Annotated in this window: 111 protein-coding genes and 1 pseudogene (1 of these 112 only partly in view); 30 read left to right on the plus strand and 82 right to left on the minus strand. The window is 64.2% G+C overall.

Going from position 1 to position 114840, the window contains the following annotated elements; all coding sequences use genetic code 11:
- Window positions 1-82 (plus strand): annotated as a pseudogene (locus tag JZZ72_RS08870) (TetR/AcrR family transcriptional regulator); the annotation flags it as partial.
- A gap of 84 nt (window positions 83-166) precedes the next feature.
- Here the strand turns inward: JZZ72_RS08870 and JZZ72_RS08875 are convergent.
- Window positions 167-607: a GlcG/HbpS family heme-binding protein gene (locus JZZ72_RS08875; protein WP_054915601.1), complete on the minus strand. Its 441-nt coding sequence runs from the start codon at window positions 605-607 to the stop codon at window positions 167-169.
- Window positions 608-864: 257 nt separating this feature from the next.
- Between JZZ72_RS08875 and gcl the strand changes: the two genes are divergently transcribed.
- From gcl to JZZ72_RS08935, 12 genes are all read left to right on the plus strand, one after another.
- Window positions 865-2640: a glyoxylate carboligase gene (gene gcl / locus JZZ72_RS08880; protein ID WP_210014299.1), complete on the plus strand. Its 1776-nt coding sequence runs from the start codon at window positions 865-867 to the stop codon at window positions 2638-2640.
- A 57-nt stretch (window positions 2641-2697) separates the two neighbouring features.
- Window positions 2698-3480, plus strand: a complete 783-nt coding sequence (hyi, locus tag JZZ72_RS08885; RefSeq protein ID WP_054915603.1) for a hydroxypyruvate isomerase — start codon at window positions 2698-2700, stop codon at window positions 3478-3480.
- A 119-nt stretch (window positions 3481-3599) separates the two neighbouring features.
- On the plus strand, window positions 3600-4493 hold the full coding sequence (locus tag JZZ72_RS08890; RefSeq protein ID WP_043859894.1) for a 2-hydroxy-3-oxopropionate reductase: 894 nt from the start codon (window positions 3600-3602) through the stop codon (window positions 4491-4493).
- A gap of 183 nt (window positions 4494-4676) precedes the next feature.
- A complete protein-coding gene (locus tag JZZ72_RS08895) occupies window positions 4677-5957 on the plus strand; it encodes a glycerate kinase type-2 family protein (RefSeq protein WP_210014300.1) in 1281 nt (426 codons plus the stop codon).
- Window positions 5947-7362: a pyruvate kinase gene (gene pyk / locus JZZ72_RS08900; protein WP_043859892.1), complete on the plus strand. Its 1416-nt coding sequence runs from the start codon at window positions 5947-5949 to the stop codon at window positions 7360-7362. The genes JZZ72_RS08895 and pyk overlap by 11 nt, the downstream gene beginning before the upstream one ends.
- A 150-nt stretch (window positions 7363-7512) precedes the next feature.
- On the plus strand, window positions 7513-8391 hold the full coding sequence (locus tag JZZ72_RS08905; RefSeq protein WP_210014301.1) for an urea transporter: 879 nt from the start codon (window positions 7513-7515) through the stop codon (window positions 8389-8391).
- A 31-nt stretch (window positions 8392-8422) separates the two neighbouring features.
- Complete coding sequence (locus tag JZZ72_RS08910) at window positions 8423-9247, plus strand: ion transporter (RefSeq protein WP_043859890.1); 825 nt, start codon at window positions 8423-8425, stop codon at window positions 9245-9247.
- A gap of 92 nt (window positions 9248-9339) precedes the next feature.
- Window positions 9340-10341, plus strand: a complete 1002-nt coding sequence (locus JZZ72_RS08915) for a sulfate ABC transporter substrate-binding protein (protein WP_043859889.1) — start codon at window positions 9340-9342, stop codon at window positions 10339-10341.
- A 238-nt stretch (window positions 10342-10579) separates the two neighbouring features.
- Window positions 10580-12619, plus strand: a complete 2040-nt coding sequence (locus JZZ72_RS08920) for a mechanosensitive ion channel family protein (RefSeq protein ID WP_210014302.1) — start codon at window positions 10580-10582, stop codon at window positions 12617-12619.
- Window positions 12620-12673: 54 nt separating this feature from the next.
- Window positions 12674-13060: a DUF2946 domain-containing protein gene (locus tag JZZ72_RS08925; protein WP_043859887.1), complete on the plus strand. Its 387-nt coding sequence runs from the start codon at window positions 12674-12676 to the stop codon at window positions 13058-13060.
- A 90-nt stretch (window positions 13061-13150) separates the two neighbouring features.
- Window positions 13151-15304, plus strand: coding sequence for a TonB-dependent receptor (locus tag JZZ72_RS08930; RefSeq protein WP_043859886.1), 2154 nt, complete (start codon window positions 13151-13153; stop codon window positions 15302-15304).
- Window positions 15305-15352: 48 nt separating this feature from the next.
- Window positions 15353-16804, plus strand: coding sequence for a PepSY domain-containing protein (locus JZZ72_RS08935; protein ID WP_210014303.1), 1452 nt, complete (start codon window positions 15353-15355; stop codon window positions 16802-16804).
- A gap of 82 nt (window positions 16805-16886) precedes the next feature.
- Here JZZ72_RS08935 and JZZ72_RS08940 read toward each other — a convergent pair whose 3' ends face one another.
- Both JZZ72_RS08940 and JZZ72_RS08945 read right to left on the minus strand, forming a co-directional pair.
- Window positions 16887-17807: a class I SAM-dependent methyltransferase gene (locus JZZ72_RS08940; RefSeq protein WP_196932927.1), complete on the minus strand. Its 921-nt coding sequence runs from the start codon at window positions 17805-17807 to the stop codon at window positions 16887-16889.
- Between the two features lie 81 nt (window positions 17808-17888).
- Window positions 17889-18794 (minus strand): DMT family transporter, encoded by a 906-nt coding sequence (locus tag JZZ72_RS08945; RefSeq protein ID WP_054915609.1) that lies wholly within the window; start codon window positions 18792-18794, stop codon window positions 17889-17891.
- Window positions 18795-18925: 131 nt separating this feature from the next.
- Between JZZ72_RS08945 and JZZ72_RS08950 the strand changes: the two genes are divergently transcribed.
- The 3 genes from JZZ72_RS08950 to JZZ72_RS08960 all read left to right on the plus strand — a co-directional run bounded on the left by JZZ72_RS08950 (window position 18926) and on the right by JZZ72_RS08960 (window position 21035).
- Window positions 18926-19363, plus strand: coding sequence for an Lrp/AsnC family transcriptional regulator (locus tag JZZ72_RS08950; protein ID WP_043861856.1), 438 nt, complete (start codon window positions 18926-18928; stop codon window positions 19361-19363).
- 98 nt (window positions 19364-19461) lie between these two features.
- On the plus strand, window positions 19462-20358 hold the full coding sequence (locus JZZ72_RS08955) for a hypothetical protein (RefSeq protein ID WP_210014304.1): 897 nt from the start codon (window positions 19462-19464) through the stop codon (window positions 20356-20358).
- Complete coding sequence (locus tag JZZ72_RS08960) at window positions 20358-21035, plus strand: hypothetical protein (protein ID WP_043861855.1); 678 nt, start codon at window positions 20358-20360, stop codon at window positions 21033-21035. Before JZZ72_RS08955 ends, JZZ72_RS08960 begins: the two co-directional genes overlap by 1 nt.
- A gap of 3 nt (window positions 21036-21038) precedes the next feature.
- Here JZZ72_RS08960 and JZZ72_RS08965 read toward each other — a convergent pair whose 3' ends face one another.
- From JZZ72_RS08965 to JZZ72_RS08985, 5 genes are all read right to left on the minus strand, one after another.
- Window positions 21039-21701, minus strand: coding sequence for a histidine phosphatase family protein (locus tag JZZ72_RS08965; protein ID WP_210014305.1), 663 nt, complete (start codon window positions 21699-21701; stop codon window positions 21039-21041).
- A gap of 205 nt (window positions 21702-21906) precedes the next feature.
- A complete protein-coding gene (locus tag JZZ72_RS08970) occupies window positions 21907-22494 on the minus strand; it encodes a hypothetical protein (protein ID WP_043861853.1) in 588 nt (195 codons plus the stop codon).
- Between the two features lie 13 nt (window positions 22495-22507).
- Window positions 22508-23119 (minus strand): hypothetical protein, encoded by a 612-nt coding sequence (locus JZZ72_RS08975; RefSeq protein WP_043861852.1) that lies wholly within the window; start codon window positions 23117-23119, stop codon window positions 22508-22510.
- Between the two features lie 80 nt (window positions 23120-23199).
- The gene (locus tag JZZ72_RS08980; RefSeq protein WP_043861851.1) at window positions 23200-23538 is read right to left on the minus strand and encodes an FKBP-type peptidyl-prolyl cis-trans isomerase; all 339 of its coding nucleotides are present in this window, start codon (window positions 23536-23538) and stop codon (window positions 23200-23202) included.
- 91 nt (window positions 23539-23629) lie between these two features.
- Window positions 23630-24562, minus strand: a complete 933-nt coding sequence (locus JZZ72_RS08985; protein WP_043861850.1) for a DMT family transporter — start codon at window positions 24560-24562, stop codon at window positions 23630-23632.
- Between the two features lie 156 nt (window positions 24563-24718).
- Between JZZ72_RS08985 and JZZ72_RS08990 the strand changes: the two genes are divergently transcribed.
- Window positions 24719-25612 (plus strand): LysR substrate-binding domain-containing protein, encoded by an 894-nt coding sequence (locus JZZ72_RS08990; RefSeq protein ID WP_054915613.1) that lies wholly within the window; start codon window positions 24719-24721, stop codon window positions 25610-25612.
- On the opposite strand, the gene JZZ72_RS08995 is transcribed toward JZZ72_RS08990, so the two are convergent.
- From JZZ72_RS08995 to ccmA, 12 genes are all read right to left on the minus strand, one after another.
- Window positions 25605-26018, minus strand: a complete 414-nt coding sequence (locus JZZ72_RS08995; RefSeq protein ID WP_043861848.1) for a GFA family protein — start codon at window positions 26016-26018, stop codon at window positions 25605-25607. The two genes, JZZ72_RS08990 and JZZ72_RS08995, sit on opposite strands and share 8 nt — an antisense overlap.
- 91 nt (window positions 26019-26109) lie before the next feature.
- Window positions 26110-27048 (minus strand): 2-hydroxyacid dehydrogenase, encoded by a 939-nt coding sequence (locus JZZ72_RS09000; protein ID WP_210014306.1) that lies wholly within the window; start codon window positions 27046-27048, stop codon window positions 26110-26112.
- 50 nt (window positions 27049-27098) lie between these two features.
- On the minus strand, window positions 27099-27509 hold the full coding sequence (locus tag JZZ72_RS09005) for a hypothetical protein (protein ID WP_043861846.1): 411 nt from the start codon (window positions 27507-27509) through the stop codon (window positions 27099-27101).
- A gap of 10 nt (window positions 27510-27519) precedes the next feature.
- Window positions 27520-28704 (minus strand): c-type cytochrome biogenesis protein CcmI, encoded by a 1185-nt coding sequence (gene ccmI, locus JZZ72_RS09010; protein WP_210014307.1) that lies wholly within the window; start codon window positions 28702-28704, stop codon window positions 27520-27522.
- Window positions 28697-29173, minus strand: a complete 477-nt coding sequence (locus JZZ72_RS09015) for a cytochrome c-type biogenesis protein (protein WP_043861844.1) — start codon at window positions 29171-29173, stop codon at window positions 28697-28699. The genes ccmI and JZZ72_RS09015 overlap by 8 nt, the downstream gene beginning before the upstream one ends.
- The gene (locus JZZ72_RS09020; RefSeq protein ID WP_043861843.1) at window positions 29170-29706 is read right to left on the minus strand and encodes a DsbE family thiol:disulfide interchange protein; all 537 of its coding nucleotides are present in this window, start codon (window positions 29704-29706) and stop codon (window positions 29170-29172) included. Before JZZ72_RS09020 ends, JZZ72_RS09015 begins: the two co-directional genes overlap by 4 nt.
- On the minus strand, window positions 29703-31676 hold the full coding sequence (locus tag JZZ72_RS09025; RefSeq protein WP_167400228.1) for a heme lyase CcmF/NrfE family subunit: 1974 nt from the start codon (window positions 31674-31676) through the stop codon (window positions 29703-29705). The genes JZZ72_RS09020 and JZZ72_RS09025 overlap by 4 nt, the downstream gene beginning before the upstream one ends.
- Window positions 31677-31687: 11 nt before the next feature.
- A complete protein-coding gene (gene ccmE / locus JZZ72_RS09030) occupies window positions 31688-32143 on the minus strand; it encodes a cytochrome c maturation protein CcmE (protein ID WP_058542048.1) in 456 nt (151 codons plus the stop codon).
- Window positions 32140-32316 (minus strand): heme exporter protein CcmD, encoded by a 177-nt coding sequence (ccmD, locus tag JZZ72_RS09035; protein WP_043861840.1) that lies wholly within the window; start codon window positions 32314-32316, stop codon window positions 32140-32142. Before ccmD ends, ccmE begins: the two co-directional genes overlap by 4 nt.
- Window positions 32313-33089, minus strand: coding sequence for a heme ABC transporter permease (locus JZZ72_RS09040; RefSeq protein WP_043861839.1), 777 nt, complete (start codon window positions 33087-33089; stop codon window positions 32313-32315). Before JZZ72_RS09040 ends, ccmD begins: the two co-directional genes overlap by 4 nt.
- Before the next feature lie 43 nt (window positions 33090-33132).
- Window positions 33133-33801: a heme exporter protein CcmB gene (gene ccmB, locus JZZ72_RS09045; protein WP_043861838.1), complete on the minus strand. Its 669-nt coding sequence runs from the start codon at window positions 33799-33801 to the stop codon at window positions 33133-33135.
- A complete protein-coding gene (gene ccmA / locus JZZ72_RS09050) occupies window positions 33798-34430 on the minus strand; it encodes a cytochrome c biogenesis heme-transporting ATPase CcmA (protein WP_043861837.1) in 633 nt (210 codons plus the stop codon). The genes ccmB and ccmA overlap by 4 nt, the downstream gene beginning before the upstream one ends.
- Before the next feature lie 182 nt (window positions 34431-34612).
- On the opposite strand from ccmA, the gene fliK reads away from it, so the two are divergent.
- On the plus strand, window positions 34613-36184 hold the full coding sequence (gene fliK / locus JZZ72_RS09055; RefSeq protein WP_100634345.1) for a flagellar hook-length control protein FliK: 1572 nt from the start codon (window positions 34613-34615) through the stop codon (window positions 36182-36184).
- The gene (locus JZZ72_RS09060; RefSeq protein ID WP_043861835.1) at window positions 36181-36516 is read left to right on the plus strand and encodes an EscU/YscU/HrcU family type III secretion system export apparatus switch protein; all 336 of its coding nucleotides are present in this window, start codon (window positions 36181-36183) and stop codon (window positions 36514-36516) included. Before fliK ends, JZZ72_RS09060 begins: the two co-directional genes overlap by 4 nt.
- Before the next feature lie 25 nt (window positions 36517-36541).
- Here JZZ72_RS09060 and JZZ72_RS09065 read toward each other — a convergent pair whose 3' ends face one another.
- The 35 genes from JZZ72_RS09065 to fleQ all read right to left on the minus strand — a co-directional run bounded on the left by JZZ72_RS09065 (window position 36542) and on the right by fleQ (window position 70525).
- On the minus strand, window positions 36542-36934 hold the full coding sequence (locus JZZ72_RS09065) for a DUF2802 domain-containing protein (RefSeq protein WP_043861834.1): 393 nt from the start codon (window positions 36932-36934) through the stop codon (window positions 36542-36544).
- A gap of 1 nt (window position 36935) precedes the next feature.
- Complete coding sequence (locus JZZ72_RS09070) at window positions 36936-37415, minus strand: chemotaxis protein CheW (RefSeq protein WP_043861833.1); 480 nt, start codon at window positions 37413-37415, stop codon at window positions 36936-36938.
- Between the two features lie 64 nt (window positions 37416-37479).
- Entirely contained in the window at window positions 37480-38373 is an 894-nt protein-coding gene (locus JZZ72_RS09075; RefSeq protein ID WP_100634343.1) for a CheW domain-containing protein, read from the minus strand.
- Window positions 38373-39161: a ParA family protein gene (locus tag JZZ72_RS09080; RefSeq protein WP_100634341.1), complete on the minus strand. Its 789-nt coding sequence runs from the start codon at window positions 39159-39161 to the stop codon at window positions 38373-38375. Before JZZ72_RS09080 ends, JZZ72_RS09075 begins: the two co-directional genes overlap by 1 nt.
- A gap of 43 nt (window positions 39162-39204) precedes the next feature.
- A complete protein-coding gene (gene motD / locus JZZ72_RS09085; protein WP_043861830.1) occupies window positions 39205-40092 on the minus strand; it encodes a flagellar motor protein MotD in 888 nt (295 codons plus the stop codon).
- A gap of 3 nt (window positions 40093-40095) precedes the next feature.
- Entirely contained in the window at window positions 40096-40836 is a 741-nt protein-coding gene (locus tag JZZ72_RS09090; protein WP_043861829.1) for a flagellar motor protein, read from the minus strand.
- Window positions 40836-41957: a protein-glutamate methylesterase/protein-glutamine glutaminase gene (locus JZZ72_RS09095; RefSeq protein ID WP_058542051.1), complete on the minus strand. Its 1122-nt coding sequence runs from the start codon at window positions 41955-41957 to the stop codon at window positions 40836-40838. The genes JZZ72_RS09090 and JZZ72_RS09095 overlap by 1 nt, the downstream gene beginning before the upstream one ends.
- Before the next feature lie 45 nt (window positions 41958-42002).
- On the minus strand, window positions 42003-44231 hold the full coding sequence (locus JZZ72_RS09100) for a chemotaxis protein CheA (protein ID WP_210014308.1): 2229 nt from the start codon (window positions 44229-44231) through the stop codon (window positions 42003-42005).
- A 12-nt stretch (window positions 44232-44243) separates the two neighbouring features.
- Window positions 44244-45032, minus strand: a complete 789-nt coding sequence (locus tag JZZ72_RS09105) for a protein phosphatase CheZ (RefSeq protein WP_043861826.1) — start codon at window positions 45030-45032, stop codon at window positions 44244-44246.
- Between the two features lie 20 nt (window positions 45033-45052).
- Window positions 45053-45427, minus strand: coding sequence for a chemotaxis response regulator CheY (locus tag JZZ72_RS09110; protein ID WP_043861825.1), 375 nt, complete (start codon window positions 45425-45427; stop codon window positions 45053-45055).
- Between the two features lie 104 nt (window positions 45428-45531).
- A complete protein-coding gene (gene fliA, locus JZZ72_RS09115) occupies window positions 45532-46272 on the minus strand; it encodes an RNA polymerase sigma factor FliA (RefSeq protein WP_043861824.1) in 741 nt (246 codons plus the stop codon).
- Window positions 46269-47102: a flagellar synthesis regulator FleN gene (gene fleN, locus JZZ72_RS09120; protein WP_054915624.1), complete on the minus strand. Its 834-nt coding sequence runs from the start codon at window positions 47100-47102 to the stop codon at window positions 46269-46271. The genes fliA and fleN overlap by 4 nt, the downstream gene beginning before the upstream one ends.
- Window positions 47103-47221: 119 nt before the next feature.
- Window positions 47222-48532 (minus strand): flagellar biosynthesis protein FlhF, encoded by a 1311-nt coding sequence (flhF, locus tag JZZ72_RS09125; protein WP_043861822.1) that lies wholly within the window; start codon window positions 48530-48532, stop codon window positions 47222-47224.
- Between the two features lie 11 nt (window positions 48533-48543).
- Window positions 48544-50673, minus strand: a complete 2130-nt coding sequence (gene flhA, locus JZZ72_RS09130) for a flagellar biosynthesis protein FlhA (RefSeq protein WP_043861821.1) — start codon at window positions 50671-50673, stop codon at window positions 48544-48546.
- A 164-nt stretch (window positions 50674-50837) separates the two neighbouring features.
- Window positions 50838-51974 carry a flagellar biosynthesis protein FlhB gene (gene flhB / locus JZZ72_RS09135; protein WP_054915626.1) on the minus strand — a complete coding sequence of 379 codons (1137 nt, stop codon included), beginning with the start codon at window positions 51972-51974 and terminating at the stop codon, window positions 50838-50840.
- A 2-nt stretch (window positions 51975-51976) separates the two neighbouring features.
- Window positions 51977-52753, minus strand: a complete 777-nt coding sequence (gene fliR / locus JZZ72_RS09140) for a flagellar biosynthetic protein FliR (RefSeq protein WP_054915627.1) — start codon at window positions 52751-52753, stop codon at window positions 51977-51979.
- Window positions 52754-52760: 7 nt separating this feature from the next.
- A complete protein-coding gene (gene fliQ / locus JZZ72_RS09145; protein ID WP_043861818.1) occupies window positions 52761-53030 on the minus strand; it encodes a flagellar biosynthesis protein FliQ in 270 nt (89 codons plus the stop codon).
- Between the two features lie 18 nt (window positions 53031-53048).
- Complete coding sequence (gene fliP / locus JZZ72_RS09150; protein ID WP_054915628.1) at window positions 53049-53801, minus strand: flagellar type III secretion system pore protein FliP; 753 nt, start codon at window positions 53799-53801, stop codon at window positions 53049-53051.
- Complete coding sequence (gene fliO / locus JZZ72_RS09155; RefSeq protein WP_370409109.1) at window positions 53801-54232, minus strand: flagellar biosynthetic protein FliO; 432 nt, start codon at window positions 54230-54232, stop codon at window positions 53801-53803. The genes fliP and fliO overlap by 1 nt, the downstream gene beginning before the upstream one ends.
- A 24-nt stretch (window positions 54233-54256) precedes the next feature.
- Window positions 54257-54727 carry a flagellar motor switch protein FliN gene (fliN, locus tag JZZ72_RS09160; RefSeq protein ID WP_043861815.1) on the minus strand — a complete coding sequence of 157 codons (471 nt, stop codon included), beginning with the start codon at window positions 54725-54727 and terminating at the stop codon, window positions 54257-54259.
- A 48-nt stretch (window positions 54728-54775) separates the two neighbouring features.
- On the minus strand, window positions 54776-55744 hold the full coding sequence (gene fliM, locus JZZ72_RS09165; protein ID WP_043861814.1) for a flagellar motor switch protein FliM: 969 nt from the start codon (window positions 55742-55744) through the stop codon (window positions 54776-54778).
- Window positions 55745-55753: 9 nt separating this feature from the next.
- Window positions 55754-56251 carry a flagellar basal body-associated protein FliL gene (fliL, locus tag JZZ72_RS09170; RefSeq protein WP_054915630.1) on the minus strand — a complete coding sequence of 166 codons (498 nt, stop codon included), beginning with the start codon at window positions 56249-56251 and terminating at the stop codon, window positions 55754-55756.
- A 174-nt stretch (window positions 56252-56425) separates the two neighbouring features.
- Window positions 56426-57742 carry a flagellar hook-length control protein FliK gene (locus tag JZZ72_RS09175; protein WP_058542053.1) on the minus strand — a complete coding sequence of 439 codons (1317 nt, stop codon included), beginning with the start codon at window positions 57740-57742 and terminating at the stop codon, window positions 56426-56428.
- 71 nt (window positions 57743-57813) lie between these two features.
- On the minus strand, window positions 57814-58179 hold the full coding sequence (locus JZZ72_RS09180; protein ID WP_043861811.1) for an Hpt domain-containing protein: 366 nt from the start codon (window positions 58177-58179) through the stop codon (window positions 57814-57816).
- A 25-nt stretch (window positions 58180-58204) separates the two neighbouring features.
- Complete coding sequence (locus JZZ72_RS09185; protein WP_043861810.1) at window positions 58205-59920, minus strand: fused response regulator/phosphatase; 1716 nt, start codon at window positions 59918-59920, stop codon at window positions 58205-58207.
- Window positions 59917-60222 carry an STAS domain-containing protein gene (locus tag JZZ72_RS09190; protein ID WP_043861809.1) on the minus strand — a complete coding sequence of 102 codons (306 nt, stop codon included), beginning with the start codon at window positions 60220-60222 and terminating at the stop codon, window positions 59917-59919. The genes JZZ72_RS09185 and JZZ72_RS09190 overlap by 4 nt, the downstream gene beginning before the upstream one ends.
- A gap of 90 nt (window positions 60223-60312) precedes the next feature.
- Entirely contained in the window at window positions 60313-60765 is a 453-nt protein-coding gene (gene fliJ, locus JZZ72_RS09195; RefSeq protein WP_043861808.1) for a flagellar export protein FliJ, read from the minus strand.
- A gap of 6 nt (window positions 60766-60771) precedes the next feature.
- Window positions 60772-62130, minus strand: a complete 1359-nt coding sequence (gene fliI, locus JZZ72_RS09200) for a flagellar protein export ATPase FliI (protein ID WP_043861807.1) — start codon at window positions 62128-62130, stop codon at window positions 60772-60774.
- Entirely contained in the window at window positions 62120-62902 is a 783-nt protein-coding gene (fliH, locus tag JZZ72_RS09205) for a flagellar assembly protein FliH (RefSeq protein WP_058542054.1), read from the minus strand. Before fliH ends, fliI begins: the two co-directional genes overlap by 11 nt.
- 131 nt (window positions 62903-63033) lie before the next feature.
- On the minus strand, window positions 63034-64053 hold the full coding sequence (gene fliG, locus JZZ72_RS09210) for a flagellar motor switch protein FliG (protein ID WP_043861805.1): 1020 nt from the start codon (window positions 64051-64053) through the stop codon (window positions 63034-63036).
- Entirely contained in the window at window positions 64046-65824 is a 1779-nt protein-coding gene (gene fliF / locus JZZ72_RS09215) for a flagellar basal-body MS-ring/collar protein FliF (protein ID WP_043861804.1), read from the minus strand. Before fliF ends, fliG begins: the two co-directional genes overlap by 8 nt.
- Window positions 65825-65839: 15 nt before the next feature.
- Window positions 65840-66166, minus strand: coding sequence for a flagellar hook-basal body complex protein FliE (gene fliE / locus JZZ72_RS09220; protein ID WP_043861803.1), 327 nt, complete (start codon window positions 66164-66166; stop codon window positions 65840-65842).
- A 116-nt stretch (window positions 66167-66282) separates the two neighbouring features.
- Window positions 66283-67662: a sigma-54-dependent transcriptional regulator gene (locus JZZ72_RS09225; protein WP_210014309.1), complete on the minus strand. Its 1380-nt coding sequence runs from the start codon at window positions 67660-67662 to the stop codon at window positions 66283-66285.
- Window positions 67659-68867 carry a sensor histidine kinase gene (locus JZZ72_RS09230; protein ID WP_054915635.1) on the minus strand — a complete coding sequence of 403 codons (1209 nt, stop codon included), beginning with the start codon at window positions 68865-68867 and terminating at the stop codon, window positions 67659-67661. Before JZZ72_RS09230 ends, JZZ72_RS09225 begins: the two co-directional genes overlap by 4 nt.
- Window positions 68868-69073: 206 nt before the next feature.
- On the minus strand, window positions 69074-70525 hold the full coding sequence (fleQ, locus tag JZZ72_RS09235; RefSeq protein ID WP_229590457.1) for a transcriptional regulator FleQ: 1452 nt from the start codon (window positions 70523-70525) through the stop codon (window positions 69074-69076).
- On the opposite strand from fleQ, the gene JZZ72_RS28085 reads away from it, so the two are divergent.
- On the plus strand, window positions 70439-70627 hold the full coding sequence (locus JZZ72_RS28085) for a hypothetical protein (RefSeq protein WP_229590459.1): 189 nt from the start codon (window positions 70439-70441) through the stop codon (window positions 70625-70627). The two genes, fleQ and JZZ72_RS28085, sit on opposite strands and share 87 nt — an antisense overlap.
- Window positions 70628-70721: 94 nt before the next feature.
- On the opposite strand, the gene JZZ72_RS09240 is transcribed toward JZZ72_RS28085, so the two are convergent.
- The 22 genes from JZZ72_RS09240 to flgB form a co-directional block, all read right to left on the minus strand.
- Complete coding sequence (locus JZZ72_RS09240; RefSeq protein ID WP_043861799.1) at window positions 70722-71018, minus strand: flagellar assembly protein FliT; 297 nt, start codon at window positions 71016-71018, stop codon at window positions 70722-70724.
- A 9-nt stretch (window positions 71019-71027) separates the two neighbouring features.
- Window positions 71028-71423, minus strand: a complete 396-nt coding sequence (gene fliS, locus JZZ72_RS09245; RefSeq protein WP_043861798.1) for a flagellar export chaperone FliS — start codon at window positions 71421-71423, stop codon at window positions 71028-71030.
- 133 nt (window positions 71424-71556) lie between these two features.
- A complete protein-coding gene (gene fliD / locus JZZ72_RS09250) occupies window positions 71557-72966 on the minus strand; it encodes a flagellar filament capping protein FliD (protein WP_078480281.1) in 1410 nt (469 codons plus the stop codon).
- A gap of 72 nt (window positions 72967-73038) precedes the next feature.
- Window positions 73039-73404 (minus strand): flagellar protein FlaG, encoded by a 366-nt coding sequence (locus JZZ72_RS09255; RefSeq protein WP_043861796.1) that lies wholly within the window; start codon window positions 73402-73404, stop codon window positions 73039-73041.
- A gap of 72 nt (window positions 73405-73476) precedes the next feature.
- On the minus strand, window positions 73477-74325 hold the full coding sequence (locus JZZ72_RS09260; RefSeq protein WP_054915638.1) for a flagellin domain-containing protein: 849 nt from the start codon (window positions 74323-74325) through the stop codon (window positions 73477-73479).
- A 268-nt stretch (window positions 74326-74593) separates the two neighbouring features.
- Window positions 74594-75535, minus strand: coding sequence for a ketoacyl-ACP synthase III (locus JZZ72_RS09265; RefSeq protein ID WP_054915639.1), 942 nt, complete (start codon window positions 75533-75535; stop codon window positions 74594-74596).
- Window positions 75536-75773: 238 nt separating this feature from the next.
- A complete protein-coding gene (locus tag JZZ72_RS09270) occupies window positions 75774-79349 on the minus strand; it encodes a glycosyltransferase (protein WP_210014310.1) in 3576 nt (1191 codons plus the stop codon).
- A gap of 37 nt (window positions 79350-79386) precedes the next feature.
- Window positions 79387-80550: a dTDP-4-amino-4,6-dideoxygalactose transaminase gene (gene rffA / locus JZZ72_RS09275; protein WP_058542058.1), complete on the minus strand. Its 1164-nt coding sequence runs from the start codon at window positions 80548-80550 to the stop codon at window positions 79387-79389.
- Between the two features lie 219 nt (window positions 80551-80769).
- On the minus strand, window positions 80770-83556 hold the full coding sequence (locus JZZ72_RS09280) for a glycosyltransferase (protein WP_210014311.1): 2787 nt from the start codon (window positions 83554-83556) through the stop codon (window positions 80770-80772).
- Between the two features lie 57 nt (window positions 83557-83613).
- Window positions 83614-87171, minus strand: a complete 3558-nt coding sequence (locus tag JZZ72_RS09285) for a glycosyltransferase (protein ID WP_210014312.1) — start codon at window positions 87169-87171, stop codon at window positions 83614-83616.
- A gap of 70 nt (window positions 87172-87241) precedes the next feature.
- On the minus strand, window positions 87242-88825 hold the full coding sequence (locus tag JZZ72_RS09290; protein WP_210014313.1) for a flagellar hook-associated protein 3: 1584 nt from the start codon (window positions 88823-88825) through the stop codon (window positions 87242-87244).
- Window positions 88826-88838: 13 nt separating this feature from the next.
- Window positions 88839-90878 (minus strand): flagellar hook-associated protein FlgK, encoded by a 2040-nt coding sequence (flgK, locus tag JZZ72_RS09295; RefSeq protein WP_210014314.1) that lies wholly within the window; start codon window positions 90876-90878, stop codon window positions 88839-88841.
- Between the two features lie 10 nt (window positions 90879-90888).
- Complete coding sequence (gene flgJ / locus JZZ72_RS09300) at window positions 90889-92094, minus strand: flagellar assembly peptidoglycan hydrolase FlgJ (RefSeq protein ID WP_210014315.1); 1206 nt, start codon at window positions 92092-92094, stop codon at window positions 90889-90891.
- Between the two features lie 10 nt (window positions 92095-92104).
- Window positions 92105-93214: a flagellar basal body P-ring protein FlgI gene (locus JZZ72_RS09305; protein ID WP_054915656.1), complete on the minus strand. Its 1110-nt coding sequence runs from the start codon at window positions 93212-93214 to the stop codon at window positions 92105-92107.
- Window positions 93215-93226: 12 nt separating this feature from the next.
- A complete protein-coding gene (gene flgH, locus JZZ72_RS09310; RefSeq protein WP_043861788.1) occupies window positions 93227-93922 on the minus strand; it encodes a flagellar basal body L-ring protein FlgH in 696 nt (231 codons plus the stop codon).
- 53 nt (window positions 93923-93975) lie between these two features.
- Complete coding sequence (gene flgG, locus JZZ72_RS09315) at window positions 93976-94761, minus strand: flagellar basal-body rod protein FlgG (RefSeq protein WP_043861787.1); 786 nt, start codon at window positions 94759-94761, stop codon at window positions 93976-93978.
- 45 nt (window positions 94762-94806) lie between these two features.
- Window positions 94807-95547 (minus strand): flagellar basal body rod protein FlgF, encoded by a 741-nt coding sequence (locus JZZ72_RS09320; RefSeq protein WP_043861786.1) that lies wholly within the window; start codon window positions 95545-95547, stop codon window positions 94807-94809.
- A 192-nt stretch (window positions 95548-95739) separates the two neighbouring features.
- A complete protein-coding gene (locus JZZ72_RS09325) occupies window positions 95740-95931 on the minus strand; it encodes a hypothetical protein (RefSeq protein WP_043861785.1) in 192 nt (63 codons plus the stop codon).
- A 72-nt stretch (window positions 95932-96003) separates the two neighbouring features.
- Complete coding sequence (gene flgE / locus JZZ72_RS09330; RefSeq protein ID WP_043861784.1) at window positions 96004-97365, minus strand: flagellar hook protein FlgE; 1362 nt, start codon at window positions 97363-97365, stop codon at window positions 96004-96006.
- Between the two features lie 31 nt (window positions 97366-97396).
- Window positions 97397-98101, minus strand: a complete 705-nt coding sequence (gene flgD / locus JZZ72_RS09335) for a flagellar hook assembly protein FlgD (protein WP_104572203.1) — start codon at window positions 98099-98101, stop codon at window positions 97397-97399.
- Between the two features lie 15 nt (window positions 98102-98116).
- Window positions 98117-98560 (minus strand): flagellar basal body rod protein FlgC, encoded by a 444-nt coding sequence (gene flgC, locus JZZ72_RS09340; protein ID WP_043861782.1) that lies wholly within the window; start codon window positions 98558-98560, stop codon window positions 98117-98119.
- A 3-nt stretch (window positions 98561-98563) separates the two neighbouring features.
- Window positions 98564-98971, minus strand: a complete 408-nt coding sequence (gene flgB / locus JZZ72_RS09345) for a flagellar basal body rod protein FlgB (protein ID WP_054915646.1) — start codon at window positions 98969-98971, stop codon at window positions 98564-98566.
- Window positions 98972-99030: 59 nt separating this feature from the next.
- Between flgB and JZZ72_RS09350 the strand changes: the two genes are divergently transcribed.
- Entirely contained in the window at window positions 99031-99189 is a 159-nt protein-coding gene (locus tag JZZ72_RS09350) for a hypothetical protein (RefSeq protein WP_210014316.1), read from the plus strand.
- Window positions 99190-99328: 139 nt separating this feature from the next.
- Window positions 99329-101923, plus strand: coding sequence for an autotransporter family protein (locus tag JZZ72_RS09355; protein ID WP_210014318.1), 2595 nt, complete (start codon window positions 99329-99331; stop codon window positions 101921-101923).
- A 58-nt stretch (window positions 101924-101981) separates the two neighbouring features.
- Here JZZ72_RS09355 and cheR read toward each other — a convergent pair whose 3' ends face one another.
- Window positions 101982-102809 (minus strand): protein-glutamate O-methyltransferase CheR, encoded by an 828-nt coding sequence (gene cheR / locus JZZ72_RS09360; RefSeq protein WP_043861780.1) that lies wholly within the window; start codon window positions 102807-102809, stop codon window positions 101982-101984.
- Window positions 102810-102858: 49 nt separating this feature from the next.
- The gene (locus tag JZZ72_RS09365; protein WP_043861779.1) at window positions 102859-103788 is read right to left on the minus strand and encodes a chemotaxis protein CheV; all 930 of its coding nucleotides are present in this window, start codon (window positions 103786-103788) and stop codon (window positions 102859-102861) included.
- A 68-nt stretch (window positions 103789-103856) separates the two neighbouring features.
- Between JZZ72_RS09365 and flgA the strand changes: the two genes are divergently transcribed.
- The 4 genes from flgA to JZZ72_RS09385 all read left to right on the plus strand — a co-directional run bounded on the left by flgA (window position 103857) and on the right by JZZ72_RS09385 (window position 106434).
- Entirely contained in the window at window positions 103857-104609 is a 753-nt protein-coding gene (gene flgA, locus JZZ72_RS09370) for a flagellar basal body P-ring formation chaperone FlgA (protein WP_043861778.1), read from the plus strand.
- Window positions 104610-104784: 175 nt separating this feature from the next.
- Window positions 104785-105096, plus strand: coding sequence for a flagellar biosynthesis anti-sigma factor FlgM (gene flgM / locus JZZ72_RS09375; RefSeq protein WP_043861777.1), 312 nt, complete (start codon window positions 104785-104787; stop codon window positions 105094-105096).
- A gap of 46 nt (window positions 105097-105142) precedes the next feature.
- A complete protein-coding gene (locus tag JZZ72_RS09380; protein WP_043861776.1) occupies window positions 105143-105610 on the plus strand; it encodes a flagella synthesis protein FlgN in 468 nt (155 codons plus the stop codon).
- 80 nt (window positions 105611-105690) lie between these two features.
- Window positions 105691-106434: a flagellar brake protein gene (locus JZZ72_RS09385; RefSeq protein ID WP_043861775.1), complete on the plus strand. Its 744-nt coding sequence runs from the start codon at window positions 105691-105693 to the stop codon at window positions 106432-106434.
- 137 nt (window positions 106435-106571) lie between these two features.
- Here the strand turns inward: JZZ72_RS09385 and JZZ72_RS09390 are convergent, their stop codons facing one another.
- From JZZ72_RS09390 to bkdR, 3 genes are all read right to left on the minus strand, one after another.
- Entirely contained in the window at window positions 106572-107912 is a 1341-nt protein-coding gene (locus tag JZZ72_RS09390; protein WP_054915648.1) for an MFS transporter, read from the minus strand.
- Window positions 107913-108085: 173 nt separating this feature from the next.
- Window positions 108086-109327: a glutamine synthetase family protein gene (locus tag JZZ72_RS09395; RefSeq protein WP_173925107.1), complete on the minus strand. Its 1242-nt coding sequence runs from the start codon at window positions 109325-109327 to the stop codon at window positions 108086-108088.
- Window positions 109328-109562: 235 nt separating this feature from the next.
- Window positions 109563-110054, minus strand: a complete 492-nt coding sequence (bkdR, locus tag JZZ72_RS09400) for a Bkd operon transcriptional regulator BkdR (RefSeq protein WP_043861772.1) — start codon at window positions 110052-110054, stop codon at window positions 109563-109565.
- Window positions 110055-110253: 199 nt separating this feature from the next.
- Here bkdR and JZZ72_RS09405 point away from each other — a divergent pair, with 199 nt between their 5' ends.
- The 4 genes in view from JZZ72_RS09405 to lpdA are tightly spaced (at most 2 nt apart) and all read left to right on the plus strand, a layout consistent with a single transcriptional unit that may run on beyond the window.
- Window positions 110254-111486 carry a 3-methyl-2-oxobutanoate dehydrogenase (2-methylpropanoyl-transferring) subunit alpha gene (locus JZZ72_RS09405; RefSeq protein WP_043861771.1) on the plus strand — a complete coding sequence of 411 codons (1233 nt, stop codon included), beginning with the start codon at window positions 110254-110256 and terminating at the stop codon, window positions 111484-111486.
- A 1-nt stretch (window position 111487) separates the two neighbouring features.
- On the plus strand, window positions 111488-112546 hold the full coding sequence (locus JZZ72_RS09410) for an alpha-ketoacid dehydrogenase subunit beta (RefSeq protein ID WP_043861770.1): 1059 nt from the start codon (window positions 111488-111490) through the stop codon (window positions 112544-112546).
- Window positions 112547-113842 (plus strand): dihydrolipoamide acetyltransferase family protein, encoded by a 1296-nt coding sequence (locus tag JZZ72_RS09415; protein WP_210014317.1) that lies wholly within the window; start codon window positions 112547-112549, stop codon window positions 113840-113842.
- A 2-nt stretch (window positions 113843-113844) separates the two neighbouring features.
- Window positions 113845-114840, plus strand: partial view of a dihydrolipoyl dehydrogenase gene (gene lpdA / locus JZZ72_RS09420; RefSeq protein WP_054915651.1) — the 5' portion only. The gene runs 387 nt beyond the window's last position; only the first 996 of its 1383 coding nucleotides appear in the window; the start codon lies at window positions 113845-113847; the stop codon falls past the right edge of the window.

The raw sequence follows: 114840 nt of genomic DNA on the forward strand, positions 1-114840 counted from the left end.
CAAGCTCGAGGACAGCGACTACGAGGCGGCGGCGCAGACCATCATCCGGCTGGTGCTCAAGGGCTGTGCGCCGGACGCCTGATCGCGTTGACTGCTTCGCCGGCAAGGCCGGCTCCTACAAGGCTCGCGCAGACATGTAGGAGCCGGCCTTGCCGGCGAAAGGGCCTTAAGCCGCTACCCCCGCATCCGCCGTCAACCCCGCCTCTTCGATCGCACTGATCGCGCACTGCTCGTCGATATCCGACGTATCACCGCTGATACCGATCGCGCCCAGCACTGCCCCGCTCTGATCCCGAATCAGCACCCCACCCGGCGCCGGCACCACCGGGCTCTGGCCCAACCCGTTGAGCGCGGCGAAGAACGCCGGACGCTGCTGCGCGTCCAGCGCCAGCAGGCGCGAGCCCTTGCCCAGCGCAATCGCGCCCCATGCCTTGCCCATCGCCACCTGCGGACGCAGCAGGCTGGCGCCGTCCTCGCGCTGCAGGGTCAGCAGGTGCCCACCGGCATCGAGCACCACCACGGTCAGCGGCGCTGCCGAAATCCTGCGGCCGGCCGCCAGCGCGCCATTCACCAGGCTCACCGCTACTTTCAAGCTCAGAACGTTCATCCAAAGGTCCTCTTGTTGTTAGAAGCCCACGTGGGCAAGTGAAAAACCAATACAACAAATAGAACACAATGAAGAATATTTTTGTATACAATAATTCACTCCATCCGACCAAAACCCGTCACAACCCCTTTTTTACGGGGTAACGACGAAAGCACCCGGTGGCGGATGAAAATGGATTGACCAGAGTCGCCTGCCGTGAATACACTCTGTCGAAAAGCAATTTGTATACAATTACAAAATCTAAGAGGCACAAAACCATGAGCAAAATGAGAGCAATCGATGCAGCCGTGCTGGTCATGCGCCGTGAAGGCGTCGACACCGCATTCGGCATCCCGGGCGCCGCGATCAACCCGCTGTATTCGGCCCTGAAGAAAGTCGGCGGCATCGATCACGTCCTTGCTCGTCACGTGGAAGGTGCCTCGCACATGGCCGAGGGCTACACCCGTACCAAGGCCGGCAACATCGGCGTGTGCATCGGCACCTCCGGCCCTGCCGGCACCGACATGGTCACCGGCCTGTACAGCGCCTCGGCCGACTCCATCCCGATCCTGTGCATCACCGGCCAGGCGCCCCGCTCGCGCCTGCACAAGGAAGACTTCCAGGCCGTCGACATCACCAGCATCGTCAAGCCGGTCACCAAGTGGGCCACCACCGTGCTCGAACCTGGCCAGGTGCCGTATGCGTTCCAGAAAGCCTTCTATGAAATGCGCACCGGCCGTCCTGGCCCGGTACTGATCGACCTGCCGTTCGACGTGCAGATGGCCGAGATCGAATTCGACATCGACGCCTACCAGCCGCTGCCGGTGAGCAAGCCGTCGGCCAACCGCGTGCAGGTCGAGAAGGCCTTGGCCATGCTCGACTCCGCCGAGCGTCCGCTGCTGGTGGCCGGTGGCGGCATCATCAACGCCGATGCCAGCGACAAGCTGGTGGAATTCGCCGAACTCACCGGTATCCCGGTCATCCCGACCCTGATGGGCTGGGGCACCATCCCTGACGACCACCCGCTGATGGTGGGCATGGTCGGCCTGCAGACCTCGCACCGCTACGGCAACGCGACCATGCTCAAGTCGGACGTGGTGCTGGGCATCGGCAACCGCTGGGCCAACCGCCATACCGGCTCGGTGGATGTGTACACCGAAGGCCGTCGCTTCATTCACGTCGACATCGAACCGACCCAGATTGGCCGCGTGTTCACCCCGGACCTGGGTATCGTGTCCGACGCCGGCGCGGCACTGGACGTGTTCCTGGAAGTGGCCCACGAGTGGAAAGTCGCCGGCAAGCTCAAGGACCGTGGCGAGTGGCTCAAGGACTGCCAGCAGCGCAAGGCCAGCCTGCACCGCAAGACCCACTTCGACAACGTGCCGGTCAAGCCGCAGCGCGTGTACCAGGAAATGAACCAGGTGTTCGGCAAGGACACCTGCTACGTCAGCACCATCGGCCTGTCGCAGATCGCCGGTGCGCAGTTCCTGCACGTGTACAAGCCGCGTCACTGGATCAACTGCGGCCAGGCCGGCCCGCTGGGCTGGACCATTCCTGCGGCACTGGGCGTGGTCAAGGCCGACCCGTCGCGCAAGGTCGTGGCACTGTCGGGCGACTATGACTTCCAGTTCATGATCGAAGAGCTGGCGGTGGGCGCGCAGTTCAACCTGCCGTACATCCATGTAGTGGTGAACAACTCCTACCTGGGGCTGATCCGCCAGGCCCAACGCGGCTTCGAGATGGATTACTGTGTACAGCTGGCGTTCGAGAACCTCAACGCCCCGGAACTGAACGGCTACGGCGTGGACCACGTCGCGGTTGTAGAAGGTCTGGGTTGCAAGGCACTGCGCGTGTTCAAGCCGGAAGAAATCCAGCCGGCCCTGCGCAAGGCCCAGCAGATGGCCGAAGAGTTCAAGGTGCCGGTCGTGGTCGAGGTGATCCTCGAGCGCGTGACCAATATTTCCATGGGTACCGAAATCAACGCGGTCAACGAATTCGAAGACCTGGCGCTGGTCGGCAACGACGCGCCAACCGCGATCTCGCTGCTCGACTGACTGTTGTAGCGGCCCTGCTGCCCCGCGCACAGGGCCCACTTTTGCAAGGAGACAACCATGCCTCGTTTCGCCGCCAACCTGTCCATGCTGTTCACCGAGCAGGACTTTCTCGCCCGTTTCAAGGCTGCTGCCGACGCTGGCTTCAGCGGGGTCGAGTACCTCTTCCCGTACGATTTCAGCTCGGCTGAAATCAAGCAGCACCTGGACAGCAACGGCCTGACCCAGGTGCTGTTCAACCTGCCGGCCGGCGACTGGGCCAAGGGTGATCGCGGCATCGCCTGCGACCCGTCCCGTGTCGAGGAATTCCGTGCCGGCGTGGACCTGGCCATTGCCTACGCCCAGGTACTGGGCAACACCCAGGTCAACTGCCTGGCCGGTATTCGCCCACAAGGCCCGGACTGCGCCACGGTGCGCAAGACCTTCGTCGACAACCTGAAGTTCGCCGCCGACAAGCTGCAGGCAGCAGGCATCAAGCTGGTGATGGAGATGATCAACACCCGCGACATCCCGGGCTTCTACCTGAACACCACCAAGCAGGCGCTGGAGATCCAGGCCGAAGTGGGCAGCACCAACCTGTTCCTGCAGTACGACATCTACCACATGCAGATCATGGAAGGTGACCTGGCCCGCACGATGGAAGGCAACCTGGCCAAGATCAACCACATCCAGCTGGCCGACAACCCGGGCCGCAACGAGCCGGGCACCGGCGAGATCAACTACCGCTTCCTGTTCGAGCACTTGGACCGTATCGGCTACCAGGGCTGGGTAGGCTGCGAATACAAGCCGCTGACCACCACCGAAGCGGGCCTTGGCTGGCTCAAGACCCACAACGCGATCTGAACCCCACATAACCCCTGTAGGAGCCAGCCTTGCTGGCGAAGGGGCCTGACCGAACACCTCATGGCCCCATTCGCCGGCAAGGCCGGCTCCTACATGTACAAAAACAAGAGGTAATTGTAATGGCTAAAATCGGATTCATCGGCACCGGCATCATGGGCCTTCCAATGGCTCAGAACCTGCAGAAGGCAGGTCACAGCCTGTTCCTTTCCTCGCACCACGGCGCCGCGCCGAGCGACCTGATCGCCGCCGGCGGCGTGGCCCTGGCCAACCCCAAGGAAGTGGCCCAGGAAGCCGAATTCATCATCGTCATGGTGCCGGACACCCCGCAGGTCGAAGCCGTGCTGTTCGGTGAAAACGGCGTGGCCCAGGGCGTTGGCCCGAACAAGGTGGTGATCGACATGAGCTCGATCTCCCCTACCGCCACCAAAGCCTTCGCCGAGAAGATCAAGGCCACCGGCGCCACCTACCTCGACGCCCCGGTGTCCGGTGGTGAAGTCGGCGCCAAGGCCGCGACCCTGAGCATCATGGTCGGCGGTTGTCCCAAAGCCTTCGAACGTGCCCAGCCGCTGTTCCAGGCCATGGGCAAGAACATCACCCACGTGGGTGGCAGTGGTGACGGCCAGACCGCCAAGGTCGCCAACCAGATCATCGTGGCCCTGAACATCCAGGCCGTTGCCGAAGCCCTGCTGTTCGCCGCCAAGAACGGCGCCGACCCGGCCAAGGTGCGCGAAGCACTGATGGGCGGCTTTGCCTCCTCGAAAATCCTCGAAGTGCACGGCGAGCGCATGATCAAGGGCACCTTCGACCCGGGCTTTCGCATCAGCCTGCACCAGAAGGACCTGAACCTGGCCCTGCAGGGTGCCAAGGAGCTGAACATCAACCTGCCCAACACCGCCAATGCCCAACAGGTGTTCAGCACCTGCGCGGCCATCGGTGGCGCCAACTGGGACCACTCGGCGCTGGTCAAGGGCCTTGAGCACATGGCCAACTTCTCGATCCGCGGCGACAAGTAAGCGTCAAGCGGCAGGTTTCACGCGGCAAGACCGGCAGACCGCGCATCGGTCCGCTGTCTCTTGCAGCTTGTAGCCTGAAGCTTGCCGCGCTAAAGAGCACCACCCGCCCTTGGGCCCGTCTGCACGGAGGCAGGCCCAGGGGCGTTTTCGATTCTGCAAAACAATAAGATTTGGGAGCCTGCCATGTCGGTCGATCCGCAACACTTTCTGCGCGAGCTGTTCGCCACGGCCATCGATGCCGCGCATCCACGCCAGGTGCTCGAAGCCCACCTGCCCAGCGACCGCAGCGGCCGCGTCATCGTCATCGGCGCCGGCAAGGCCGCCGCCGCCATGGCCGAAGTGGTCGAGCGCAGCTGGCAGGGCGAGGTCTCGGGCCTGGTCGTGACCCGCTACGGTCACGGCGCCAGCTGCAGCAAGATCGAAGTGGTCGAAGCCGCTCACCCGGTACCGGACGCCGCCGGCCTGGCCGTGGCCAAGCGTGTGCTGGCGATGGTCAGCGACCTCAGCGCCGACGACAGGGTGATCTTCCTGCTCTCCGGCGGAGGTTCCGCCCTGCTGGCCCTGCCCGCCGAAGGCCTGACCCTGGCCGACAAGCAGCAGGTCAACAAGGCCCTGCTCAAATCCGGCGCCACCATCGCCGAGATGAACTGCGTGCGCAAGCACCTCTCGGCGATCAAGGGCGGCCGCCTGGCCAAGGCCTGCTGGCCGGCCACGGTGTACACCTACGCGATTTCCGACGTACCCGGCGACCTCGCCACCGTGATCGCCTCCGGCCCCACCGTGGCCGACCCGAGCACCTCGGCCGAAGCGCTGGCGATCCTCAAGCGCTACAACATCCAGGCCCCGGCCGCCGTCACCGCGTGGCTGAACAACCCGGCCTCCGAAACCGTCAAGGCCGATGACCCGGCCCTGGCCCGCAGTCACTTCCAGCTGATCGCCCGCCCCCAGCAGTCGCTGGAGGCCGCTGCGGTAAAGGCGCGCCAGGCCGGCTTCAGCCCGCTGATCCTGGGTGACCTGGAAGGTGAGTCGCGTGAAGTGGCCAAGGTGCATGCCGGCATCGCACGCCAGATCGTGCAGCACGGCCAGCCACTGGCGGCGCCCTGCGTGATCCTGTCGGGCGGCGAAACCACCGTCACCGTGCGCGGCAATGGCCGCGGCGGGCGCAACGCCGAGTTCCTGCTCAGCCTCACCGAAAGCCTGAAGGGGTTGCCCGGCGTGTACGCACTGGCCGGTGACACCGACGGCATCGACGGCTCCGAAGACAACGCCGGGGCCTTCATGACCCCCGACAGCTATGCACGTGCCCAGGCCCTGGGCCTGTCGGCGGCAGACGAGCTGGACAACAACAATGGCTACGGTTATTTCGCCGCGCTCGACGCCTTGATCGTTACCGAGCCCACGCGCACCAACGTCAACGATTTTCGCGCCATCCTGATCCTCGAGACCGCACAACATGACGCCTGACAAGAAAGTCAAAATCCTCGCCACCCTCGGCCCCGCGACCAAAGGCATCGACGACATCCGTCAGCTGGTCGAAGCCGGGGTGAACATCTTTCGCCTGAACTTCAGCCACGGCGAGCACGCCGACCACGCCATGCGTTTCGAATGGATCCGCGAAGTGGAGCGCCAGCTCAACTACCCGCTGGGCATCCTCATGGACCTGCAGGGCCCCAAGCTGCGCGTCGGGCGTTTTGCCGAAGGCAAGGTGCAGCTGCAACGCGGCCAGGCCCTGCGCCTGGACCTGGATGCCACACCGGGCGATGCACAGCGGGTCAACCTGCCCCACCCGGAGATCATCGCCGCGCTGGAGCCGGGCATGGACCTGCTGCTCGATGACGGCAAACTGCGCCTGCGCGTGACCGCCAAGCACGCCGACGCCATCGACACCGAGGTGCTCAACGGCGGCGAACTGTCCGACCGCAAGGGCGTGAACGTGCCCCAGGCGCTGCTCGAGCTCAGCCCGCTGACCGAAAAGGACCGTCGCGACCTGACCTTCGGCCTGGAGCTGGGCGTGGACTGGGTGGCCCTGTCGTTCGTGCAGCGCCCTGAAGACATCATCGAGGCGCGCCAGCTGATCGGCGACCGGGCCTACCTGATGGCCAAGATCGAGAAGCCCTCGGCGGTCACGCAACTGCGCGAGATTGCCCAGTTGAGCGACGCGATCATGGTCGCCCGTGGCGACCTGGGCGTGGAAGTGCCGGCCGAAAGCGTGCCGCAGATCCAGCAGCGCATCATCACCACCTGCCGCCAGCTGGGCCGCCCGGTGGTGGTGGCCACGCAGATGCTCGAGTCGATGCGCTTCAGCCCGGCCCCGACCCGCGCCGAGGTCACCGACGTGGCCAACGCCGTGGCCGAGGGCGCCGATGCGGTGATGCTGTCGGCCGAGACCGCCTCGGGCGACTACCCGCTCGAAGCGGTGCAGATGATGAGCAAGATCATCCGCCAGGTCGAAAGCGGCCCGGACTACCAGGCCCAGCTGGACGTGGGCCGGCCACAGGCCGAGGCCACCGTGTCGGATGCGATCAGCTGCGCGATCCGTCGCATCAGCGGCATCCTGCCGGTGGCGGTGCTGGTGAACTACAGCGAGTCGGGCAACTCGACCCTGCGCGCAGCGCGTGAACGGCCGCGTGCACCGATCCTCAACCTGACCCCCAACCTCAACACCGCACGGCGCCTGAGTGTGGCCTGGGGCGTGCATTCGGTGGTCAACGATCGGTTGCGCCAGGTGGACGAAGTGGTGTCCACGGCACTGGAGATTGCCCAGGCCCAGGGCATGGCCAGCCGTGGCGACATCCTGTTGATCACTGCCGGTGTGCCTTTTGGCAAGCCGGGGTCGACCAATACGCTGCGGATCGAAACCCTGCTCTGACCGCTTCGCCGGCAACGCCGGCTCCTACACACGGCACAGACCCTGTAGGAGCCGGCCTTGCCGGCGAAGAGGCCCGCACTGACACACACCACACCGTGGGACAACAAAGCCCGAAGAGGCGCCCCACTCCACCCACCCTGACCCACTGCCATGTACACCAAGAACTTCGTCAACCCGTGCCCCGACTGGGCCACCGCCTTGCTCAACGGTTTCAGTCAGGTGCTGCTGCAGCGCAACCCGCTGTGCGGCCTGCTGTGCCTGCTGGCCATTCTGATTACCGCCCCCGAACTCATCGGCGGTGCGCTGCTGGGCGCCCTTGCCGGGCTGCTCACCGCGCAGCGCCGCGGCTACAACCGCGCCGACCGCCAGGCCGGCTTGTACAGCTACAACGGCGTGCTGCTGGGCCTGCTGCTCAGCCACGCACTGCCCTGGTCGGCCCTGCTGCCCCCGCTGATCATCGCCGCCGCGGGCCTGAGCAGCATGCTGGTGCACCAGTGGCTCAAGCGCAAAAGCCCTCGCCTGCTGCCCGCCTACACCGCGCCCTTCGTGCTGATCGGCTGGGCGGTACTGGCGCTGGCCGAGCCTTCCAGCGCCGGCTACGGCCCGGTCGCGGCCAACCCGCTGTTCGCCCTGGGCCGCGGCCTGGGCCAGATCTTCCTGCTCGACCAGCCGCTGGCTGGCCTGCTGATTGCCCTGGGCCTGCTGATCGCCAACCGCTACGCCGCCGCCTGGGCGCTACTGGGCGCCGCCCTGGGCGGCAGCGTGGCGCTGCTCGGTGGCGAGGCCGGTGCCGGCTACTACGGCCTGTACGGCTTCAATGCGGCGCTGGCCGCGCTGGCCTTCAGCCAGACCCGCGCACAACCCTGGCGGCCGTTGCTGGCCATCGTTCTGGCCATCGTGCTGCAACCGCTGCTGGGCCTGTTGCCGGTGCCGGGCCTGACCGCGCCGTTCATCCTCGCCTGCTGGCTGCTGCAACTGGGTACCGCTGCCCGACGTCGCCCGCTTGCACAGCTGCGGGCCAGCCCCTAGGCTCTGCTCCATCTTGTAATGGAAAGCGCCCATGAGCACCCCTTCGAGCTGGCGCGAGCGGCTCTACGTCATCGTCTTTCAAGCCGACACCGTGGCCGGCCGGCGCTTCGACAGCATTCTGCTGCTGATCATCCTGGCCAGCCTGATCACCGTCATCCTCGACAGCATCGACGAGGTCCACCAGGGCTACGCCGGGCTGCTGGCCTGGATCGAGTGGGGCTTTACCGCCATCTTCCTGGCCGAATACCTCACCCGCCTGTACTGCTCGCCCAAGCCGCTGCGCTATGCCTTCAGCTTCTACGGGCTGGTGGACCTGCTGGCAATCGTGCCGGGCATCATCGCCATCTACTACAGTGACGCGCAGTACCTGCTGATCATCCGCGTGATCCGCATGCTGCGCATCTTCCGCGTGCTCAAGCTCGGCCCGTACCTCAAGCAGGCCAACTACCTGATGTCGGCGCTGCGCGGCAGCAAGCAGAAGATCATCGTGTTCCTGGTCAGCGTGTCGACCCTGGTCACGGTGTTCGGCACCCTGATGTACGTGGTCGAAGGCCCGGAGCACGGCTTCACCAGCATCCCCAAGGGCATCTACTGGGCCATCGTGACCCTGACCACCGTGGGCTTTGGCGACATCGTGCCCAAGACCCCGCTGGGCCAGGTGATTTCCTCGCTGGTGATGATCACCGGCTATTCGATCATCGCCGTGCCCACCGGCATCTTCACTGCCGAGCTGGCCAACGCCATGCGCGGCGAGCAGCTGCAGCACGCCTGCCCCACCTGCCACAAGGGCAGCCACGAGCAGAGCGCCGCGTTCTGTTCACGCTGCGGCAATGCGCTGTTCAAGAAAATGGAATAACCACAGCACTTTTTAATCTTTAAGCGACTAAGGCCGAGCCGCTATAGTCGCTGGCATAATGCCTTTCTCCCAACTCGAACAAGGAATGCGCAGTGAAAAAACTCTTTGGTGCCTCGCTTCTGGCCGCAGGCCTGGCCCTGGGCAACCTCGCCCAGGCCGCCCCGACCACCCTGCTCAACGTCTCCTACGACGTGATGCGCGACTTCTACAAGGACTACAACGCCGCGTTCCAGAAGCACTGGGAAGCCGAGCACAAAGAGAAAATCAACGTGCAGATGTCCTTCGGCGGTTCGAGCAAGCAGGCGCGCTCGGTGATCGACGGCCTGCCGGCCGACGTCATCACCATGAACATGGCCACCGACATCAATGCCCTGGCCGACAACGGCAAGCTGGTGCCGGACAACTGGGTCACCCGCCTGCCCAACAACAGCGCGCCCTTCACCTCCGCCACCGTGTTCATCGTGCGCAAGGGCAACCCCAAGGCCCTGAAGGACTGGCCCGACCTGCTCAAGGACGGCGTACAGGTGATCGTGCCCAACCCCAAGACCTCGGGCAACGGCCGCTACACCTACCTGTCGGCATGGGGCTATGTGCTCAAGAACGGCGGTGACGAGAACAAGGCCAAGGACTTCGTCGGCAAGCTGTTCAAGCAGGCGCCGGTGCTCGATACCGGTGGCCGTGCCGCGACCACCACCTTCATGACCAACCAGATCGGCGACGTGCTGGTGACCTTCGAGAACGAAGCCGAGATGATCGCGCGCGAATTCGGTCGCGACCAGTTCGAGGTGATCTACCCGAGCGTGTCGGCCGAAGCCGAGCCGCCGGTGAGCGTGGTCGACAAGGTGGTGGACAAGAAGAAAAGCCGTGCCACCGCCGAGGAGTACCTCAAGTACCTGTGGTCGCCTGAAGCCCAGGAAATTGCCGCCAACAACTACCTGCGCCCACGCGACGCGACCGTGCTGGCCAAGTACACCGACCGCTTCCCCAAAGTCGACTTCCTGTCGGTGGAGAAGACCTTCGGTGACTGGCGCACCGTGCAGAAGACCCACTTCAACGACGGCGGGATCTTCGACCAGATCTACACCGGGCAGTAAGGCCGGGTGACGAATCCGGGGCCAGTGACGGGCCCCGGATTTTTTGTGGCCGGCGTTCGGGCCTGTCGCGGGTCAAGCCCGCTGCCACAAGGTGATGTGCCGATTTCAAGGGCGATGTCGCACCTGTGGGAGCGGGCTTGACCCGCGATGAATTCACCTCGGTTTCGAACTTGCCCGGCAAATACCGATCAGTTCCTTGGACTACCCTTTCCGTCATTCACGGCTCAAGGAGTGCCCAGTGACCCGATTGCTCACCCTGCTGCTCGGTTGCCTGCTCAGCACGCAACTGCTCGCCGCCAGCCTCATCCCCGGCACCGACAGCGCCGAAACCGCCGAAAAAGCCCCGGAACCCGTGGTTCAGGGCGGCCTGCTCGGCGCCCTGGCCAACAGCCTCGACAGCGTCACCCAGGAAATCGACGTCGACGGTCACCTGGTCGACGCCTGGCGCCTGCGCGCCAATCGCGCCAGCAAGGAGGCCAACCAGCTGGTCGACCGCCACGCCGAAGACTCCTTCGACCTGCTGGTGGACTTTGCCCTGCTCAGCCTCACCTGGCTGGTGGTGTTCGGCGTGCTCACCAGCTTGGGCCGCGTGCTGTCCCACCACATCAATCGCAGGCGCCCGCTGCGCGAACGTCCGCGGTTGCAGAAACTGCTCGGCTACCTGCTGCCCTACACCCTGCCGGCCCTGGCCAGCCTGCCCGCCACCCTCTACGCCAGCACGCGCCTGCTCGACCCCTCGATCGGCCGCGCGCTGGGCCTGAGCCTGGCCTACGCCACCAGCAGCGGCCTGTTCTCGACGTCGATCATCCTGTGCCTGATCACCGTGTTCGACACCGGCCACAAGCGCACCGCCGTGCGCATCATCCGCAAGATCGCGCCACACCCGTTGTTCATGATCGGCTTTCTCGCCGCCTGGGCCGACGCCCTGACCAGCCCGCAGATCACCCGCCAGATCGGTGGCAACCTCACCAGCAGCATCGCGGTGATCACCGGCCTGCTGGCCACCTTCGCCTTCGCCGCGCTGGTAATCCGCCTGCGCCGCCCGGTGGCCCACCTGATCCGCAACCGCGACCTGCACGACCGCCTGCAGCACCGCGCCCTGCAGGAAACCCTGCGGATCTTCTCGTGGCTGTGGTACCTGCCGATCCTGATGATGATCCTGGTATCGGCGATCAACCTGATCGGCGCCGGCGAAGAAAGCCAGAAGGCCCTGCAAAAGGCCCTGCTGACCACGGTGCTGCTGGTGGGCACGGTGTTCCTGAGCACGGTGCTGCAGCACCTGTTCAAGTCCCGCGAGGTCGACCCCGGCCAGCGCCTTCGCCCCTACAAGGAACTGGTGCGCAACCTCGCCCACGCGCTGCTGCGCATCGGCATGGCCATCGCCTTCATCGAGCTGCTGGGGCGCATCTGGGGTTTTTCGGTGCTCGAATTCGCCGTGCGCAACAGCCTGGGTCGGGCAATCAGCGATTCGCTGAGCAGCATCGGGTTGATCTTGCTGGTCACCTGGCTGCTGTGGGTGGTGATCGACACCGCCATCCAGGAAGCCCTCAAGCCCAGCGCCGGCCGGCGCGCTTCGCGCCAGCCCAGCACACGGGTGCGCACTATCCTGCCGATGCTGCGCAACGCGGTGAAGATCGTGCTGGTGGTGATCTGCACCATCACCACCATGGCCAACCTGGGCATCAACGTGGCGCCGCTGCTGGCCGGTGCCGGGGTGGTCGGCCTGGCCATCGGTTTCGGTTCGCAGCAGCTGGTACAGGACGTGATCACCGGCCTGTTCATCCTGATCGAGGACACCATCGCCATCGGCGACTGGGTGGTGCTCGACTCCGGCCACGCCGGCACCGTCGAGAGCCTGACCATCCGCACCCTGCGCCTGCGTGACGGCAAGGGCTTCGTGCACTCGGTACCGTTCGGCCAGATCAAGGCCGTCACCAACCAGTCGCGCCAGTTCGCCTATGCGTTCTTCTCGGTGCAGTTCAGCTACCAGACCGATGTCGACAGCGCCCTGCACCTGATCCGCGAGGTGGGCCAGTCGATCAGCGAGGACCCGGTGCTGCGCCACAGCCTGCAAGGGCCGCTGCAGGTGTTCGGGGTGGACGCCATGAACCTCAACGGCATCACCCTCACCGCCCAGTTCCGCACCACCTCGGGCGGGCAGTACGCAGTGAACCGGGCGTTCAACGAACGCCTGAAAAAGCGCGTGGACCAGACCGACGACGTGAGCTTCGCGCAGTATTACCCGCAACCGGCCCACGTACGCGACGAAACGGTGTAGACACTGCGGCGTTCAACCTTCCCGGCATGGGAAGGTGGTGCTAAAGTCGCCGCCATGAAATTTACCCGTGCCGACCGCTCGCTGATTGCCTGGACGCTGTACTTCAGCGTCCTGTTCAATCTGTTCGCCTGCGGTATCGGCCACGGCCAGATGATGGGCCTGCAGCTCAACGGCATCGGCGGAGCCTTCTGCTCGGCCATGGGCACCCCGGGCCCGACCCTCAAGACCGATTACAGCGATGCCTCCATCGCCGGCTGGGACAGCCTGCAAACCTGCCCGGTGTGTGCCGCGGCCGTGGTGTGCCTGGCCCTGAGCCTGGTGATCGGCTGGCTGCTGGCGTTCACCCGCACGCGCCGCTACCACCGCGAACTGCGCAGCAAGGCGCCACCTCGCTACTGCTGGCCCTCGGCCAACCCGCGCGCCTCCCCCCTGCTGGCCTGATCCAACCCGGCAGCCTTGCCGCTGCCCGTACCGGCACACGCCTGCGCCACTGCGCGGGGGTGCCGTTGGCTCACCTGCAGAGTTCGCTCAATGACCCCTTTCCCACGTTTGCAGGGCTGCACTGCCCTGCTCTGCGCCCTGTCGCTCAACGCCGTTGCCGACGAGGCACTCGTGCTGCCCGATGTACTGGTCAGCGACCGGCCGATCCCGGTGGACGGCGTGTTGCTCGACACCCCCTCGCAAACCGGTTCGCGCCTGGGCCTCACGCCCCGCGAAACCCCGGCCTCGATCAGCATCGTCAACCGCCAGCAGATCGAACAGCGCGGCGCCAGGACCACCCAGGACATGCTCGCCGGCGTACCCGGCCTGAACGCCGCCTCCCCGCCTGGCTCGGCCGGCTCGGTGTCGTACCGGGGCTTTTCCGGGGCGCAGATCACCCAGCTGTTCAATGGCATCAGCGTGCAGTACGACTCGATCGCCGCACGCCCGGTCGACAGCTGGATCTATGACCGCGTCGAAGCGGTCGGCGGCCCGTCCAGCTTCCTGTTCGGCGCCGGCGCCGTAGGCGGCTCGATCAACTACATCACCAAGCTGGCCAACCGCGACGAAGACTTCAATGAAGGCCGCGTCAGCTATGGCAGCTACGACAGCAGCGAGACCTCGTTCGGCTTCAACCACGCACTCAACGACACCAACCATGCGCGCCTGGATTTCAGCCATACCCGCAGCAATGGCTACGTCGACCGCGAGGAGCGCGATGCCTGGAGCGTGGCGTTCTCGCTGCTGACCGACATCAACGACCAGCTGTCCCACACCCTGGCACTCGAATACCAGAACGAGAGCGTCGACAGCCCCTACTGGGGCAGCCCGGTGCTCAACCCGCTGGGCGGCCAGATGAAGGTGGACAAGAGCCGGCGCTTCGAGAACTACAACGTCGAGGACGGGCGCTACGAGCAGCGCGTGCGCTGGCTGCGCTCGATCACCGAGTATCGTTTCGACGACGCCACCTCGCTGCGCAATACGCTTTACCACTACAACGCCGAGCGCAACTTCCGCAATCTCGAGACCTACACCTACAACGCCGACAACAGCCGCGTGCAACGCGCCGGCAGCCTGCTGCAACGGCACGACCAGGAGCTCAACGGCAACCGCGTGGAACTGCTGCATGACGGCCAGCTGTTCGGCCTGCGCAGCCAGTGGTCGACGGGCCTGGACTACAGCCACAACGTGCAGATGACCTACCCGCGCTCGGGCACCGCTGCCGGCAGCGTCGACCCCGACCACTTCGACCCGGGACACTTCTACGACCTGCCGGGCATGTTCCCCGGCTACGAGAAGAACCGTCAGAACACGGTCGACACCTGGGCCGGCTTTTTGGAGAACCGCCTGACCCTGACCGATCGCCTGACCCTGCTGACGGGCCTGCGCCACGACAGCATCGACCTGCAGGTACGCAACTACCGCGCCGTCAACGAGGCCAACCCGGCGCAGTTCAAACGCCGCTACCAGCCCACCACCGGGCGTGTGGGCCTGGTGTTCGAGCTGACCCCGTCGGCCAACGTGTATGTGCAGTACAGCACCGCCGCCGACCCGCCCGCCGGCATGCTCACCACCGCCAGCTTCGGCCAGGTGCGCGACTTCGACCTGAGCACCGGCAAGCAGCTGGAGGTGGGCAGCAAGTTCGACTTTCTGGACGGACGCGGTTCGGCCACCGTGGCCGCCTACCGCATCGAGCGCGACAACCTGGCCACCGCCGACCCGGCCAACCCCGGCTTCACCCAGCCGGTGGGCAAGCAGTCGTCACGCGGTATCGAGGTGGCGGCGGCGCTGCGTGTCACCCCGCAACTGCTGGCCGAAGGCAACTTCGCCTATGTCGATGCGCAGTACGACGCGTTCAACGAAAACGTCGGCGGCCAGTCGTTCTCGCGCAAGGGCAACACCCCCACCAATACCCCGGACCGGGTGGCCAACCTGTGGCTGACCTACGACCTGGACCCGCAGTGGCAGGTGGGCGGCGACAGCCGCTATGTGTCGTCGGTGTATGCCGATGCGGCCAACACCCGCTACGCGCCGTCGTACACCCTGTTCGGGGCCTTCGTCGGCTACAAGGTGGATGCCGACACGCGCATCACCGCGCGGGTGCGCAACCTGACCGACGAGGTGTACGCACGCTGGACCTCGTCGAGCATGCTCTACCTGGGTGCACCGCGCACCTTCGAACTGGCGGTGCAGACCCGCTTCTGACTGGGCCGGGCCGGGGCGTTCGCGCCCCGTCCCTGATGGAGCGTTGCAATGAAGCGTTATCTGTATCTGTGGCATCGCTGGCTGGGGATCGTGACCTGCGTGTTCATGGCGCTGTGGTTCGTCTCGGGCATGGTGATGCTGTACGTGGGCTACCCCAAGCTGACCCCGCGCGAGCACCTGGCGCACCTGCCGGCGCTGTCGGCGCAGGGCTGTTGCGTCTCGCTGGGCGAGGCGCTGGCGGTGGCCGATCCGCAACCTGCACGCATACGCCTGAGCAGCGTGGCCGGGCAGGCGCTTTACCTGTTCGACTATGCCAGCGGCAAGGCCGTGGCGGTGGACGCAACTAGCGGCCAGCGCATCGCACCCACCACCCGCGAACGGGCGCTGGCCAGTGCCGGGCAATACGACCCGCATGCGCCGCTGACCTATCGCGACGCGGTGCAGGAAGACCTGTGGAGCCATTCGCGCGCACTGGATGCGCACCGGCCGCTGCATCGCGTGCAGTTGAGCGATACGGACGGCACCTTGCTGTACATCAGCGGCCAGACCGGCGAAGTGGTGCGCGATGCCAGCGCCAGCGAGCGCGGCTGGAACCTGATCGGCGCCTGGCTGCACTGGCTGTATCCGTTGCGCGGCATCGGCGTGGACGGGCTGTGGAGCAACCTGGTGATCTACCTGTCGCTGGCGGCCAGCGTGATGGCGCTGCTGGGCGCGGTGGTGGGGGTGATGCGCTGGCGTTTCAGCCGGCCCTACCGCAGCGGTTCGCGTTCGCCGTACAAGGGCTGGGCACGCTGGCACCATGTGGGCGGGTTGCTGTTCGGTGCCCTGGCCATCACCTGGATTTTCAGTGGGCTGATGTCGATGAACCCGTGGCGGCTGTTCAGCAGTGCCCAGCCGCTGGATACCTCGGCGTATCAGGGCGGGCCGCTGAATGCGGCGGCGTTCCCGCTGTCGGTGCCCCAGGCACTGGCGCGCTTTGCCGACCAGGGCTTCACCGCCCGCGAGCTGGAGTGGCGGCTGATCGGGGGCGCGGGGTATGTGGTGGGCCAGGACGGCGCGGGACGCACGCGGGTACTGTCGATGCACGACGGCCAGGTGCTGCAGCGTCTGCCACGGGCGGTGCTGGAGCAGGCGGCGCGGGCGATCGGGCCGGCGATGCAGGTGCAGCAGTTGGAGGCCTACGACTTCTACTACTACGCGCGGGCCGAGCAGAGCATGCTCGGGCATCTTGAAAAGCGTCTGCCGGTGCTGCGGGTGCGCTTCGACGACCCGGCGCAGACCTGGCTGCATCTGGACCTGTACACCGGTGAAGTACTGGGGCAACTGGACCAGCCACGGCGCGCGTCACGCTGGCTGTTCGCGTTGCTGCACAGCTGGGACTGGCTACCGCTGCTGACGCGGCGGCCGTTGTGGGATGGGTGGATGATCGTGCTCAGCCTGGGTGGGCTGGTGCTGAGCGTAAGTGGTGTGGTGATGGGGTGGCGGCGTTTGCGCCGCTAGCCTCATTCGCCGGCAAGGCCGGCTCCTACAGACAACGCAAACCCTGTAGGAGCCGGCCTTGCCGGCGAACAATCCACCCCGGTCACCCCTGGCGAAACACCAGCGCCTTCAGCCCGCCCACCGGATCACTGTCCGCAAACTCCGGTGGGTTGGCCAGACGCTCCACGAACACCAGCCCCGGCGCCTCGGCTGCCATCCCCTCGATCAGAAAGTCAGGCCCGATGGCCGGGTCGTTCACGCACGCCAGCACCGTGCCGCCTTCACTCAACAGCTCCGGCAGGCGGCGCAGGATCTTGCTGTAGTCCTGGGTCAGCACAAAGCTGCCCTTCTGGAACGTCGGCGGGTCGATGATGACCAGGTCATACGGCCCGCTCTTGCGCACCTTTCCCCATGACTTGAACAGCTCATGCCCCAGAAACCCCACCCGGCCCAGGTCATGCCCGTTGAGCCGATGGTTGTCGCGCCCGCGGCTCAGGGCCGAGCGCGCCATATCGAGGTTGATCACCTGCTCGGCCCCCCCGGCAATCGCTGCCACCGAAAACCCGCAGGTGTAGGCGAACAGGTTGAGCACCCGCTTGCCCGCCGCCTGCTCCCGCACCCAGCGCCGGCCATAGCGCATGTCCAGGAACAGCCCGGTGTTCTGCTTCAGGCCCAGGTCCAGCTGATAGCGCAGGCCATCCTCGTCGATCACGCGGTGCTCGCTCGGCTCGCCCAGCAACCACTGGCCGGGGCTGTCGGGCAGGTAGCGGTGCTGAATCAGGATCGCCTGCCCGGGCCAGCCAGGGCTGGCGGCCAGGGTGCGCAGCATCTGCTCCAGCGTGGCCAGTTGCCCTTCGGGCGGTTCGCGAAACAGCGAGACCAGCAGCACGCCCTGCAGCCAGTCCACGGTGATCTGTTCAAGCCCCGGCCAGCAGCGCCCACGCCCATGGAACAGGCGCCGGGTTTCGGCAGGCGCAGGGTTCAGGGCACCGAGCAGGTGGGCGTGAAGGGTGGCAATCGGCATGGCAGGATTCACTGGGACAAAAAGGGCTATTTTAGCGGCAAGCTTCACGCAGCAAGCGACAAGTTTGCGCCGGGCGCCTGTTTACTTGTCGCTTGTGGCGTGCAGCTTGCCGCTCGCCCTCCACCACCAGCCCTGCTGCATGCCGGCAGCCGCCAGCAGAATCGCCGCCACCCCCAGCCATTGCAGCGCGCTCAAGCGATGGCCAAAGGCGAACCAGTCGACGAAGATCGCCGCAATCGGGTAGATGAACGACAGCGCCCCGGTCAACGCGGTCGGCAGTTTCTGGATGGCGCCATACAGCAGCACGTACATCAGGCCGGTGTGCACGATACCCAGCGTCACCAGGCTGGCCAGCGCCCCCGCAGTGCCCGGCAGGCCGCCGGTATTGGCAAAGGGCGCCAGCAACAGGATGCCGGTGCTCACCTGGATCAGCGCGATCAGGTGCGGCGGCGTGCCACTCAGGCGCTTGATGATCAGCGCGGCCACCGCGTACAGAAACGCCGCGCCCAGCGCCAGCGCGATGCCCAGCAGGTAATCCTCGCCACTGCCCTGCCCGCTGCCGTGGGCACTCACAATGGCCAGCATCCCGGCAAACGACACCCCCAGCCAGAACAGCTTGGGCACACTGAGCTTTTCACCCAGAAACACCGCCGCCAGCCCCACCAGCATGAACGGCTGCACGTTGTACACCGCCGTACCGATGGCAATCGAGGCCCGTGAATAGGAGCCGAACAGCAGCACCCAGTTGCCCACGATGGCCACCCCGCTGAGTACCGCCAGGGCAAAGCTGGCACGTGTGAGGATGCCCGGCCGCAGAAAGCCCAGCACGGCGCACACCAGCAACAGCGTGCCGGCGCCGAACACGCAGCGCCAGAACACCACGTCCAGCACCGGTTGCCCCGACACCAGCACGAACCAGCCGATGGTGCCGGATATCAGCATCGCGGCGACCATTTCCAACGACCCACGGCGTATTGAATTGTCCATCTCTCACCTCCCAGACGATGGACAGATTATGCGAGCGAGAAGCCAGGGCACTCCATAGCAAAAACAAGGCTAGACTCAAGCCTTGCCTTTTTTATCAAGGCAATTTCATTGATCTGCCTGACGAGGATTGCATGACTGACGATATCGACCAGCTGTTGATCAAGGCGCTGATGGAAGACTCGCGGCGTTCGCTCAAGGCGCTGGCGCACCTGAGCGGGCTGTCGGCGCCCAGCGTCAGCGAGCGCCTGCGTCGCCTGGAAGAACGCGGCGTGCTCAAGGGCTACACGGTCGACATCGACCCGCGCAGCTTCGGGTACCAGTTGCAGGCCATCGTGCGCATTCGTCCGTTGCCGGGGCAGTTGCAGGAGGTGGAGCGCCAGATCATCGCCATCCCCGAGTTCACCGAGTGCGACAAGGTCACGGGTGACGACTGCTTCATCGCGCGCCTGCATGTACGCTCGATGGAGCAGCTCGACACCTTGCTCGACAAGCTCAACAGCCACGCCGAAACCAACACCGCCATCGTCAAGAAAAGCCCGGTGAAGCGACGGCTGCCGCCGATGGCATAAGCGCCATACTGGCGGGCAGCGCTGGATCTGCGGAGCAACGGCACGTTCCACACATATGCTAGCCTTGCGCCCCTCTCCCGCAAGGACGCACCGTCACCATGTTCGCTTTCCCAAGGCCCCTCTGCATGCTGGGCCTGGCGCTGGCCTTCACCAGCGCCCACGCCACCGACCCGATCAACCTGTACCAGGGCACCCTCGGCGAGCGCAAGGTCGAGGTCGCCCTGCAATACACCTCGCAGTACGAGTACGTGCAAGGCTACCTGCTGGACACCGAGCACCACACCAGCCAGCCACTGGAAGTGACGCCCTACAGCAAGGACGTGCCACTGCTGATCAACATCATGGACAACCCGCGCATGCCCGCCGCAGCACTGCGGGTGCGCCCCTTCGTGTTCACGCACGATCGCGACTTCAGTGGCGAATGGATCGACCTGCGCACCCGGGAACGTGTGCCCTTCAGCCTCACGCGCCAGACCCGCTTCAGCGACGAGCAGCGCTCCAGCTGGCAAGGCGAGCTGCTGCAACAGCCGCAGAACCGCGGCAAGAGCTTCTATGTGCACGCCAGCAAGGCCGAGGGCGAATACACCGGCAAGGTCGATCGCATCACCATCATCGACCTCGCCAGCGGCAACACACTGCAGGTGCTGGACAACCTGGCGCTGGCGTTCAACGGCACCCGGACCCTGACCTTCGCCGACTACAACGGTGACGGCATCATCGACTTCAGGGCCTCGCCCATCGGCCAGCGCGCCACCGGCGGCGCCAACCAGGAGCCGGACCAGTTCTACCTGTACCAGCCCACCAGCAATACCTACCAACGCCACACCGAACTCGAAGCGCTGGGCGACAAGGGCGCGCTCAAGTTCCCCGCCCCCGGCTGGGTAGCCCAGCGCCAGGGCAGCAACTACGACACCGGGACCAGCGACTGGCAGTACTACCACTTCGTCGACCCCAAGCAACTGGTGTGGCAGCGCCACAGCGTGGAGCCTTTCTGATGCCGTTTCGTACCCTGTTCGCCTGCCTGCTGCTGTGCCTGAGCGCCAATGCCCTGGCCTACCATTCCGTGTACCAGGGCAAACTCGGCGGGTTGCCGGTGACGCTGGTGATCGAGCGCACCAACGACTACGTGACCGGTATCTACTACTACGAGCGCTACCACACGCCGATCCGGCTCAAGCCCACGCGCAACACCGATACCTACAACTTCGCCATGGACGAACTGGACAGCGGCGGCCTGCCCACCGCGCGCCTGCATTTCCAGAAAGCCGATTTCAGCAGCCGTGCCCAGCCGCTGCAAGGCACCTGGACCGCCTACGCCAGCGGCAAGCAGCTGCCCTTCACGCTCAAGCTGGTGGCCGACATCGGCCTGCAGACACCCTCGCCGGGCGCGGTACTGCCCCAGGCCGCGTCCACCGAACGCTTCTACTTCCAGTTGCCGATGGACATGGACTATGCCGCCCTCGAAACCATCCAGGTAATGGACAAGGCCACCGGCAAGCTGCAGCAGACGCTGGAGGTGAAGGTGCCGGGCTGTCGCAGCAAGGGTATCGACACCGTCCAGGTACGCCTGCAGGGTGGCGCCACCCAGGTGCTCATCCCCTCCAGCCCGTATTGCCTGGGCAAGACGTTCGAGTGGCGCGAGGCCAGCGCACGCTTCGAGGTGGTGAACTAGCCCTCAGCTCGGGCAGGCGAGGTCGCCGTTGTCCAGCCCCTGCTTGTAGTTGCGGCTGAGCAGGCTGGCCTTGCCGTCGTGCCAGGTCAGGGTCAGCACATACAGCGAGTCGAAATCCTCGCCGTCCCAGTCGTCGGTGATGGTGCGTTTTTCGCCCAGCGCCTTGCCGGCCACGGTGTTGATCAGCTCGGGCAGGTAGCCGTGTGACCACGCGGTGTAGACCGTGGCGTTGCGGTACTTGTCCTGCAGCAGCTCGTCGGCCAGGTCGCCGGTGTCGTTGGCGCCGAAGTCGATGTTCACCGGCAGGCCGAGCTTGATCGCGCTCGGGCTGATGGTCATCAGCGGACGGATATAGCTGTAGGCATTGTCGTTGCTGCCCTCCTCCACTTCGCGGTTGGGGTTGGCGGCAAACACGTAGTCGGCGGGGCCGAATTTTTCCGGGAGCAGAGTGGCCAGGTCCAGGGCGCGGTTGAGGCCCTGGCAGTTCAGTTGCCCGAGGCCTTCGCCGGGCTTTTCTGCGTGGCGCAGGAAGACCAGGGTCTGGGTGCCGTCCACCGGCTGGGCTCGGCTTTCGAGCGCTTCGAAGGTCAGCAGGGTGGCGCCGACGACCAGCGGAACGGAAAACAGCGCAGGGCGATAACGCCGAAAAAAGGAGGGCAACTTCATGGCACGGGCTCTTTGCGACAAATAGGGTTGAGGCTGACCCGCCTGTGCCACCCCGCAGCCGAGGCTGCGGGGTGATCCCTGTCTGTCGTTCCATCCGTGGAAACGGGCGTGCTTGAGAGTGTCGCAAACCCGTTTGGTTCATCCGTGCCGGCTCAGCCTTGAGCCCGCGCCAGTCTGGCGCAGGGATGTTTCGCGATGATGACGCTCAGATCAGCTTGCGCCGGATCGCTTCTTCAACCGAACTGCGGCTCAGGTGCTCGATGATGGCATCGCCCGAATCGTTGAACGGCACCGCGAAGATCAACAGCAATTGCATCCAGGTGGTGATGGTTTCGCTCTTGCTGACCTTGCCGATGAGTTTGCCTTCACGGTCCTTGTACAGCGTCTCCAGGGTCAGGGTGTTGTCGAAGGTGGACGGGATGATGAACAGCGTCGCACCGGTCAGCGTCGCCGCCAGCACGTTGCCCTGCTCGTTGTTCCTGAGCGTGACGTAGGCGTACACGTCGGAGTCGACCTTCTCGCTGGTCACCCGTGTGAAGCGCTCGCTCTGTTCATAGCTCTGCACCAGGGTCTTTTCGAAACGCATCAGGTTGGCGTTGCTGGCTCGCGGCTGGCCGTTGAACTCGTACAGAGTGTTGAAGCGCACATAGGCGGTCTTGTGCGCGGGCGCCGCATCGGCGGCAGGCAGCGGCGGCCAGGCTTCGACCACCGGCAACTGGTGCTGGGAGTAGCTGATGCAGCCGGTCAGGGCCGTGCTGAGGGCCAGCAACAGGGCCATTAGGCAATGACGCATGGTTGAATTCCTTTCAGTGAGTGGCCAATTGCGGGGCAGCCGTCGCGGTGTCGAGCAACCTGGTGATCAGCTGACGCAACTGCACGCCCCCCAGGCTGCCGTTGGCATAGTCGTTGTCGTACAGGCCGACATTGTTGTCGAGCTTGACCTGCTCGGTGACGCGGGTGAGGCGCTTGCCGTCGCGGTCTTCGATCACCAGCTCGCCGGCCAGGTCGTACTTGTCGACATAGATCGGGCCGTTGAACCAGATCCAGAACGTCAGCGTCACCAACGCGCCGGGAACGTAACCGGGGTGCGTGGTGCGCTTGCCCTTGAGCGAGGTGATGGTGAACTTGAGCACTACATCCTGCTCGCCCAGGGTGGCGGGAAATTCCACCAGTTTGGTGAAGTACTCGCCGCGGTCGACGTAGTGGCTGATCTGTGCGGTGAGCTGGCGGCTGATGTTCAGGCGCACGTCATCCTTGAGGTCGGGCGCGGTGATGGCCACGTCGGCGATCTGGGCGCCCCGCTGTGCAGTGTTGTCGGCCACGGTGACCGGTTCGCCGATCGGGCCCACCGGTGTGAAGGAGTAGCAACCGGTAAGGCCGAGGCAGGCCAGGAAAAGAAAACAGAAAGTACGCAGCACGCAAAATGTCCTTGCTTCGGGTGAGAGACAGGCTGTTATCGGCATCAGGGCCAAAGACTGTAATGAGAATGACTCAGCCCTCAATCGTCGCGGGTGAGGACCTCGAGCAACTCGATCTCGAAGGTGAGGGTCGAATTCGGCGGGATGCTGCCTACGCTGCGCGCGTCGTAACCCAGGTGCGCCGGCACGATCAGCTTGCGCTTGCCGCCCACCTGCATGCCCATCAGGCCCTGGTCCCAGCCCTTGATCACGCGGCCGGTGCCGATCACGCACTGGAACGGCTTGCCGCGTTGGTGGGAGGAATCGAATACGCTGCCATCGTCCAGCCAGCCGGTGTACTGGGTGGTGATCAGCGCCCCCTTGACGGCCGCCTTGCCGTCGCCCAACTGGAGGTCGATGATTTGAAGTTCGTTGCTCATGGGTGATCTCTGACGGCTATGGGACGTTTTCTGCCGATGCGTTTTCGCAGCAATGGCCGGGTTTTGCAAGGCTGTGGGGAGCGAACTCGGCTCATGAGGTGGCGCCGGCTGTCACCGGCTCGTGCTGGCGCATCGACCAGCACACCCCGCCCACCACCAGCACGATCGCCGCGCCCTCCAGCAGGTTCGGCCCGCTCTGGCGCCAGATGAACGCATACAGCAAGGCAAACAGGGTCTCGAACACGATCAACTGCCCACTCAGGGTCAGCGGCATGCGCTTGGCTGCCGCATTCCACAACACCCCCGCCAGCCACGAGCCAAACAGCGCGCAACCCAGGCTGAACGCCCAGAACAGCTGCCAGCGCTCAGCAGTGGCCTGCACCTGCAACTGCTGCGGCTGCCACACCCACAGCAGCGCCACCAGCACCAGGCTGAACACGCCGGTCACCACCCCGGTGAGCACCGACCACTGATGGCTGTCCAGGTGCCGGCACTGCTTGAGATAGCGGCTGTTGTAGGTGGCGTACCAGGTCCAGCAGGCCAGCGCGGCCAGCGCATAGAGCAGCCCGGCGAGCTTGTCCTGCACCGCCCCCGGCTCCACCGCAAAGGTCTGCAGGTTGATGCACAGCATGCCCGCCAGGATCAGCGCCAGCGGCCCGGCCAGGCGCGACAGGGCCACCGCGCCGCTGTCATTGCGCCCGTACAGGGTGATGGTCAGCGGCAGCACACCAACGATCAGCGATGCCGGCGCCACGCCCAGGCGCTGGATCGCCGCCACCAGGCACATGAAGTACAGCAGGTTGCCAATCAGCGCCAGACGCGCCAGCATCCACACGTCTGCCCGTTCGAGCTGACGCAGCGCCTTGCGCATTGGCAGCAGCAGCGCGAGCGATACCGCCCCCAGCAGGACGAACCGCGCACAGGCCAGCAGCACCGGGCTGAACTCCGGCAGCAGTTGCGGCACCATCAGCACCATGCCCCACATCGCACCGGCCACGCCGGCATACGCCACACCCCGTTTCACTTGCCTGCTCCTCATTTTTCAGAGCAGGCAGGCTAGCCAAATGCAGGCGTCCAGGCAAAAGATCATTCGGCATGCAGGCATTCCCATGGGGAATACCTTTAAAGCGCAAAGCACCGGGTTTACCACCCAGCCATTCCCTGAACCGAAGACACCGCAATGAGCCGCTTCAGCCGTCACCTGCCCCCGCTGGATACCCTGATCGCTTTCGAGGCGGTGGTACGCACCGGCAGCTTCACCCGCGCTGCCGCCGAGCTGTCGCTGACCCAGAGCGCGGTGAGCAAACAGATCAAGCTGCTTGAAGAACACCTGGGTGCGCCGCTGTTCGAACGCCGCGCCCGCGGCATCACCCTGACCGCCGCCGGCAGTGGCTTCAATGCCATCGTCGAGCCGATGCTCGACAGCCTGCTGGCCAACGTATTGCGCCTCAAGAGCGGGCACGGCAGCCGCAATGTCAGCGTGATCTGCACCCATGCGGTGGCACAGTACTGGTTGTTCCCGCGGCTGCTGCGCTTCAACGCACAGCACCCCGAGCTGACAGTGAACATCCATGCCAGCAACGAGATGGATGAACGCGTGGTGGGCAACTATGACTTCGGCGTGCTGTACGGCCATGGCCGCTGGAGTTCGCTGCAGGCCGACAAGCTGTTCGATGAATGCATCTACCCCATCGTCAGCACCCAGCGGGCCCTGCCGCCAGCCGATTCGCTGGCGGCGCTGCAGGCCCTGCCGCTGATCCAGCTGGATGCCTCGGCCTGGAACTGTCTGGATTGGCCCGACTGGTTCGCGCACCTGGGGGTGCGCTACAAGGCGCCGGCCGATGCGGTGACATTCAATCAGATCACCCTGGTGTTCGACGCGGTGATGCAGGGTATGGGGGTGGGGTTGGGCTGGGAGTTCATGGCCCGCGAGCGTATCGCCAGCGGGCAGGTGCGGCCGGTGTCGGAGTTCGTCGTGCACACCGGCCAGGCCGACTACCTGGTGCATGACAGGCAGCGCGTGTGCTCGCCGGCGGCCCAGGTGTTCAGGGACTGGTTGCTGGCGCTCAACTGAACTGCGCTTGCACCTCGGCGCCGGTGAGGGTCCGGGTCTGGTTGGCGAAGCAGTAGTAGCCCGGCTTCTGATCGATGTAGATCTGCAGTTCCAGCGCCCAGTCACTCTCGCCATCGAGCACGCCCACCGGCACGGCGTCGAAGCCGCCGGCCTTGAGGCGATAGAACAGGTGGGTGCCGCAGGTGCCGCAGAAGCCGCGCTGGGCCCACTCGGAGGAATCGTAGATGCGCGGGGTGTCGCCGCTGAGCCTGAGGGTCTGGGTGCTGTGCACCACCATCAACGGGCCACCGGACCATTTGCGGCACATGCTGCAATGGCAGGCGCTGACACTGGCGTTGTCGAGGCTGACGCTGAGATGGATGGCGCCGCACAGGCAGCTGCCGTGTTTTTCCTGGGGTTGGGACATGGTGCAGGGTCCTTGCGGTGAGCGGTAGGGCTGAAGTCTAGCAGCAGTCGGCCCCGGCCCTTTCGCCGGCAAGGCCGGCTCCTACAGCGGATTACGCCGTCACCGGGGTCAACACCGGTTCCCCGGCAAAGAACGCCTGCAGGTTGCGCAGCACCAGCGCCACCGTATCGCGCGCCGCTTCCGGCGACTGTCCGGCCACATGCGGGGTCAGCACCACGTTGTCCAGCGCCTTGAGTGCCTGCGGCACTTCAGGCTCGGCATCGAACACATCGAGCCCGGCCCCGGCAATACGCCCTTCGCGCAACGCCGCCACCATTGCATCGGTGTCCACCACGCTGGCCCGCGCAATGTTCACCAGAAAACCCTGCGGCCCCAGTGCGTCCAGCACCGCCGCGTCGACCAGGTGGCGCGTACCGGCCCCGCCCGGGGTGGCAACGATCAGAAAGTCCACCGCCCCCGCCAGCGCCAGCGGGCTTTCGCACCAGGTGTAGGGCACGTCGGTGCGTGGCCGGCGGTTGTGGTAGCTGACCTGCATGTCGAAGCCCAGCGCCGCACGCCGGGCAATCGCCAACCCCGTCGCGCCAAGGCCCAGTACCCCGAGGCGCTTGCCGCTCAGCGACGGGCTGATCACACGGTTCCACTGCCCCAGGCGGGTGGTGGCATCGGCACGGGGAATATCGCGCACGATGGCGAACAGCAGCGCCAGGGCATGGTCGGCCACCGCCGTGGCGTTGGCACCGGCGCCATTGGTCACGGTGATGCCACGCGCAGCAGCCGCTGCCAGGTCCACTTCCTCGTAGCCGGCGCCGATGACGCAGATGATTTTCAGATGGGGCAAGGCGGCGATTTCGTCGGCCCGCAAGCCCAGCGGCCCGCGGGTCAGTACCGCATCGATTGCGCCGCCGTGGCGGGCGATGGCCTCGGCACGCAGGGCCGGGGTCTGTGCACGGACCAGCTCGAAGCCGGCCTGTTCGAGCAAGGGCAGGTAGTCATCCACCGTTTCTACCAGCACCAGTACCTTGTGTGTCATGCCCTGCCCCCTGGCCATTCGCAAAAAAGGGGCATTATGCCGGCTTGGGCTTACTGGGCGAAAGCCCGTCCCAGGCCGCCCGGCACGCCGCTGCTGTCGGTGTCCTGCCAGGGGCCGTCAGGGCTGGTGGCCCAGCTCCAGCCATTGCTGAAGCGGTAGTAGGTGCGTTGGCGGTAGAAGGTGTTGGTCTTGCCTTCGAGCACGTACACCCCGAGTTTCGGGTCCCAGTGGCTGGCGCCACCCGGCGGCGGCGCGAAGCTTGCCGAGGTGCGTGGCATCGGCTTGGGCGTCGGCAGCGTGGCCGGGGTACCTGGCTTGGGCCCCGGCACCGGTTTGATCACCGGCCCGGTCGGCGGCAGGGTTTCGATCGGCGGCACGGTGGGCTCGCTGGGCCGATGCACCGTACACGCACTCAAGCCCACGGCCAGGGCGATCAGGGTGAGGCGTGCGATGCTGTTCATAGTGAGCTCTCTACGGGTCCGGGCTGTCGATGGTCAGGTGCTGCGGCGCCTCGGTGCTGCTGGCCAGCGGGCTGCCACGGCCGATCCACTCGCCCTTGGTCGGCTGGCCGGCACGGGAGACGCGCGCAACCAGTTGGACTTCGGGGAAGCTCGACAGTTTCATGTTCGGCATCATCGCATCGCTGTCGCTGAGCTGAACCTCGATCGGCAGGTCGGCCACGGTCACGCGCTTGGCCGCCAGCGGCATCGGCGGCCCGGAACTGGCGCGGGCAAAGATGAACACGCTGTCATCGGGACGCACCTTGTCCTTGAGCGCCGGCGCCAGCTCGACCCGCACCGTCAGGCGTGCGTTGGTGGCCGGCGCCTGGCCCGCGGCCTTGAGCCGTTCGCCAGCACGCTCGATGCCGCCCTGCAGCGCGGCACGCGAGGCATCGCCCTCGGGCAGCTGGGCAATCAGACGGTTCCAGTAGTCGATGGCCTGCTGGTAGCGCCCGTCCTCGAAAGCGGCGATACCCAGCAGCCCCAGGCTGGTGACTTCCGCCGGATCGGCCTTGAGCGCTTCGTCGGTCAACGCCTGCATCTGCGCTGTCCACTGCTTGCCGTTACCGAAGTACAGCGCCTGCGCCCATTGCCCAAGCAGCTCAGGCTGACGCCCGGCCAGGGCGGCAGCGCGTTCGAAGGCCTTGGCGGCATCGGCGGCGCGTTCCTGGGCCATGTAGGCACGGCCCAGCAGGTACAGGCCTTCGGCCGAGTCTGGCTGGGCCTGCACCGCACGCTCCAGGCGCGAGGTCATCTCCTGCACCGACTGCGGCGCCTGGGCGAACTCGCGGGTCAGCTCGACCTTGTCGCTGGCGCCAAAGTGCAGGTACAGCCCGAGGCCCATCACCGGCACCAGCACCGCGGCCAGCAGCGGCAAGGTCTTGCCCAGGCGCGCACTGCGGTCGGGTTCGGCGTTGTCGGTGTCGGCCAGCAATTCGCGGGCGGCCTCGTCGCGGCCACGCTCCAGTTGCTCGGCGGTGAGCACACCGGCCTCGCCCTGGGCCTGCAGTTCGGCCACGCGCTCCTGGTACAGGGCCACGTTCAACGCGGTACGGTCTTCTTCCTGTTGCGCACGACGCACGCGCAACACCGGGATCAGCAGAAAGCTCAGGGCTACCAGTAACAGCAGGCCTGCGGGAAGCCAGAATTCAGTCATGGGTGCGTTCTTTGTCCAGCAGTTTGGCGAGGCGCTCACGCTCCTCGGGGGAAAGGTCGACGGTGCCGCCCGCCGCCTGGGTACGGCGCTTGCGCACGATCAGCGCCAGCATGCCGAAGCCGCCCAGCAGCAGGATGCCCGGGCCGAACCACAGCAGCCAGGTACGCGCCGTCAGGGCCGGCTTGTAGCGCACGAAGTCGCCATAGCGGTCGACCATGAAGTCGATGATCTGCTGGTTGTCCTTGCCTTCGCCGAGCATGCGGAAGATCTCGCGGCGCAGGTCGGCGGCAATCGGTGCGTTGGAGTCGGCGATGTCCTGGTTCTGGCACTTGGGGCAGCGCAGTTCCTTGGTCAGCACGTGGTAACGCTCGCGCTCGGCGTCGTCGGCGAACTGATAGGTGTCGATGGCCGCGTGGGCCACGCCGGCGATGCTCAGGCCCAGCAGCGCGCCTGCCAGCCAGCGCCTCATTGGCCGGCCTCGTCGAGCAGGCCCTGGTACAGCGGCGCCAGTTGCTCGCGCCACACGGTCTGGTCGACCACACCGACGAACTTGTGCCGGATGATGCCCTTGGCGTCGATGATGAAGGTCTCCGGCGCGCCGTACACACCCAGGTCCAGGCCGAGGGTGCCGTGCTCGTCACGGATGCCGATCTGGTAGGGGTTGTGGAACTCGGTCAGCCACTTGATCGCAGCCGCGTTCTCGTCCTTGTAGTTGACCCCGTAGATCACCACGCCCTGCTCGGCCAGCTTGTTCAGCACCGGGTGCTCGACCTTGCACGAAGGGCACCAGGTGGCCCACACGTTGACCAGCGCCGGCTTGCCCAGCAGGTCGTCGCGGGTCAGGGTCCGGTCGCCTTCCACGGTCGGCAGCGAGAACGCCGGGAAGGGTTTGCCGATCATCGCCGAGGGCAGCTCGGACGGGTCCAGGTACAGGCCCCGGTACAGAAACACCGCCACCAGCAGAAACACCGCCAGCGGTAGCACCATGATCCAACGCTTCATGCAGTTGCTCCCGACATGCCCAGTACTTCACGTACCCGGCTTTTCACCTTGACCCGATACCGCTTGTCCATCGCCGCCATCAGGCCGCCCAGGCCGGTCAGCAGGCCGCCCAGCCAGATCCAGCGCACGAACGGCTTGACGTGCACGCGCACGGCCCAGGCGCCGTTGTCCAGCGACTCGCCCAGCGCCACGTACAGGTCGCGGGTGAAACCGGCATCGATGCCGGCCTCGGTCATCACCGACTGCTGCACGGTGTACAGGCGTTTTTCCGGGTGCAGCACGCTGATTTCACGACCGTCCCGCAGCACGCGCACGGTGCCCTTGTCGGAGGTGAAGTTCGGCCCTTCGAAATGCTTGGCGCCTTCGAACACGAACTGGTAGCCGCCCAGTTCCATCGACTCGCCCGGCGCCAGGCGCAGGTCGCGTTCGGCGCTGTTGTTGCTCGACAGCACCACGCCCAGGGCGCATACCGCGATGCCCAGGTGCGCCACGTGCATGCCCCAGTAGCTGCGGCTCAGGCCGCGCATGCCCTTGAGCAGACCCTTGTGACGGGTCTTGTCGAGCAGGTCGCGCACGCCGGCCAGCAGGATCCACGCCGCCAGGGCGAAGGTGGTCAGTACCTGCCAGTCGAAGTCGTCCACCAGCAGCCCGCCGATGGGTGCCAGCACCACGCTGCCGATCGCCACCGGGGTCAGCATGCTCACCAGCCATTTCGTCGGGGTGTCCTTCCAGCGCACGATCACGCCGACCGCCATCACCACCATCAGCAGGGCCATCAGCGGGATGAACAGCGCATCGAAGTAAGGCGGCCCCACCGACAGCTTGGCCCCGGTCAGTGCATCGAGCACCAGCGGGTACAGGGTGCCCAGCAGGATCATCGAGGCCGCCACCACCAGCACCAGGTTGTTGGCCAGCAGCAGGGTTTCCCGCGACCACAGGGCGAACCCGACCTGGCTCTTGACCACCGGGGCGCGCAAGGCGAACAGGGTCAGCGAACCGCCGACCACGAACAGCAGGAAGATCAGGATGAACACGCCGCGCTCGGGGTCGGCGGCAAAGGCGTGCACCGAGGTCAGCACGCCGGAACGCACCAGGAAGGTGCCCAGCAGGCTCAGCGAAAATGCAGCGATCGCCAGCAGCACGGTCCAGCTCTTGAACACGCCGCGCTTCTCGGTGACGGCCAGCGAGTGGATCAGTGCGGTGCCCACCAGCCACGGCATGAACGAGGCGTTTTCGACCGGGTCCCAGAACCACCAGCCACCCCAGCCGAGTTCGTAGTAGGCCCACCACGAGCCCAGGGTGATGCCGATGCCCAGGAACGCCCAGGCCACGATGGTCCAGGGCCGCGACCAGCGTGCCCAGGCCGCGTCCAGGCGCCCGCCGAGCAAGGCGGCGATGGCGAAGGCGAAGGCCACCGAGAAGCCCACGTAGCCCATGTAGAGCATCGGCGGGTGCACGATCAGGCCGATGTCCTGCAGCAGCGGGTTGAGGTCGCGACCATCGGCAGGCACCTGCGGCAGCAGGCGCTGGAACGGGTTGGAGGTAACAATCAGAAACGACAGGAAGCCCACGCTGATCATGCCCATCACCGCCAGCACCCGGGCCAGCATCACCTGCGGCAACTGGCGCGAGAAGATCGACACGGCGAAGGTCCAGCCGCCCAGGATCAGCGCCCACAGCAGCAGCGAGCCTTCGTGGGCGCCCCACACGGCGCTGAACTTGTAGTACCAGGGCAAGGCGCTGTTGGAGTTGCTGGCCACATACGCCACCGAGAAGTTGTCGGTCATGAAGGCATGGGTCAGGCAGGCGAAGGCAAACGCCAGGAAGGCGAACTGACCCCACGCCGCCGGGCGTGCCAGGCTCATCCACAGGCTGTCGCCCCGCCAGGCGCCGAGCAGCGGCACGCTGGCCTGAACGCCGGCAAAACAGATGGCCAGGATCATCGCCAACTGGCCCAGCTCGGGAATCATCAGTGCAGCATTCATGGCTTGGCTCCGCCGTCGGTGGACACCTGGCCGCTTTCCTTCAGGGCCTTGGTGACCTCGGGCGGCATGTATTTTTCGTCGTGCTTGGCCAGCACCTCGTCGGCCACCACCACGCCCTCGGCGTTGAGCTTGCCCAGGGCGACGATGCCCTGCCCTTCACGGAACAGGTCGGGCAGGATGCCGCGGTAGGTGATGGGCACCGACTTGTTGAAGTCGGTGACCACGAAACGCACGTCCAGCGAGTCGCCGGAGCGTTGCAGGGAACCGGCCTCGACCATGCCGCCGGCCCGGATGCGGGTATCGAGCGGGGCTTCGCCGTTGGCGATCTGGGTAGGGGTATAGAACAGGTTGATGTTCTGCTGCAGCGCGCTCAGGGCCAGGCCGACGGCGACGCCGACACCCACCAGCAGGCCGAGGATGATGAACAGACGCTTCTTGCGTTGCGGATTCACTTGGACTTCTCCCGGCGCAGGCGGCGCGCTTCTTCTTGCAGATACCGGCGCTTGCTCAGTACGGGCGCGGCAACATTGATGGCCAGCACCAGCAGGCAGATGCCATAGGCCGACCAGACATAGAGGCCGTGATGGCCCATGGCGAGGAAATCATTGAAGCTGGCAAAACTCATCGTGCGGTCTCCCGCCCCAGGTGGCCCAACACTTCATCCTTGACCCAACTGGCGCGTGCCTCGCGCCGCAGCACTTCAAGGCGCATGCGCAACAGCAGCACCGCCCCGAAGAAGCAATAGAACCCCAGCACGGTCAGCAGCAGCGGCAGCCACATCTCGGCAGGCATCGCCGGCTTTTCGGTGAGGGTGAAGGTGGCGCCCTGGTGCAGGGTGTTCCACCACTCCACCGAGTACTTGATGATCGGAATGTTGATCACGCCGACAATCGCCAGTACCGCGCAGGCCTTGGCCGCGCTCTCACGATTGCTGATCGCCTGGCCCAGGGCAATCAGACCGAAGTACAGAAACAGCAGGATCAGCATCGACGTTAGTCGTGCATCCCAAACCCACCAGCTGCCCCAGGTCGGCTTGCCCCAGATGGCACCGGTGCTCAGGGCCACCACGGTCATCCAGGCGCCGATGGGCGCGGCGCATTGCAGTGCCACGTCGGCGATCTTCATCTTCCAGACCAGGCCGACCACGCCGGCCACCGCCAGCATCACGTAGCACGACTGCGCCAGCATGGCCGCCGGCACGTGGATGTAGATGATTCGGAAACTGTTGCCCTGCTGGTAGTCCTGCGGGGCGAAGGCCAGGCCCCAGACCACGCCCACGGCGATCAGCAGGATGGCGGCGATGCTCAGCCACGGCAGCATGCGGCCGCTGATGGCATAGAACCATTTGGGTGAACCCAGCTTGTGAAACCACGTCCAGCTTATTGCGCTGCTTTTCATCACGGTACATCCAGGGTCTTTGCTGGGCGGGGCCCAGACCTCATTATTCGCCGACGCTGATCTTCAGGCCAGCCGCTATTGCAAAGGGTGCCAGGGTTACTGCAAGGGCGGTCAGGCTGCCAAGCCAGAGCAGGTAACCGGTCGCCGGCATAGCTTGCAGTGCCGCCTGCAAGGCGCCACTGCCCAGGATCAACACCGGGATATATAACGGCAAAATAAGCAGTGCCAGCAGCAGGCCACCGCGCTTCAAACCCACGGTCAAGGCTGCGCCCACTGCACCCAGCAGGCTCAGTACCGGGGTACCGAGCAGCAGCGAGGCCAGCAGTACCGGCAGGCATTGCACCGGCAAACCGAGCATCAGGGCCAGCAGCGGCGACAACAATACCAGTGCCAGACCGGAAAAGGCCCAGTGTGCCAGCACCTTTGCCAATACCAGAAGCGCCAGGGGGTGCGGCGAAAGGACCCACTGCTCGAGGGATCCGTCCTCGAAATCACTGCGAAACAGCCCGTCCAGCGAGAGCAGAACGGATAAAAGGGCGGCCACCCAGACTAACCCAGGGGACAAGTTTTGCAACAATTGCGTCTCCGGCCCGACCGCCAACGGGAACAACGCGATCACGATCGCGAAGAACACCAATGGGTTGGCAAGCTCGGCCGGCCGGCGGCACAGCACCTGCGCTTCTCGGCGCAGCAAATGAACGAACACACTCATGCCGCGTACTGCCCCAGGTTCAGTTCTCGGTAGCCGGACGGCGTCTGCGCCAGCGTGTGGTGGGTGGTCAGCACGACCATGCCGCCGCGCTCGCAATGCGCCGCCAGGTGCGCTTCGAGCTGGGCCACGCCCTGCTTGTCGAGGGCGGTGAAGGGTTCGTCGAGAATCCACAGCGGCGGGCTGTCCAGGTACAGCCGCGCCAGCGCCACGCGGCGCTGCTGGCCGGCCGACAGGGTATGGCAGGCAACATCTTCGAAGCCGCGCAGGCCCACGGCCGCCAGTGCCTGCCAGATCGCCTCGCGGCTGGCAGGCTGATGCAGGGCGCACAGCCAGGCCAGGTTTTCCTCGGCGGTGAGCAGGTCCTTGATGCCGGCCGCATGACCGATCCACAGCAGCATCCTGGCCAGTTCGCTGCCCTGCTCGGCCAAGGGCTTGCCGTCCAGGCGGATTTCACCGCTGGTGGGCCGCATCAACCCGCTGAGCAGGCGCAGCAGGCTGGTCTTGCCGCTGCCATTGGGGCCGCTGATCTGCAGCATGTCACCGGCCGCCAGGTGCAGTTCGAGGTGTTCGAAAAGCATTCGCCAGTCGCGCTCGCAGGCCAGGCCCACAGCTTCGAGTCGAGGGGTCACAGGTTCGCCTTATGGTTCGGTCTCAAGTCGGTCCGGGCCTGGCCGTTATACTGAGCAACAGCTGTACGGCATGGCCGGTCGCATCGGGCACGCCACAGGACGTGCGCACCCGCCAGGAACGGGCGGCATTATACATGGCATGTCCTACTGCAAAGAGGGCTATTTCCACAGGTTGCAACGTGATGACAGGCGAAATCAACAGCCTTGGCCCGCAGGCCCTGGCCAACCCCCAGGCGCGCAGCGCGGCGATGACCGGCGAACTGCTCAAGCTGCTGCAACCCCAGCCTGCCCTGCTCGCCCCGGGCGAGACCGCGCAGGCGCAGGTACTGTCGTTGCGCCAGGTCGGTCAGGACTTCCAGCTGCTGCTGCAACTGACCCAGACCAACGGGCGCCAGACCACCGTACAGACCAGCGCCAGCCAGCCCCTGCCCCAGGGCAGCGAGCTGACGGTCAGCCAGCCCAATGCCGGCAACCTGAGCATCACCGTGCAGCAGGCCATCGCGCGCAACGTGGCCACCCTCACCCAGCTCGACACCCGCCAGTTGCCGCCGGGCACCCTGCTGCAGGGCAAGGTGCTGACCACTCAGGCGCTGCCCCAGGCCGCCGGGCAGCCGGCCTTGTTCCGCTCGTTGGTGACCCTGCTCAACACCGCCCAGGCCGGCGCCACCCTGAACATCGACAGCCCTCGGCCACTGGCGCTGGGCAGCCTGCTCAGCGCACGGGTACAGAGTGAACAGTCGATCAGCTTCGTGCCCCTGAGCGGGCGCCAGGAACAACTGGCGATCACCCAGCACCTTAGCGCGCAGCTGAGCCGCCAGGCCTCGCTGCCGGGCCTGCTCGCCAGCCTGCAACAGATGAGCGCCGAGCAGCGCCTGCCGGCCGATGTGCGGGCCAGCGTGAGCACCCTGCTGGCCAGCCTGCCGGACATGGAACAGCTCGGCACGGCCAAGGGCCTGGCCCAGGCCCTGAACAACAGCGGCGCGTTTCTGGAAGCCAAGCTGCTGGCTGGCGCCCCAGCCGCCCTCGCCCCCGACCTCAAGGCCCAGGTGATCCGGCTGGTGGCGCAGTTGCTGCCCGGCCTCCCCGGCAGCACCCAGTTCAACCCGGCCGTGGCCGCCAGCACCCTGGCCCAGGTGCTGCCGGGCATGGTGCGCAACGCCCTGGGCATGCTCGGCCAGGTAAGCCCGCGCCCGGCCCCGGGAAGCTTTCCGCTGCCCTCGCGGCTGCTGCAAAGTGGCGACGAGGAAGGCGACCTGGAACACCTGCTGCGCCTGGCAGCGGCAGCCATTTCACGCCTGCAGAGCCACCAGCTCGCTGGCCTGGAGCAAACCCGCACCACCGCCGACGGCAACCTGCAGACCACCTGGCAACTGGAGATACCGGTGCGCAACGGTCAGGAGTTCATGCCGCTGCAAGTGAAGCTGCAGCGCGAGGAAACCCCCGAGCAGCAGGCCGACCCGGAACGCGAACAGCGCGACCCGCTGGAGATGCTCTGGCGCGTGGAGCTGGCATTCGACCTCAGCCCGCTGGGGCCCTTGCAGGTGCAGGCACAGATCAGCCAGGGCAACCTGTCCAGCCAGCTGTGGGCGGAGCTGCCGAGCACCGCGCAACTGATCGACAGCCAGCTCGGCAAGCTGCGCGCGCGGTTGGTGGAGCGCGGGCTCAACGTCGGTGAACTGCTGTGCCATCACGGTACGCCGCCACAGGGGCCGCGTACGCATCTGGAACAACGCTGGGTGGATGAAAACGCATGAGCCAGACCCCGCCACGTCAGGCCATTGCCCTGACCTACGACGGCCAGCAGGCCCCGACCTTGAGCGCCAAGGGCGACGACGAGCTGGCCGAGGCGATCCTGGCCATTGCCCGCGAACACGAAGTGCCGATCTACGAGAATGCCGAGCTGGTACGCCTGCTGGCGCGCATGGAGCTGGGCGATCAGATCCCGGAGGCGCTGTACCTGACCATCGCCGAGATCATCGCCTTCGCCTGGCAGCTCAAGGGCCAGGTGCCGGAGGGGTTCGTGGACAACGCCCCGCAGGAGCGCGACATTACCCCGAACCTGTACAGCCTGCCTGCGCCGGACTGACGCCGCGCAGGCCGGGTGCCTTGCATCAGCTGCGGTGCAGTTTGCTCATCAGCTCGGCTTCGGCCTGGGTCAGGCCGCAGGACTGGGTCAGCTCGTCGACGCTGGCGCCCATGCCCACCAGCCGCGCCGCCTGGGCGAACGACAGGCTGTTGGGGTCGCGCTGCTCCAGTTGCATCAGCTTGTCCGGCAACGGCGCCACCACGGCGCGCAGCTCGTGCAACGCGTCGCCCATGCGCACCGTACCGTTCTGGTAATCGTCCACACGCTTGGCCAGGTCCTTGATGCGCTGGTCACGCAGCGCATCGCCCTGAGCCTGCTGCGAGGCCAGCTCGCGCTGGCGCTTGCTGTAGCCGTAGAACAGCCACAGGCTGAGGATCCAGACCAGCGCCAGAAATATGACAGCACCCTCGAGAATCAACTCAGATATTCTCCAGCTCGGACCACTCTTCCTCGGTCATCATCTTGTCCAGCTCGACCAGGATCAGCAGTTCGTTGTTCTTGTTGCACACACCCTGGATGAACTTGGCCGATTCCTCGTTGCCGACATTCGGCGCGGTCTCGATCTCCGACTGACGCAGGTACACGACCTCGGCCACGCTATCGACCAGGATGCCGACCACCTGCTTGTCCGCCTCGATGATCACGATACGGCTGTTGTCGGAGATTTCGGCAGACATCAGGCCGAAGCGCTGGCGCGTGTCGATCACGGTCACCACATTGCCGCGCAGGTTGATGATGCCCAGCACATAGCTCGGCGCGCCCGGCACCGGAGCGATTTCGGTGTAGCGCAGCACTTCCTGGACCTGCATCACGTTGATGCCGTAGGACTCGTTGTCCAGCTTGAACGTTACCCACTGCAGAATCGGATCGTCGGAACCCTGCGCAGTCATGTTTTTCATTCCCCTAACCCTCAAAAGCCGTTCTCGGCGGTGTACTCAGTGCGGTCGCGGCAGTTGCGACCGATTATTTATGCGTACCGTGCATCTGCTTGACGGCGCCGCTGGCGATCAGCTCTGCCAGCTCGGCGACATCCAGCAGCGCGCACATGTGTTCGATGACCGTACCGGCAAGCCACGGGCGCTGCCCACGCTGGCTGCGCCACTTGATCTCGCTCGGGTCCAGGCGCAGCGAGCGGCTGACCTGATGCACCGCCAGCCCCCACTCGTAGCCCTGTACCGAAATAACGTATTGCAGCCCCTGGCGGAAGTCGTCGCGGTAGCGGTCGGGCATGACCCAGCGCGCCGTGTCGAGCACCTTCAGGTTGCCCGCCTGGCTGGGCAGGATGCCCAGGAACCACTCGGGCTGGCCGAACAGCGGCGTGAGCTCCTGGCCGGCCAGCGAGTAGATCGAGCCCAGGCACACCAGCGGCACCGCCAGGGTCAGCCCGGCCACGTCGAACAGCAGGCATTCGAACGGCTCGGCGGCCCAGGCCGGGCGACCGTCGCCCGTCAACGGCGGCACCGGCTGGTCCGGTGCTGCGGGCAGGTGCACCTGCACCAGCGGCTCGACCGGGGTCGGCACATCGGCGATGACCGGGGCGACCACCGAGGCCGCCTCCACCACCTTGGCCACCACCGGTGGCGCCATTACCGGCATGACCAGCCGCGTAGGCTCGGCGAATGCCGGCGCTGCGGTCTTGAGCCGGGCGTCACGGGCCTGTTCTTCGAGCACTGCGGCCTGGAACTCGTCGATCGCTTCAGGCGCCGTGACGACCACCGGGGCCGGGGCCACTGCGACGCGTTCGGCCACCGCCTGGGGCAATGGCTGCAGCTCTTCGGTGGCCTCCTGCAACAGGCCGTCCAGGTACGACTGCAAGGCCAGTTGAGGCTTTATGGTGACCTGCTGCGGGCTGTTCATCAGGCCACCTGCGCAACGGCATTATGCGCCAGCAGATGCTTGAGCAATGCCCGGTAGGCAATCACGCCACGGCTCCTGCCATCGAACTGCGACGGCGTGAGCCCGGCACGGCTGGCGTCGCGCAGGCGCGTATCGACCGGAATGTAGCCCTGCCAGATGGTCTCGGGATAAGCGTCGCGCAGCACCCGCAGGGTGCCCATAGAGGCCTGGGTACGGCGGTCGAACAGGGTCGGCACGATGTGGTACGGCAAGGCCTGCTTGCGCGAGCGATTGACCATGCTCAGCGTGCTGACCATGCGTTCGAGGCCTTTCACCGCCAGGTATTCGGTCTGCACCGGGATCACCAGTTGCTGGCTGGCTGCCAGCGCATTGACCATCAGAACGCCCAGCAACGGCGGGCTATCGATGATCGCGTAGTCGAAATCCTGCCACAGCTGCGCCAGACTCTTGGCGATCACCAGGCCCAGGCCACTCTGGCCCGGTGACTGACGCTCGAGCACCGCCAGGGCGGTGCTGGAAGGCAGCAGCGAGATGCGCTCGTCGCTGGTGGGCAGCAACAGCTGGCCCGGCAGCCCTTCGGGCACCGTGCCCTTGTGCAGGAACAGGTCGTAGCTGCTGTGCTCGAGGGTGTCCGGGTTGTGACCGAAGTAGCTGGTCATGGACCCGTGCGGGTCGAGGTCGACCACGACCACGCGCTTGCCCGCCTCGGCCAGCAGGCCGGCCAGGGCGATGGATGTGGTGGTCTTGCCGACACCACCTTTTTGATTGGCTACTGCCCAGACTCTCATTGCGCTGCTTCCTCCCGGTCGGGTCGGACCCTGCCGGGATCGATTAAAGGGTCGACGACGGGGAATTGACGGGATTGCGCCCGGCCGTCGGTGCTACGGCTGGCGGTGCAGTTTGTGTGCCAGCACGCTTGAGCGCCGCATCGGGTGTGGCATTGGCGCTGCCGGTACCGGTCAGGCTGCGGCGCACCTCCAGATTGCGCGAGATCACCAGCACCACCCTGCGGTTCTGCGCGCGCCCTTCAGGGCTGGCATTGCTGGCGATGGGCTGGAACTCGCCGTAGCCCACAGAAGCCATGCGTGCCGGGTTGACCCCTTCCATCGCCAGCAGGCGCACGATGCTCGCCGCCCGTGCCGACGAAAGCTCCCAGTTGGTCGGGTACTGCGCCGTGCGGATCGGCTGGTCATCGGTGAAGCCTTCGACGTGCACCGGGTTGGCGAACGGCTTGATGATGTGCGCCACCTTGTCGATGATGTCGAACGCCTTGTCGCTGGGCATGGCATCGCCACTGCCGAACAACAGGGAGGAATTGAGCTCGATCTCGATCCACAGTTCGTTGCCGCGCACGGTCATCTGGTCGGACTTGATCAGGTCGCCAAAGGCATCGCGCACATCGTCGGCGATGGTCTGCAGCGGGTCGCTGGAACTTTGCCCCAGGCCCGCATCGACCTGCTCGCTGTCCTTGATCAGCGGTTCGGCCGGCTTGACGCTGAGGGGGCGCTCGTCGCCTATCGGAATCGGCTTCATGCTGCGCTCGGGGTCGTTGAACACGCCGATCAGCGCCTGCGAGATGACCTTGTACTTGCCCTCGTTGATCGAGGAAATCGAATACATGACCACGAAGAAGGCGAACAGCAAGGTGATGAAGTCGGCATACGACACCAGCCAGCGTTCGTGGTTTTCATGTTCCTCGGGTTGACGACGACGGGCCATGGCTTACTCCATGAAGCCCTGAAGCTTCAGTTCGATTGAACGTGGGTTCTCGCCTTCGGCAATCGACAGCAAGCCTTCCAGGAGCATTTCGCGATAGCGCGACTGGCGCATGGCCAGGGCCTTGAGCTTGTTGGCGATCGGCAACAGGATCAGGTTGGCACTGGCCACGCCGTAGATGGTGGCCACGAACGCCACGGCGATACCGCTGCCCAGCTGGGTCGGGTCGGCCAGGTTGCCCATCACGTGGATCAGGCCCATCACCGCGCCGATGATGCCGATGGTCGGCGCATAGCCGCCCATGCTCTCGAACACCTTGGCAGCCTGGATGTCGCGGCTTTCCTGGGTGTAGAAATCCACCTCGAGAATGCTGCGGATGGCTTCGGGCTCGGCGCCGTCGACCAGCAGCTGCAGGCCCTTGCGGGCATACGGGTCGGGCTCGGCATCGGCCACGCCCTCAAGGCCCAGCAGGCCTTCCTTGCGTGCGGTGAGGCTCCAGTTGACCACCCGGTCGATACCGCCGGCCAGGTCGACCCGCGGCGGGAAGAGGATCCAGCGCACGATCTGCAGGGCGCGCTTGAACGCGCTCATGGGGGCCTGCAGCAGCGAGGCCGCCAGCGTCCCGCCGATCACGATCAGCGCCGCCGGGCCATTGATCAGCGCCGAAAGATGGCCGCCTTCGAGGTAGTTGCCGCCAACGATGGCGACGAACGCCAGGATGATCCCGATAAGGCTCAACACGTCCATCAGATGCACGCCTCTACCAGGTGCCGGCCGATCTCGTCCAGGCCGTACACCGCATCGGCCAGGTTGGCCTTGGCAATGGCCATGGGCATGCCATAGATCACGCAGCTGGCTTCGTCCTGGGCCCACACCTGGCTGCCGCCCTGCTTGAGCAGGCGCGCGCCTTCGCGGCCATCGGCGCCCATGCCGGTCAGCACCACGGCCAGCACCTTGTCGCCATACGACTTGGCCGCCGAACCGAAGGTGATGTCCACGCAGGGCTTGTAGTTGAGGCGTTCGTCACCCGGCAGGATCTTCACCGTGCCGCGCCCGTCGACCATCATCTGCTTGCCGCCCGGTGCCAGCAGGGCCAGGCCGGGGCGCAGCACGTCGCCGTCCTCGGCTTCCTTGACGCTGATGCGGCACAGCTTGTCCAGGCGCTCGGCGAAGGCCTTGGTGAAGGCCGCCGGCATGTGCTGGATCAGCACGATCGGCGCCGGGAAGTTGGCCGGCAGCTGGGTCAGCACGCGCTGCAGCGCCACCGGACCACCGGTGGAGGTACCGATGGCCAGCAGCTTGTAGGCCTTGCGCTTGGGTGCCGGGGAGCTGGGTGCAGCGGCCCGCGCAGGGGCTTGCGGGGCAACCGGGGCGGCGCGCATGGACGCTGCCGGGGCGCTGCTGCCGGCGCTGTGCGACGGTGCAGGCGCTGCGGCCGGTGCCGGGCTGGCATAGCTGCTGAAACGACGGTTGCTGCGCGAAATGGTATGCACCTTTTCGCACAGCATCTGCTTGACCTTCTCGGGGTTGCGCGAGATGTCCTCGAAGTTTTTCGGCAGGTAGTCCACCGCACCGGCGTCCAGTGCATCGAGGGTGACGCGGGCGCCTTCGTGGGTGAGCGAGGAGAACATCAGGACAGGCGTGGGGCAGCGCTGCATGATATGACGCACGGCGGTGATGCCATCCATCATGGGCATTTCATAGTCCATGGTGATGACGTCGGGCTTGAGCGACAGCGCCTGATCGATCGCTTCCTTGCCGTTGGTCGCGGTACCGACCACCTGGATAGTCGGGTCCGCTGAAAGAATTTCCGAGACACGGCGGCGGAAAAAACCGGAATCATCCACCACCAGGACCTTGACTACCATAAACACTCCATTACGGGGCGCGGCCACCTGGCCACGCCACCGGGATCAGATACGCCGAGCGGCGTAACGCTTGAGCATGCTCGGCACGTCGAGAATCAGCGCAATGCGCCCGTCACCGGTAATGGTGGCGCCCGACATGCCCGGGGTGCCCTGCAGCATCTTGCCCAACGGCTTGATGACCACCTCTTCCTGGCCCACCAGCTGGTCGACCACGAAGCCGATGCGCTGGGTACCCACCGACAGGATCACCACGTGGCCTTCACGCTGCTCCTCGTGGGCTGCCGAGCTGACCAGCCAGCGCTTGAGGTAGAACAGCGGCAAGGCCTTGTCACGCACGATCACCACTTCCTGGCCGTCGACCACATTGGTGCGCGACAGGTCCAGGTGGAAAATCTCGTTGACGTTCACCAGCGGGAAGGCGAAGGCCTGGTTGCCGAGCATCACCATCAGGGTCGGCATGATCGCCAGGGTCAGCGGCACCTTGATGACGATCTTCGAGCCCTGGCCCTTGGTCGAGTAGATGTTGATCGAGCCGTTGAGCTGGGAAATCTTGGTCTTGACCACGTCCATGCCCACGCCGCGACCGGACACGTCGGAGATCTCGGTCTTGGTCGAGAAGCCCGGGGCGAAGATCAGGTTGTAGCAGTCGCTTTCGCTGAGGCGATCGGCGGCGTCCTTGTCCATCACCCCGCGCTTGACCGCAATGGCGCGCAGGACATTGGCATCCATGCCCTTGCCGTCATCGGAGATCGACAGCAGGATGTGGTCGCCTTCCTGTTCGGCAGCGAGGATCACCTTGCCATTGCGCGACTTGCCGGCGGCTTCGCGCTCTTCCGGGGTTTCCACGCCATGGTCGACGGCGTTGCGCACCAAGTGCACCAGCGGGTCGGCCAGGGCCTCGACGAGGTTCTTGTCCAGGTCGGTCTCTTCGCCGACCAGCTCCAGGTTGATCTCTTTCTTGAGCTGGCGGGCCAGGTCGCGAACCAGACGCGGGAAGCGCCCGAAGACCTTCTTGATCGGCTGCATGCGGGTCTTCATCACCGCGGTCTGCAGGTCGGCGGTCACCACGTCCAGGTTCGAAACGGCCTTGGACATGGCTTCATCGCCGCTGTTCAGGCCCAGGCGCACCAGGCGGTTACGCACCAGCACCAGTTCGCCGACCATGTTCATGATCTCGTCCAGGCGCGCGGTGTCGACCCGCACGGTGGTCTCGGCCTCGCTGGCCGGATGCTTGTCGGCAGCGGGAGCCGCTTGACGGGCTGGCGCGGGGGCGGGTGCCTTGGCCGGTGCCGGTGCCGGTGCCGCTGCGGGCTTGGCCGCCGGCTTGGCCGCAACCGTCGCCGCAGCAGCAGGCGCGTTGGCAGCGCCAGCGCCGCTGACGGCGTCGGGCGCGAACTTGCCCTTGCCGTGCAACTCGTCGAGCAGGGCCTCGAATTCGTGTTCGGAAATATGGTCACCCGCCGCTGCGGGTGCGGCAGCGGCCGGTGCGGCGGCCGCTACAGCGCCGGGCAGTGCATCGGCGGCAAAGGTGCCCTTGCCGTGCAACTGGTCCAGCAGTGCTTCGAATTCATCGTCGGTAATATCACCGCTGGGCGCCGCGTCCGCGCCAGGTGCAGCAGCAGATGCCGCCGCCACGCTGTCGGGGGCGAACTGGCCCTTGCCATGCAACTGGTCCAGCAACGACTCGAACTCGGCGTCGGTGATTTCATCGCTGGCAGCGTCCACGGCCACCGGCTCGGGCGCCTCGGCCTGGGCCTTGGCGGCATTGAGCGAGTCGAGCAACTGCTCGAACTCGCTGTCGGTGATATCACCCCCGCTCGCCTCGGCCTCAGGCTCCGGCTCGGCAACCGCCGCCACCGGCGCAGGCGCCGCCGCTTCGGCACTGGCAGGTTCGGCCAGGCGCGCCAGGGCGGCCAGCAGTTCCGGAGTGGCTGCGGTGATGTCGGTGCGCTCGCGCACCTGGCCGAACATGCTGTTGACGGTGTCCAGGGCTTCCAGGACCACGTCCATCAGTTCGGCGTCCACACGTCGTTCACCCTTGCGCAGGATGTCGAAGACGTTTTCGGCGATGTGGCAGCACTCCACCAGCTCATTGAGCTGGAGGAAGCCGGCGCCCCCTTTTACAGTGTGAAAACCGCGAAAAATTGCATTGAGCAGGTCGGCATCATCCGGGCGGCTTTCCAGCTCGACCAGTTGCTCGGACAGTTGCTCAAGAATTTCGCCGGCTTCTACCAGAAAATCCTGGAGGATTTCTTCATCGGCGCCGAAGCTCATTAAACGTGCTCCCTAAAAACCCAGGCTGGACAGCAGATCGTCGACATCGTCCTGACCGGACACAACGTCTTCACGTTTATCGGCATGAATCTGTGGTCCTTCACCCCGAGTCGGATGTTTTTCTTGATCTTTTTCGGCACGCAGCTGGTCGTGGTCATGCTCGATGCCGGCGAACCGGTCGACCTGACTCGCCATCAACACGAGCTTCAGAAGATTGCTTTCTACTTCGGTGACCAGTGCCGTGACGCGCTTGATCACCTGGCCGGTCAGGTCTTGGTAGTCCTGAGCCAGAAGAATGTCGTTGAGATGGCCGGCGACCTTGCGGTTGCCCTCGGCGCTGTGCGTCAGGAAACTGTCGACGCGCTTGACCAGCTCGCGAAACTCCGGAGCCTCGACTTCGCGGCGCATGAAGCGCTGCCAGTCGCCACTCAGGCTGGCCGCCTCGGCACTGAGGTCATTGAGTACCGGCGTGCTTGCCTCCACCAGGTCCATGGTGCGGTTGGCAGCGCCCTCGGTCAGCTTGACCACATACGACAGGCGTTCGGTGGCGTCGGTAATCTGCGAGACTTCCTCGGCCTGCGGCATGTGCGGATCGATCTGGAAACTGACGATCGCACTGTGCAGCTCGCGGGTAAGCTTGCCGACTTCCTGGTACAGGCCAAGGTCACGGGTCTGGTTCAGCTGATGGATCAGTTGCACCGCGTCGCCGAACCTGCCTTTTTCAAGGCTGCTGACCAGCTCCTGGGCATGTTTCTTCAGAGTCGACTCGAAGTCGTCCAAAGATGATCTTTTTTGCTCCATAAGCGCCCCCGTGGCGTACCTCAGCTATTGACGCGCTCGAAGATCTTTTCGATCTTTTCTTTCAGCACCTGGGCGGTGAACGGTTTGACCACATAGCCGTTGACGCCCGCCTGGGCGGCTTCGATGATCTGTTCGCGTTTGGCTTCGGCCGTCACCATCAGCACCGGCAGGTGCTTGAGGCGTTCATCCAGACGTACCTTGCGCAGCAGGTCGATACCGGACATGCCGGGCATGTTCCAGTCGGTCACCAGGAAATCGAAGTGACCGCTTTCGAGCATCGGCAACGCGGTGTTGCCGTCGTCGGCTTCCTGGGTATTGGTAAAGCCCAGGTCACGCAACAGGTTCTTGATGATCCGCCGCATCGTCGAAAAATCGTCGACGATGAGGATTTTCATGTCTTTGTTCAATTAGACCTCCAAGCAGTCTTTAACGCGCTCAGCGCTGAACGCGCATTCAATCAATTCGGGCACTACATTTCACGACTGTATGGAACGGCTGCTCAACGCGCCCGCCATTCCCCCAGGCGACCGCGCAAGCGTGCGGCGCACTGGCTGTGCAACTGGCTGACACGCGACTCGCTGACCCCCAGCACCTCGCCGATTTCCTTGAGGTTCAGCTCTTCGTCGTAGTACAGCGCCAGCACCAGGCGCTCGCGCTCGGGCAGGTTGGCGATTGCATCCGCCAGGGCTGCCTGAAAGCGCTCGTCTTCCAGATCGCGCGATGGCTCGAGCTGGGCACTGGCGCCGTCCTCGTGCAGGCCTTCATGTTCGCCGTCCTGCAACAGGTCGTCGAAACTGAACAGGCGACTGCCCAAGGTATCGTTCAAAATCCCGTAATAATCATCGAGACTCAATTGAAGTTCGGCAGCAACCTCGTGATCTTTAGCATCACGACCGGTTTTTGCTTCAATTGCACGAATCGCGTCACTCACCATGCGGGTATTGCGGTGTACCGAACGCGGCGCCCAATCCCCCTTGCGCACCTCGTCGAGCATGGCCCCACGGATGCGGATACCGGCATAGGTCTCGAAACTGGCACCCTTGCTGGAGTCGTACTTGTTGGAGACCTCGAGCAGGCCGATCATGCCGGCCTGGATCAGGTCTTCCACCTGCACACTGGCTGGCAGACGCGCCAGCAGGTGATAGGCAATGCGCTTGACCAAGGGTGCGTACCGCTCGATCAGCTCGTACTGGGCATCACGCGAAGCCTTGCTGTACATCCGATAGCCGCTTGCACTCATAGCACTGGTCCCGCACTGGTCGGTTGCACCAGCCGTTCGACGAAGAACTCCAGATGACCACGCGGGTTGGCAGGCAACGGCCAGCTATCGACCTTCTGAGCAATGGCCTTGAAGGCCAGCGCGCACTTGGAACGCGGAAAGGCTTCGTAGACTGCTCGCTGCTTCTGCACTGCCTTGCGGACACATTCGTCGTAGGGCACAGCACCGACGTATTGTAAGGCGACATCCAGGAAGCGATCCGTGACCTTGGTCAATTTGGCGAACAGATTGCGACCTTCCTGAGGGCTTTGTGCCATGTTGGCCAGCACCCGGAAACGGTTCATGCCGTAATCGCGGTTCAGCAGCTTGATCAGGGCATAGGCGTCAGTGATGGACGTGGGCTCGTCGCACACCACCAGCAGCACTTCCTGGGCCGCGCGCACGAAGCTGACGACCGAATCGCCGATGCCGGCCGCGGTGTCGATGACCAGCACGTCGAGGTTGTCGCCGATCTCGCTGAACGCCTGGATCAGCCCGGCATGCTGGGCCGGCGCCAGGTGCACCATGCTCTGGGTGCCGGAGGCCGCAGGCACGATGCGTACCCCGCCAGGCCCCGGCAGCAGCACGTCGCGCAGCTCGCAGCGGCCCTCGATGACATCGGCCAGTGTGCGTTTGGGGGTCAGGCCGAGCAAGACGTCGACGTTGGCCAGGCCCAGGTCGGCGTCCAGCAGCATGACCCGACGGCCAAGCTCAGCCAGCGCCAATGACAAGTTCACTGACACGTTGGTCTTGCCGACGCCACCTTTGCCGCCTGTCACGGCGATCACCTGTACGGGATGCATGCTGCCCATGTTTGTTCTTTACCTTGTCTTACTTAGACCGAGGCCACATGACTGGCTGCGCTTTCAACACCTGAAAAATGCCTGGCAGACCATTGATGTAGGTACTTTGCAACGTATACACATTTACCTCAGCCGACACGCTTGCCGTCGCTGTGGTACAGATCGGCGAACATGTCGGCCATGGCCTCTTCGCTGGGATCGTCCTGCATTTGTACACTGACCGCGCGACTGACCAGATGGTGCCGGCGCGGCAAGTGCAGATCGTCCGGAATGCGCGGCCCATCGGTCAGATAGGCCACCGGCAACTCATGCGTGATGGCCAGGCTCAGCACCTCGCCCAGGCACGCCGTTTCGTCGAGCTTGGTCAGGATGCAACCGGCCAGCCCGCAGCGCTTGTAGCTGTGGTAGGCAGCGGTCAGCACCTGCTTCTGGCTGGTGGTGGCCAGCACCAGGTAATTCTTGGCCTGGATGCCGCGCCCGGCCAGGGTTTCGAGCTGCATGCGCAGTGCCGGGTCGCTGGCCTGCAGGCCGGCGGTATCGATCAGCACCACGCGCTTGCGCAGCAGAGGGTCCAGGGCCTGGGCCAGCGACTGGCCGGGGTCGACGTGGGTCACCGACACATTCAGGATGCGCCCCAGGGTCTTGAGTTGTTCCTGGGCGCCGATGCGAAAGCTGTCCATGCTCACCAGCGCGATGTTCTGCGCGCCGTACTTGAGCACATAGCGCGCCGCCAGCTTGGCCAGGGTGGTGGTCTTGCCCATGCCGGCCGGGCCGACCATGGCGATCACGCCGCCCTCTTCGATCGGCTCGATTTCCGGCACCTGGATCATGCGGGCCAGGTGCGCCAGCAGCATGCGCCAGGCCTGGCGGGGCTCTTCGATGTCGGCAGTGATGTCCAGCACCTCGCGGGCCAGCGGCCCGGCGATGCCGATGCGCTGCAGGCGGCGCCAGAGGTTGGCCTGGTGCGGCTTGCTGCCCTGCAGCTGGGTCCAGGCCAGCGAGCCGAGCTGCACTTCGAGCAGCTCGCGCAGGCCCGAGAGCTCCGAACGCATGGAATCGAACAGGCGCTGATCGACCGGCGCCGGGGCCGCTGCCTGAGGCCGCACGGGGGCCTCGACTTGCGGCTCTACCAGCGGCTCGGAGGCGGTCAGCGGCAGGCCGGCGAACAACTGGCGGTTGCCCTCCTCGCCTTCGACCCGGCTGCTGAGCTCGGCCTGCGCGGTGACGATGCGCGACTGGGTCTTGCGCAGTTCGTCCTCGAGCTCGACGTTCGGCACCCGCGGCGCAAGCGCGGACAGCTTGTAGTCCAGCGCCGCCGTCAGCTCGACACCGCCAGCAATCCGTCGGTTGCCGATGATGGCGGCCTCTGCCCCCAGCTCATCACGAACCAGCTTCATGGCCTGACGCATATCAGCGGCGAAAAAACGCTTAACTTGCATATCCCACTACCTCAGCCGTTGGGGCCTACTGTGGCAACGATGGTAACTTGCTTGTTGTCAGGTATTTCCTGATACGCCAAAACATGCAAATTCGGTACAGCCAGGCGGCCAAAACGCGACAGCATCTGTCGAACGGGTCCTGCGACCAGCAGGATTGCAGGTTGCCCTTGCATCTCCTGACGCTGGGCGGCCTCGATCAACGAACGCTGAAGCTTTTCGGCCATGCTCGGCTCAAGAAGAACACCATCTTCCTGACCCTGCCCGGCCCTTTGCAAACTATTGAGCAAAATCTGTTCCAACCTTGGCTCAAGCGTGATCACAGGCAGCTCGGACTCAGTTCCTACAATGCTTTGCACGATTGCGCGGCTCAATCCTACGCGCACCGAAGCCACCAGCGCGGCGGTATCTTGACTCTTGGCGGCATTGTTGGCGATGGCTTCGGCAATGGTGCGGATGTCGCGCACCGGCACCTGCTCGGCCAGCAACGCCTGCAGCACCTTGAGCAGACCGGACAGCGGCAGCACCCCCGGTACCAGTTCCTCGGCCAGCTTGGGCGAGCCCTTGGCCAGGACCTGCAGCAGTTGCTGTACCTCTTCGTGACCGATCAGCTCGTGGCAATGCTTGTAGAGGATCTGGTTGAGGTGGGTGGCGACCACGGTGCTCGCGTCCACCACGGTGTAGCCCAGCGATTGCGCCTGGCTGCGCTGGGCCACATCGATCCACACTGCCTCCAGGCCGAAGGCCGGGTCCCTGGCGGCGATGCCGTTGAGGTTGCCGAACACCTGCCCCGGGTTGATCGCCAGTTCGCGGTCGGGGTAGATCTCGGCCTCGGCCAGGATCACCCCCATCAGCGTCAGGCGGTAGGCGCTGGGGGCCAGGTCGAGGTTGTCGCGGATGTGCACGGTGGGCATCAGGAAGCCCAGGTCCTGGGACAGCTTCTTGCGTACCCCCTTGATCCGCGCCAGCAACTGCCCACCCTGGTTGCGGTCCACCAGCGGGATCAGCCGGTAGCCGACTTCCAGGCCGATCATGTCGATCGGGGTAACGTCGTCCCAGCCCAGCTCCTTGGTTTCCTGAGCACGCTGCGGCGACGGCAGCAGGTCCTGCTGGCGCTGCACTTCCTGCTGTGCCTTGACCTTGGCCTGGTTCTGCTTGCGCCACACCAGGTAGGCGCCGCCCGCGGCCATCAGGCCGAGGCTGAGGAATGCCACGTGCGGCATGCCCGGCACCAGCCCCATGACGATCATCAGGCCGCCGGACACGGCCAGCGCCTTGGGCGAATCGAACATCTGCCGGTTGATCTGCTTGCCCATTTCCTCGGAGCCCGAGGCACGGGTAACCATGATCGCGGCGGCGGTGGACAGCAGCAGCGAAGGCAACTGCGCCACCAAACCGTCACCGATGGTGAGCAGCGCATACACGCGACCGGCGTCGCCGAAGGTCATGCCGTGCTGGAAGATACCCACGGCCATGCCGCCGATCAGGTTGATGAACAGGATCAGCAGGCCGGCGATGGCGTCACCGCGCACGAACTTGCTGGCACCGTCCATCGAACCGTAGAACTCGGCCTCCTGGGCCACTTCGGTACGCCGTGCCTTGGCCTGGGCCTGGTCGATCAGGCCGGCGTTGAGGTCGGCGTCGATGGCCATCTGCTTGCCGGGCATGGCGTCGAGGGTGAAGCGCGCGCTCACCTCGGAAATGCGCCCCGCACCCTTGGTCACCACCACGAAGTTGATGATCATGAGGATCGCGAACACCACGATACCGACCACGTAGTTGCCGCCGATCACCACCTCGCCGAAGGCCTGGATCACCTTGCCCGCGGCTTCGTGGCCGTCGTGACCGTGGAGCATCACCACCCGCGTGGACGCCACGTTCAGCGCCAGGCGCAGCAGCGTGGCCACCAGCAGGATGGTCGGAAACACGGCGAAATCCAGCGGGCGCAAGGCGTACACGCACACCAGCAGCACGACGATGGACAGGGCGATGTTGAAGGTGAAGAACACGTCGAGCAGGAACGGCGGGATCGGCAACATCATCATTGCCAACATCACCAGCAGCAACAGCGGCACCCCCAGGTTGCCCCGGCCGAGCCCGGACAGGTTGCTACGGGCGCTGTTGATTAACTGAGAGCGATCCACCGATATTCCTCTTCAAGCAAACTTTTGACGCCATGCGGGCGCTTGGCGCTGCTATTGCAAGAAGCTTTCCAACTTTGGATCAGTGACGCGACCTTCGCCGACACTGCCGGCTCCTGCAGCGAAGGGGCCGGCACCTCGGCGCCGACGGGAAGAGCTCAAACGGTTCAGGAATCGCGGCGCAGGTCCGGCGGAATCGGCAGATCCTTGAGCGGCTCCGGCGCCTTGCCCTTGCCCGCCCGGTGCTGGCGAATCTGGTACACGTAGGCCAGCACCTGGGCCACGGCCAGGTACAGGCCGGCCGGGATCTCTTCCTCGAGCTCGGTGGAGTAGAAGATCGAACGCGCCAGCTCCGGCGATTCCAGAACCTGGATGTTGTGGGCATTGGCGATTTCGCGAATCTTCAGCGCCAGGAAATCGGTGCCCTTGGCCAGCAGCGTCGGCGCATTGCCCTTCTCGGGGTCGTACTTGAGCGCCACCGCATAGTGGGTCGGGTTGGTGATGATCACGTCGGCATCGGGGATCGCCGCCATCATGCGCCGCTGCGACATCTCGCGCTGCAACTGGCGAATACGCTGCTTGACCTCCGGCTTGCCCTCGCTGTTCTTGTACTCGTCGCGCACCTCCTGCTTGGTCATCAGCAGCTTCTTGTGCGACTGGTACAGCTGCAACGGCACGTCCACCAGGGCAATCAGCAACAGGCCGGCGGCCATCCACAGGGCACTCCAGCCCACCACCTGTACGCTGTGGATGATCGCCTGCTCCAGCGGCTCGTTGGCAATGGCCAGCAGGTCGTCACGGTCCGACGACAACACCACCAGCGCCACGATCAGGATCACGAAGAACTTCGCCAGGGCCTTGAGCAGCTCGGTCAGTGCGTTCAGGGAAAACATGCGCTTGATCCCCGACAGCGGGTTCATGCGGCTGAACTTGGGCGCCAGGGTGCCGCCGGCAAACAGCCAGCCACCCAGCGAGATCGGCCCGATGAAGGCCACGATCAGCGCCACCAGCAATACCGGCTGCAGCGCCATCAGGGCCATCTTGCCCGAGGCCAGCAAGAAGGTGCCCATCGAGCGCTCGTCGATCAGCGTGTCGCGCGACAGGGTGAAGTTGATGCGCATGATGTCCATCAGCACTTCGGCCAGGCCACCACCGAACACCAGCAGGCCACCGGCCCCGGCCAGGGTCACCACCACCGTGTTGAGCTCCTTGGAACGGGCGATCTCGCCCTTCTCGCGGGCGTCCTTCTTCTTTTTCTCCGTGGGGTCTTCTGTCTTGTCCTGACCGCTTTCGCTCTCTGCCATGCTCAGCTCGCCCTCGCCAGCTCACGCAGCCACTGCAGGGCCTCGGAGGCCAGCGCCTGGTAATGGGAAAGGATGTCGGCCAGGACAACCCAGAAAATCCCGAGCCCCAGCACCAGGGTCAACGGGAAACCGATGGAGAAGATGTTCAGCTGCGGCGCTGCACGGGTCATCACGCCGAAGGCGATGTTCACCACCAGCAGCGCGGTGATCGCCGGCAGCACCAGCAGCAGCGCCGCGCCCAGCACCCAGCTCAGCCGCCCGACCAGGTCCCAGTAGTGGTTGACCATCAGGCCGGTGCCCACCGGCAAGGTGGTGAAGCTCTCGGTGATCACCTCGAACACCACCAGGTGCCCGTTCATCGACAGGAACAGCAGCGTCACCAGCATGCTCAGGAACTGGCTGACCACCGCCACGTTGACGCCGTTGACCGGGTCGACCATGGAGGCGAAGGCCATGCCCATCTGGATGGCCACCACCTGCCCGGCCACCACGAATATCTGGAAGAACAGTTGCAGCGACAGGCCGAATACCGCACCGATGAGGATCTGCTCGGCAATCAGCAGCAGCCCGCTGAGCGACAGCGGATTGACTTCGGGCATCGGCGGCAGGCCCGGCACCACCACCACGGTGATCGCCAGGGCCAGGTACAGGCGGATACGCCCCGGCACCATCTTGGTCCCGATGATGGGCATGGTCATCAGCACAGCGGCAATGCGAAACAGCGGCAGGATGAAGCTCGCCACCCAGGTGGCGATCTGCGCATCAGTCAACTGGAGCATCGCGCGCTCAGCCGATCAACTGGGGAATGCTGCCGTACAACGACAGGATGTATTCCATGAACTTCTGCACCAGCCAGGGCCCGGCCACGATCAGCGTGATCAGCATCACCAGCAGGCGCGGCAGGAAGCTCAGGGTCTGTTCGTTGATCTGGGTGGCGGCCTGGAACATGGCCACCATCAGGCCCACCAGCAGGCTCGGTACCACCAGCACGGCCACGATCATGGTAGTCAACCACAGCGCATCGCGGAACAGGTCGACAGCAACTTCTGGGGTCATGTTGTTCTCCTCGGCGCGCTAGACGCCACCGAAACTGCCGGCCAGGGTGCCCATGATCAACGCCCAGCCATCCACCAGCACGAACAGCATGATCTTGAACGGCAGGGAGATGATCAGCGGCGACAGCATCATCATACCCATGGCCATCAGCACACTGGCCACCACCAGGTCGATGATCAGGAACGGGATGAAGATCATGAAGCCTATCTGGAACGCGGTCTTGAGTTCGGAGGTGACGAAGGCTGGTACCAGGATGGTCAACGGCGCCTCGTCCGGCGTGGCGATATCGGTACGCTTGGACAGGCGCATGAACAGGTCGAGATCGCTCTCGCGGGTCTGCGCCAGCATGAAGTCCTTGAGGGGCACCTGGGCCTTGGCCACCGCGTCCTGGGCCGACAGGGTCTCGGCCAGGTACGGCTGCAGGGCATCCTTGTTCACCCGGTCGAATACCGGCGCCATGATGAACAGGGTCAGGAACAGCGCCATGCCGGTGAGGATCTGGTTCGACGGCGTCTGCTGCAGGCCCAGGGCCTGGCGCAGGATCGAGAACACAATGATGATCCGGGTGAAGCTGGTCATCAGGATCACGAACGCCGGAATGAAGCTCAGCGCCGTCATGATCAGCAGGATCTGCAGGCTGACCGAGTACTCCTGCTGCCCATCCGCCCCGTTGGACAGGGTGATCGCCGGAATCGACAGCGGGTCGGCGGCCAGGGCCAGCGGCGCTGCGAACATCAGCAGCAGGGTCAACAGCATGCGCAATGCGCCCATCACGACTTGTCCTTTTGATCCTTGCCCAGCAGCTCCATCAGGCGCTGGGCGAATTCGGGCGTAGCCTGGCGGGCGCTGGCCGGTACCTGCACCGGCTCGGCCAGCACATGCAATGCGGTAAGGCTGCCCGGCGTATGACCGATCAGTATCTGTTCGTTGCCCACCTGCACCAGCAGCAGCCGATCACGCGGGCCGACCACGCGCGTGCCGACGATCTCGATGACCTGCTGGCCACGCGGCGTCACGTTCTGCACCCGGCGCAGCAGCCAGGCGAGAAAGAAGATCAGGCCCAGCACCAGCAACAACCCCAGCACCAGACGGCCCAACTGCCCGCTGGCACTGCCGGCTGCTGCCGTGGTCGCCGCGGCTGTCGTGGCCGCGGGCTGTGCCGCCAGTGCCAGGTCGAGCCAGAGCAGGCCGACCCCGGTCAGCCCCGCTTGCAGAAGACGCTTCACTCAGCGCAGCTTCTTGATGCGTTCGCTCGGGCTGATCACGTCGGTCAGGCGGATGCCGAACTTCTCGTTCACCACCACCACCTCGCCGTGCGCGATCAGGGTGCCGTTGACCAGCACGTCCAGCGGCTCGCCGGCCAGGCGGTCCAGCTCGATCACCGAACCCTGGTTCAGTTGCAGCAGGTTGCGGATGTTGATTTCGGTGCTGCCCACTTCCATCGAGATGCTCACCGGAATATCCAGGATCACGTCCAGGTTCGGGCCGTCCAGGGTCACTGCATCGTTGCCCTTGGGCGAGCTGCCGAATTCTTCCATCGGCAGGCGGTTGGGCGAGCCGGCACTGCTGCCGCCGTCAGCCGCCAACAGCGCGTCGATGTCGGACTGGCCGGCGTCGCCGGTCTCGCTCAGGGCTGCTGCCCACTCATCGGCCAGGGCCTGGTCTTCCATGGAGGTGATATCGTTTTCGTCAGCCATCTTGTCCTCGACGGGGCAATCAATTCGGAGTTAAAGCCAGGGTACCGATCAGCGGCGCTCGATCGGCTCGGTTACTTGCAATGCCAGTGTGCCCTTGTGCGAGCCCAACTTGGCCTTGAACGACGGTACGCCATTGGCGCGCAGTACCAGCTCGTCCGGCAGTTCGACCGGGATCACATCACCCGGCTGCATGTGCAGGATGTCGCGCAGGCGCAGCTCGCGGCGTGCCACGGTGGCGCTGATCGGCACGCTGACGTCCAGCACGTCTTCGCGCAGGGCCTTGATCCAGCGTTCGTCCTGGTCGTCCAGGTCGGACTGGAAGCCCGCGTCGAGCATTTCGCGCACCGGCTCGATCATCGAGTAGGGCATGGTCACGTGCAGGTCGCCGCCACCGCCATCGAGTTCGATGTGGAAGGTGGACACCACCACCGCCTCGCTCGGGCCGACGATGTTGGCCATGGCCGGGTTGACCTCCGAGTTGATGTACTCGAAGTTGACCGGCATGATCGCCTGCCAGGCTTCCTTGAGGTCGACGAAGCACTGGTCCAGCACCATGCGCACCACGCGCAATTCGGTGGGCGTGAACTCGCGGCCCTCGATCTTGGCGTGACGACCGTCACCGCCGAAGAAATTGTCCACCAGCTTGAACACCAGCTTGGCATCGAGGATGAACAGCGAGGTGCCGCGCAACGGCTTGATCTTCACCAGGTTGAGGCTGGTGGGCACGTACAGCGAGTGCACGTACTCACCGAACTTCATCACCTGCACGCCCCCCACTGCCACATCCGCCGAGCGGCGCAGCAGGTTGAACATGCTCACGCGGGTATAGCGGGCGAAGCGTTCGTTGATCATTTCCAGGGTCGGCATGCGCCCGCGCACGATCCGGTCCTGGCTGGTCAGGTCGTAGCTCTTGATGCTGCCGGGGTCGGCGCCGCTATCGGTTTGCACCAGCCCGTCGTCGACGCCGTGCAGCAAGGCATCGATCTCATCCTGGGACAGCAGGTCCTGCATGGCCATCTTGGGCTCCTACTGCAATACGAAATTGGTGAACAGCAACTGGTCGATCACCAGCTTGCCGACTTCTTTCTGGGCCACTTCCTGCACGCTGGCGGTGGCCTTCTGGCGCAGCATCTCCTGGCCGACCGGGGTCGCCAGGGAGTCGAACGGCTGGCCGGAAAAGAGCATCACCAGGTTGTTGCGGATCACCGGCATGTGCACTTTCAGCGCATCCAGCGCAGCCTGGTCGCGCCCCTGCATGGTGATGCTCACCTGCATGTAGCGCTGACGACCGTTCTGGTTGAAGTTGACGACGAAGGCTGGCGCCAGCGGCTCGTAGATGGCCGCAGGCCTGACGTTGCTGACGGTTGCCGGGTCGACCTGAGGTTTGCTGTCGCCCCTTTGCAGGAAGAACCAGGTGGCGCCCACCGACAAGCCGATGGCCAGCAGCAATGCCAGCACCAGCAGCAGGATCAGCTTGAGTTTGCCTTTTACGGCGGGGTCTTTCACTGCTTCGCTCTTCGCCATGCCAATAATCCGTCACTCACAAGAGGTTTGTCCCACATGGCGAGGGTTGAGCAAGTGTTATGCCAGATTTGCGGGCCACACCGGCCCGATTGAGGAAGGCGACGAACGCAGGGGCAGATTCATCCGTGAAGGGCTGGGCAGCCGCCCCGCAACCGCCCAGCCCTACCCGTGCAATCAGGCGTAGAAATCGACCGCGCTGGACCCCAGCACCACCGGTCGCTCCACCGGCTGGGCCGCCGCGTCGGCGTCGGCCTCTTCGCCGCCCGCGCCTTCATTGCGACGCGCGGCCACGCCGCTGAGCTTCGAGGTGCCGTCCTGCGAGCCCTGCTGCTGCTCGCGGGACTGGTCGGCCACGTTAACGTCAGGTTGCGCCAGGCCCTGTTCGGCGAACATTTCCTTGAGCCGGCTGGCCTGGTTTTCCAGCGCTTCGCGCACCACCACGTTGCCACTGGTGAAGGTGATCTGCGCCTGCTGCTCGGGTGTCATGTGCACGCGAATGTCCAAGCGCCCCAGCTCGGCTGGCTCCAGCTTGATTTCAGCCGACTTCAGGTTCTGGCTGGACAGGTACATCACGCGATTGACCAGGCCTTCGGTCCAGCCACCCTGGTGCATCGCCAGCGGCTGGTTCAGCGGCATCGCCACCGGCACCGCATTGGCGGTCTTGGGCGTCGCGGCCTGGGTCAGCGCGCTGAGGCGCTCGGCAAAGTCATCGACACGGGTATCGCTGGAGGCGCCCTTGAGGTCCTTCAGGCCGTCATCGAGCAGGTTGCTGAAGCCCTTCTCGCCCGGCTCGCTGTCGCCCGGATCGGCCTGACGCGGGTCGAGCATGGCCGCCAGGGTATTGACGGCAGGCTGGCCCTGGGTGGCTTCGGGTTGCGCCGTGGTCGGCTTGCTGGCATGGGCAGAGGTGGTGCCCTGGGCCTGGGCGTTCTGCTCCAGGGCCAGGCGCAATGCCGGCAGGTCCTCGAGCACGTCGCCGGCCGGGTCGAAAGCGGGTTCTTCCGGGGCCGGTGGCTGCGGCGCGACGGCCGGGGCCTGCACCTGGGCCTGCAACTGTGCGGCAGCCGCCTGCACCACTGGGGCCACCGCTTCGGCCTGAGCCTGGATCAGCTGTGCGCCGGCCTGGGCGTCAGTAACCTGACCCGCCACCAGGCTCGAATCGAGCAGTTGAAGGTCATCGGCAACTGGCGTCGACTCGTCCGATGCCGGCTTCTGTTCAGGCAATGAATTGCCGCTGTCGGCAACAGTGCGCTCCTGATCGGTCGCCGTCTTGCCGGCATTTGCCGCCACGGCTGCAACGCCCGCCTTGTCGGCATTGGGCACATCCGCCTTGGCCGGCAGCTTGTCGCGGGACTGATCGGCATACACCTTGGAGAAGCCCGCAGCCTTGTCATTGGCGACCTGGGGCACCTTTTCGGGCGCTGGCGCAGCCGTGCGCGAGGCCTTGGCCACGGCGGACGGTTGCAGCAGCGGGTTTGAAGCGACAGGCATGGGAAGGGTCTCCACTACAGAAGCGCGAACTTGAATAGCGAAGAGACTGCAAGAGTCGCGCCAGGTTTGCGCTACACAGGATGCCTGGCCGCCTGCGGCGACACGCGCTCCAACTCGGCGACATAGAAGGGACGCACTTCGAGGTACTCGCACCTGATCTGGCTGATCAGGTCCTCGATGCCGTGTGCCGGCTGCTCCATCACGCGCACTTCCAGCTGCCGACACAACTCGGCCAGGTCGGTGGCGCCCATGTTGCTGCAGCTACCCTTGAAACTGTGGGCAGCCTCACTCAGCTGCCGGGGGGAGCGGGCGTCGCGCAGTTGCACCATGCGCTTTTCGCAATCGGCCAGGAAGGTCTCCAGCAACTCGGCATACTGGCTACCCATGACCTCCCGCAACTCGCCCACTACCTTGTTATCGATACGCTGATCGGACACTTGCTCACTCCTTGATCAAGTTCAATTATGCCAGAGCCACCCAGGCGAACTCCACGCGGGCCCTGCGCCCTCCGTCGGCCCATTCGGCGTGACGGCTCAAACGCCGGATCAGGCTCAGGCCACGCCCGCACAACCGCTGCTCCAACACCGGTCGGGCCAGCACTGTACCCACATCGAAGCCACTGCCGCTATCTTCGATCTCAATCACCAGACGCCCGCCACCCGCTACGGGTTCAACCTGAAGGTGCAAGCGTATGTAACCTTCCTGCAATGCCTGCAGGCGTCGGCTGCGCTCCTGATAATAGGCGGCAAACCCCTGGGCGTCGCGCTTGAGGGCCGAGTCGAGGGCCAGCACACCGTGCTCCAGTGCATTGGTGTAGAGCTCGTTGAGCACGCTGTGCAGCGCACCGCTCTGGGGGCGCAGGCCGTGTATTTCCTGCAGTACCTGCAACAGATAGGGCAAGGGGTTGAAGCGTTTGAGGGTCTGCGCGCGAAACTCGAACGACAGCGACCAGTCCAGTGGGCTGGACTGGCCGCTGTCCGAATAGACAAGCGGCGGCGGGGCCAGTGTCTGGGGCTCGACCACACTGATCTCGAGCATGCTGACATCGTCGCGGGACTGGCCGCGAAAGTCTTCGAGCGCCTGCAGTACATCCTCGAACAGGTGCTGCGGCGCACGGTTGCGCGCAAACACCTGGCGCAGGCGTTCCACCCCGAACAGCTGCTCATCCTGGTCGCAGGTATCCACCACCCCATCGGACAGCAGGAACAGACGATCCCCCAACGCCAGCGATACCACCTCGGGGTGCTCGTCGAAACGCTCCGGCGCCAGCACCCCCAAGGGCAAGTGCCGCGACACCAGCGCCTGGGGCTCGCCACCGGCCGCGGGCAGCAGGTAGCCGTCCGGCATGCCGCCGTTCCATACCTCGGCCAGGCGCCGTTCGAAACTCAGGCTGAGCATCATTGCGCAGCAGAACATGTCGACCGGCAGGATGCGCTTGAGCTTGGCGTTCATCTCGCGCAAGGTTTCGGCCAGGCCGTAGCCCTTGGCGGTCATGCCGTAGAACACCTCGGCCAACGGCATGGCGCCCACTGCAGCCGGCAGGCCATGGCCAGTGAAGTCGCCCAGCAGCACATGCATTTCACCGGTCGGCGTGAACGCCGCCAGCAGCAGGTCGCCGTTGAACAGCGCATAGGGAGATTGCAGGTAGCGGATGTTCGGCGCATTCAGGCACCCCGAATGCGTGACCTGATCGAACACCGCCTTGGCCACCCGCTGCTCGTTGAGCAGGTGACCGTGGTGGCGCGCCAGCTCGTCGCGCTGCTCCAGCACGGTCGCCTGCAGGCGACGCAGCCGATCCATCGCCTTGATCTTGGCGGCCAGGATCACCGGGCGATAAGGCTTGGGCAGAAAGTCGTCGCCACCGGCCTCCAGGCAACGCACCAGGGCCTGCTCCTCACTCAGCGAGGTAAGAAAGATGATCGGCACCAGCGCCTGGCCAGCCATCAGCTTGATCTGGCGAGCCGCCTCGAAGCCGTCCATCACCGGCATCAGCGCGTCGAGCAGCACCAGTTGCGGACGCAGCTCGGCAAACAGCGCCACTGCCTGCGCACCATTCTCGGCCGTGATCACCGAGTGCCCCTGCTCGCGCACGATGCGCGCCAGCAACAGGCGGTCGGTGGCGCCATCTTCGGCAATCAGCACGGTCAGCGACGACTGCTCGTTCACGAGGTCGCTCAAGTGATCTCGAACAGCTTGTCGAAATTGGAGATGGCGAGGATCTTGCGAACGTCGGAGCTGGCGTTGATCACCCGTATATACGCATCGTCGCCGCCGGCGTGGTCACGCAGCAGCAGGAGCATGCCCAGGGCGGAGCTGTCGAGATAGGTGGCGTCCTTCAAGTCGACGACCACGCCCTTGGAAGGTACTGGCTCGCGCTCGTAGCATTCACGAAACGCCTGGTGCTTGCCGAAATCGAACCGTCCCTTGACCCTGATCGTCAGGCTGTTCCCATCCGGCGATAGATCGTGCTCCACGGCCATATGCTCGACTCCTTCGATCATGGCGATTGCAGACACCACAGGTTTAGCAGCCCGCCCGCCCCTGGGCAACCTGCGCCGACCAATGCCGTGCTAGAAGCGATCGTGGCGCGGCAATCGCTGGGACAATTCGTCGAGCAGCTTCTGCTCGCGCTTGTCCTCGAGCATGCGGGCTTCATCGCGGTAGCGCTGCACCAGCTTGCGCAGGCCTTCGACCCGGGCGTAGGCCTGCTGCCAGGTGGCCCGTGCGTTGTTGAGGTTGGTCTGGTGCCACACCAGGCTCTGGTGTTGCTGGGCCACGGCGGTGTCCAGCTGGCTGAGAAAGCGCTGATAGCCCAGCAGCCAGCTGCCTGAAACGCCCTGGCCGCCCTTTTCCATCCACTGGTTCTGGTACTCGCTGCGAAACTGGTCCAGTTCCCGGAGCTTGGTTTCGGCCATGCTCACCTGCTGCTGGAAATGCCCGAGGCGCTGCACGGCCTTGCGCTCGGCCTCCTCGGCCATCTCCACCACCGGCACCAGGCGCGCGGCACGACTTGGCAGGGCCATCGGTTATCAGCCCGATGCCGCTGGGGCGAAGACCGCCGCCAGTTCATCGCGGCTCTGCTCATGGCTGACGTTTTCATTGAGCCCCTGGCGCAGGTACTGCACCAGCTTGGGTTGCAGGGAAATCGCCAGGTCCGTCTCGCGGTCGCCGCCAGCCACATAGGCACCCACGCTGATCAGGTCGCGGCTTTGCGACAGGCGCGACCAGAGCTGCTTGAACTGCTGGGCCTGGGTCATCTGCTCGGGGCTGACCACCTGCGGCATGACCCGGCTGATCGAAGCCTCGATATCGATGGCCGGGTAATGCCCCTCTTCGGCCAGGCGCCGGGACAGCACGATATGGCCGTCGAGTACGCCCCGCGCGGAGTCGGCAATCGGGTCCTGCTGGTCGTCTCCTTCGGACAACACGGTGTAGAAGGCGGTGATCGAGCCACCACCGGCCTCGCCGTTGCCGGCGCGCTCAACCAGCTTGGGCAGCTTGGCGAACACAGAAGGTGGATAGCCCTTGGTGGCTGGCGGCTCGCCGATGGCCAGGGCGATTTCCCGCTGGGCCTGGGCGAAACGGGTCAGCGAATCCATCAGCAACAGTACGTTCTTGCCCTTGTCGCGAAAGTACTCGGCGATCCGCGTGCAGTACATGGCGGCGCGCAGGCGCATCAGCGGCGCATCATCGGCAGGGGATGCCACCACCACCGAACGCTTGATGCCCTCCTCGCCCAGGATGTGCTCGATGAACTCCTTGACCTCACGCCCCCGCTCACCGATCAGCCCCACCACGATGATGTCGGCCTCGGTGAAACGGGTCATCATGCCCAGCAGCACACTCTTGCCCACGCCGGTACCGGCGAACAGGCCCAGGCGCTGGCCACGGCCCACCGTCAGCAGGCCATTGATGCTGCGAATGCCCACGTCCAGCGGCTGGCTGATGGGGTCGCGGTTGAGTGGGTTGATGGTGGGGCCATCCATCGGCACCCAGTCCTCGGCCTTCATCCCGCCCTTGCCATCCAGCGCCCGGCCGGCACCGTCCAGCACGCGACCGAGCATGCTCATGCCCATCGGCAGGCGGCCGCTTTCGGCCAGCGGCACCACCCGCGCACCGGGCGCGATGCCGGCAACGCTGCCCACCGGCATGAGAAATACCCGGTCACCGGCAAAGCCCATGACCTCGGCCTCGACCTGCACCGGATGGTAGCTGTCATCGTTGATCACCAGGCAGCGGCTGCCGACGGCAGCGCGCAGGCCCTCGGCCTCCAGGGTCAGGCCGACCATGCGCAACAACCGCCCTTCCACCACCGGCTGCGCCGGCAGGCTCACGGCCTCGGCATAGGTGCCCAGGCGCTTGCCGAAGCTGGTGCGGTCAAGGCGCATCGGGCGTGGCCTCGCGGGTGCCCGGGTCGCCAGCAAGGTCGACGTGCAAGTCTGGTGCGGCAGGGTGCAGTCCCTGGTCATGCAACTGGTCGAACAACTGGGTCATGGCCTTTTCGATGCGGGTCTCGACGGTGGCGTCGATACGGCTGTGCAACGTCTCGATGCGGCAACCACCGGGCAACAGTGCGTCGTCTTCGAGCAGGCGCCAGTTTTCCTCATGACGCTCGCGCAGGGCCTTGGCCAGCTCGAAGTCCTGCGGATTGACATGAATGCGGATGTTTTCGGCGCCCATCGGCAGCAGCTTGAGGGCCTCGCGCAGCACGTGAGTGATCTGGCTGGAGTCGGTGGCCAGCTCACGCCCGATCACCTCGCGGGTGATGCGGCTGACCATGTGCACCAGGGCCTTCTCGATCTGGTTGTCCTGCTCGGCGATCGGGTCGAGCAGGTGGCCCATCAGCTGCTCCAGGCTCGCCAGCTTGGCGCTCAGGGCCACTTCGGCCTCCTGGCGGACCTTGAGCTGGGTGCTGTGAAACCCTTCGCGCTCGCCGGTGGCAAAGCCTTCGTTGTAGGCTTCCTGGCGAATGCTTTCGAGCTCTTCGAGGGTCAGCGGCTGGACTTCTTCCAGCGGCACTTCTTCGACTTCCTCGACGATTTCCGGCTCGGGTTCGGGCTCGGGTTCCGGCTCCGGGTCGAAGCTGGGCAGCGCCCAGCGGTCGAAGCCCTCGACGTCGCGGGCGGGGATCAGTTCACTCAGGTGCTCGTTGGTCGACATGATTCCACGCGTTCAATTGGGTAGGCGCCGGGGTGGTCGGCGATGCGGCCGCCAGGCACCGGCGTGTACCGCGTTGAGGCATCCGCCGGCAAGGCCGGCTCCTGTGGAGGAGCCGGAACCGGCGAACGGCTTTAGATCATTTCTTCGGCGCCCTTGCCGCCAAGCACGATCTCGCCGGCTTCGGCCATGCGCCGGGCAATGGTGAGGATCTCTTTCTGCGCCGTTTCCACGTCGCTGACCCGCACCGGGCCCTTGGCCTCGAGGTCGTCACGCAGCAGCTCGGAAGCCCGCTTGGACATGTTCTTGAAGATCTTGTCCTTGACCTTCTCGTCGGCGCCCTTGAGCGATACCACCAGCACGTCCGAGGACACTTCGCGCAACAGCGCCTGGATACCGCGGTCGTCGACATCGGCCAGGTTGTTGAAGACGAACATGAGGTCTTCGATCTGCTCGGACAGCTCGCCGTCGACGTCGCGAATCGCGTCCATCAGCTGGCCTTCGACCGAACTGTCGAGGAAGTTCATGATGTCGGCCGCGCGCTTGATACCGCCCAGGGTGGTACGTGCCGCGTTGGAGTTGCCCGAGAACTGCTTCTCCAGAATCTGGTTGAGCTCCTTGAGCGCCGCCGGCTGCACGGTGTTGAGCGAGGAGACGCGCAGGATGATGTCCAGGCGCACCTTGTGATCGAAGTTGCCCAGCACCTCACCAGCCTGGTCGGGGTCCAGGTAGGCCACCACGATGGCCTGGATCTGCGGGTGCTCGTAGCGGATCACGTCGGCCACGGCACGCGGCTCCATCCACTTCAGGCTGTCCAGGCCGCTGGTGTTGCCACCCAGCAGGATGCGGTCGATCAGGCCGTTGGCCTTGTCCTCGCCCAGGGCCTGGGTGAGCATCTTGCGGATGTAGCCGTCGGAGCCGACACCCAGGCTGGTCTGGTCGCCGACGATCTCGACGAACTCGCTCATCACCTGCTCGACCTGTTCGCGATGGACGTTGCCCATCTGCGCCATGGCCACGCCGACCCGCTGCACTTCCTTGGGACCCATGTGGCGCAACACCTGCGCCGCATCGGTTTCACCCAGCGACAGCAGCAGGATGGCCGCCTTGTCGACACGGGTCAGTTTGGCGGTAAGGGCTCGATTATCACTCATCGGCGTTGATCCACTCTTTCACGACCTGGGCCACACGACCCGGGTCTTCGGCCACCAGGCTCTTGATTGCGTTCAGCTGAGCGTCGTAACCCTCGCTCGGGCTAGGCAACAGAATGCTTTGCGGACCACCCAGGCTGACGCGGTCGTTGGCCAGATCGCCATCCAGACCGAGCATGCCGCCCAGTTCCATGTCGCCATCGGCACCGGCGCCCTGCTTGCCGTTGCCGGTGATGTTGTTGAGCACCGGGCGCAGCACGCCGAACACCAGCACCAGGATGAACAGCACGCCCATGACCTGCTTGATGATGTCCCAGAACCACGGTTGCTGGTAGAACGGAATCTCGGTGAACACTTCGCCACGGTCGGCGGCGAATGGCACGTTGATCACGCTGACGCTGTCACCGCGGCTGGCATCGAAGCCGACGGCGTCCTGCACCAGGCGCGTGAAGCGCGCCAGGTCTTCGGCCCCCCATGGCGCGCGGGTCGACTCGCCAGTGGCCGGGTCGAGCTTGACCTGGTCGTCGACCACCACCGCGACCGACAGGCGGCTCAGGCGCCCCTGCTGCTGGCGGGTGTGGCTGATGGAACGGTCCAGTTCGAAGTTCTTGGTCGACTGCTGACGCTTGTCGGCCGGGTACGGTGCGAGCATCGGCTGGCCGGTGGCCGGGTCCATGATCTGCTGGCCGTTGGCGTCCAGCAGCGGCTGGCCTGGTTGCACCATGCCCGCGGCAGCCTGTGCCTGACCGGTCTGCTGTGGCGCAGTGGCCGGGCCGGGTGGCTGGTTGCTCAGGGCACCAGGCACGCCCTGCGGGCCCATGCTGCTGGAGCGTTGTTCGTTCACCGACTGCTCGCTGCGCAAGGCAGGCTGGTCGGGGTTGAACTGTTCGGAGGTGGACTCGACCGCACTGAAGTCGACGTCGGCGGAGACTTCGGCCTTGTAGCGGTCGTTGCCCAGCACCGGCAACAGAATGTTGTGCACGCGCTGGGTGAGCATGCCTTCCATGCGGCGGCTGTAGTCGAACTGCTTGCCGGCCATGGTCAGCTCGGAGTTCTCGCCCTGGTCGGACAGCAGGTTGCCCTTCTGGTCGACCACGGTCACCTGGGACTTGTTCAGTTCCGGAACGCTGGACGCCACCAGGTTGACGATGGCCGCCACCTGGCCGGGCTCGAGGCCACGCCCCGAATACAGCTCGACCAGTACCGAGGCACTGGGCTTGCGCTCGTCGCGCACGAACACCGAGCTTTTCGGAATGGCCAGGTGCACGCGGGCACCCTTGACGTTGTTCAGGCTGGAGATGGTACGCGCCAGCTCACCTTCCAGGCCGCGACGATAACGGGTGGCCTCCATGAACTGGCTGGTGCCCAGCCCCTGCTCCTTGTCGAGCAGTTCGAAGCCGACGTTGCCGTCGCCTGGCGCCACGCCGGCCGCGGCAAGTTTCAGGCGCGCACGGGAGAGGTCTTCGGACTTGACCAGCAGCGCCCCGGAGCTGGGCTCGACGTTGTAGGCGATGTCGGCAGCGGACAGGGTGTCCATGACCTGCTTGGTGTCCATGCCGGCAAGGCTTGGGTACAGCGGGCGGTAATCGGGCTGCTGCGACCACAGCACCACGGCAAAGCCGATCGCCACGCTCGCCGCCAACCCGACCAGCAGGCCGACCTGACGCAGCATGGGCATCTCTGCGATGTTTTCCAGAAAGGACATGCCGAACAGCGGCGGCTTGGGCGCCGGGCTGCCTTTGGCGGGCACGTTATCAACGACTGCTTCGGCCATGACTCAATCTCGCCCTTATACCGGCATCTGCATGATGTCTTGATACGCCTGCACCAGCTTGTTGCGCACCTGGGTCAAGGCCTGGAACGACACGCTGGCCTTCTGCGAGGCGATCATCACGTCGGTAAGGTCGACGCCGCTCTTGCCGATCTCGAAGGCGTTGGCCAACTGGGTGGACGCCTGCTGGGTATCGCTGACCTTGTTGATGGCCTGGCCAAGCATGTCGGCAAAACCGCTCGAGCCAAGCTCTGGCGCAGGGGCAGCCTTCGACATCGACATGGCGTCCGCCTGCATGGCCCGCATGTCCAACATCAATCGATTAAATTCAACACCTTGGCTCATTGACTCTTCTCTCCGACGACCCGCATTTTTTTGACACTACGCAGCGGACAGGCAGAACTTAGCAACAAGAGTGCCAGCTCTACCCACAGGACCAACAAAAACGACCGGTTACGGCGTCACACGCCGCTGGCGTAGAGACTCGCCTCCACATCCAGGCCGGCATCACGCATCTGTGCCAGCTTGTAGCGCAAGGTGCGCGGGCTGATGCCCAGACGCTCGGCAGCCTCCTTGCGGCGCCCGCGCTCGGCGCGCAGGGTATCGATGATCATCTGGAACTCGTGGCGGCGCAGATCATCCCCCAGCCCGGCTGGCTCGGACGGCTCGGCCAGCACCGGCTCTACGGGCGATGCCGCCAGCAGCGGCAGCACCCCGGCCAGGCAGAAGTCCGCCGCCTCGATCACCCCGCCCTGCTGCAGGATCAGCGCCCGCTGGATGGCGTTGTCCAGCTCGCGCACGTTACCCGGCCACGGATAGCCTTGCAGGCAGGCCTGGGCCTGGGCCGACAGGCGCACGGGGGCATGCTTCATTTTATTGACGTGTCGCGCCAGCAGACGCTCGGCCAGCGGCAGAATGTCGGCGCTGCGCTCGCGCAGCGGTCGCCAGGCCAGCGGGAACACAGACAGACGATAGAACAGGTCTTCGCGAAACCGCCCCGCCGCCACTTCGCCGGCAAGGTCGCGGTTGGTGGTGGCGACCACGCGGATGTCCAGCGCGATCGGCTTGCGCCCGCCTACCCGCTCGACCTCGCGCTCCTGCAGCACTCGCAGCAGCTTGGCCTGCAGCCCCAGCGGCATTTCGGAAATCTCGTCGAGCAGCAGTGTGCCACCGTCGGCCTGCTCGAACTTGCCTGGCTGGGCGGCTATCGCCCCGGTGAACGAGCCCTTTTCATGACCGAACAACGTGGCTTCGAGCATGTTGTCGGGGATGGCGGCGCAGTTGATGGCCACGAATGGCTGGTCGGCACGCAGGGACTGCTGGTGAATGTAGCGCGCCAGCACCTCCTTGCCGGTGCCCGATTCGCCGGAAATCAGCACGGTGGAATCACTGCGCGCCACCCGCGCGGCCAGTTCGAGCAACTGCGCACTGGCAGGCTCGCGCGCCACCGGACCGTCGGCGTCCGCGCCGCTGGCAACGCCCAGGGCATGACGGGCCACCAGGTCGAGCAATGCGCGTGGCTCGAAGGGCTTGACCAGATAGTCCGCAGCGCCCTGGCGCATCGCATCCACTGCACGCTCAACGGCGGCGTGCGCGGTCATCAGCAGCACCGGCAACTGCGGCTGGCGGGCCCGCAACGCGGCCAGCAACTGGTGGCCGTCCATTCCCGGCATGTTGACGTCGCTGACCACCAGGCTGAAGGGCTGACTGGCCGTCACTTCCAGCGCTTCTTCGGCCGAGCCCACTGCATGATAGGCAAAACCGCCCAGCTCCAGGGTATCGGCCAGGGCCTGGCGCAGTACGCGGTCATCCTCGACCAGCAGAACCTTGATCGCCCTCATGCCGTTGCCTCCAGCGGTGCGCCGATCAGCGGCAGGGTCACCAGCGCGCAGGTACCGCGCCCGGGGCGCGAGCGCAGCTGCACGGTGCCCTGGTGTGCTCGGGCAACCGCCATCACCACCGCCAGGCCAAGCCCGGTGCCAGTGGCCTTGGTGGTCAGGAACGGCTCGCCCAGCCGCGCCAGCAATGCACTGTCGATGCCCGGCCCGGCATCGCTGATGCACAGGCGCAGGCTCTGCCCGCGACGATACAGGTGTACCTTGAGCCGAGCAGCGCCGGGCGCGGCCTGCAGGGCGTTTTCAATGAGATTGAGCAACGCCCCCACCAGGGTGTCGCGGTTGCACAGCAATTCACCCAGGTGGCTGTCGCACTGCCAGCGCACAGCATGCCCCTGTACATGTACCTGCGCGGCCTGCTGCAGCGCCTGGAACAACGCCTTGGGGGTCACGCGGTCGGTCAGCGGCAGTTCGCCGCGGGCGAACACCAGCATGTCGCGTACCTGGTGCTCGAGTTCGTGCAGACGCTCCTTGAGGCTGCCGGCAAAACGCTGACGGGTGTCCAGCGGCAGGTCCTGCTCGGCCAGGTGACTGGCATACAGCAAGGCGGCCGACAGTGGCGTGCGGATCTGATGCGCCAGCGAGGCCACCATCCGCCCCAGGGTCGACAGGCGCTCGTGCCGCGCCAGCTGGCTTTGCAGGTGGCGGGTTTCGGTGAGATCGGTCAACAGCACCAGCTGGCCCGGCTCGGCATCCAGCGAGCGGGTAGCGATCGACAGGCGGCGACCATCGCGCAGCGACACTTCGTGGCCGTCGTCCTCGCGCGGCGCAAAGCTGCGGGCGATCACCTGACGCCACAGCTCGCCCACCAGCGGCTGGCCCAGCAGTTCGACGGCGGCCGGGTTGGCCTCGCGCACGCGGCCCTGGCCGTCGATCACGATCACCCCGCCGGGCAACAGCGACAGCAGGTTCTGCAGGCGGTTGGCCAGTCGCTCCTTCTCCGCCAGCTCCGCCATGCGCTGCGCACTGACCACGGCCAACTCCCCCTTGAGCTCGGTGACACGGGCCTCGAGCAGGTTGTAGGACTGGCTCAGCTGGGTCGACACCTGGTCGAACAGGGCAAACGCCTGCTCGAGCCCCTGACGACTCTGCTGTTCGGCGGCGTCAGAACGCCTGGGCTCGGCGGCGGGGATGTGGGCGGCGTGGGGCATGGGTTGCTCTCTCGCATGGCTCACCGTCATAAAACGGTATGTTGCCAGCGGTATAGCAATAGACGTGCCGGATACTTTGACGGGGGGTTGCCAGCAGCAGCGGCGCGCCGCCCAAAGCCAGCAAGGGCAGGCTTTACAGCCCTGTGGAAAATAGGGGTATTGCGTTCGGCAGGCCCCGGTCGGGACCTGCCGGCAGGAAGCAGGCGTCAATCCTCCGCCTGTTCGTCTCCATCGCGACGGCTCATGCCGTACTTGCGCATTTTTTCCACCAGCGTGGTGCGGCGGATGCGCAGGCGCTCCGCGGCACGCGCCACGATACCGTTGGCATCGTCCAGCGCCTGCTGGATCAGGCCCTGCTCGAGGCTGCCCAGGTAGTCCTTGAGGTCGAGACCTTCGGGCGGCAACATCGCATGGTTGCTGAAATTGGGCGTATGGCCGTTGATTGCCACGCGCTCTTCCAGGTCCGAGCGCAGGCTGTCGACCAGTTGCTCGTCTTCATCATCGACGTAGCGGAACTTCTTCGGCAGCTCGGACACGCCGATCACGCCATACGGGTGCATGATCGCCATGCGCTCCACCAGGTTCGCCAGCTCGCGCACGTTGCCCGGCCAGCCATGGCGGCACAGCGACATGATCGCGGCGGAATTGAAGCGGATCGACCCCCGCTTCTCGTGCTCCATGCGCGAGATCAACTCGTTCATCAGCAGCGGAATGTCTTCGACCCGCTCACGCAGCGGGGCCATCTCGATCGGGAACACATTGAGGCGGTAGTACAGGTCTTCGCGAAAGCTGCCCACCTCGATCATGCTCTCGAGGTTCTTGTGAGTGGCGGCGATGATGCGCACATCGATGCTCTGGGTCTTGTTGCTACCCACACGCTCGAAGGTGCGCTCCTGCAGCACGCGCAGCAGCTTGACCTGCATCGGCAGCGGCATGTCGCCGATTTCGTCGAGGAACAGGGTGCCGCCATTGGCCAGCTCGAAACGCCCGGCACGGCTGGTGATGGCGCCGGTGAACGCCCCCTTCTCGTGACCGAACAGTTCGCTTTCGAGCAGCTCGGCCGGGATCGCGCCGCAGTTGACCGGCACAAACGGCGCTTCACGGCGCTTGGAATGGTAGTGCAGGTTGCGCGCGACCACTTCCTTGCCCGTACCCGACTCGCCGAGGATCAGCACGCTGGCGTCGGTGTCGGCCACCTGCTGCATCATCTGGCGCACATGCTGGATGGCGCGGCTGGTACCGACCAGGCTACGGAACAGGTTGGGCTCACGCTGACGACCGCGCTCGCGGGCCTGGTCGTACATCTCGCGATAGACCTGGGCACGGTGCAGCGAATCGAGCAGCTTGCTGTAGCTGGGCGGCATCTCCAGGTTGGAAAGCACCCGGCGGCGCAGGTCCTCGGGCAACTCGGCAGAAGATATTTCACCCAACAGCAATACCGGAAGGAACTCATCCCAGGCAGCCACGGTCTTAAGCAAGCCCAAAAGGCTTGCCGGAGCGTTCACGGTGCCGACCAGGACACAGAGTACTTCACGGCTGGATGACAACGACTGAACGACCTGCTGCCAATCGTGGCTGGAGCAGGAAAGATTTTCTTCGCCAAGAAAATTCAGCACCACCGCCAGGTCGCGGCGGCGAGCGTCATCGTCATCGATCAGGAGAATTTTGGTTTCACGCCACATGCAATCGAAACTTCCCTAGTCAACTCGACACCCAATGTGGGCATGCTCGACATCCATTCCGACTGGAGCGGTCAGTGATCGGACGTCTGAAATTAGAAAACAGCCACTAGTTAAGTCAAAAAATCGTACACAGTCAAATTTATGGCGCACTGCATTTTCGAACCGTCCAGCGTCAGCTGAACAGATGGTATACCTTTGCGGCGTTTTTCGCTTGGCGGATCTGCGTCATCTCGTCGACTATTGTTTGACGTTCACCACTTGCAACATCAATTAGTTGGCGGTAGACGTCGAGCAATTCCTCAAGACTGGTGCGCAGAACCTGTTCGTTGGTCGATGCCTCGGCCAGTACGTCCTCGACGCAAACACGGCAGCTCAGGTCCAGTTCGGTGATCGTTTCCCAGTCGCGGCTGGCCAATGCCCCGAGCAGGGCTTCGCGGGTTTGTTCGATACGTTCGAGCACGGCACTCATGGCGTTCTCCTAGACGTCGGCGACCTGATCGCCGATCGCGTCCCAACCTTCCTTGACGGTAATCAGCAGGCGTGCGACTTCATTGAGGATCTCCGGGTCGTTCTGCACGTTGGCCTCGACCAGGCGCCTGCTCATGTAGGCGTACAGCCCATCGATGTCGGCCAGTGCCTCGGCCTGGTTTTCGAGGTCGAGCCCTTCGCGCAGACCGCCGATGATCCCGATGGCCTTGCCGATCAGGATGCCCTTCTGGGCCAGGTCATTGCGCGCGATTGCACCTTTGGCCTGCGCGATGCGATCCAGCCCGCCCTGCATGAGCATCTGCACGAGACGGTGCGGGCTGGCCTCGGAGGTCTGCGCCACGCCGTTGACTTTCTGGTACTGCCGAAGGGCCAACATAGGGTTCATGTTCTACCTCGTAACAAACGAAAAGGTTCATATACCGCCTGTATCGCCTGCGGGTCAAAAAACTTTAACCCCGAAAACGAAAAGCCCGGAGCACCCGAAGGGGTGCTGCCGGGCTTTTTTGCGGCCCCTGCTATCAGGAGTTCTTCTGCTGCGCTTCGATCGAGGCGAACATCGAGGCAATGTTCTTGCGCTGCGCCTCGAGCTTGCCGACCAGGGTATCCATGGCCACGTAGCGTTTGGTCAGCGACTCGGTCAGCGACGCAATGCGCCGATCCAGGGCCTCCTGCTGGTTCTCGAGGTCTTTCTGCAGCCTGTCCAGGCCGTTCTTTCGCGAGTCGAGAATGCCACCGGTCTGCAGGTACGGTTCGATCGCCTTGTTCATGTGCGCGAACACGCCATTCTTGCCGGTGAAAAGCTCCTGCACGTCGGCACCGAGCTTCTTGTCCTTCATCGCTGCGTCGTACTTGACGGAGTTGAACTCGAGGGTACCGTCCTTCTGGGTGTTGATACCCAGCTGGCTGAGGGTGGTCAGGCGGGTACCGTCCGACTCGGTCGCCAATTGGCTGCGCAGGTCGCTCAGCAGCGAACGGGTGGTCGGGTCGTTGGTCAACGGGCCCAGCACGGTGTTGCCATCGGCATCCTTGCTCACGGAGGTCAGGTTGGTGACCGCCTTGATCAGGGTGTTATAGGCATCGACATAGGCCTGCACCGATTTTTTCAGGCCATCGGTGTTCTCACCCACCGTAACCTGTACAGCCTTGCTGGCGTCGGGGCCGGTTGCCTGAAGCAGGTCCAGGCTGATGCCACTGATGGCACCGGTGACGGTATTGCTCTTGCTCGTGACCGGCAGGCCGTCGACGTACAGTTTTGCGTCCTTGGCCGGCTCACCGATGTAGCCGGCACCGTCACCATCCATCTTCTCGCCCGGCGCGATCTTGAGCGCGTCGATGGTGCCGTCGACGGAAATGTCCGTACCCTCACCGGTCTTGGTCGAACTGAACACCAGGCGCGAACCGTCTGCACCATTGACCAGGTTGGCAGTGATGCCTTTCTCGGACAGCGACGAGTTGATGGTGTCGCGCACGGACTGCAAGGTTGCACCAGGGCCGACCTTGACGGTGTGGGTGACACCGTCCTGGGTAATCAGCAGGTCACCTTCGGGAATCGGCGTGGTGGCGCCGGTGTCGAAGTTCTGGCTGGCCACCTTGGACGAGGTGGCCAGGTTGTCGACACGGATCGTGTAGGTACCAGGCACCGCGGTATTGTTAGAGGTTGCCTTGATCGCGGCGTCGTTGCTGGACGTTGCCGCATAGGCATTGAACGACGGCGCGAGGGGATCATTGAGCTTCTTCATCGCCGCCTGATAGACAGACAGCGCGCTCTTGAGCGATGCGACACCAGAAAGCATGGCCGAGTTGTTGGCAGTCTGGCGTTTGATCTGGTTGGCTTTCGGATCGGTTTCAGACGCCACCAGCGTGCTGACGATCTTGTTGATATCGACCCCAGAACCCAGACCGGTGCCCGGTAAAATTGAACTCGCCATTGCTATTCCCTCTTGGTTGCGCGCCGCCCCTAGCCGATCAAGGCTAGCGAACGTGCTGCTCGGACGCCAGCATCAGACCTTGGCGTTGAACAGCAGGCTGTTAACATCGCTCAGACTGTGGGCAATTCTCAACGCCTCTTCCGAAGGAAGTTGGCGGATCAGCTCACCGGTTTCACTGGCGATGACTTTAACTACAATTCGGCCGGATTCTTCATCCGTGGAAAATTCGAGATTGCGACGCGACGAGGCGAGAAACTTCTCGATGTCCTTGAGCGCGTTCTTGACCTTCTCAGCTTCGGTCAGGCCGCTGTCGGCGCTTTCCTTCGCTGGCTTGATGGATTCGACAGCCTCCACGGGCTTGACCGCAGGGCGCTCGGTGGGCTGCTCCACAGGCTTTGCAGCCTGGTAGGACAGGTTCAGCTTGACGCTCATATCCATGCCAACCACCTCTCAATGCAAAAGGCGGGGGAGCGCCACAGGTGCACTCCCCCGCCGATAACCATCAGGCGATTACTGAAGCAGTTTCAGTACGGCGGATGGCAGCTGGTTGGCCTGGGCCAGAACCGAAGTCGAAGCTTGTTGCAGAGTCTGCTGCTTGGTCAGCTGAGCGGTCTCGGCAGCGAAGTCGGTATCTTGTACACGACCACGGGCAGCGTCGGCGTTTTCGTTGATGTTCTGCAGGTTGTTGATGGTGCTGGTCAGACGGTTCTGAACGGCACCCAGTGCAGCACGGCCTTCACCGATGGTCTTGACCGCAGCATCGATCGCGTCCATTGCAGCCGAGAAGTTGGTCTCGGCAGTGGCGCTGTCGCTACCGGCGATGGTGATGGCGTTGGTGATACCCAGGTCGCTGGCCAGGTACTTGCCGGTCAGGTCGATGCTGATCTGGTTGATGCCACCGGTTTCCGAACCGACCTGGAAGGTCATGGTGCTGGCGGAACCGTCCAGCAGGTTCTTGCCGTTCAGCTGGGTGGACTGAGCGATACGGGTCAGCTCGTCACGCATCTGAGCGAACTCGGAGTTCAGCGAGTCACGGTTGTCCGAATCGTTCGAGTCGTTTCGCGATTGCAGAGCCAGTTCACGCATACGCTGCAGGATGTTGACCTGCTCTTGCATCGCGCCTTCAGCGGTCTGGGCGATCGAGATACCGTCGTTGGCGTTTTTGATTGCCATGGTCTGACCGCGGATCTGCGAGGTCATACGGGTAGCGATCTGCAGGCCAGCGGCGTCGTCTTTGGCGCTGTTGATTTTCAGGCCGGAAGACAGGCGAGTCATCGAGGTGCTCAGGGCGTCGGAAGCGCGGTTCAGGTTTTTCTGAACGTTCAGCGACGTGACGTTGGTGTTTACGGTTAATGCCATGACGAATTCCTCGTTTGTGGGTATTGCGGCTTCCGGCCCTGGCAAGCGCCGGGTGTGGCCTAGAGAACCTTCGTAATAGTTATCGTCGTCTGTGCAGGTTGCTTTAGGGGTTTTTTGAAAATTTTTACTGGCACCCTGCCACTCCAATGAAATCAAGGGTTTGACGCCAGCTTTATGGCCCCTGCGGCACAGCCTTGGTTGTGGCATACCGCAAAGGCAAAAAAAAGCGCCACCTTCAAGGCAGCGCTTCTGTAGACGGGAGGTCGGTTCAGTCCCGACGCTCGATGATTGCCGAGCCCCACGACAGGCCCACGCCAAAACCGCTCAAGGCCACACGCCTGTGCTGGGTGCCCAGTACGTGCTTTTCCAGCAGCAACGGAATGCTCGAGGACACCGTGTTGCCGGTCTCGACCATGTCCTTGACGAATTTCTCGATGGTTTCGGGCTTGTCTTCCTCGAAGCGGCGCGCCACGGCATCGACGATTGCCGCACTGCCCTGGTGAATGCAGAACAGGTCGATGTCGTTGGCCCCCAGGTTGCTCGCCTCGAGCAACTGACGCAGGTGCGCAGGTACCTTGAGCAACGCGAAGTTGAACACCTGGCGACCGTTCATGAAGAACACCCCGTCATTCACCTTCAGGTGCTCTGCGCCGCCACCGTCGGTGCCAAAGCTCGATTTGCCCAGTTGCCAGGCCGCGTCCTCGCCCATCCAGGTGACCGTGGCAGCATCACCGAACAGCATGGTGGTGTTGCGATCTTCCGGATCGACGATCTTGGAATAGGGATCGGCGGTGATCAGCAGGCCGTTCTTCAGCCCCGCCGCCTCCATGAAGCCCTTGATGGCATAAAGGCCGTAGACGTAACCGGAACAGCCCAGGGAAATGTCGAAGGCCGCCACATGGGTGGGCAAGCCAAGCTTGTGCTGGACGATCGCGGCAGTGTGCGGCAACCCTTCGGCGTCGCCGTTCTGGGTGACCACGATGAGCACATCGATCGACTCCGGGGACAACGAAGGATTGGCAGCGAACAGGACCTTGGCGGCCTCTACACACAAGTCCGAGGTCTCCTGACCTGCCTCCTTGCGCGGCAGAAAGGTCGAACCGATCTTGCCCAGAATGAAGTCCTGATCCTTGCCGAATTTCGCACCCTGGGCGTAATTGTTCAGACCCTCGACAGGTACGTAACTCGCGATACTTTTGATGCCAATCATTGTGGCTTCCCGATAGATATGCGGATTTTCACGGGCCTCACTCCCCTGCAGGCAAGGGATCTCACGCAGCGCCGCTCCAGGCCACCTGCACCGCCCGCTGATTCATTAGCTTAGAGATGCACGTTTCGACTGCCAAGTCACGGCATTGTACGCGAACCAGGGCGATGCTTGTGCACAGCACTTCACGGTCACGTGAGGACGGCCAGGTCGGGAAGGCCCGACCGCCCTGCAAAACCACTCAGCCCGCCAGCCAGGCCGCGCGCCACAGCGCCAGGCGCTCGCCCTCGAGCAGCCAGTCGCGCCGCACGCTGGCCTGCAGCACCTCGCCCAGGCTGGCGGAAGCCTGCGGGTCGCCCAGGTGCAGGCGGATCGCGGCCAGCCAGTCGGCCGTGGTGTTGGCCACGCGGGTCAGCGGCAGCACATCGACACCGGCAAAGCCCGGCACATTGCTGCAGATGATCGGGTAGCCACAGGCGGCGTACTCCAGCAACCCCGGGTTGCCCGAGCAGGCATTGAGCAGGCTCTGGGCCATGGGCGCCAGCGCCAGGTCCAGGTTGAGCGCGGCCAGCGCTGCGGCCTGCCGTTCGGGGGCGACGGCGGCGTGTACCTCCTTCATGTAGGGGCGCAGGGCCTCGGGGCAGTCGCCCAGCGCCACCCACTCCACCTCCGCGGCCAGCGTCCTGACCACATCGACCAGCAGGTCGGCATCCACCGCCCCGGCCCAGCCGACACGGGGCTTGCTGCCCATGCCACGCTTGCCCTGGAGATTGCGCCACCATCGGCCCGGCAAGCTGGCCTCCAGCACACGAATATCGTCGTGCTGGCCTGCCAGCACCTCGGCCAGCGCGGGCGCAGGCACGATGATGCGATCGGCGAGGATCACCGCGCTCTGCAAGCGCTGGCTGATTTCGTCGGCGCCAAACCCGGCATGCGCGCCCTGCAAGCGCATCTGCGGCAGATAGCCGTCCACGTCGAGCACCTTGAACGCCCGCGAGAACGCCCGCAGGCGCCGCATGGCCAGAAGTTGCGCGTCATCGAGCGGGCGCTGCAGCAGCACGGTGTCCGGTGCGTAGCGCTCCAGCTCCACGGCAGACAGCAGGTGCGGCGTGACCAGCCCGTCCACCCACCCCGCCTCGCGCAGCGCCTTGAACGGCTCGACGATGCGCTGCTGGCCGGCGCCCTGCAGGTCGGCCGGGTGAGCCAGCAACATGGGCAGCGGGTGCCAGCTTTTCAGCGGGTTCCACACCAGCGAGTTGCTCGCCCGGACAAAGCCACCCGGCACCTGCAACGACAGGTTGGCGTTGTATGCCGGATCGCGGGCCAGGCGTGGCAGCCAACGGGCCAGCAGAGCGTCCTCCTGCTCCGTGGTCGCCGCGTCGCGCTCGCAAGCGTCCATCAGCAATTGCACATGGGGCGTCCAGACGTTCAGGTAACCGGCCTCCTGCAGCTTCAGGCACAGGTCGACATCCACCCAGCGGGCCAGCAGCGGATCTTCGGCAAAGCCGCCGGCCTCGAGGAACAGCGCCCGGCGCAGCATCAGGCATTCGCCACTGAGCGCCGAACAGTCCTGATCGACCTGCAGCCGCCCCATGTAACCGGCCTGCTGATGATCGACCCCGTCGAATGCCGAGCCCACCAGGCCGGTGAGCCCCAGCACCAGGCCGGCATGCCGGACCTTGCCGTCGGCCGCCAGCAGCTTGGCCCCCACCGCGCCCACCTCGGGCCGCTGGGCGTGATTGAGCAATTGCTGCAGCCAGTCGCGCGCGAGGATCCCCGCACGCGCATCCAGCCACAGCAGGAAATCGCCACGGGCCTGCTGCGCCGCGTGATTGCACATGGCAACCCGCGACTGGCCGGCAGCATAGTGCAGGACCTGAATCTGCTCACCGCCGATCTGCCCGACCATCGCCAGCCATTCACGGGCAGCCTCGTCCAGGGCAGACGGCGCCAGCAACAGCACTTCGAAGCCGCCAGCCAGCGCCGTGTTCTCCAGCAAGGTTTCGATGCAGCGCTGGAAGTGGCCGACGCTGCCTTCCAGGGCGATCAGGATACTCACCGAGGCGGCCTGGGCATGCCCGTAATCGAGACGATAACGGCCCGGCGACGACGCCAGCACCGCGACCTGCCCCTGCGTGTAACCGCGGGCCTGCAGGTGGCGTTCCAGCACCGCGCGCTCGTGGGCGCAATCACGCAACGGCAGGGCCTCGCCGATCAGCAACGGCTCGGCGACATGCCCCACGCAGCCCAGGCCCTGCTGTTCGACCAGACGCAGCTGGTACTCCAGCTCGAAGGCCCGAGCGCAGTCGAGGGCGAAGCCGCCCCGTTGCAACAAGGCCTGGCGCTGGTACAACCAGTGCCGCGACAGACTCGCCGGGAAACTCAGCAGCAGGTCGAGGTTGAAATCCGGTCGCAGTGCGATGTCGGTGCTGCCGTTGGTCGCGCGCATCGCTTCATCAGCCATGTACGCCAGGCAACCGGCCTCGGCACCGACAAGCTCGAGTGCCGCGATCAGCAGGCCCGAGGCCGTGAATTCGACGCCCGCCTCCACGATCAGGAACCAGTCGCACCGGCTGTGCTGCAGCGCAGTATTGATGGCTTCAGCTTGCCGCTCCCGGGCACAGGGCACATGCCGTACCTGCGGGTCGGCCAACGACTGGTTGCCAAGCACGCTGACCTCAAGGTGCGGGTACAGGCAGCGCTGCGTACCCAGGCTGGCCAGGGTGGCGGCCAGGCGCTGGCGATCATCAGCGTCATCCAGCACAAGCACACCGATGACCGGCATCGGCTGGCTGTCGAGGCGCTCGTTGATCAGGCGCAGCTGCTGGGCATCAGGGTGGCGCTCGCGCAACCAGGGCAGCACGCCCAGGTTCAGGTCCGCCGCTTCGAGCGCGGCCGCGGCCTGGGTCTTGGCAATGAACGTATCCAGCTGCTGCCAGAACGGCAGCGTTGCCAGCACGTAGCGCTGCAATGCCCCCTCCACCCCTGCCCTGGCGGTGGCCAGCGCGTCCGGCTGGTCAAGCAGGGCAAAGCCGGCGCTGCCAAGGAAGCCGGTTTCGAGAAACGCCTGGTCGACACCACTACCGGGCATGAAGATCACCGGGCAGCCACACAGCACGGCGATCACGCAGGTCATCGACCATTCGTAGCTGTACATCACCTCGGCCGAGCGCAGCACCTGGGCCAGTTCATGAAGCGGCAGCGCATTGGCGATGCGCAGCAGCTGGATACCCTCGGGCAACAGCGAGTAGTCGATCTGCTCCAGGGGATGACGGTTCTGATACAGGTAGCAACCCCTGCGTGGCGTGCCCGCCGGCGGCGCCTTGAACAGGTCGATGTCGAGCACCGGCAGGCCCAGCAGGTCGGGGTTGGCGTGGCCGCGTTTTTCGGCCAGCGCCGGGCCGTAGTAGAACAGCAGGTCGGTGGGCGCGGCCTCCATCGACTTGCCGTTGATCAGCCCTTCGAAGTTCAGCAAAAAGCGCGAGACCACCCTGCGCCCCAGCGGGTTGCCGACCACAACCTCCGGATACACGGCGATGGCCACCTTGCCGTGTTGCTGATGCCGCTGCTCGGTGGCGGCGTCGAGCAGCGGCGTCTTCAGGTTGGGGTTGACCACCTTGGGCCCGCACAGGTACGCCTCGCGCCCGTTCAGGTTGAGCACGTGACACAGGTAGTGCAGCGACACGATGCCCGAGGAGGTGTCCCGGTAGTCGGGCGCCATGATGTAGTAAGGGTGTTCGGGTTTGGCGAACATCAGGGTGTGTCGAAACAACGCCTGCTCAAGGACCTGCGCGTCGACCTGCGAGGCATGCGACATGGTGAAACTCCAATCTCTGATTAGGGGCGTGCTGCTGTCAGCGCGAGGCGCTCGAAGGCTTGTCCTGGAAAAAGCGCGCGATGCACGCACACACATGCGCCACCTGGCGGCTACGCATGTCGGAAAACAACGGCAGGCGCAACAGGCGCTGCGAGACATCCGTGGTGATCGGCAACTGGCCGCTGCTGCGCGCATAACGCAGGCCGGCTGGCGAGTCATGCAATGGCACATAGTGGAACACCGCATTCACCCCATGCTCACGCAGAAACGCGATCAACGCCGTGCGCTCTTCGACACTGCGCATCAGCAGGTAGAAGATGTGCGCGTTGGCCGGCTTGTCGTCCAGGGTACGCGGCAGCTGAAACAGACCATCGGCGGCCAGTGGTCGCAGCAGGCTGAAATACTTCTCGTACAGGGTCCGACGGTGCTTGTTGATGCGCTCGCCATGCTCGAGCTGCGCGTACAAAAATGCGGCCGTCAGCTCGCTGGGCAGGAACGACGAGCCGACATCCACCCAGGTGTACTTGCTCACTTCGCCGCGGCTGAAGGCCTTGCGGTTGGTGCCCTTCTGCCAGATGATCTCGGCCCGCTCGACCAGCCGCGGATCGTTGATCAGCAGGGCACCGCCCTCGCCGCTGATGACGTTCTTGGTTTCGTGAAAGCTCAGGCAGCCCAGGTGCCCGATGGTGCCCAGGGCGCGCTTGCGGTCGCGGGCCAGGATCGCCTGGGCGGCATCCTCGATCAGGAACAGGCCATGCTTTTCGCAGATCTGCGCCAAGACATCCATGTCGCACGGCTGCCCGGCGTAGTGCACTGCCACCACCGCCTTGGTCTTGTCGGTGATGGCCGCCTCGACCAGGCGCTCGTCCAGGTTCAGGGTGTCGTCGCGAATGTCCACGAACACCGGTACCGCACCGCGCAGCACGAAGGCATTGGCCGTGGAGACAAAGGTGAAGGACGGCATGATGACTTCGTCGCCCGGCCCGACGTCGGCCAGGATCGCGGCCATTTCCAGCGCAGCGGTGCACGAATGGGTCAGCAGCGCCTTTTCACAGCCCAGGTTGTTTTCCAGCCAGCCCTGACACAGCGTGGTGAATTCGCCGTCCCCCGCAATGGAGCCGTTCATGACCGCCTGGGCAATGTAGAACAGCTCTTTGCCAACCACGAACGGCTTGTTGAAAGGGATAACCTGTTTGCTCACGGTAACGCCTCCATCGCACGGCCCTGGGGCCGGTACGATCTGTGTAGGTTTTTCAGGCGATCACAACGGCGCACCTGCGGCTTGAAAAGCCCGCCCGCCCTGCGATGGCTGTCAATAAACTGCCGTACCCCGGCATGATCCTGACGCGGCGCTCATGACTGAGCGGGTCGGGCACAAAAAAGCCGGGTACGAAACCCGGCTTTTGCAAAACCCGCGCCATCAGCCCAGGTCGGCGAGCCACTCCAGCACCGGCGAACCACCGGCAGCGACCGAGCGCGACACATCGACACCAAACCGGCCGTCGATGATCACCCGGCTGCTGAACGCAGCCGGCCAACGGCCTTCCAGCGCCTGGCAGGCCTGGGCATCCGGCATCGGCACCTGGTCGCTGAGCAACTGCGCCTGTGGCGCCCAGATCACCAGCAGGCCGGCATCGGCTGCCTTCAGGCACAGCTCGATGTCGGCACCGCCCTCGGCAGACAGGCCATCGCACTGCTCGAACAGTGCCTTGCGTACCATCAGACAGTCAGCCGACACCGCCGCACAACTGCGGACCACGCCCGACCACAGCGACGCCTTGCTGTCGCGCGTCGACATTCCCAGCCAGGGCGACTGCACCTGGGCGCCGGCAAGCAGTTCGTAACCGGCATGGCTGATGGCGGCTTCGCGGTCCACCAGACGCGCACCCACCACGCCCACTTCAGGGCGCTGGGCCTGGTTGAGCAGGGCTTCGATCCAGGCCGGCGTCACCACCTGGCAACGGCTGGAGAGCAGCACCAGGTACTCGCCACTGGCGTTGACGGCAGCCAGGTTGATGAGCTGCGAGGCTGACTGCACGTGTTCGCCGGCCAGCAGCTTGACCCGCCCGCCAAACCCTTGCAGCGCAGCGACTGTGAGGTCTGCCAGGGTGTCGCGGCAGGCCACCAGCACTTCGTAGCGCGGGTAGCGGGTACGTTGCAGCACACTGACCACGCAGGCCTTGAGTTGCTCGAGGTCATCGTCGGCCGCGATCAGGATGCTCACCAGTGGCGTGGACTGATGGCGGAAGTCGATCTGCAACTGCCCCTCGCCTGCGTCATTGACCTGGCCACGGTAGCCCAGCGCCGCCAGGTGACGGTTGAGCGTGGACAGCGCGTCCTGGGCCATGCCCTCACGCCCGCCCCGACCGATCACCAGGTATTCGTCCATGTGTGCCAGGCAGTTCAGGCCGTTGTGCTCGACCAGACGCAGCAGCAGGTCGAACTCCACCGCCTGCGGGTAGGTTTCGCTGTAGCCGCCCAGCTCGACCACTGCCTCGCGACGTACCAGCCAGTGCTGCGACATCAGGTCGGGACGGCTGCGCAGCAAGTCCAGGTTGCCACCCTGGCGCACCACGCTGACCAGACGCCCGTCGGAGTCGCGCTGCACTTCGTTGGCGCAGATGGCCAGGCAGCCCGGGGCTGACGCCAGCTCCACCTGCAGGCGCAGCAAGCCGCCCACGGTCAGCAGGTCGCCGGCCTGCAGCAGCAACAACCATTCGCTTGGTACCTGACGCGCCACCTGGTTCAGGTGGGAGACGAAATTGCCCGGCGTCACCTGGATGAAATGCAGGGTATCGCGTGGCGTGGTCACCACCGGCGGCTTGCCGGCCTTGAGCACGACCAGCTTGAAGTCGCGCAGGCCACTGGCCAACAGGCTGTCGAAGGTGTTCTGCAGTGCGCCGTTGTCGTCTTCCAGGTCGACAACCACGAAGGCGATCTGTGCAGCACGCTGCTTGTTCAGGTGGGCGACGATGCGCTCCTGGGTGGCGGCGTCCGGCGTGGCAGCGGCAATCGACTCCTGCACCAGGCCCGAGGCGGTGGCCCTGAGCCACGCGGCCGGGTCGATGCCCGGCAGACCATCCAGGCGTTCCAGCCATGCCTGCAGCTCGCGGGCATCGGCCTGGACGTCCTCATCCACCAGGGTCGCAAGCAGACGGCGGAAAACCTCGGGGGTGAACACCCCCAGGTCCAACGCTTGCCAGTAGCGTGCCCTCAGGGTATCGACGGTGTCGTTGGGGTGCTCGCGCAACAGCTCGAACTGGCTCACCCAGGTACCCTCGACCGCCTGCCGATGGGCCTGTCCCACAGGCCAGGCGTGCAACAGGAATTCCAGACCGGTCAGTACCTCGAACAACGGCGCATTGTAGTAAGGCAGCTCGACAAACTGGCGCGGCTCGAACCTGCGCTCGGGCGCTGCATTCATGCCGCTCCAGGTGGAGGTGAACAGCAGATCGGTAGCAACACCACCCTGGGTGGCGCCAACGAACCGGTCGATGACGGTGAAGCCCTCATCGTCGGCGCATAGCCGAAGGTGGTCGGCGTCCCACTGGCGCAGCACGCGCACCGCACGCACTCGCTGCTCTTCGCGTTCGACCTGGCTCAGCCGGCTGTCGGCGTACTGCACCAGCGCATCGGTCTGGTCCAGCCGCTTGAGCGCGCCCTGGCCGAGCATCGAGTACGACACCACCACCAGCCAGGTATCGAAATCGAGCCCGGCGGGCAAGGTCGCCAGCACAGCCTGCAGCGTCGGTACTCGCACGAGCGCACGCCAGGCCGACTGTCCGCTGGCGGCATACTGCTCGATGGCAACACGTGCGTTTTCACCAACGGCGGCATCAAGTGCATCGCCGATCTTGTGGTAGGCCACCTGCTTGCTGCCGGGGGCGTAGCCCAGCACGTAGCCCTGGGCCAACTGGCACTGCGGGTGCGCATGAAGATGCTCTGCAGCAGCCTCCAGGGCCTGAACACGGACAAAGTCGGTATCCAGCGCCAGGCTCACGAACGGCGTTGCAAGCTGCGAAAGCAGCGCCTGCAGCCCCTGGGTGCAGGCATCGCCAGTCAGGTTCGACGAGGCGTGCTCGACCACTGCACAGGCGAGACCCTGCGTCTTGTAGTAATGCAGTGCGCGCTCGCGATAGCCCTGATCTTCATGCCCCAGCAGCACGACCGTAACGTCTTTGCCCAACCCGGTTGCGTTGTCAGTCATAAAGCACCTACCTCTGTTGTTGGATGCCCGGCCAGGCGACTTGCCGGCCGGTGGAGGTCAATCGGCCAACCAGCCGTTGGCCCATTGCTGCAGATTGTGTGTATTGAGTACGTAGTCACGCAGTACCGCTTCGCGTAGCGCATCGCCCTGGCGATAACTGGCCTGCGGATCTGCCAGGTGCATGCGGATCGCGTCCAGCCACTGCTCGGTGGTGTTACTGGCGACCCGCGTACAGGGCAGGTAACCACCGTAGGCCTTGGTCTCGGTGCAGATCACCGGGAAACCGCAAGCACCGTATTCCAGCAGGCGCAGGTTGCTCTTGCAGTCGTTGAACAGATTCTGCTCGAGCGGCGCCAGCGCCAGATCGAGGTTCAGGCCCGCCAGCTTCTGCGGGTACAGGTGCAGCGGCACGCCGGCATGAAACTCCTTGATGTAGGGACGCAGCAGCTGCGGGCACATGCCGAAGAACACCCAGTCGACCTCATTGGCCAAGGTCTTGACCACCTCGGCCAGCAGTTCGAGGTCGCCGCGGTGACTGGTGCCGCCCGCCCAGCCGACACGCGGACGCGCCGACGTCTGGCGGCGCCCCTTCAGGCCGCCCCACAACGAGCGCGAGAGCATGTTGGGGACCACGCGAATATCCCGGTGCATGCTCGACAGCGCGTCGGCCAGTGGCTCGGTGGAGACCACCACCCGATCACACAGGGCGATACCGCGGCTGACCATTTCGCGCATGTTGCCGGGCATGTTGCGCCGGTGTTCATTCTTCTCGGGCACATCGATGATGTAGTCATCGATCTCGTAGATGCGCCGAGCCGAAGAAAGTCGCTGGATGCGCGCCATCTCCTCAAGCGAGCCGGTGGTATAGCGGCACTGCAGGATGATCACATCCGGCTTGCAACGCTCAAGCTCCACCATGCTCGGCAGCACATAGTTCAACTGTCCCTGTATCCAGCCGGCCCGTTCCAGCTCCTTGAACGGCTGGCTGACGCGATAGTGTCCGACCGCAGTGGTGTTGATTGGCAAGGCCATGACAAAAGGCAGCACCGGCTGGATGAACGGCACCCATCCCTCGCGCAGGCCCGGCTCCAGGTTGAAACTGGCCATGCGCAAGCTGAGGTTGTGGTTGTACGCCGGGTCATTGGCCACGCGCGGCAGCCAGCGCTCGTAGAAGCTGTCCTTGTGCTGCTCGTCCAGGGCCACCGTCTGCGAGGTGGCCTTGGCAACCACCGCAAAGGGAGTCCAGACGATCAGATAGCCATGGTCGCGCATACGCAGGCAAAGGTCGGCATCACTCAAGCCGGTCGAGAAGGTTTCGCCGTCCAGACCGCCAAGCTGGTCGAACAGCTCGCGACGTACCATCAGGCAGACGCCACTCACGGCGCTGTAGTTCTGCACGCAAGCCAACCGATTCATGTAGCCATTGGCGTCTGCGGGCTGGCCGAAAAACGGACTGCTGGCAACACCGTGCAGCCCCAGCACCAGGCCTGCTCCGGTCACGTTGCCAGTCTGGTTGCACAATTTTGGCCCGACGATGCCGACCTCTGGACGCTGGGCCTGACCTACCAGTTCATCAAGCCATTGCGCGTCGAAAAACACGCAGTCCGAATCGAGCAACAGCAGGTAGCTGCCACGTGCCTGCAGGCTGGCCTGGTTGTAAAGCGCCGGGCCATTCGCCGAGGCTACCGGCACAATGCGCAACTGCTCGCTGCCAAGCCCCTGCATTGCAGCCAGCCAGCCTTGTACTGGCATCGACTCACGACCACTGACAGCAATCAGGATCTCGTAGTTGCGGTAGGCGGTGTGCTCGAAAATCGATTCGACGCAGCGCGTCAGTGCCTTTACGTCATCGCCTGCGGCAACGATGATCGACACCGCCGGCGTATCGGCATGTCGATACTGCACGTGGGCAAACATCGAGCCTTCGGCGCTGACCACCTCGGCCTCGACGCCCAGGCGTGCCAGATGCGCACGCAGCACCCTGGGTGCCTGTACGGCACAGGCCGCTTCCCGCTGCCAGGCCTCATAGCCGTAGCGACATTGCACCAGCAGCTCGGCGACATGCCCCACCGCGCCCAACCCCTGACTCTCGACCAGTTTCCAGAGCATGTCGTGGGGGGCCAACGACTCGAACTGCGGGTCGAAACCGCCCTGCTCACGCACCCGGGCGGTATCGAAGGCCAGCAGCCTGCCTACGTAGGGAACACTGCGCATCAGGTCCAGGTTGAAGTCCGGCTTGAAGATCGGCTGGCTGGGCTGCAGGTTGTCGTGGGTGCCTTCATCGGTGTACAGGCACGCGCAGTCGGGTTGCAGTGCCATGCGCTCGGCCATGATGACCAACGCATGCGGGTGCAGGCAGTCGCCTGCACGCAGCAGGAATACCCAGTCACCCGCCCCATCGCGGGTCACGCAGTCATTGAGCTGCTCGATGGCATGGCCCTGGGCGTGCACCTGCACGAACTTGGGGTTCAACGGTTGCAGCGCTGCCGGGCCCAGCACGCAAATGGCCGCAGCGGCATAGGACTGTTGCTCAAGGCTGTCCAGCGTGGCCTTGAGTGCCACGCCATCGTCTTGAGCAGCGAGCACCAGCACGTCGATGCGCGGGCGACGCGGCCATTGCGCAATGCGCTTGGGCAGCAGGTCAAGCTGCGCCGCCGACAATACCCGACACCCCAGCCACTCGCCATACAGCTCGGTGAAGCTCAGGCTGCTGGTGCCGACCTGTTGCTGAAAGCTGGCGACCTGGCGCGCATACAGGCGCGTCAGCTCGAACTCTTCCCAGGCCTTGTCTGCGCCGACGGTGTAGAGCTCCAGTGGAATGTGCCGCACCCAACCGCTGGCCGGCGCCGGTTCACTGGTGCGCGAGGCGAGCATCTGGCGCAACCACTCGCTTTCGGTAGCGAAAGCCAGGGTCATGCTGGGGTGATGGCTCAAGCGCCCGGGGTGAACGCGCTCCAGGCTAAGCATGGTGTTCAGGTAGGCCAGGTGGCCACGGCGCAGCAGGCAGATGAACAGCGCTTCGACCAGGCGCGCACGAAACCCTTCGCCCTCCTGCACCAGCTGCGGCAAAAAGTCCTGAACCTGGGCACGGCGCAACAGCGCGTGGCTGATACCCCCAAACAGGTTCGGCAGGTTGCTTTCGAGCGCCTCCAGCAGGTCGCCGCCGTTGATCAACGCGCTGGTGGGGGAAATGATGCAGTTGGCCTGGCGCATGGGCAGTACCGTTTCGTCCGCCGCGCATATCAGCCGGTGGTGAATCAGTACATTCACGTCCGGGCAGTCGCACAGCACCTGCGCCGACTGGCTGATGCAGCTGTCCACCAGCCAGTCGTCATCGCAGAGAAACTTGATGAACTCGCCCCGCGTCTGTTCCAGGCACATCAGCACATTGCGCGAAAAGCCCAGCGTCGACGGGTTGCGCACATACCGCAACGCGCACGTGGCCTGTCCTGCCCACAGGTCGAAAATCGCCTTGATCTCGTCACCCTGGCTGTCGTCGCACACGACCACTTCCACGTTGGCATAACGCTGGGTAATGGCACTGTGCAGGGCACGACTGAAGAACTCGGGGTTGAACGCGGGGATGGCGATGCTGACGAGCGGCAGTTCGTTCATTGGGCTGGACCTGGAGAAAACCCCGGGGGCGGCTGAGCGCCCCCGGGTGGGTAGTGCGAGAAAGGGTCAATCAGAGCCGGTTGAACAGCCCGAGCGCGGCCAGCTTGCTGAAGGCTAGTTGCGAGGCTTGCAGCATGTTCTGCTGAAGCGTGAGACGGATCATCGTCTCGGCAGGGTCGGCGTTACGGATCGAGTTCTGCGTGATGGTGTTGGCCGACTGCAAGGCTTCGTTGGTTTCTGCCTGCACATCCAGTGCCGCACCGCGCCCACCGATGGAGCTGATGGATTCGGCGATCTTGTCCGCTGCACTGGCCAGGTTGGAGATAGCCGAATCCATCGACGCGAGGAAGTTGCGGCGGGCTGCCGGATCGTTGTCGACAGGTGTCAGCAGCGCGGTGCGCAACTGATGGATGGTGTCGAGCACGTTCTGGTTCTGGTGGTTGTTGACCTGCACCGAGTACTGGTCGCCATCTTTGGGCGTGCCACTGAAGGTGAAGTCGACGCCGGCCACGCGGGTCGGGCTGACGGTGGTATCACCGCTGCCCACAGGACGGCTGTCGGCGGTCATAGGCTGGGCATACACGTCGAATGTGGTGTCGCTGGTGAACTTGACGATCGCACCGCCACCGGGGAACGCAGCGTCGTATTTTGCCTTGTCCGCGATCGACAGGCCGCTGAGCTGGCCGTCGGGCGACACGTTGCCGGGGCTGCGGGTGCCGGTGATTTCGTCGGGCTTGGAAGCGAGGGTGAACTCGTGCCCGCGCACCGCGTCGTCAGCGGCGGTGGGGTCGGTCAGCTCGTCGCCCTGCAGGCTGACTTCCATGCGGATGTCGACGCCGCGGAAGTTGATGGTGGTATTGCCGCCCTTCGGGTTGAAGACCCCGCCATTGGTGGCCTCCAGGGTACGGTCGACGTTGTTGACGTCGGTGATCTTGAATTCGGTGGCGCTGACGAATTCGATCTTGTACGGCTCGCCGCTGCGGAACAGGTCGTTGTAGGTCGAGCTGCCGGAGACCTGGCCATTGGACAGGTTGACACGCACGTCGGCCGGGTTGGCAGGCGCGGTCATGGTGGTCTGGCTGCGGCTGGTGTTCAGCGCCTTCTGGAACACGTCGTAGCCGGTCTCGTTGGTGGCCACGCTGAGCATGTCACCGACCTGCAGGTTGGTGGTGCTCTGGTCGCCCTTGTACGAGTAGGTGCCATCGGCATTGCGTTCGAACGGCTGGGTGTCACCACGCGAACCCGAGAAGATGTACTTGCCGTTCTCGTCGCGGCTGTTCATCAGACTGAACAGTTGCTCTTCGAGCTGCGACAACTCCTGCTCGTTGGCCTTGCGATCGTTGTCGGTCATGTTGCCGCTGCCGGCGCCGATCGCCAGCTCCTTCACCCGCGACAGCACATTGGTGATGCTGTTGAGGGTGGCCTCGGAGGTGCCCAGGCTGGAGCGTGCACTGGAGATGTTGCCACTGTACTGGGTGATCAGGTTGTTCTGCTGTTCCAGTTGCAGCAGGCGCGCGGCACCGACCGGGTCGTCCGCGGCGGTACGTACGCGCAACTGGTCACTGGCCTGCTGCTGGGACTCCACGGCCTTGGCGAAGTTAGCCTGATAGTTGGAGGTGCTGGTCTGGTAGAACTGGGCGGTGGAAATGCGCACGATCTACGACTCCTTAAAGGCTGTTGATCAGCGTGGTGAAAATTTCCTGCGCGATCTTGATGATCTGCGAGGAGGCCGTGTAGTACTGCTGGAACTTGATCAGGTTGCCGGTTTCTTCGTCCAGGTCGACGCCGGACACCGAAGCGCTGGCGGCTACCGCAGACTTCTGCAGGGCGCCGGTGGCCTCGGTATCGAGCTTGGCCTGGGCCGCCTTGCCGCCGACGTTCTCCACCAGCTTGCCGTAGGCGTCGGTCAGGCTGATGCCCTTGCCGTTGGGGCCGACGTCGACGGTGGCCTTGGTCTGCAGATCGATCACCGCCTGGCCGTTGCGGTTGTCGGCCGAGCCGGCACCGGTCATGCCCACCGTGTAGTTGTCGCCCTGCTTGGGCGAACCGGCCACGGTCATTTCAAAGGTGATGTTCTTTTGTGGCGTACCCACCGGGTTGCCGCTGGCATCGACCATCGGCACGTTGATCTGCAGCTTGTTTTCCTGGCCCGGAATGATAGTACCGCTGCCGATTTCATCGCCCTGGGCGTTGTGGATCTTGTAGGTCTGCGGGTTGGTGCTTTCATCACCGAACACCAGCTTGACCGGCGTCGAGTACTTCAGGCCGTTCTGCAGCTCGATGCGCTGGGCCGAGTCGTAGATGTCGATCATCGAAGTCAGGTTGGGCTGACCGATGATGCCGGTGCCCTGGTTGCCTGCACCGCTGGTGCCGGTCAGCGGCGCCGCCAGCGCGATGCGCTTGGGGTCGGTGAGCACGGTGTCGAGGCTGCCCGCGGCGCCGCGGGTCGGGGTGATCTTGAACGAGTCGCCCTTGCTGGGCAGGCCACCGTTCATTTCCAGGGTGAAACCGTCGATCACCGGCGGTGGCGTCTCGTCCAGCTTGTAGGAGCCCACTGCAGTGCCACCCGGGAGCCGGGTGACGGTGTAGTTGTTGTCGTCGGTAAAGGTCACCTGGTAGTCGCTGGTGGTCAGCTTGCCGGTGTCCTTGATGTTGACGTTAAGGCTGCCGGTGGCGGCGTTGTTGCCCGCCTTGGCGATGCTGCGCTGGGCCATCATGGTGGCGTTGTTGATATCGTTGAACAGGGTCGCGCCGAAGTCACCGTTCTTGTCGATACCTTGCGCCAGCTGGCTGTTGATCCGGTCGGCCACCACCAGGGCCACACGGCCGAGTTCGTTGAGCGCCGGTTCCAGCACATCATTGCGGTAGGTGATCAGGCCGCCGATCTCGCCACCGCTGACGCTGTTGGTGATATCGATCTTGGTGGTGCCGCGGTTGAGCACCAGGTTGGAACGGGTCGGGTCGGTCGGGCTGTTCACCGTCTCGAGGGTGTTGGTGGTCTTGCCGAGCACCAGCGACTGGCCGTTCTTGAGGTACACGTCGAGGTTGCCCTCGCGCTCGACCACATCCACGCCCACCAGGTTGCTGAGCTGGCGCACCGCTTCGTTGCGCTTGTCGAGCAGGTCGTTGGGGCTGCCCTGCAATGACGACACGCGTGATATCTGGTCGTTGTAGTTGGCAATGGTGGCCGTCAGGTTGTTGACCTGGGTGGCCATCGACGACAGGTTGCCGTTGATGTTGGTGTTCTGCTGGTTGAGCTGCGCGGCGATGGTGTTGAAGCGCTTGCTCAGTGCCTGGGCGCTGGTCAGCAGCAACTGGCGCGAGGCGTCTTCGGTCGGCTTGGCGCCAGCGCTCTGCAGGGCGGTGAAGAAGCTCTGCAGGGCGCCAGTGATACCGGTGTCCTTGTCCGACAGCAGCTTGTCGGTGGGGCTGACCTGGTCGAGAAAGGCGTTGGCCTCGCTGCTCAGCGAGTTGGTGGTACGCAGCTGGTTTTCCAGGAAGTTGTTGTACACGCGGCGCACATCGGCCAGCGTGGTGCCGGTGCCGATGAACACCTGGCCTTCGCGGATCGAACTCTTGGAGTTTTGAATGTTCTGCTGGCGCGAGTAACCAGCGGTATCGACGTTAGCGATGTTGTTACCCGTGGTGTGCATGCCCGATTGGGCAGCGCTGGCACCGGATAAGCCGATATTGATCAAACTCGCCATAATTCAAACCTTATAGTTTCGTTGTAGTAGCGACAGCTGCGTAGCTCTCGTACGACTTCATCTGTTTTGCGATCTGCGAGATCTTGCTGGCGTAGTCCGGATCGGTTGCATACCCGGCCTTCTGCAGCTCTCGCACAAACTGTTCAGGCTTATCGGCCGCATTTACCGCATCTTTATAGCGAGCATTGTTTTGCAACAAGCTCACCAGGTCGTGGAAGCTGTCCTGGTAGGAGTCATAGGAACGGAACGCAGCGGTTTCCTTGACGAACTGCCCGTCACGGAACTCGCTGGTGATCGCACGTGCCTGATCGCCTTTCCAGTTGCCGGTGGCCTTGATGCCGAACAGGTTGTGGCTGCTGCTGCCATCGGCCTGGCGCATCACCGATTTGCCCCAGCCGGTTTCCAGGGCGGCCTGTGCCACCAGGTACCGCGGGTCGATGCCGATACGCTTGGCGGCCTGCTCGGCCATCGGCAGCATGGTGGTGACGAACTCGTCGCTGGAATCGAACGCGCGCTTGGCCGGGGCCAGTGGCGGCTGCGCCACGGCACGTCCGTAGATACGCATCGAGCCCGGCGCGGCAAAAGTCTGGGCCGGGGCCCAGTCGCCCTTGACCAGCGCATCGGTCATGGCCGTGGTGCGCTGCGGCAACGCGGCGGTATTGGTGGTGGCTGGCGTGCCATCTGCCGACGGCACGATACCGGCCAGCAGGCGATCGGTGAGCTTGCCGGGCAATGCCAGGCGCCGCGAATTGAGCGCCGCCATGTCGTTGCGGTGGCTGGTGCTGGCTGCATCACGAAGTGGCTCGGCCACCTTGGTCGCCCACAGGCTGCGCTGCTGCAGGTCGACCCGCGGGAACGGGCTGCTGGCCGCCGCTGCAGCGTTGGTGGCCTTCTGCTTGGACAGCTGGCGCATCAGCACATCCTGCAGGCCGATGCCGCCGCCCTCGCGGGACATGCTCACCGCCAGCTGCTGGTCGTACATCTGCTGGTACTGCTTGGCGGTTTCGGTATTGAGCGGGTTGTCCTTGGCCAGCACATCGCTGGCCGAGCGCATCGACTTGAGCATCTCGTTGAGGAACAGCGACTCGAATTCCTGGGCGACCTTGCGCAGGTTGGCGTCGCTGTCGCGATCACCCACCTTGAGCGAGTTGAGGCGGTTGAGGTCGGTGTAGGCACCACTGTCGGCGGCACTGATGCCGCTTTTAGGCATATCCATGACCAGCCCCTCAGATCACGATCAGGTCGGCTTGCAGCGCGCCGGCCTGTTTGAGGGCTTCGAGAATCGCCATCAGGTCACCGGGGGCCGCGCCCACCTGGTTGACCGCACGCACGATCTCGTCGAGCGTGGTGCCCGGCCCGAACTTGAACATCGGCTTGGCTTCCTGCTCGGCGTTGACCCGCGAGCGCGGCACCACCGCCGTCTCGCCATTGGAGAACGGGCCGGGCTGGCTGACGATCGGGTCTTCGGTGATGGTCACGGTCAGGCTGCCGTGGGTGACCGCCGCTGGCGATACCTTGACGTTCTGGCCGATCACGATGGTACCGGTACGCGAGTTGATGATGACCTTGGCCACTGCCTGGCCGGGGTCGATCTCGAGATTCTCCAGGATCGACAGGTAGTCGACGCGCTGGCTCGGGTCCAGGGGCGCGGTGACGCGCACCGAGCCACCATCCAGCGCCTGGGCCACACCCGGGCCGAGCAGTTCGTTGACCTTGTCGACGATACGCTTGGCGGTGGTGAAATCGGGGCGATTGAGGTTAAGGGTGAGGCTGTTGCCCTGGTTGAAGCCGCTCGGCACCGAGCGCTCTACCGATGCACCGCCCGGAATACGCCCGGCCGATGGCACGTTGACGGTGATCTTGGAACCATCACGGCCCTCGGCATCGAAGCCGCCCACCACCAGGTTGCCCTGGGCAATGGCGTAGACGTTGCCGTCGATACCCTTGAGCGGGGTCATCAGCAGGCTGCCGCCGCGCAGGCTCTTGGAGTTGCCGATGGACGACACGGTGATGTCCACCACCTGGCCCGGCTTGGCGAACGCCGGCAGGTCGGCGTGCACCGACACTGCCGCGACGTTTTTCAGTTGCACGTTGCCCGAGCCCGGCGGCACCTTGATACCGAACTGCGAGAGCATGTTGTTGAAGGTCTGCAGGGTGAACGGGGTCTGGGTAGTCTGGTCGCCCGTGCCGTTGAGCCCCACCACCAGGCCGTAGCCGATCAACTGGTTGGTACGCACGCCGGAAATGCTGGCGATGTCCTTGAGGCGCTCGGCATGTACGCCGAACGCGGTGGACAACAGGACAGTCGCGGCAATCAGCTGCTTGATGTTGAACATGATCATCCGAACCTAGAAAGGCCAAAGCGGGCTGATGAAGAAGCGGTCCAGCCAACCGGGCTGGCTGGCATCGGCAAACGAGCCGGTGCCCGAATAGGTGATGCGCGCATCGGCGACCCGGGTCGACGGCACGGTGTTGTCGGTGGCGATGTCGTCGGCGCGCACCATGCCGGCAATACGCACCAGCTCGTCGCCGGTGTTGAGGGTCATCCACTTCTCGCCGCGTACCGCGATGATGCCGTTGGGCAGCACGTCGGCCACGGTGACGGTGATCGAACCGGTCAGGGTATTGCCCTGGGCCGCCTTGCTGTCGCCCTTGGTGGCGCGGTCGCCGCTGTAGCCAGCGCTGAGGCTCAGGTCACCGTCGCCAAACGGATTGTTGGTGTTGACCCCGGCACCGAACAGCGAGGTCAGGCCAAGCTCGGCCTTGCTGTTCTTGGCGATCTGCGAGTTGGCGTTCTTGCTCGCCTGGGTACGCTCGTTGAGCGTGATGGTGATGATGTCGCCCACCCGGAACGCCTTGCGGTCGCTGTACAGGTTCTGCTCGAAACCGGCCTGGTAGATGGAGCCGTTGTTGGCCGCTGCAGGCAGGGGTGTACGCGGCAACACAGGCGCGTAGTACGGGTCGTTGGGCTTTGGCGTCGGCGCGACGCAACCGGCCAGCAACACCACCCCACCCAGGGCGAATACGGACAACAAACGGCTCATGACTCTGACCTCACGGTGTAACAGGCGCCGCATCAGCGCCCCTGGGGCTTCACTTACAGGTTCTGGGTAACGAACGAGAGCATCTGGTCGGCGGTGGAAATCACCTTGGAGTTCATCTCGTAGGCACGCTGGGTGGTGATCATGTTGACCAGCTCTTCCACGGTGCTGACGTTGGAGTTTTCCAAGGTCTGCTGCAGGGTGGTACCGAAGCCGTTCAGGCCCGGCGTGCCGATCTGCGGCGCACCGCTGGCGGCGGTTTCCAGGAACAGGTTGTTGCCCATGGCCTGCAGGCCGGCCGGGTTGATGAAGTCGGCGGTCTGGATGTTGCCGATGATCTGCGCGGCCGGGTTGCCGGCGGTGGTGATCGATACGGTGCCGTCCTGGCCCACGGTGAAGGTCTGCGCGTCTGGCGGCACGACCACGGCAGGCTCGAGGGCGAAACCGTTGGCGGTGACCACCTGGCCATCGGAGTTCAGGTGGAAGGTACCGTCACGGCTGTACGAAACGGTGCCGTCTGGCTGCAGTACCTGGAAGAAGCCGCGACCGTTGATGGCCATGTCCAGCGGGTTCTCGGTGGTTTGCAGGCTGCCGGTGCTGAAGTTTTTCTGGGTGCCGACGATGCGCACACCAGTACCCACCTGCAGACCCGATGGCAGCTCGCTGTCCTGGGTCGACTGTGCACCTGGCTGACGCTTGATCTGGTAGAGCAGGTCCTGGAACTCGGCACGATCACGCTTGAAGCCGGTGGTCGAGACGTTGGCCAGGTTGTTGGAAATGGTGGTCAGGTTGGTGTCCTGGGCGGACAAACCGGTTTTACTGACCCAAAGAGCCGGAAGCATGCTGTTCTCCTCGTGCGCCTGTTTTACGGCGCTACGTCTGTGTAATTAGCCGATTTGCAAAACCCGAGCCATGGCTTCATCGCCTTCCTTGGCCGTGGTCATCATCTTGACGTGCAGTTCGAATTGACGGGACAGCGCCAGCACCGAGGTCATTTCCTCGACGGCGTTGACGTTGCTGGCTTCCAGGAAACCGGACACCACCTGCACGTTGGCATCGGCATCGGCAGGCTGGCCGCTCTTGGTGTGGATCATGCCGTCCAGGCCCTTGTTGAGGGTCTTGACGTCGGGGTTGACCAGCTTGATGCGATCGACCTCGGCCATCACCCGCGGGCCTTCACCCATGGCGCGAATGCTGATGGTGCCGTCCTGGCCGATCTCGACCTTCTGCTCGGGCGGCACGGCAATCGGCCCACCATTGCCCATCACCGGCATGCCGTTGCCCGCGCGCAGCACGCCCAGGGCATCGATGTTGAGGCTGGCGGTACGCACGTAGGCTTCGCTGCCATCCGGGGCCTGCACGGCGATGAAGCCGTCGCCACCAATGGCGATGTCCAGGTCGCGGCCGGTCTCCTGCATGGCACCGGGGCTGAAATCGGTGGCAGGACGTTCGGTCATGGCATAGGCACGCGCCGGAAAGCTGTCACCAAACACCGGCATCGAGCGCGCCTGCTCCAGGTCGCGCTGAAAGCCGCTGGTGGAAATGTTCGCCAGGTTGTTGGCATGCGCCCGTTGCGCCAGTGCGTTCTGGCTGGCACCGGTCATGGCCACGTAAAGCATCTTGTCCACAGATCATCCTCCGCTGCGCTGGCGAACACTTGCCGTTCACCGCTGCTTTGCCGGTCACTCAAGCAAGTTTCAAACCAACTCTGCAAAACAGGGGTAAAGCCCCGTCAATGCGGGGGCTGGAGCACAGGCCAGCGCCTGCGCGTGCGATGAACCGTCGAAAATACGGCGCCAGCTTGCCGCTAGCGGCAAACCTCAGTTGTCACGGCAAGCGCCATTGTTGAAAGGCCCGGCAAACCGACGCCAGCCCTCGCCCGGCGAAACCTGCGAACAGACGAGCCGGCCATCGGCCTGGCTTTCCCAGCGATACCAGGCGGCCATGTCGGCGCCGACCTGCACAGCCACCACCAGCAAGGCGAAGCCCACGATTGCGAGTGCGCACTTCATTTCTACTGCCTCCGAAACAACGAACCCCTTCCGAGAAAGGGGTTCGTCCATGCTCATTCCATCAGGCGATCATCAGGTCATCTGGATGATGGTCTGCATGATGGTGCTTTCGGTAGAGATGGTCTTGGAGTTCGCCTGGAAGTTGCTCTGCGCCTTGATCAGCTCGACCAGCTCCATGGTCAGGTTGACGTTGGACGCTTCCAGTGCGTTGGACTCGATCGAACCCAGGGTACCGGTCTTCGGCGTGTCGATGCCCGGGATGCCCGAGGCGTAGGTCTCTTTCCAGCGGGTACCACCCAGCTGCTCCAGGCCCTGCTCGTTGGCGAAGCTGGCAATCGCGACCTGGCCGATGGCGCGGGACTGCTGGTTGCTGAAGCTGGCGAACATCACACCGGTGGAGTCGATGCTCAGGCTGGACAGGATGCCGGTGGCATAGCCGTCCTGCGCCTGGGACATGCGAGCAGTGTCGGTGTTGTACGACGTGGTGCTGGTCATGTTCATACGGATGCCGTCGGCATTGCCGGCCGAACCGTTGGACGCCCACTTGTCGGTGGCCTTGTCGTAGGATGCCGGCACCCAGCCTTTCATGGTGAAGTTGTTGTTGACCACGGTGAATTCGGAGCCCGCCGGGTGACCGGTATTGTCGGCAGTCATGGCCTTGACACTGCCATCAGGATTGAAGCTGATGGTGCCGGACAGTGGCTTGGTGCTGGCAGGGTCGAACGGGTTGCGACCATCGACCAGCGTGTAGGTGGTCCACTGGTTGTCACCGGTCTTGCGATAGAACTGCTCCATCGTGTGCTCGTTGCCCTGACTGTCGTAGATCTTGGTCGGGAACGATTTGGTGTAGGTGCTCTCGTCCGAAGGGTCGAACGTCTTGTTGTCCACCAGCACCGGCGGCGTGCTGTCATCCAGTACCTGCAGCGGGATCGACGGCGCCGAGGAGTTCAGGTTGATACCCTGATCGATCAGCGTGGTGGTCTTTGGCGCCAGCGCGGAGGTGTCGATCTTCAGGTCGGTCAGCACGCCCTTGATGATCTTGCCGTTGACGTCGGCCGCGTAACCTTGCAGACGGATACCGTCCGAGGTCACCACGTAGTTGTCCTTGTTGGTCTGGAACGCACCGGAACGGGTGTAGCTCAGCGAGCCGTTGTCGCTCAGGACGAAGTAGCCCTGGCCCTGGATACCCATGTCCAGCACGTTGCCGGTGTTGTTGATGTCACCCTGACCGAACTGCTGGGAGACTGCAGCCAGACGCACGCCGTTGCCGACGGTCTTGCTGCCCACGCCCAGCTTGCTGGCCGAGTACACATCGGCGAACTCGGCGCGCGAGGCCTTGAAGCCGGTGGTCGAAACGTTGGCGATGTTGTTGCCGGTGACAGCCAGTTGCTTGTTGGCTGCATAGAGACCGCTAAGGCCGATATTGAAAGACATCTTTCCACTCCTTGTGCCGCGTTAGCCGGCTCTATATACCGATAGTTTGGACTTTGGACAGCGCAACGCTGCCCAGGCCAGCGAGGTTGAGCATCAGCTCGCCGCCGGTCTGACTGATGGTGACGCTGCTGACGGTGGCCGGCAGCAGGGTGTACATCTCGGCCGACTTGCCATCGACGGTGGTCTTGGCCGTGAAGGTGTAGGTACCCGGGTCGACCTTTTCGCCCTTCTCGTTGGTACCGTCCCAGATGAAGTCGGCATTGCCGGCCTTCTGCTCGCCCAGGTCGATGGTCTTGATGGTCTTGCCATCCTTGTCGGTGACAGTGACGGTGCCCGAAGTGATCGACTGCGGGACCACCACCTGGCCAGTGAAGCTCTTGGTGGTGTCGACCACGGCCTTGTCGGCCTGGGTGATCACCGAGCGACCGACCAGCCCGGAGGCCTGCAGCGCCTGCGAGGAACCCATGGCCCCCGTGATGGCGTTGACCGAATCGTTCAGCGAGGTGATGCCTTCAAGGCTGGAGAACTGCGCCAGCTGGGCCACGAACTCGCTGTTGTCCTGCGGGTCGAGCGGGTTCTGGTGCTGCATCTGGGTAACCAGCAGCTGAAGGAACGCGTCCTTGCCCAGGGTCTGGCCGTTGGCGGTCTTGCCGCCCAGGCCGCTTGCCGCGTTCGTATTGCTGGAGTTCTTGACGCCGGAATTGGAAATGACGTCGTTCAGGTTTACATCAGCCATAAAAAACGCCCCTTATCACTGACCCAGGGTCAGGACCTTCTGCATCATGGTTTTGGCCGTGTTCATCAGCTCGGCGTTGGTCTGGAACGAGCGGCTGGCGGAGATCATGTCAGCCATTTCCTCGACCACGTTGACGTTCGGGTAGTAGACGTAGCCGTCCTTGTTCGCCGCCGGATGGTTGGGCTGATAGCGCGCCTCGAGGTTGCTCTGGTCTTCGACCACACCCAGTACCTGAACGCCCTGCCCGGCTTCGCCCTGGTCCTGGAACAGCGACTGGCTGACGCCATTCTGGGCCTGCTGGAACGTGGTGGCGAACACCGGGTGGCGGGCACGATAGGTCTGGTCGATGCTCGAGGAAACGGTCTCGGCGTTGGCGATGTTGGAGGCAACGGTGTTCAGGCGCGTGGTCTGCGCGCTCATGCCGCTACCGGCAATGTTGAAAACGCTGGCAAGGGACATGACTTACTCTCCGCGCAGGGCTGACACCAGCCCTTTGAATTTACTGTTGAGCAACGTGAAGCTGGCCTGGAAACCCACGGCGTTCTCGGCATAGCTGGATTGCTCGAGCTGCGCGTCAACGGTGTTCTGGTCGATCGAGGGCTGCATGGGCGTGCGGTACTGCAGGGTTTCGTCACCCATCGCCAGGCCTTGGGCCTCGATGTGCCGGGTGTTGGTGCGCTCGAGGGAGAAATGGCCGTTCTTGACCTTGTCGGTCTCGGCCGCCAGCACGGACGAGAAGTCCATGTCGCGCGCCTTGTAGTTGGGGGTGTCGGCGTTGGCGATGTTGTTGGCCAGCACTTCGGCACGCTGGGCGCGAAAGCCCAGTGCCTTTTCGTGAATGCCAAGCGCTTTGTCGAAACTGATGCTCATGTCGGGGAAACCTTTGAAGGTTGACCGTAGGGTTCGTTGCCGGTGATAGAGCAAGTCCCGTGCCAAAACACAAAACCCAGCAAAGCCGGGGCTTTACCGCGCTTGCCAGCCATGGCAATGCCAGAAAAGCGGCAACGGATTTCCGCCAGACACCGGCAAAGCGGCAATTGCCTGGCAGCGGCAACCCCACCCTGCGCCCTTTTGGCGTCAAATTTTAATGTCAATTCGCTATCTCTCATCTAAGATCCGTCCCGCTCCGCTACGTGGCATCTGGCTATCACCGCACAGCCGTCATGCCACGCAGGCAAGCGCCGAATTCAATACGCTGTGTTTAAGGAATAAACCGTGACTCCTGTGATGTTTCGCAAGACCCTGCTCGCCCTGGCAATCACTGCCACCGCCCTGCCTGTCGGCGCCCAGACCATCAAGTTGACCGATGCCGGCTTCATCAGCGAGCACAAGACCTACGAAGGCAACCTCGAATTCACTGGCGCCTACACCGGCAGTGCCGCCGAGGACGCGATCGAATTCAACGGCAACCACGTCAAGGGCGACCTGATTCTCAACACCACGATCAACAGCAGCGGCGACTTTGCCGGCGGCATCGACCTGGACGCCTGGGAAGACGGCAGCAGCTGGGCCAGCAACCAGATCGACGGCAACCTGATCAACAAGGGCAGCATCAGCGCCGTGGGCGGCGGCTCCAATGCCCTGATGATCGACCCGGCCACCATCAATGGCAGCGTCATCAACCAGGGCCTGCTCAGCGCCACCGGCGAACCGCTGCTCGACGGCAGCGAAATGGACGTGGCCCGTGCACTGGACTTCACCGGCACGATCAAGGGCGACCTGCTCAATGACACCACTGGCCGCATCATCGCCAAGGGCACCAGCGCCAAGGGCATCAACCTGGAAGGCGGCCGTATCGACGGCAAGCTGATCAACAACGGCCTGATCCAGGTTACCGGCGACGGCGCTACCGCCATCGACGCCACTACCAGCTTCAACGGGCAGAATGTGGACATGGTCGACCTGGCCGGCATCGTCAACAACGGCACCATCATCGCCACCGGCGATGACGCCGAAGGCATCCGTGTGGACGGCGCCAGCTTCACCACCGCCGAGCGCCAGATCGTCAACACCGGCACCATCAAGGCGACCGATGCGGCCATCGTGATCGGCAACTTCGACATCGATGCCTACGATGACAACCGGCTGTACAACAGCTATGCAGGGCTGGAAATCGTCAACAGCGGCACGCTGATCTCCGAAGACGAAGCGGTCGATGCCTCCGAAACCGAGCGCAGCGTGTACCTGACCTTGCTGGACGGCAGCAAGATCACCGGCAACCTGATCGACCTGACCACCGTCGAGGTGTACGGCAAGGTGGACTTCAGCGGCACCGACAGCAGCAGCGACGGTGCCAACATCCGTCTGCGCCAGGGCGGCTGGATGGACGTGGGCAGCGTCAGCCGCAATGCGCCAGCGCACCTGAACTTCGTGCAGCCGCACACCACCATCGACGGCAACCTGTACGTGGCCGGCAACTCGTCGCTGGACTTGAACCTGAGCAGCGCCACCCGTGCCGACACCGCCGTGGTGGCCGTCAGCGGTACTGCCGAGTTCGGCAAGGGCGCACAGATTCGCCTGGCCGCACAGGGCAGCGACTTCAGCGCCCAGGGCAGCACGTACAACCTGTTCCAGGCCGGGCGCATCGATCTGCTGGACGCTTCCGACAATGTCGACGCCAACGGCAAGCTGAACCTGGTGAGCAGCTCGGCCCTGCTCAAGATCGACAGCTACAGCCTGCAGGACAACAAGCTGGTGGCTACCGTCACCGGCAAGGGCGCCGAAGAAGTCACCGACATCCTGGTCGGCCAGGGTGCCTCGGCCAACAGCCAACTGGCCCTGGGCAGCCTGAACCGCGACAGCATCCTGAGCAAACTGAGCGCCAACGACCCGCTGCTGCAAGCCTTCGCCAATGCCGACGAGGCCCAGCTGGCCAAGCTGGCCGAGCAACTGACACCTGAAGTCAACGGCGGCGCCACCCAGGCAGCCACCACCAGCCAGAACCTGGTGAGCAATGTCACCGGCAGCCGTACCAGCAGCCTGCGTGGCGCCTCCTCGGGCGAAGCGTTCAAGGACACCGGCGTGTGGGTGCAGACCCTCTACAGCGATGCCAGCCAGGACCTGCGCGACGGCGTGGCCGGCTACAACGCCTACAGCCGCGGCATCGCGGTGGGTGCCGACGGCAAGCTCAACGACAACCTGACCCTGGGCCTGGCGTACAGCTTCATCAACACCGACGTCAACGGCAAAAGCGGCAACCAGACCAAGGTGGACAGCCACGCCTTCACGCTGTACGGCGGCTTCGAGCAGGGCAACTACTTCGTCGATGCCAGCCTGAGCTATGGCTTGAACGACAACGACAGCAAACGCAAGATTGCCGGCACCTCGGCCAAGGCCGATTACGACAGCGACCTGCTGGGCCTGAACGTGGTGGGTGGCTACACCTATCACATCAACCCGCAGATGCTGGTCGAGCCGCGCATTGCCGCGCGCTACAGCCTGGTGAACATCGACGGTTACCGCGAGAAGGGTTCGTCGGCTGCACTGAAGGTCGAAGACCAGCGCTACGAGGCCATCGAGCTGGGCGCAGGCCTGCGCGTTGCCGGCGAGTATCCGCTGGGCGCCGGCACCCTGCAGCCACAGGCTCGCCTGATGGCATACCATGACTTCGCGGCGGACGAAGCCAAGAGCACCTCGACCTTCCTGCTGGGTAGCACCCCGTTCGTCACCAGCGGCGCCAAGGCCGTGCGCAACAGCTACGAAGCCGGCGTAGGCGCCGACTACAAGCTGGGCGCGGTGACCCTGGGCGTGAACTACGACTACATCGGCAAATCGGGCTTTGACGCCGATGTGTTCTCGGCCAAGGTGCGTTACGACTTCTGATCGATGACAGCAGCTGCATGAAAAAGGCCGGTGTCTCGCGACACCGGCCTTTTTTGTTTCACTTGGCCTGGTAGATGATCCCCGGGCTGCACTGCACCATCTGGTAATGGTCGGGCAGCCCGTTGAGCGCCTCGGACGCCCCCAGGAACAGGTAACCGCCGGGCTTGAGCGTGCCGTGAATGCGCAGCAGGATGTCCTTCTTCACCTGGGCGGAGAAGTAGATCAGCACGTTGCGGCAGAACACGATGTCGAACTTGCCCAGGCTCGCGTAGCTGTCGAGCAGGTTGAACGAACGAAACTCGACGCGGCTGCGGATCGGGGCCTTGACTGCCCAGCGCCCCGGCCCCTTGGGGTCGAAATAGCGTTGCAGGCGCTCCTGGGACAAGCCACGGGCAATGGCCAGGCTGTCGTACTCACCGGTCTTGCAGTTGGCCAGCATCGAGCCGGACAGGTCGGTGGCGACGATCTGCGCCCCCATCTTCAATTGCCCGATGTTGCTGCGCTCGAACTCGTCGATGGCCATGGAGATCGAGTACGGCTCCTGCCCCGACGAACAGGCCGCCGACCAGATGCGCAGGCGCTGGCCAGGGTTGGCCTTGATCTGCTCGGGCAAGACCTTGTTCTTGAGCACCTCGAACGGATAGTTGTCGCGAAACCACAGGGTTTCGTTGGTGGTCATCGCATCGACCACCTGCTCGCGCAAGCCGCTGCGCGGCTGGGTCTGGATCCGCTGCACCAGCTCGCTCAACGATTTGATGCCCTGCTGTTCCATCAGCTTGTTGAGACGGCTGGAGACCAGATACTGCTTGTTTTCGCCCAGCAGGATGCCACAGGCTTTTTCCAGGAAGACCCGGAATTGTTCGAAATCCAAATTACCCGTAGACAATGATGCCGCCTCTTAAATCATGTGTAACGCCAGGGACGAGCCCTGGCTGTTAGTGGGTGGCCTTGATCCGGTCGACCACGCGTTGCGCCAGGTCATCCGGCCGGAACTTGGCGAGAAAATCATCCGCGCCCACCTTCTTGACCATGGCCTGGTTGAAGACGCCGGAAAGCGAAGTATGCAGGATGATGTGCAACTTTTGCATGCGCGGGTCGTTGCGGATTTCTGCAGTCAGGGTATAGCCGTCCATTTCCGGCATCTCGATGTCGGAAATCATCATCAGGAATTCCTCTTCCGGATGCTTGCCCTCATCGACCATCTTGCGCAGGTAATCCAGCGCCTGCCGGCCGTCGTTGAGCGCCACCACCTCGACCCCCACCGTCTGCAGGCAACGGCTGACCTGCTTGCGTGCCACCGAGGAGTCATCCACGGTGAGCACGCGCAGCGACACGGCCTTGACCTGCACTTCTTCGTCGACCACACCCAGGGAGATCGCCTCGGAGGTCGGCGAGACCTCGGCGAGGATCTTCTCCACGTCGATGATCTCGACCATCTTGCCGTCCACCCGGGTCACGGCCGTCAGGTAATGGTCACGACCGGTGCCCTTGGGTGGCGGATGGATCTCCTCCCAGTTCATGTTGACGATGCGTTCGACCGAGTGCACCAGAAACCCCTGGGTCTTGGTGTTGTACTCGGTGATGATCACGAAGCTCTTGCTGACATCTTCACTCAGACCGGGCATGCCGGTCGCCATCGCCAGATCCAGGATCGGGATGGTTGCCCCACGAATATTCGCCACACCGCGCACCACCGGGTTGGACTTGGGCATCACGGTCAGGTTCGGGCATTGCAGCACCTCCCGCACCTTGAACACGTTGATCCCGTACAGCTGCTCGCCATTGAGGCGGAACAACAGCAGTTCGAGACGGTTCTGCCCTACCAGTTGTGTGCGCTGGTTAACCGAATCCATTACACCAGCCATGCCAGACTCCTCGACCAAATGCTCGAGCGTCGTACCGCAGTCGGCACGCGCCTTGCTTTTTTAACTGTATGAACACGAAAACGACATTTTTCCGACGCCTGACCCGCCCCTTGCCCGGCATCCTTGCTGCGCTGTGCCTGCTGGCCCCCGGCGTTCGAACTCTGGCTGACGCTTTCACCTTGCCTGAACAGCTTATCGGTGTCACTCAGGGGTTTCTTGAATTCACGGTCGAGGATTACCTGGCGACCAGCCAGACCGAAGGGCGCTTCGAGATCCAGGTCAACAGCCTCGACCCGCGCCTGCGCATGCCACTGTGCGACCAGCAACTGGGCGCCACCCTGGAAAGCCCGGCGCAACCGCTGGGCAGGGTGACCGTGCGCGTACGCTGCGATGGCAGCTCCCCGTGGACGGTGTTCGTGCCGGCCCAGGTGCGGCTGTTTCGCAATGTGGTGACCGTGGCGCGTCCGCTCAAGCGCGACAGCGTGGTCGGCGAACAGGACGTGAGCCTGCGCGAGCGGGACGTGGGCATGCTCAACCAGGGCTACCTGACCAGCCTGGAGCAGGCCGTGGGCCTGAAGGTCATCCGACCGACGGTCATCGATCAGGTGCTCACGCCGCTGCATCTGGAGCAGGCCGAAGTGGTCCGCAAGGGCGATCATGTGGTCATCATCGCCCGCAGCGGCACGCTGAGCGTGCGCATGCCGGGAGAAGCCTTGAGCAAGGGCGGCATCAGTGAACAGATACGGGTACGCAATCTGAACTCCAAACGGGTGGTGAAGGCACGGGTCACTGGACCAGGGCAGGTGGAAGTCGCGATGTGAAGCGGGTCACGACGCCAGAACAAACAAGGCTGGCGATCAGGAACCGCTTTTCCTAAACTGTGTCGAACCGGGTTGATGGGCTGGCCGCGCAAGCTGCACTGCATTTGCGTCTAAAGTTTCTTTCGGGTTGGCCGAAAACAAGGCAAGCGTCCAAACACCCAGAGGTTTTCTGATCATGGTCATCGACTTCAGTCGTTTGAATAATTCCCCGTCCGTGACGGGCGCCGTGCGCACTGGCAACAGCCAGGAAAGCACGGCCACTGCTCGCACCGCCACCAGCGCTACCGAGGCTGGCCAGAGCGGAGAAGCCGTACACCTGAGCCACGAGGCCCAGCAGTTGCAACAGGTCAGCGACAAGCTGCGCGATCAACCGGTTGTCAACAGCGCCCGCGTGGCCGAGTTGAAACAGGCCATCGCCGACGGCAGCTACCAGGTGGACGCCCAGCGCGTCGCCAGCAAACTGCTTAATTTCGAAGCCCAGCGCTAGCCCTCTGGCGCGCTGACTTCAGGACGCTAGAACCAAGAGCCAGCCAATGCACGACACTACTCTGCTGCAACTGATCGAAGATGATATTGCTCCAGCGCAACAACTGCTCGAGTTGTTGCAGGCTGAAGCCGTGGCCCTGCATGGCCGCGACATGCCCTTGCTGGAAAATATTCTGGCCCGCAAGCAATCGCTGGTGGTGCTGCTCGATCAAGGCGGACAACGACGTAGTGCGCTGCTTGCGAACCTGGGCCTGCCGCAAAGCCGCGAAGGTGTAGTGGCCATGGCCGAGCAATCGGACCTGGGCTCCCTGCTCATCGAGCAGCTCGATGTGCTGGCTGCGCTGATGAATGATTGCCAGGCGGTCAACGCACGCAACGGCCAGGCGATCCAGCTTCAGCAGTACACCACCGAAAACCAGATCAAGATCCTCATGGGTGGCGAATCACCGTCGCTCTACGATGCCCGTGGCACTACATCGCCGCTTTCAAAGCCTCGTGCACTCAGCCAGGCGTGACCCCCTCTATCAAGGCACGATTCATGCTGGCAGAATGCCAGCAATTGCCTGTGTCGTTTTTGCCTGGAGATTCATCAACCGTGTTCAATGACGAAGAAGCTCCTCAGCCTCCGAAGGTGCTGACTACGCCTTTGGAAATTGCCGCTCATTTGCGGATGTTGCTAGAGAGCCATGACCCACTGATCATCACGTTCCCCGAACGCAGCCAGCGCTTCCAGAGTTATGTGGTGGAGGTAGACCGGGACAGCAACAGCATGGCCCTGGACGAAATGATCCCGCGCGATGGCGAACGCTTCCTCGAAAATGGCGAACCATTCCGTATCGAAGGCTTCCATGACGGCGTGCGCATTGCCTGGGACTGCACTACCCCGCTGAGCATCAGCACCTCTGACGGCTCACGCTGCTACCGCGGCAGCCTGCCCACAGAAGTTACCTATCACCAGCGTCGCAATGCGTTTCGCGCAGCACTGAAGCTGTCGCAACTGGTCGACGTGATTTTCGACGGCGAGAAACTGCGTGGCGAGCACCCGCTCAAGGGCAAGCTGCTGGATATTTCGGCTACTGGCTGCAAGCTTCGCTTCGAGGGCGATATCGAGGAGCGGTTGCAGTTGGGCCAGGTCTACGAGAAGTTTGCTACCGGCCTGCCGCTGGGGCTTTCTCAGGTAATGGTCGAGCTGCGCCACCTGCACTATGAAGAGCGCCTGAACGCCACCTTCGCCGGCATTCGCTTTCATAACGTGACAGGACAGATGGCGCGCAAGATCGAAAGCTTTGTGTACCAGCTGCAACGTGAAGCGCGACGCTTCGACAAAGACGATTACTGATAGACATCACGCTTCACATTTCCAAGGGTCGCTACCCATTCAGCGGCAACGGACTCATCCGCAAAGGGGCGCCTGGCGCCCCGCCTGCCAGCGGAACTCAGACGCAGCCCTTCGCCACTATCTGCCCCCCACGCCACTCACACTTCTGGCGCAGGCTTGACAGGTTCGACGCCCTCAGCCTCCCCGGGCGCGCCCTCCTCCTCGGTATCTTCGGCACCCACCGGTGCCTGCATCTGATCCTGCACCACCTGCTCATCAACCCGCGGGTCGAGCGCCGCAGACAGCGGTGAACCTGCCGCCGGCATCGCTACGTGAAGCAATGGCGCATCCTCGACCTGATGCAGGTTGGTAACCGCTTTGGGACGGATGCGCCACACCAGCACCAGCGCGAAGAAACAGAAGAACGCGTACAGCATCTGGTCGCCCAGGGTCTTCATCAGCACACCGGCCACCAGCGGCCCGATGCTCGCCCCCACGCCATAGGTCACCAGCAGCATCGCGGTGAGCGAGACCCGTCGCTCGCTTTCAACGTGGTCGTTGGAAAACGCCACCGCCAGCGGGTAGAGGCAGAACTGCAGCAGCGAGACCGCAAAACCGGTGATGAACAGCACCTCGAGCGGTACGCTCGGCAGCAGCGCCAATGGCAGGGAGGTGACGGCCAGCCCCACCGCCACACTGCGAATCAGCACGGCCCGGTCGTAACGGTCCGACAACCAGCCCAATGGCCACTGCACCAGCAGGCCGGCAAAGATGCAGCAGCCCATGAACACACCGACCTGTTCTGTACTGAGCCCCTGCTTGGAGGCGTACAGAGGCGCCAGACCATAGAACGACCCCACGATCAGCCCCGCCCCAAGTACCGTACTCAGCGACTGGGGGACGCGCTTGATGAAGAACCGCGGCTCCATGGGGGCCGGACGCAGCGGTGCGGGGTGGATGCGCCGGGTCAGGGCCACCGGAACCAGGCACAGCGCAAAGCACATGGCCACCAGCATCAGCAGCTCCAGGCCCAGTTGCGGGTGAACCACCAGAATCAGCTGGCCCAGTACCAGGCCCAGATAGGAGGCGATCATGTAACCGCTGAACACCGCCCCACGCTGCTTGGCGTCGGCCTGTTCGTTGAGCCAGCTCTCGATCACCATGTACTGGCACATCATGCCCAGGCCGACGATCACCCGCAGCAGCAGCCAGGCCGGCAACCAGCTGACCAGACCATGACCAAGCACCGCTGCGCCGACGATGCCGGCACACGTAGCGTAGGCGCGGATATGCCCCACCCTGGCGATCAGCCGGTGACCGATCTTGCCCCCCAGCGCCAGGCCGAAATAGTTGGCCGCCATCAGCGCACCGACCCACAGGCTGTCGACCTGATCGGCCGCCAGGCGCAGGGCCAGGTAGGTGCTCAACAGGCCGGAACCGATCAACATCATCAATGCGGCGAAATACAGCGCGCGAAAAGACTTCCAGATACTTCGCATCGACGTCCCTGAGGGCCCCTTGAGCAGGTGAAAAAACTGCTTGAAAGCATAAGTGAAAAAAACACCGACGCGGCGGGCCGGGCATAAAAAAACAGGTGACAAACCATGATCTCGATCATGGCTGCCACCTGCCTCTGCTTACCCTGGCGCCAGGCGGCATTGCCGCCCCGCAGTTACGCCTGTGCCGCCAGCACGCGCCGCTCCCACGGGGTGATCTCGTCGAAGAAGCTGGTCAGTTCCAGGGTCTTGGACGCGATGTAACCTTCGATGAACTCAGTCCCGAACAGTTCCCTCGCCAACTGGCTGCGCTTGAGACGCTCCAGTGCCGCGTGCAGCGTGCAGGGCAGTGACAGGTTGTCGGGCACCTCGAATTCGCCCTGGATCGCTGGCGCCGGCTCCAGTTGCTGTTCGATGCCGTACAAGCCGGCCGCCAGGCTGGCGGCGATGGCCAGGTAGGGATTGGTATCGGCCCCGGGCAGGCGGTTCTCGACCCTGCGCGCTACCGGTGCGCTGGCAGGGATACGCAGGCCCGCAGCGCGGTTGTCCTGCGACCAGCAGGCATTGTTGGGCGATGCATAAGGGTGGCACAGGCGCTGGTAGGAGTTGACGTTGGGTGCGAACAACGCGGTGAAGTCGGCCATGCATGCCTGCTGGCCACCGATGAAGTGATAGAAGGCAGGGGTTGGCTGCCCCTGCGCATCGCTGAACACGTTACGGCCGTTGTCGATCTCGACCACGCTCTGGTGAATGTGCATTGAACTGCCTGGGGTTCTGGCCAGCGGCTTGGCCATGCACACCACATTCAGGCCATGCTTGAGCGCAACCTCCTTGAGCAGGTGCTTGAACAGGAAGGTCTGGTCGGCAAGCAGCAGCGGGTCACCGTGCAACAGGTTGATCTCGAACTGGCTGACGCCCATCTCGTGCATGAAGGTGTCGCGCGGCAGGCCCAGGGCCTCCATGCAACGGTAGACCTCGCTGAAGAACGGGCGCAGGCCATTGTTGGAACTGACGCTGAACGCCGAATGGCCGTCCTCGCGCCGACCGTCCAGCCCGGTGGGCGGCAGGAACGGCTGGCTCGGGTCGGGATTGGGAGCGAACACGAAGAACTCGAGCTCGGTGGCCACCACTGGCGCCAGGCCGTGCGTGCGATACCGCTCGATCACCGCCTTGAGCTGGCCGCGGGTGGACAAGCCCGAGCTCTGTCCATCGAGCTCATTGGCATCGCAGATCGCCAGTGCCCTTGGTTCGTCGCTCCAGGGCAGGCGGTAGATATGCAGGGGGTCGGCCGCCAGGGCAAGGTCGCCATCGTCGCTGCCGTAAAAGCGTGCCGCAGGGTATCCGCCCATGATGCACTGCAGCAACACGCCGCGTGCCATCTGCAGGCGCCGCCCTTCCAGGAACCCCTCGGCGGTCATCACCTTGCCGCGAGGCACGCCATTGAGGTCGGGGGTGACGCATTCGATTTCATCAATGCCCGTCAATCGCTCGGCGAGAGAACGTTGGCCATTGGTCGTCATGACTTGATCCTTGTTATTTTTAACAAGCCGCGAACGGCGACCCGAACAACATAGTCCGGGGGTGTTAAAAATATCAAGCACCATATAGTCCCGATCGCTGGGCGAACGCCGCCAGCCAACCCGTAGAAGCTGTCTACACTGTGCCTGGCAGCGTAATACCGTTGGCCGGCAGCGGCAGCGCAGTCTTGTAGCGCACCTGCTTGAGGGCGAAGCTGGAGCGAATATTGGCCACCCCGGGCAAGCGGGTGAGGTAGTCCAGAAACCGCTCCAGGGCCTGGATGCTCGGCAGCAGTACACGCAGCAGGTAATCCGGATCGCCGGTCATCAGGTAGCACTCCATCACTTCCGGGCGCTCGGCGATTTCCTCTTCGAAGCGGTGCAGCGATTGCTCCACCTGTTTTTCCAGGCTGACGTGGATGAATACGTTCACGTCCAGCCCCAGCACTTCGGGCGACAGCAAGGTCACCTGCTGGCGAATCACGCCCAGTTCCTCCAGCGCCTTGACCCGGTTGAAACAGGGGGTGGGCGACAGATTTACCGAACGGGCCAGCTCGGCGTTGGTGATGCGGGCATTGTCCTGAAGGCTGTTGAGAATGCCGATGTCAGTACGATCCAGTTTGCGCATGAGACAAATTCACCTGCTTCTTGTTCTTTTGAAGAATGTTTATCCGCAAGCCAGCCCAAAGGCAATGAACTTGAGAAAAATATTCTTCCGCCAGCGGAATATGATGTAGGCAAGACTGACTCTCCGGTCACAAGCCGGGTTCAGTAGCGACCGCTTCAAAGCTCAACAAAAACACAAGACAGAGCGAGCGTAAAAAAGCATGAACGAGTACGCCCCCCTGCGTCTGCATGTGCCCGAGCCTACAGGCCGGCCAGGCTGCCAGACCGATTTCTCCTACCTGCGTCTGAATGACGCCGGTCAGGTCCGCAAACCCGCCATCGATGCCGAACCCGCCGGTACCGCCGACCTTGCCTACGGGCTGATCCGCGTGCTCGACGAACAGGGCCGTGCGCTTGGCCCCTGGGCCGAGGACATCGGCCCCGAAGTGCTGCGCCAAGGCATGCGCGCGATGCTCAAGACCCGGCTGTTCGACAGCCGCATGGTCGTTGCGCAGCGCCAGAAGAAGATGTCCTTCTACATGCAGAGTCTGGGCGAGGAAGCCATCGGCAGCGGCCAGGCACTGGCCTTGAACCGCAGCGACATGTGCTTCCCCACCTACCGCCAGCAGAGCATCCTGATGGCCCGCGACGTGTCGCTGGTGGAAATGATCTGCCAGCTGCTGTCCAACGAGCGCGACCCGCTCAAGGGTCGCCAACTGCCCATCATGTACTCGGTGCGCGAAGCCGGCTTCTTCACCATCAGCGGTAACCTGGCGACCCAGTTCGTGCAGGCGGTCGGCTGGGCCATGGCCTCGGCCATCAAGGGCGATACCAAGATCGCTTCGGCCTGGATCGGCGATGGTGCTACGGCCGAGTCGGACTTCCACACCGCGCTGACCTTCGCACACGTGTACCAGGCCCCGGTGATTCTCAACGTGGTCAACAACCAGTGGGCCATCTCCACCTTCCAGGCCATCGCCGGTGGTGAATCCACCACCTTCGCCGGCCGCGGCGTTGGCTGTGGCATCGCTTCGCTGCGGGTCGACGGCAACGACTTCATCGCGGTGTACGCGGCCTCGCGCTGGGCCGCCGAACGTGCCCGCCGCGGCCTGGGCCCGACCCTGATCGAATGGGTGACCTACCGCGCCGGCCCGCACTCCACCTCGGACGACCCGTCCAAGTACCGTCCGGCCGACGACTGGAGCCACTTCCCCCTCGGCGACCCGATCGCCCGCCTCAAGCAGCACCTGGTGGCCATCGGGCACTGGTCGGAGCAAGAGCATCAGGCGGTGACTGCTGAGCTGGAAGCCGAAATCATCAGTGCGCAGAAGGAAGCCGAGCAGTACGGCACCCTGGCCGGCGGGCAGATGCCCAGCCCGGCGAGCATTTTCGAGGATGTGTACAAGGAAATGCCGGAACACCTGCGGCGCCAGCGCCAGGAACTGGGGATCTGACATGAACGATCACAACACCACTATCCAGTTGGAAACCGCCATGGCGACTACCACCATGACCATGATCCAGGCCCTGCGCTCGGCCATGGATATCATGCTTGAGCGCGATGACAATGTTGTCGTCTATGGCCAGGACGTCGGTTACTTCGGCGGCGTGTTCCGCTGCACCGAAGGGCTGCAGAACAAGTACGGCAAGTCGCGGGTGTTCGACGCACCGATCTCCGAAAGCGGTATCGTCGGCACCGCCGTGGGCATGGGTGCCTATGGCCTGCGCCCTGTGGTGGAAATCCAGTTTGCCGACTACTTCTACCCAGCCTCGGACCAGATCGTCTCGGAGATGGCCCGCCTGCGCTACCGCTCTGCCGGCGAGTTCGTGGCCCCGCTGACCCTGCGCATGCCGTGCGGTGGCGGCATCTATGGCGGCCAGACCCACAGCCAGAGCCCGGAGGCGATGTTCACCCAGGTCTGCGGCCTGCGTACCGTGATGCCTTCGAACCCCTACGACGCCAAGGGCCTGTTGATCGCCTCGATCGAAAACGACGACCCGGTGATCTTCCTGGAGCCCAAGCGCCTGTACAACGGCCCTTTCGACGGGCACCACGACCGGCCGGTAACGCCCTGGTCCAAACACCCCGCCAGCGCCGTACCGGATGGCTACTACACCGTGCCACTGGACAAGGCTGCCATCACCCGCCCAGGCAATGCGGTGACGGTACTGACCTACGGCACCACGGTGTATGTATCCCAGGTGGCTGCCGAAGAGACCGGCATCGACGCCGAGGTCATCGACCTGCGCAGCCTCTGGCCACTGGACCTGGAGACCATCGTCGAGTCGGTGAAGAAGACCGGCCGCTGTGTGGTCGTGCACGAAGCCACCCGCACCTGCGGCTTTGGCGCCGAGCTGGTGGCGCTGGTACAGGAGCACTGCTTCCATCACCTCGAAGCCCCGATCGAACGCGTCACCGGTTGGGACACCCCCTACCCGCACGCGCAGGAATGGGCGTACTTCCCCGGCCCATCGCGAGTGGGTGCGGCATTGAAACGGGTCATGGAGGTCTGAATGGGCACGCACGTCATCAAGATGCCGGACATCGGCGAAGGCATCGCACAGGTTGAGCTGGTGGAGTGGTTCGTAAAGGTCGGCGATACCGTCACCGAAGATCAGGTGGTCGCCGACGTCATGACCGACAAGGCCACCGTGGAAATTCCTTCGCCGGTCACCGGCAAGGTGCTGGCCCTGGGCGGCCAGCCCGGTGAGGTCATGGCCGTAGGCAGCGAGCTGATTCGCATCGAGGTCGAAGGGGCCGGCAACTATCAGGAAGGCGCCGGCAAGCCGGCAGCAGCCACGCCGCCTGCGGTAGCTACCGCACCGAAGGCCAGCGTACCCGAAGCCCAACCCCAGCCCGCCGTCGTGTCTACCCCGGCAGCGGCATCTTCAGGCAACGCACAGCGTTCACCGACGATCGTGCCACGTGAGGCCAACGAGCGTCCGCTGGCCTCCCCGGCGGTGCGCAAGCGCGCGCTGGATGCGGGCATAGAGCTGCGCTATGTACATGGTAGTGGCCCTGCCGGGCGCATCCTGCACGAAGACCTGGACGCTTTTCTCGTTCAACCGAGTACCAGCAGTGCATCGGGCCCCGGTGGCTATGCAAGGCGTGACGACAGCGAGCAGGTGCCAGTGATCGGCCTGCGCCGCAAGATCGCGCAGCGCATGCAGGATGCCAAGCGCCGCGTCGCGCACTTCAGCTATGTCGAGGAAATCGACGTGACCGCGCTGGAAGAACTGCGCGTGCACCTGAACAAGAAGCATGGTGACAGCCGCGGCAAGCTGACCCTGCTGCCCTTCCTGGTACGGGCAATGGTGATCGCCGCGCGCGAATTCCCGCAGATCAACGCCACCTATGACGACGAAGCCCAGCTCATTACCCGCCATGGTGCAGTGCATGTGGGTATCGCCACCCAGGGCGACAACGGGCTGATGGTACCGGTGCTGCGCCATGCCGAGGCCGGCAGCCTGTGGAGCAATGCCAGCGAGATCGCCCGGGTAGCCAACGCCGCCCGCAACAACAAGGCCAGCCGTGAAGAGCTGTCCGGCTCGACCATTACGCTCACCAGCCTCGGCGCACTGGGCGGCATCGTCAGCACACCGGTGGTGAACACGCCGGAGGTGGCCATTGTCGGGGTCAACCGCATCGTCGAGCGGCCAATGGTGGTCAACGGCCAGATCGTGGTGCGCAAGATGATGAACCTGTCCAGTTCGTTCGACCATCGTGTGGTCGACGGCATGGACGCCGCGCTCTTCATCCAGGCCATCCGCGGCCTGCTCGAACAACCTGCCAGCCTGTTTGTGGAGTGACCATGCAGACTCTCAATACCACCCTGCTGATCATTGGGGGCGGCCCCGGCGGTTATGTCGCGGCGATTCGTGCCGGTCAACTGGGCATCCCCACTGTACTGGTCGAAGGCCAGGCACTGGGCGGCACCTGCCTGAACATAGGCTGTATTCCATCCAAGGCACTGATCCATGTAGCGGAGCAGTTCCACCAGACTTGTCAGCACAGCCAGCACTCCAGCCTGGGCATCAAGGTACAGGCTCCCAGCCTGGACATTACCCAGAGCGTGGCCTGGAAGGACGGCATCGTCGACCGCCTGACCAGCGGCGTTGCCGCCTTGCTGAAGAAACACGGCGTGACGGTGATTCATGGCTGGGCAAGGATCGTCGACGGCAAAACCGTCGACGTCGAAGGCCAGCGCATTCAGTGCGAGCACCTGCTGCTCGCCACGGGCTCCAGCAGTGTGGAGCTGCCCATGCTTCCACTGGGCGGCCCGATCATCTCGTCCACCGAAGCCCTGGCCCCGCAACGCCTGCCAAGGCGCCTGACGGTGGTGGGTGCAGGCTATATCGGCCTGGAGCTGGGTATTGCCTACCGCAAGCTGGGGGTCGAGGTAAGCGTGGTGGAAGCGCGCGAGCGTATCCTGCCTACGTATGACAGCGAGCTCACTCAGCCGGTAGCCGAGTCGCTGAAGAAACTGGGCATGACGCTGTACCTCAAGCACAGCGTCGAAGGCTTCGATAACGCCACCCAGTGCCTGCAGATCAGGGACCCGCATGGCGAACAGTTGAGGCTGGAAACCGATCAGGTGCTGGTTGCCGTAGGACGTCGGCCACGCACTCAAGGGTTCAACCTGGAAACCCTGGAGCTCAAGATGAATGGCTCAGCCATTGCCATCGATGAGCGTTGCCAGACCAGCATGCGCAATGTGTGGGCAATCGGCGATCTGAGCGGCGAGCCGATGCTGGCCCACCGCGCCATGGCCCAGGGCGAGATGGTGGCCGAACTCATCGCCGGCAAG

Source organism: Pseudomonas palmensis, from assembly GCF_017848315.1.
GTDB lineage: Bacteria > Pseudomonadota > Gammaproteobacteria > Pseudomonadales > Pseudomonadaceae > Aquipseudomonas > Aquipseudomonas palmensis.

Excerpts from the sequence above, each read along its gene's own strand:
- JZZ72_RS08875 (WP_054915601.1), bottom strand. The coding sequence starts at position 607 with ATGAACGTTCTGAGCTTGAAAGTAGCGGTGAGCCTGGTGAATGGCGCG.
- gcl (WP_210014299.1), top strand. The coding sequence starts at position 865 with ATGAGCAAAATGAGAGCAATCGATGCAGCCGTGCTGGTCATGCGCCGT.
- hyi (WP_054915603.1), top strand. The coding sequence starts at position 2,698 with ATGCCTCGTTTCGCCGCCAACCTGTCCATGCTGTTCACCGAGCAGGAC.
- JZZ72_RS08890 (WP_043859894.1), top strand. The coding sequence starts at position 3,600 with ATGGCTAAAATCGGATTCATCGGCACCGGCATCATGGGCCTTCCAATG.
- JZZ72_RS08895 (WP_210014300.1), top strand. The coding sequence starts at position 4,677 with ATGTCGGTCGATCCGCAACACTTTCTGCGCGAGCTGTTCGCCACGGCC.
- pyk (WP_043859892.1), top strand. The coding sequence starts at position 5,947 with ATGACGCCTGACAAGAAAGTCAAAATCCTCGCCACCCTCGGCCCCGCG.
- JZZ72_RS08905 (WP_210014301.1), top strand. The coding sequence starts at position 7,513 with ATGTACACCAAGAACTTCGTCAACCCGTGCCCCGACTGGGCCACCGCC.
- JZZ72_RS08910 (WP_043859890.1), top strand. The coding sequence starts at position 8,423 with ATGAGCACCCCTTCGAGCTGGCGCGAGCGGCTCTACGTCATCGTCTTT.
- JZZ72_RS08925 (WP_043859887.1), top strand. The coding sequence starts at position 12,674 with ATGAAATTTACCCGTGCCGACCGCTCGCTGATTGCCTGGACGCTGTAC.
- JZZ72_RS08930 (WP_043859886.1), top strand. The coding sequence starts at position 13,151 with ATGACCCCTTTCCCACGTTTGCAGGGCTGCACTGCCCTGCTCTGCGCC.
- JZZ72_RS08935 (WP_210014303.1), top strand. The coding sequence starts at position 15,353 with ATGAAGCGTTATCTGTATCTGTGGCATCGCTGGCTGGGGATCGTGACC.
- JZZ72_RS08940 (WP_196932927.1), bottom strand. The coding sequence starts at position 17,807 with ATGCCGATTGCCACCCTTCACGCCCACCTGCTCGGTGCCCTGAACCCT.
- JZZ72_RS08945 (WP_054915609.1), bottom strand. The coding sequence starts at position 18,794 with ATGGACAATTCAATACGCCGTGGGTCGTTGGAAATGGTCGCCGCGATG.
- JZZ72_RS08950 (WP_043861856.1), top strand. The coding sequence starts at position 18,926 with ATGACTGACGATATCGACCAGCTGTTGATCAAGGCGCTGATGGAAGAC.
- JZZ72_RS08955 (WP_210014304.1), top strand. The coding sequence starts at position 19,462 with ATGTTCGCTTTCCCAAGGCCCCTCTGCATGCTGGGCCTGGCGCTGGCC.
- JZZ72_RS08960 (WP_043861855.1), top strand. The coding sequence starts at position 20,358 with ATGCCGTTTCGTACCCTGTTCGCCTGCCTGCTGCTGTGCCTGAGCGCC.
- JZZ72_RS08965 (WP_210014305.1), bottom strand. The coding sequence starts at position 21,701 with ATGAAGTTGCCCTCCTTTTTTCGGCGTTATCGCCCTGCGCTGTTTTCC.
- JZZ72_RS08970 (WP_043861853.1), bottom strand. The coding sequence starts at position 22,494 with ATGCGTCATTGCCTAATGGCCCTGTTGCTGGCCCTCAGCACGGCCCTG.
- JZZ72_RS08980 (WP_043861851.1), bottom strand. The coding sequence starts at position 23,538 with ATGAGCAACGAACTTCAAATCATCGACCTCCAGTTGGGCGACGGCAAG.
- JZZ72_RS08990 (WP_054915613.1), top strand. The coding sequence starts at position 24,719 with ATGAGCCGCTTCAGCCGTCACCTGCCCCCGCTGGATACCCTGATCGCT.
- JZZ72_RS08995 (WP_043861848.1), bottom strand. The coding sequence starts at position 26,018 with ATGTCCCAACCCCAGGAAAAACACGGCAGCTGCCTGTGCGGCGCCATC.
- JZZ72_RS09000 (WP_210014306.1), bottom strand. The coding sequence starts at position 27,048 with ATGACACACAAGGTACTGGTGCTGGTAGAAACGGTGGATGACTACCTG.
- JZZ72_RS09005 (WP_043861846.1), bottom strand. The coding sequence starts at position 27,509 with ATGAACAGCATCGCACGCCTCACCCTGATCGCCCTGGCCGTGGGCTTG.
- ccmI (WP_210014307.1), bottom strand. The coding sequence starts at position 28,704 with ATGACTGAATTCTGGCTTCCCGCAGGCCTGCTGTTACTGGTAGCCCTG.
- JZZ72_RS09015 (WP_043861844.1), bottom strand. The coding sequence starts at position 29,173 with ATGAGGCGCTGGCTGGCAGGCGCGCTGCTGGGCCTGAGCATCGCCGGC.
- JZZ72_RS09020 (WP_043861843.1), bottom strand. The coding sequence starts at position 29,706 with ATGAAGCGTTGGATCATGGTGCTACCGCTGGCGGTGTTTCTGCTGGTG.
- JZZ72_RS09025 (WP_167400228.1), bottom strand. The coding sequence starts at position 31,676 with ATGATTCCCGAGCTGGGCCAGTTGGCGATGATCCTGGCCATCTGTTTT.
- ccmD (WP_043861840.1), bottom strand. The coding sequence starts at position 32,316 with ATGAGTTTTGCCAGCTTCAATGATTTCCTCGCCATGGGCCATCACGGC.
- JZZ72_RS09040 (WP_043861839.1), bottom strand. The coding sequence starts at position 33,089 with ATGAAAAGCAGCGCAATAAGCTGGACGTGGTTTCACAAGCTGGGTTCA.
- ccmB (WP_043861838.1), bottom strand. The coding sequence starts at position 33,801 with ATGAGTGTGTTCGTTCATTTGCTGCGCCGAGAAGCGCAGGTGCTGTGC.
- fliK (WP_100634345.1), top strand. The coding sequence starts at position 34,613 with ATGACAGGCGAAATCAACAGCCTTGGCCCGCAGGCCCTGGCCAACCCC.
- JZZ72_RS09060 (WP_043861835.1), top strand. The coding sequence starts at position 36,181 with ATGAGCCAGACCCCGCCACGTCAGGCCATTGCCCTGACCTACGACGGC.
- JZZ72_RS09070 (WP_043861833.1), bottom strand. The coding sequence starts at position 37,415 with ATGAAAAACATGACTGCGCAGGGTTCCGACGATCCGATTCTGCAGTGG.
- JZZ72_RS09075 (WP_100634343.1), bottom strand. The coding sequence starts at position 38,373 with ATGAACAGCCCGCAGCAGGTCACCATAAAGCCTCAACTGGCCTTGCAG.
- JZZ72_RS09080 (WP_100634341.1), bottom strand. The coding sequence starts at position 39,161 with ATGAGAGTCTGGGCAGTAGCCAATCAAAAAGGTGGTGTCGGCAAGACC.
- motD (WP_043861830.1), bottom strand. The coding sequence starts at position 40,092 with ATGGCCCGTCGTCGTCAACCCGAGGAACATGAAAACCACGAACGCTGG.
- JZZ72_RS09090 (WP_043861829.1), bottom strand. The coding sequence starts at position 40,836 with ATGGACGTGTTGAGCCTTATCGGGATCATCCTGGCGTTCGTCGCCATC.
- JZZ72_RS09095 (WP_058542051.1), bottom strand. The coding sequence starts at position 41,957 with ATGGTAGTCAAGGTCCTGGTGGTGGATGATTCCGGTTTTTTCCGCCGC.
- JZZ72_RS09100 (WP_210014308.1), bottom strand. The coding sequence starts at position 44,231 with ATGAGCTTCGGCGCCGATGAAGAAATCCTCCAGGATTTTCTGGTAGAA.
- JZZ72_RS09105 (WP_043861826.1), bottom strand. The coding sequence starts at position 45,032 with ATGGAGCAAAAAAGATCATCTTTGGACGACTTCGAGTCGACTCTGAAG.
- JZZ72_RS09110 (WP_043861825.1), bottom strand. The coding sequence starts at position 45,427 with ATGAAAATCCTCATCGTCGACGATTTTTCGACGATGCGGCGGATCATC.
- fliA (WP_043861824.1), bottom strand. The coding sequence starts at position 46,272 with ATGAGTGCAAGCGGCTATCGGATGTACAGCAAGGCTTCGCGTGATGCC.
- fleN (WP_054915624.1), bottom strand. The coding sequence starts at position 47,102 with ATGGGCAGCATGCATCCCGTACAGGTGATCGCCGTGACAGGCGGCAAA.
- flhF (WP_043861822.1), bottom strand. The coding sequence starts at position 48,532 with ATGCAAGTTAAGCGTTTTTTCGCCGCTGATATGCGTCAGGCCATGAAG.
- flhB (WP_054915626.1), bottom strand. The coding sequence starts at position 51,974 with ATGGCAGAGAGCGAAAGCGGTCAGGACAAGACAGAAGACCCCACGGAG.
- fliR (WP_054915627.1), bottom strand. The coding sequence starts at position 52,753 with ATGCTCCAGTTGACTGATGCGCAGATCGCCACCTGGGTGGCGAGCTTC.
- fliQ (WP_043861818.1), bottom strand. The coding sequence starts at position 53,030 with ATGACCCCAGAAGTTGCTGTCGACCTGTTCCGCGATGCGCTGTGGTTG.
- fliP (WP_054915628.1), bottom strand. The coding sequence starts at position 53,801 with ATGGGCGCATTGCGCATGCTGTTGACCCTGCTGCTGATGTTCGCAGCG.
- fliN (WP_043861815.1), bottom strand. The coding sequence starts at position 54,727 with ATGGCTGACGAAAACGATATCACCTCCATGGAAGACCAGGCCCTGGCC.
- fliM (WP_043861814.1), bottom strand. The coding sequence starts at position 55,744 with ATGGCCATGCAGGACCTGCTGTCCCAGGATGAGATCGATGCCTTGCTG.
- fliL (WP_054915630.1), bottom strand. The coding sequence starts at position 56,251 with ATGGCGAAGAGCGAAGCAGTGAAAGACCCCGCCGTAAAAGGCAAACTC.
- JZZ72_RS09175 (WP_058542053.1), bottom strand. The coding sequence starts at position 57,742 with ATGCCTGTCGCTTCAAACCCGCTGCTGCAACCGTCCGCCGTGGCCAAG.
- JZZ72_RS09190 (WP_043861809.1), bottom strand. The coding sequence starts at position 60,222 with ATGGCCGTGGAGCACGATCTATCGCCGGATGGGAACAGCCTGACGATC.
- fliJ (WP_043861808.1), bottom strand. The coding sequence starts at position 60,765 with ATGGCCCTGCCAAGTCGTGCCGCGCGCCTGGTGCCGGTGGTGGAGATG.
- fliI (WP_043861807.1), bottom strand. The coding sequence starts at position 62,130 with ATGCGCCTTGACCGCACCAGCTTCGGCAAGCGCCTGGGCACCTATGCC.
- fliH (WP_058542054.1), bottom strand. The coding sequence starts at position 62,902 with ATGTCGACCAACGAGCACCTGAGTGAACTGATCCCCGCCCGCGACGTC.
- fliG (WP_043861805.1), bottom strand. The coding sequence starts at position 64,053 with ATGAGTGATAATCGAGCCCTTACCGCCAAACTGACCCGTGTCGACAAG.
- fliF (WP_043861804.1), bottom strand. The coding sequence starts at position 65,824 with ATGGCCGAAGCAGTCGTTGATAACGTGCCCGCCAAAGGCAGCCCGGCG.
- fliE (WP_043861803.1), bottom strand. The coding sequence starts at position 66,166 with ATGAGCCAAGGTGTTGAATTTAATCGATTGATGTTGGACATGCGGGCC.
- JZZ72_RS09225 (WP_210014309.1), bottom strand. The coding sequence starts at position 67,662 with ATGAGGGCGATCAAGGTTCTGCTGGTCGAGGATGACCGCGTACTGCGC.
- JZZ72_RS09230 (WP_054915635.1), bottom strand. The coding sequence starts at position 68,867 with ATGCCCCACGCCGCCCACATCCCCGCCGCCGAGCCCAGGCGTTCTGAC.
- JZZ72_RS09240 (WP_043861799.1), bottom strand. The coding sequence starts at position 71,018 with ATGAGTGCCGTGCTCGAACGTATCGAACAAACCCGCGAAGCCCTGCTC.
- fliS (WP_043861798.1), bottom strand. The coding sequence starts at position 71,423 with ATGAACCCTATGTTGGCCCTTCGGCAGTACCAGAAAGTCAACGGCGTG.
- fliD (WP_078480281.1), bottom strand. The coding sequence starts at position 72,966 with ATGGCGAGTTCAATTTTACCGGGCACCGGTCTGGGTTCTGGGGTCGAT.
- JZZ72_RS09255 (WP_043861796.1), bottom strand. The coding sequence starts at position 73,404 with ATGGATATGAGCGTCAAGCTGAACCTGTCCTACCAGGCTGCAAAGCCT.
- JZZ72_RS09260 (WP_054915638.1), bottom strand. The coding sequence starts at position 74,325 with ATGGCATTAACCGTAAACACCAACGTCACGTCGCTGAACGTTCAGAAA.
- JZZ72_RS09265 (WP_054915639.1), bottom strand. The coding sequence starts at position 75,535 with ATGATTGGCATCAAAAGTATCGCGAGTTACGTACCTGTCGAGGGTCTG.
- JZZ72_RS09270 (WP_210014310.1), bottom strand. The coding sequence starts at position 79,349 with ATGTCGCATGCCTCGCAGGTCGACGCGCAGGTCCTTGAGCAGGCGTTG.
- JZZ72_RS09280 (WP_210014311.1), bottom strand. The coding sequence starts at position 83,556 with ATGACTGACAACGCAACCGGGTTGGGCAAAGACGTTACGGTCGTGCTG.
- JZZ72_RS09285 (WP_210014312.1), bottom strand. The coding sequence starts at position 87,171 with ATGAACGAACTGCCGCTCGTCAGCATCGCCATCCCCGCGTTCAACCCC.
- flgK (WP_210014314.1), bottom strand. The coding sequence starts at position 90,878 with ATGGCGAGTTTGATCAATATCGGCTTATCCGGTGCCAGCGCTGCCCAA.
- flgJ (WP_210014315.1), bottom strand. The coding sequence starts at position 92,094 with ATGGATATGCCTAAAAGCGGCATCAGTGCCGCCGACAGTGGTGCCTAC.
- JZZ72_RS09305 (WP_054915656.1), bottom strand. The coding sequence starts at position 93,214 with ATGTTCAACATCAAGCAGCTGATTGCCGCGACTGTCCTGTTGTCCACC.
- flgH (WP_043861788.1), bottom strand. The coding sequence starts at position 93,922 with ATGAGCCGTTTGTTGTCCGTATTCGCCCTGGGTGGGGTGGTGTTGCTG.
- flgG (WP_043861787.1), bottom strand. The coding sequence starts at position 94,761 with ATGCTTCCGGCTCTTTGGGTCAGTAAAACCGGTTTGTCCGCCCAGGAC.
- JZZ72_RS09325 (WP_043861785.1), bottom strand. The coding sequence starts at position 95,931 with ATGAAGTGCGCACTCGCAATCGTGGGCTTCGCCTTGCTGGTGGTGGCT.
- flgE (WP_043861784.1), bottom strand. The coding sequence starts at position 97,365 with ATGTCTTTCAATATCGGCCTTAGCGGTCTCTATGCAGCCAACAAGCAA.
- flgD (WP_104572203.1), bottom strand. The coding sequence starts at position 98,101 with ATGGCTGATGTAAACCTGAACGACGTCATTTCCAATTCCGGCGTCAAG.
- flgC (WP_043861782.1), bottom strand. The coding sequence starts at position 98,560 with ATGTCCCTTGCCAGCGTTTTCAACATTGCCGGTAGCGGCATGAGCGCG.
- flgB (WP_054915646.1), bottom strand. The coding sequence starts at position 98,971 with ATGAGCATCAGTTTCGACAAAGCGCTTGGCATTCACGAAAAGGCACTG.
- JZZ72_RS09355 (WP_210014318.1), top strand. The coding sequence starts at position 99,329 with ATGTTTCGCAAGACCCTGCTCGCCCTGGCAATCACTGCCACCGCCCTG.
- JZZ72_RS09365 (WP_043861779.1), bottom strand. The coding sequence starts at position 103,788 with ATGGCTGGTGTAATGGATTCGGTTAACCAGCGCACACAACTGGTAGGG.
- flgA (WP_043861778.1), top strand. The coding sequence starts at position 103,857 with ATGAACACGAAAACGACATTTTTCCGACGCCTGACCCGCCCCTTGCCC.
- flgM (WP_043861777.1), top strand. The coding sequence starts at position 104,785 with ATGGTCATCGACTTCAGTCGTTTGAATAATTCCCCGTCCGTGACGGGC.
- JZZ72_RS09380 (WP_043861776.1), top strand. The coding sequence starts at position 105,143 with ATGCACGACACTACTCTGCTGCAACTGATCGAAGATGATATTGCTCCA.
- JZZ72_RS09390 (WP_054915648.1), bottom strand. The coding sequence starts at position 107,912 with ATGCGAAGTATCTGGAAGTCTTTTCGCGCGCTGTATTTCGCCGCATTG.
- JZZ72_RS09395 (WP_173925107.1), bottom strand. The coding sequence starts at position 109,327 with ATGACCGCCGAGGGGTTCCTGGAAGGGCGGCGCCTGCAGATGGCACGC.
- bkdR (WP_043861772.1), bottom strand. The coding sequence starts at position 110,054 with ATGCGCAAACTGGATCGTACTGACATCGGCATTCTCAACAGCCTTCAG.
- JZZ72_RS09405 (WP_043861771.1), top strand. The coding sequence starts at position 110,254 with ATGAACGAGTACGCCCCCCTGCGTCTGCATGTGCCCGAGCCTACAGGC.
- JZZ72_RS09410 (WP_043861770.1), top strand. The coding sequence starts at position 111,488 with ATGAACGATCACAACACCACTATCCAGTTGGAAACCGCCATGGCGACT.
- JZZ72_RS09415 (WP_210014317.1), top strand. The coding sequence starts at position 112,547 with ATGGGCACGCACGTCATCAAGATGCCGGACATCGGCGAAGGCATCGCA.